Below are 104,139 nucleotides of genomic sequence, written 5' to 3' on the forward strand. Positions count from 1 at the left end.
GGCCCAGCGTTCGCGCCGCAGAGCCCGGCATCACATGCGGCAGCACGCCCAGGCGTTCCATCACCGATACCGCCATCAAGGGATCCGGCGCTTTCAGCAGCTTCACCAATTCCACGCCGACGCGTTCGCGCGACAAAACGTCCAGCCCGTCCAGATTGCGGGCGATGGCATCCAGCGCCTCGGCGTCCATGCCCTCATGCGGGTCGCCGTACCACGCGGAAAACCGGAAAAACCGCAGAATGCGCAGGTAATCCTCCCGGATGCGGGTATCGGCATCCAGAATGAAGCGGAACCGCCGCGCATCGAGGTCCGGCAAACCGCCCAGCGGATCGACAACCGTCCCGTGCCGGTCGGCATACAGGGCGTTCATGGTGAAATCGCGCCGCACCGCATCCTCGACGATATCGTCGGCAAAACGCACCACGGCGCGCCGCCCATCGGTTTCGACATCCGCGCGGAAGGTGGTGATCTCATGCCCCTCCCCCTCGGCCACCACGGTCACGGTGCCGTGGTCGATGCCCGTGGGAACACATTTCAACCCGGCAGCCCTGGCCAGATCCATCACCCGTTCGGGGCGGGCATCGGTGGAAATGTCGACGTCCGACACCGGCACGCCCAACAGCGCATTGCGCACGCAGCCACCGACCACGTAGGCCAGATGGCCGCCGTCTTCGAGCATCGCCATGACCGCCTGCGTCGAAGACGAATCCAGCCAGTCACCGGTGACGCGGGTCATTTCTGCACCCGATCCGCCAGGGCGCGCAGCATCCGCGCGGTTGCCCCCCAGATGTAATGGGGGCCAAAGGGAACGGTGTAATACAACCTGCGTTGCCCGCGCCAACGCCGCCCCTGCACGGAATACCGCGCCGGATCGGTGACATGCGCGAAGGGCACGGCAAAGACCTCTTCCACCTCGCCCGGTTCGGCCACCGGTTGAAAAGGGCCGTCGATCAGCGCCAGAACCGGCGTGACCATGAATCCGGTCACCGTTTCATGCGGCGGCAGCGTGCCCAGCACCTCGACCTGCGCGGGGTTCAGCGCCACTTCCTCATGCGCTTCGCGCAGCGCGGCGGCGACCTCATCGGCATCGCCGGGATCCACCTTGCCACCCGGAAAGGCGATCTGGCCGGGGTGATGTTTCAACCGGCTGGACCGTTTCGTCAGGATCAGTTCCAACCCCTCCGGCCCGCGTTGAAATGCGGCCAGCACACCGGCGGGACGCAGTTTGCGCCCCTCCGGCAGCACCGTACCCGGGTTCAGGTCAAAATCGGACGACGGCGCGCCCACTGCACCGGGTGCCCGGCGCAGCGCGGCCTCTTGTTCAGCTGTCGGCATCGGCCTCGAACCCCACTGTCGCCGGGTCCAGATCGTAATGCGCGCCACAGAACTGGCAATCGGCGGTGACGCGGCCCTCTTCGGTGGTCATCTTCTCGATGTCCTTGGCCGAATAGATCGACAGGCTCTGACGCACGCGCGCTTCGGAGCAGGTACAGCCAAACCGCACCTGCTGGGTGTCGAAGACGCGCGGCGATTCCTCGTGGAACAGCCGTAGCAACAGTTCGGTCGGCGGCACGGTCGGGCCGATCAGCTCCAGCTGTTCGACCGTCTGAATGTGGCTGTTGACCCGGTTCCAGTTCTCTTCCGTTTCGCCACTGACAAGGTCCTGCGCCATCAGCAGCCCCTCATCGCCAGAGCCCCCTTCCGTCGCAAAGGGCGAGGCCTTGGGCATGTGCTGCAACATGATCCCGCCCGCGCGCCAATGTTCCGGAACACCCGGTTCCGTCGAGCGGCCAAAGGACAGCGCAAAGGTCGTGGGCAGCTGTTCGGACTGGGCGAAATAGGCCGCCGCGCAGTCAGACAGGCTGTCGCCCGCAATCGGGGTGATGCCCTGATAGGGTTGCATGCCTTTGCCCTGATCGATCAGGATGGCGAAATACCCGTCACCCAACTGTTTAAAGGGCGCGTCGTCGGTGATCCGGTCCGCGTCAAAGCTGGCATAGGCGCGAATCCGGGCCGGCTCACCCTCATCCGTGGGGCCGAAGTAATCGGTGGCGATCATCCGCACCGGGCCGTTGGTCTGAACCTGCAGCGAAAGCTTCCAGCGCAGTTTCACGGTCTGGCCGATCAGCGCGGTCAGCAGCGTCATCTCGGCCACCAAAGCCTCGACCGCTTGCGGGTATTTGTGTTGGCTCAACACGCCCGACAGCACGCCGTCAAGCCGCGCAACGCGGCCGCGCATGTCAGAACGGTCAAGCTGAAAGGGCAGGACGGTGTCGTCCCAGGCGAGTTTGTTGCCGATGCTCATGGGGTTTCCTTGTCTGCCTGCGAATGGCATATCGCGTCCATATAAGCCGATTGAGCAGAGACGCAAAGGGGGCCGGGTATGACACCACGGCATGGCAAACCGCCGCGCGATGGGCAACGCTATGTCCTGCGGCCCGGAGTCTACGCCATTCTGCCGCGTGACGGGCAGCTTCTGTTGACCCATCAGATGACCCCCTGGCCCGAGGTTCAGCTGCCGGGCGGGGGGATCGATCCCGGCGAACAGCCCCTGCCCGCGCTTTACCGCGAAGTGTTCGAAGAAACCGGCTGGCGCATCGCGCGACCGCGTCGGCTGGGCGCGTTTCGGCGGTTCACCTTCATGCCGGAATACGATCTCTGGGCGGAAAAACTGTGCATCATCTACCTTGCCCAACCGGTGCGGCCCCATGGCCCCCCGTCCGAGGACGGGCATACCGCGCTGTGGTTACCGCCCGGGGACGCGGCGCAGGAGCTGGGCAATCCCGGTGACCGGGCGTTTGTCAGGGAGTGTTTCGGGCTGGTCTGAAATCGTCGCCACGGCTCCTCAGCGTTTCAGGACGTCGAATTCCAGCAAGGCCGCCGAAACGTCATCGCCCAGCTTTTCGGGATTTTCCATGATGGCCGTCAGCCGCCAGAACATGTCTTCCAGCAGGTCGGGACCGACGCCGCCGCGCGCCGAGTCGCGGAACAGCTGCACCAGCCCGTCATCGCCCAACATCTCACCACTCTTGGTGACGGCCTCGGTGAAGCCGTCGGAATAGAGCAGCAGCAGATCGCCAGAGGACATGGTGAAATCATGCTGTTCATAGCTGACCTCATCCACCAGCCCGATCGGCAGGCCGCCGTTGCCGATGAATTCATGACTGCCGTCCGGCCGCAGAAGCAGGGCCGGGGAATGCCCGGCCTGAACCATGCGCATCCGTCCGGACAGAAGATCCGCGGCCAGATAACCCATGGTCAGATATTCCTCGACCCCCGGATCGGCGGCGAGTCTCTGGTTCAACAGGCGCGCCGTCTCGCTGGGTTCGCGCATGGCAAAAAAGTTGTCAAAGCGCCGTTCCAGCGCGATGTTCTGCTCAGGAAAGGTGCTGGACAGGTATCCGGCCACCCGCGCGGTGACCATTGCAGAGGTGATCCCGTGGCCGGACACGTCGATGCTGTAGAGGCCAAGACGCCCGAAACCGGGGCGGAACATGCCCACAAGGTCGCCGCCCACATGGCCGCAGGGATGCAACAACAGGCTGACGCGTGAGGTCAGGATCTCGCAGACCCGTTCGGGCACCAGCGACTGCTGGATCGTGCGGGCCTGCCGCAGATCGTTGTCGATCGCAGTATGGATTTCGCGCAACTCATCCAGCGCCTCTGACACCTGCCGGTTCTTCTCGGACAGCTCTCGCTCCATCGAAACGATGCGCTCTCCGGCCTTGATGCGGGCGCGCAATTCGTGCGGGTTGACCGGCTTGGTCAGAAAATCATCGGCCCCCGCGTCCAGCCCCTGTGCGATTTCTTCCTTTTCGCTCTTGGAGGTCAGCAGGATGAAATAGCCGTAGCCGTCCCGCGGGAGATCGCGGAACGCCCGGCAGAATTCGATCCCGTTCATACCGGGCATCATCCAGTCCGACAGCACAAGGTCCGGCGGGTGTTGGCGGCAGATGTCCAGCGCCTCCAATGCGGAATCTGCGGTGTGCACCTCAAACCCCCAGCGCCGCATCATCATGCCCAGCATCTTGAGTTGCGCGCGGCTGTCGTCAACCAGAAGCACGCGCTGAATCGCACCGGTCAATTCCGTCGGGCTATCGATTTTTCGGATCTCCAATTCGAATCCTTCTCGCACTGGGCCTACATCCTGCGCACAGGCCGTCAGTAGCCCGACACCGTTAATGCAATCTGAAACTTAAAATGCGCGGCATCGCGGGGATTGCGGGTCACCCAGCGAAAGCCGCTCTTTACCATCTGGGGGTAAACCTGACGCGCAGGAGGTGCCTCATGATTGATTGGTCGCGAGTCGATGAACTGGTGGATGAAATTGGCGCCGAGGATTTCGGCGAAGTGGTCGAGCTGTTTCTGGACGAGGTCGAAAATGCCATCGTCCTGCTGGAAGGCAGCGCCGGAAATCCGGTTGTTGTCGAGGAACAGATGCATTTTCTCAAAGGGGCGGCCCTGAACCTCGGGTTTCAGGCGTTGGCGACCCTGTGCCAGGAGGGGGAGAAATCCGCCGCCGCCGGACAGCCAGAGACCGTGTCCCCGGCAGAGGTCCGTACAGCTTTCGAAACTTCCAAGAAGCAGTTCGAACAGGACCTGCCCGGACGTCTGGCCGCCTGAGCCGTTCAGATCCGCCGGTGCAGATCGGCAAGGGTCTGCGGAGGGCCGTCTTCGAATGCCTTGCGCCGCAGCCGTTGCATCCCCTCGATCCAGCGGTCCATGTCCGCGGCCCGGCGTTGGAAATGTACTTCGGCTTCGGGGTGCGGGAGGATGAGAAATCGGTCCCGCCGAAGCCCCTCGATGATGGTTGCGGCCACTTCATCGGCTGTCAGGACGCGATCATGCGGCCGGTCCTGCGGCGCGCCTTCGGCATAGCCCAGCAGGGGTGTCGCGACATACAGCGGGCAGACCACCGACACCCGGATTCCCTGATCGCCATGTTCGATGGCCAGTGACTGCGCCAGACTGACCGCCGCATGTTTGCTGGCGGAATAGGGCGCGTCACCGATCTGGCTGAGCAGCCCCGCAGCTGAGGCGATATTGACCAACCGCCCCTCGCCACGGTTCAGCATCTCCGGCAGCACAAGGCGGGCGGCGCGAAGATGCGCCATGACGTGTACGTCCCAACTGTCCTGCCATTGCTCATCGGACACGCTGCAGGGCCCATCCACCGCACCACGGGTAAACCCGGCGTTGGAAATCAGGATGTCCACGCCGCCCAACGCCTGCCGCGCATCGGCAACGAATTTCTGCACCTGCTCCGGGTCACGCAGGTCCGCCGTGACATGGACCTCCGCATCGACGTCGGACAACAGGTCCGCGTCCATGTCGGACACCGCCAACCGCGCGCCCTCTTGATGCAGCGCATTGGCCAGCGCGCGGCCGATCCCCTGCGCGGCACCGGTCAGCAATACCCGCTTGCCCGCAAACATCAGATCACGAACTGCGCAAGGATCTCATCCTCGGTGATGTCCTGATAGGTGAACCCATGCGCATCCAGCTGCCCGAAGAGACGCTGGAAATTCTCCGGCTTGGCCGTTTCGATCCCGATCAGCACAGAGCCGAAGTTGCGCGCCGACTTCTTGAGATACTCAAAGCGGGCAATGTCATCTTCGGGACCGAGAAGCCCAAGGAAATCCTTCAGCGCGCCGGGACGCTGCGGCAGGCGCAGAATGAAATATTTCTTGATCCCGGCGTAGCGTTGGGCGCGTTCCTTGACCTCTGGCAGGCGTTCGAAATCGAAATTTCCGCCGGATGTGATGCAAACCACGGTGCGCCCGGCAATCCCCTGCCCCAGATCCTGCAGCGCATCGACCGACAAGGCCCCCGCCGGTTCCAACACGATGCCTTCGACGTTCAGCATTTCAAGGATCGTCAGGCACAGGCGGTCCTCATTGATCGTCAGCGTATTGGCCAGCCCGACACCCTTGAGCCGGTCGAATGTGCGTTCTCCGATCCGGGCAACCGCCGCCCCGTCGGCAAAGGTATTGACCGAGGGCAGCGCGACGGGCCGTCCCGCCTGCAAGGCCGCACGCAGGCAGGCCCCGCCCGACGGTTCGACAAAGGTATATTGCACGGAGGTGCCGAAATAGCTCAGCACACCCGACGACAACCCGCCGCCGCCCACCGGGATGACGATATGATCCGGCGCGCGGCCCAGCTGTTGTTCGATTTCCACGGCGACCGAAGCCTGCCCTTCGATCACGTCCTCATCGTCGAACGGGGACAGGAAATGCCCGCCTTCCTCGGCGCAGAACGCCTGCGCCGCTTTCAGACAATCGTCGAAATAATCCCCGATCAAGCGGATCTCGATCGTGTCACCGCCGAAGATGCGGGTTTTCTGGATTTTCTGCTGCGGCGTCGTCACGGGCATGAAGATCACGCCGCGTACCCCGAAATGACGGCACATGTACGCCACGCCCTGCGCGTGATTGCCGGCAGAGGCGCAGACGAACAGCCCCTCTCCCTTGGCCTTTCGCATGGCGTTGAAGGCCCCGCGCAGTTTGTAACTGCGCACCGGGCTCAGATCCTCGCGCTTGAGCAGGATCTCGGCACCAAACCGGTCCGACAGATGGGCATTGCGCAACAGCGGCGTGAGCGGAAAGACCGCGCGCATCGCCACTTCGGCAGCGCGCGCCTTTTGAATGAAATCAGTCATGCAAAACCTGTGGCCCAAGCCCCGCCCGGGCGCAAGTCAGTCGATGTTGCGGCCTTCGATGAAAACCGCAAAGAGCGTGGTCAGCAGCGATACCCCGACCATCGTGACAAACCATCCGGTCACGACGTTGTAGACAAGATTGACGACGGAGCGCGGCTCTGGATTCAGCCATGAGGGCAGTTGCAACACCGCGCTCAGCACCACGACGATCACTGCAAGCGCAAGGATCGTGGACTGTTCCTTGGAGGTTGACGCCCAGGCCTCGCCCAGGGTCAGTTTCTGCCCGATGGCCCCGGCAGGAAGGATGATCCCCAGGCGCAAGATGAGGTAGGCCGCCAAGAGAGCCATCGCGAACAACACGAAAAACCCAAGCGCAGGCACCGCGTTGGCCAACATGAACAGGGGAACCCCTGCCGCAATCAAGGCCAGCGAGATGATCAGGCCGATCATGATCGACCGACCGAGATAGCCAAGGATCAGCGACCCGTGCCAGGGCGGCACCGCGCCTTCCTCGAACTCGCCGGTCAGAATGTATCGATGCCACGCGACCGCGATCCACAAGCTGGCAAAAATCGCCAGAATGCCGGTGACCAGAAAAGTCGCCGCGATTTCAAGGCTTACAGGCACACCCCGTACCGGATCCTCGGGCGCGTAAAGCAGAACCAGCACCTGATTCAGCGCCTGCAGCGCATACAGCACCACAGACAACCGAAAGGCGGTCTCCATGTTGTTGATGACCGTCCAGAAGGAATATCGGAATATTTGCCAGCCGCGCATGGCCTGCCTTTCTGCAAATCCTTGATCACAGGGCGTAGCATGCGGACGGTCAAGGTCAACGTCCCTTCCTTGCAGCCCCCCCGAAAACAGGCTAATCCGCCCCGCAAACTGCCCAAAGGGACACATCCATGACCGCGCCCAAGAAAGTTGTCCTCGCCTATTCCGGCGGCCTCGACACTTCGATCATCCTCAAATGGCTGCAGACGGAATACGGCTGCGAAGTGGTGACCTTTACCGCTGACCTCGGCCAGGGCGAAGAACTGGAACCCGCGCGTGAAAAGGCGCGTCTTCTGGGGATCAAGGAAGAGAACATCTACATCGAAGACGTGCGTGAGGAATTCGTGCGCGATTTCGTCTTTCCGATGTTCCGCGCCAATGCGGTCTACGAAGGGCTCTACCTGCTGGGCACCTCCATCGCGCGCCCGCTGATTTCCAAGCGTCTGGTCGAGATCGCCGAGGAAACCGGCGCAGATGCCGTGGCCCATGGCGCCACCGGCAAGGGCAATGACCAGGTGCGGTTCGAACTCAGCGCCGCCGCGCTGAACCCCGATATCAAGGTGATCGCGCCGTGGCGTGAGTGGGACCTGAACTCGCGCACCTCGCTGATCGACTTCGCCGAGAAGAACCAGATCCCGATCGCCAAGGACAAGCGCGGCGAGGCGCCGTTCAGCGTGGACGCGAACCTGCTGCACACCTCGTCCGAAGGCCGCGTGCTGGAAGACCCGGCACAAGAAGCGCCCGAATACGTCCACCTGCGCACCGTGAACCCCGAGGACGCACCCGACACGCCCGAGATTATCGAGGTGAGTTTTGAAAAGGGCGACGCGGTGGCGATCAACGGTGAGGCGATGTCGCCCGCGACGATCCTGACTGCGCTCAATGAATTTGGCCGCAAGCACGGCATCGGGCGTCTCGATTTCGTGGAAAACCGCTTTGTCGGCATGAAGTCCCGCGGCATCTATGAAACCCCCGGCGGCACCATCCTGCTGGAGGCGCATCGCGGCATCGAACAGATCACGCTGGACAGCGGCGCGGGCCACCTCAAGGACTCGCTGATGCCGCGATATGCAGAGCTGATCTACAATGGCTTCTGGTATTCGCCGGAACGCGAAATGCTGCAGGCGGCCATCGACAAGTCGCAGGAACTGGTTTCCGGCACCGTGAAGCTGAAGCTCTACAAAGGCTCCGTGCGCTGCATCGGCCGCTGGTCCGACAACTCGCTTTATTCCGAAGCGCATGTGACCTTCGAGGATGATGCCGGCGCGTACGATCAGAAGGACGCCAAGGGCTTCATCACGCTGAACGCCCTGCGCCTGCGCCTGCTGGCCGCGCGCAAGCGTCGCCTTGGCTGACCAAAAATGACGTTACGCGGCATCGCGTAACGTCATGCTACCCCTGCCCTCCCGTTTTGCGCCATAGAAGTCTGGAACCGGGAGGACAGGATGACACTCGACGAAATCGCCGCGCTGATGCGCAAGGGTCTGGCGCAGAAACCGCTGGACCACAGCCTGTCATTTGACTGCGGTGACGACGGTGCGCTGCGCCTTGACGGCACCACGGTCGAACGCTCTGACGCCCCCACCGATTGCACCATCCGCATTTCGCAGGACAATCTGTCAAAGCTGGTTCAGGGCAAGTTGAACCCGATGACCGCCTTTGCCATGGGCAAGCTCAAGGTGTCGGGGGACATGTCGGTGGCGATGAAACTGGGTCAGCTTCTTTAACCTCCGGGTCGTCCTTGCCGATCTCCTGTTCCGCCTTGTCTGCGAACAGATCTGCTCTTTTGCGCAGGGCTGTCCGGACATTATCCACCCGGGCACGCGCGGCGGCCTTGGGCGAGGTGATCTGACCGGAAAAGGCCGGGCGCGCAGCACGGGCGATGCCCAGCGCATTGGGGGCTTGGACCACACCCTGCGACACCAACCGGCCAATCAGCGCCTGCGCCTGTTCGGCCGGATCCTTCAGCGCCAGTTCCAGCGTCCCGACCGAGATCGGGTTGCCGGCGCGGGCCATGGCCACGGCCCAGACAAAGAGGTTGCGGGGCGCCCGGACCGCCGGAGCGGCCATCGCAAGGCGCGGGAGAGGCGCGGCAACAGCAATCGCGCTGCCTGCCCCGAGGCTGAGAAAGTCACGTCTTTTCATGGGTTTCAAATGGGGATCGGCCAGATCCCGCACATCGGGAAAAGCCCGGCGGTTTCCCACTTGAACGCATTCCTCGCTTTGAAACGCCAGACTTCCTATGATTGAACAAACAGCGGAAAGGCCCGACTTTGACCGCCACCCATGCCGAATTCCTGACTGCGCAAGAGCCCGTCTGGGCCGATGTCCAACGCGAATTGCGTCAGGGTCGGAAGGTCACGCATTGGATCTGGTGGTTCTTTCCACAGTTGGCAGTGCTTGGCCGCTCGCCCCGCGCGCGGCACTTTGGTCTGGCCGGGCTGGATGAGGCCCAAGCCTATTATGCCCACCCGGTTCTGGGACAGCGGTTGCGTGACAGCGCAGAGCTTCTCTTGGCACACGCTAATACGGATCCGGTGGATATCCTTGGCCCGGTGGATGCGCTGAAGGTGCGGTCCTGCATGACCCTGTTCGAGGCCGTGCCCGATGCAGCCCCCTGTTTTTCCCAGGTACTGGACCGCATGTATGACGGTCAGCGGTGCCCGGTGACGACAGCGGTCCTGACCACAAGTACATGACGACCGCGCGGACACCCGGGAATCGGTTTCCGCGCGGTCGACCACCGTACCCAATACGCGGGCACGTCACTGCCGTATAACCATCGGCAGCGCACCGGGCCGGAGTTGGCGACCGCCCCGGTGCTAAGCTCATTGGGCGGTGATGGTCGTCATCACCAGCTCGCCGTCCTGACGGATCGGCCCATCTTCCTTGGCACCAAGGCTGTATTCAAAGATGCCGGTCGTCATGCCTCCGTCCTCGCCGTGGACCATCAGCATGAGCATGTCACCTGCCTTGACCTCTTCGGTCAGGATCGCGGTCACATCCATGTTCTCTCCCTTGCGCAGGGGGGCATGGCCGACGACGGGGCCCGGCTTCATCTCTTCGCCCGTGCGGTGCACAACCAGCCAGCCATTGGCCGGGGCTACAACCTTGGACGCTGATACGGTGCCTTCGGTTACGCTTTGGTCCTTGGCCTCGACCATCGGGGCCATACCGTGGCCACCCGCAAGGGCGGCACCGGCGAAAACACAGAAAGATGCAGTCAAAACACTGAATTTCATAATTTTTCTCCCAGTCTGAAAGTTTGGCGGAAACTGTTCCTTAACCGCCGACTGGTCCTAACCACGATGGAACACCAAGAAAGTTTCCAAAAAGTTCAGATTTTCACGCATCACTCACCTTCGGGTGAGATCGGGCTGTGCCGGATTGCCAGAACGGGCCAAGCCATGCAGCCTGACCCGCAAAGGAGACCCTGCCATGTTCAGATTGACCCATCGCCTGACCGCCATCGCCTTTCTTGCCATTGCCGCCCTGCCCCTTGCCGCGCAACGCGCGCAGGCCGCCGACATCATCGTCGCGGGCGGCTGTTTCTGGTGCGTGGAGGCGGATTTCGAAAAGGTCCGCGGAGTCAGCAAGGCGGTGTCTGGTTACACCGGCGGCAGCACGGCCAGCCCCACCTACAAACAGGTCACGCGCGGCGGCACCGGCCATTACGAGGCGGTCAAGATCACCTTCGATCCCGGCAAGGTTTCTGTCCGGCAGCTGTATGACACCTTCTTCCGGTCCGTCGATCCCACCGATGCGGGTGGACAGTTCTGCGATCGCGGCGAGAGTTATCGCACCGCGATCTTCTATACCGACGGCGCGCAAAAGGCCGCCGCAGAGGCGGCAAAGGCCGAGGCGGAAAAGGTGTTGGGCAAGAAGGTCGTCACCCCGATCCTGCCCGCCAAGGCCTTCTACCTCGCCGAGGGATACCACCAGGATTACTACAAGGGATCAAAGCGCGTCGTGACCCGCTTTGGCGTCGTCAAGCAAAGCGAAGCGTACAAGCGTTACCGCAAAGGATGCGGTCGGGATCAGCGGGTCAAGCAGCTGTGGGGCAGTGCCGCGCCGTTCGTGAACTGACCATTGCGCGGGCCGGGCGTCTTAGGTCATGGCTCGCTGCCAATGATGTCATTCCCACAAAAAGTTTAATTTTGTGTCTTTCTTTGTATGTTTCTGATGGCCGGGTTGTCGCACGACGCGATGGAATGTGACCGGTCAAAAACGAAACATTTGCTGGGAGACAGTGATTATGGCTGTTAATTTTCTTTTTGGTTCTGCCGCCCTCGTAACGATTGCCAATGGTGACGAAACCTTTCTCATGCCGGGGAACAGCATCCGATCTACCGGTGACGCGGTCAACCTGGCAGCGGGAGGACAGCAAACAGAGTTCCACAACTACGGAGATGTTTTTTCAGGAAGTGAGGCTGTCGAGGTCTTCTCGCAATTCAGCCACATCGTGAATTACGGCGTGATACAAGGCCTTTCGGACGGGATCGACATCCAAAGCGCTGTGGCCACCGGCAGTCACCGTATCGTCAACTATGGGACGATCACAGCCGATCAAGAACCCATCGATATCGATGCCTCGGCCGCCTTCGACCTGCTCGTGATGAACGCGGGCAGTATGGTGTCTTTGTCGGAAGCCGCGATCATTTTCGATGATTCTGACATGCGCAATATCCAGGTCTTTAACAGCGGCACCATGAAGGGCGGTGAACTGGGCATGAGTGCCACGGGGTTCGCCACCCTGACGAATACGGGCACGATCATAACTTCGTTTATCGATGCGTTCTCAGGATCGGCTGCGCGGATCACCAACACCGGAGAAATCATTGACAACCTTGGCGATGCTGGCGGAACCGTTCTGCTAACTGGGAACGAATCCGATACGGTCAGCAACTCCGGCACCATCATCGGTAGCGTCGATCTCAATGGGGGCGCAGACCTCTATCGCGGGATTGGAGACGGGTCCGTATCGCTGAGCGTGAATGGCGACGCCGGCAACGACACCCTGTTGGGCGCCTCCGGCAACGATTTTTTCAACGGTGGTTCCGACAATGACCTGCTGGTTGGCCATGACGGGGACGATACGCTGGACGGCGGAGCCGGCGACGACACGGTGTTTGGCGGGAATGGAAACGATGTGTTTGACGGCGGTCTCAACAACGACGTCCTGAACGGCAATGCCGGAGATGACACAATTCTGGGCGATAACGGCAACGATATCCTCGTCGGTCAGGACGGAAGCGACTATCTGGAAGGTGGTGGTGACAATGACACGATGGACGGCGGCAATGGCGACGACATCCTCGAAGGGGGCAGCGGGAATGACATCCTGCGCGGTCGCGCCGGTGAGGACGAATTGGCCGGGGGCCTTGGGTTCGACCTGCTGACCGGCGGCCAGGATGCGGATCTGTTCGTGTTCCGCAGCACTGCGGAAACCGCCGTCGGAGCCCTGCGCGACCAGATCCTCGACTTCGAACAAGGTGAGGACCTGATCGTCGTGGCGGGTCTGTCACCGGGTGTTTTCGAGTTCAGGGGCACGGCGGGTTTTGCCCCGTCAGGAAACCCGGAACTGCGCCTGATCGAAACCGCCTCCGGTTCGACCCTTGTGCTGCTGGACAACAATGGCGACGGAACGCAGGACGCAGAGATCCGCGTCGCCAATGTGACAGGGCTGACAGCAGACGACTTTGTCCTCTGAACCGATGACAACATTCAGCCCCCGGTGACCATTTCGCCGGGGGCTATTGCATTTGAACTCAGCGAAACCGACGATTGGTCGGATCACCGCCCGTCCAGCGGCGGTGCACGCATCATCTCCTGAAACGACCTGACGAATCGCCCCAAACACGCCCCGGCGTGCGACTGTTGGGCATCTGTCAATGGCGGTTTTAAAATTTGCCCGACTTTGACCAGGTGGTTAACAATCTTGTCCGTGTGTATGCGGCCTGTTTAGGCCTGTGAAATTATTGAAAAAACAACTTGAGGAAAGAACAGGGAGCACGCGCCCACCGGGCATAATGAACTCAATCTTTTAAAGGAGTTATACAAATGGCTGATTTTGGCCTGGGAAGTTTTTCAACAACCGCTCGTTCGCTTATCGGTTCTGAAAGCGGCTTTATCGACCGCGACGGCACTCTTTACATCACCGGTGCAGATGCCATCGTTGCGACCACAGGCACCAACTGGGTCAGCAACCACGGCTTTATCTATGCCTATGGTGGTGGCTTTTCGGGTATCGATGCCGACGGCAGTGTGTTCGAACTGCTGAATGGCAAGGACGGCGTGATCGACGCCGAAAACCCGACCGGCGGCACGCTTGACCTGAACCTCTCTACACTGGCGCAGATCGTCAACCACGGCACCATCCATTCTTCGAGCGGGGACGCCATCGACTTTTTGGACAGCGACGGCGCGGCGACCTTCAACCTGATCAATACAGGCCTTATCACCTCCAACGACAACAACACGATTGACGTGGACGTGGGCACCGGGCTTTGGGAAATTTTCAACTCGGGAACCATCGTCGGGACCGACGACGTGGTGGAGTTGACTGCTGACGTTGGCGATACCGGGATAAACTACATCACCAACACCGGCACCATCACGGCCACAACCGGCGATGCAGTCATTTTCTTTGCGGGTGACGCCTCTACGGTGCGGTTCTCCAACTCTGGTGAGATTACCGCCGCGTCCGAGGCGGTGTACACGTCCCGGAACTCCGACGTGATTCTGGACAACAGCGGCCTCTTGGCCACCAACAGCAACTTCCGCGCTGTCGATCTTGACGATGGCAACGACATTTTCAGAAACACCGGTGAAGTCATCGGCGACGTCGATCTGGGCGGTGGCAACGACTTCTTCGACAACAACGGTGGCGTGGTCAACGGCTTCATTGATGGTGAAATCGGCAACGATACCCTCCTGGGTGGCAATAGCTCCGACGACATGGCTGGCGGTGCGGGCGATGACACGGTCATTGGCCGCGGCGGCGATGACCTGCTGGATGGCGACAGTGGCAACGACATCATCCTTGGTGGCGAAGGCAACGATGGCATCGATGGTGGCGTCGATAATGATACGTTGAACGGCAACGGCGGCGATGACACCATCCTCGGCGGCAGCGGCAACGATATCCTCGTCGGTCAGGACGGCAGCGACGAACTTGAGGGTGGTTCCGGCAACGATACCATGGACGGTGGCAACGGGGACGATGTCCTCGAAGGCGACGAAGACAACGACATCCTGCGCGGCCGCGCCGGTGAGGATGAGCTGGCCGGGGGTCTTGGCTTTGATCTGCTGACAGGTGGTCAGGATGCAGATCTGTTCGTGTTCCGCAGCACGGCGGAAACCGCTGTTGGCGCCCTGCGTGATCAGATTCTCGATTTCGAACAGGGTCTTGACCTGATCGTCGTGGCGGGCCTGTCGCCGGGTGTGTTCGAGTTCAGGGGCACGGCGGGTTTTGCCCCCTCCGGCAACCCGGAACTGCGCCTGATCGAAACGGCCACCGGGTCGACCATCGTGCAACTGGATTCCAACGGGGACGGCGCGGCCGATTCTGAAATTCGTGTGGCCAACGTGACCGGTCTGACGGCGGACGATTTCGTCCTGTAATCCCGTTTGACCCTATTTAGCCCCCGGCGAGCCCATCGCCGGGGGTTTTTTGTTTTCGAACGCTTGAGTCACGGCTTCTTGGACCCCCGCAATAGGCCCGTTTGTCTCGGCCATACTCCGCCTATGCGTGTAACGCTCTCAACATTCTGCCCCGAATCTGCTATTCTGATTGCGGCGGCGCGAGACTGTATTTTCAACGCGTGACCCGCATTTGATGACTGTTTTTTTCACGCGTCTCGGCTGCCGAGCGAACGCTAACCTTTTTTCAGAAGGAATTTCCAAATGGCGAGTTTTGTACTCACAGGCTTCTCCAGCGCTGCGCGCACGTTGGTCGGAAACGAAACCGGCTTTCTCACCAACCACGATGCCGAACTTGTGGTCACCGGCGCGGATGCCCTCGTCTCCAGTGGCGCCTTTGTCAACTATCTCACAGTAAATGGCACCCTTGCGGCGAATTCGCCCGGAAACCACCGCGCGGTCGAGGCCGTCGGCGGCGGTATTGAAATGATCGTCGGACCGTCCGGCTTTGTCTCTTCATCCAACGGCGACACGATCCTTGCGACCATCACCAGCCGGGCCTATGTGCAGAACACGGGCACGATCATGTCCGGCGAAGACGCCGTTCAACTTGCCGATTCCGACGGCAATGCGGATATCGACGTAATCAACAGCGGAATCATTCAGGCGTTTTCGGACGCCGTGGTTGTCGACGGCGGAACCGGCTTCACCCGGATCGTCAACTCGGGCGACATCGTTGCGCTCAACGGATATGGGATCTACGCCAACTGGCAATCCGGCTCGACCGGGAATTCATTCCTGCATAACACCGGCACGATCACAGGCGGGGCGGGCAGCTACACTGCCTCCTCCGGAACCGGAGCCAACAACATCTACAATGCCGGTGTCATGAACGGGAACATCTATCTCGACGATGGCAATGATCGGTATGAGGGCGGAGGCGGTTCTGTCGTCGGCCGGGTCTACGGTGACCAGGACAACGATACCCTCTCCGGTGGTGCGCTCTACGACGAACTCGACGGCGGCAGCGGAGATGATCTGTTGGTGGGTCGTGGTGGCGACGACTACCTGTTCGGCGGCGCGGACGAAGACATGCTGCTGGGCGGTGAAGGCAATGACGAGATGGACGGCGGATCCGGCAACGATACGATGAATGGCAATGCCGGCGATGACACCATCATCGGCGGATCCGGCAATGACATTCTTGTTGGTCAGGACGGCAGCGACCTTCTGGAAGGCGGCAGCAACAATGACACGATGGATGGCGGCAACGGCGATGACATTCTCGAAGGCGAAAGCGGAAATGACATCCTGCGCGGCCGCGCGGGCGAAGATGATCTTGCCGGCGGCCTGGGCTTTGACCTGCTGACCGGCGGTCAGGACGCGGACAACTTTGTCTTTCGCAGCACGGCAGAAACCGTGGTCGGCGCCAACCGCGACCAGATCCTCGATTTCGAACAGGGCGTTGACCTGATCGTGGTTGCGGGCCTGTCGCCGGGTGTCTTCGAATTCCGCGGCACCGGTGGTTTTGCCCCCTCCGGCAACCCGGAACTGCGTTTGGTCGAAACCGCCACCGGGTCGACCATCGTGCAACTGGATGCCAATGGCGACGGCGCAGCGGATGCAGAGATCCGCGTCGCCAATGTCACCGGCCTGACGGCGGACGATTTCGTGCTGTAACGCCGTTCAGCCCGCAAAATCCTGCACGTCGCGCAGGTCCGGGATCACGTCTGCGGTCCCTTCCCGCGTGACCATGATCGCGCCGGCGATCATTGCCTGCCCGATGGCCTGCGCCATGGGCAGGCCCCGGTCCAGCCCGGCAAGTACGTAACCAGTGAACGTGTCCCCGGCCCCGGTCGTATCGACCGGGGTCACCGGTACGGCGTCAAAGCTTTGCACCTCACCGGTATCGGTGTTGTACCAGCGCGCGCCCTCCCCGCCCAGGGTCACGATCACGTCGCGCACCGGCAGATCCTGCGGGCCTTTACCGGTTGCCGCCTGCAACTGCTCGGCCTCGACCTCGTTCAGGAACAACAGATCCAGCAGGGGCAGAACCTCCTGCACCGCCTCTGCATCAAAGGGCGCCGCCGCATAGGCGATCCGCATCCCCTTGGCCGATGCCATCTCGGCCCCGGTGCGTTGGGCGTTGGTTTCGTTCTGGGTGAGAAAGATGTCGCTGGCCTGCGCGTCATTCAGAGCGGTGCGCAGTTGCTCTTCGTCGATCGCGTGGTTGGCGCCGGGATAGAGGATGATGTTGTTCTCACCGGCATCATCAATGGCGATCAGCGCATTGCCGGTGTCGGCGGAGACGGTCGAAATATACTGTGTATACACGCCGTATTCCATCAACCGCTGAACGGTCCAGCCACCGTCACCACCAACGGCCCCGATATGAACGCAGCGCGCGGCGGCCCGGGCGGCAGCGACCGACATGTTGGCCCCCTTCCCGCCCAGCCCGCGATGAAAACTGCGCGCGGCAAGCGTCTCTCCCGGGCCCGGCAGATGCGGCACCCGGTAAAAGAGATCGATGTTGATGGAGCCGAGGTTGAAGATCGTCATGCCTGTCTCCTGTCTGTCTGGCCCCTGCACCGTCAGCCGATTTTGTTCGCCGCCAGAACCGCCATGTTCAGGATGTCATTGGCGGTCGATGACGTCGAACAGATCTGGATCGGCTGGTCGACACCGGACAGGATCGGGCCGATCACCGTGGCGCCCGCCATCTCCTGCATCAGCTTGACGGAAATCGAGGCCGAGTGCCGCGCGGGCACAACAAGGATATTGGCCGGGCCGGTCAGACGCTGGAACGGGTAAAGCTCCTGCGCCTTGACGTTCAGCGCAACGTCCACGGTCATTTCACCCTCGTATTCAAAGTTCACGCCGCGCCGGTCCAGCACGCGGGGGGCCTGATGCATCTTTTCGGCGCGTTCAGACACCGGATAGCCGAAGGTTGAGAAGGACACGAAGGCCACGCGCGGCTCCAGCCCCAGATGCCGCGCGACACCGGCGGCCCGTTCGGCGATATTGGCAAGATCCTCTTCATCGGGCCATTCATGCACCAGCGTATCGGTGATGAGCACGATCCGCCCCTTTTGCAACAACGCGGTCACACCCACCGCACCATGCGCGGCATCGGCGTCAAAGACGTGGTTGATAAGTTGCAGCACATGCGCCGATTTCCGCGTCGCCCCGGTAACCAGACCGTCACCATGCCCGTGCGCCAGCATCAGCGCGGCAAAGACATGCCGGTCGCGCGCGGCCAGCCGGTGAATGTCCTGCCGGTCCATACCCCGGCGCTGCAGACGCTCGTACAGGAAGTCCTTGTAGGCATCGAGATGCCGGGTGTTGGCGGCGTTCACCACCTCCAACTCGCGCACCGCGTCGGCAAGACCCGCCTGTTCCAGCTTTTCCTTCACGTCGGAATCGCGGCCAACGACCATTGCCTTGCCAAGGCCCGATCGCTGATACATCACCGCCGCGCGCAACACGCGCGGATCATCGCCCTCGGCAAAGATCATCCGCGCCTGTGCCGCCCGCGCCCGTGCGTTGATCGACCGCAGGATCGAGGCGGTCGGGTCCATCCGGCCCTGAAGCCGGTGCTCATAGGCCTCCATATCGACGATGGGACGGCGCGCGGCACCGGTTTCCATCCCCGCCTTGGCAACGGCCGGCGGAATCCGGTGGATCAGCCGCGGGTCAAACGGCGTGGGAATGATGTAGTCCCGGCCAAAGGTCAGCGACTTGCCATAGGCCAACGCCACCTCGTCCGGCACATCCTCCCGTGCGAGATCGGCCAGCGCCTGCGCACAAGCGATCTTCATCTCATCGTTGATGGCGCGGGCATGAATGTCCAGCGCGCCGCGGAACAGATAGGGAAAGCCGAGGACGTTGTTGACCTGGTTCGGGTAATCGCTGCGTCCCGTGGCGACGATGGCATCCACCCGCACCTCATGCGCCTCTTCCGGGGTGATTTCCGGATCGGGGTTGGCCATGGCAAAGATCACCGGGTTGTCAGCCATGCTGGCGACCATGTCCTGCGTCACCGCCCCCTTGGCCGAAACGCCAAGGAACACATCCGCACCCACCATCGCATCCTCAAGCGAGCGTGCCTCCGTCACCACCGCATGGGCCGATTTCCACTGGTTCATGCCCTCGGTACGGCCTTGGTAGATCACGCCCTTGGTGTCGCACATGATGCAGTTTTCGTGCCGCGCGCCCATCGACTTGATCAGTTCCAGACAGGCGATCCCGGCGGCCCCGGCCCCGTTCAGGACAATCTTGCAGTCCTCGATCTTCTTGCCAGAGATGTGCAGCGCGTTGATCAGACCGGCGGCACAGATCACCGCCGTGCCGTGCTGGTCATCGTGGAAGACGGGAATATCCATCTCTTCCTTGAGCCGCTGCTCGATGATGAAACACTCGGGCGCCTTGATGTCTTCCAGGTTGATGCCGCCAAAAGTCGGCCCCATCAGCTTGACCGCCTGGCAGAACGCGTCGGGGTCTTCGGTGTCCAGCTCGATATCGATGCTGTTCACATCGGCAAAGCGTTTGAACAGGACAGATTTGCCCTCCATCACCGGTTTCGACCCCAGCGCGCCAAGGTTGCCCAGCCCCAGCACGGCGGTCCCGTTCGAGATCACGGCCACAAGGTTGCCCTTGTTGGTATAGTCATAGGCCAGTTCGGGGTTCGCGGCGATATCCTCGCACGGCACGGCCACGCCCGGGGAATAGGCAAGGCTGAGATCGCGTTGTGTCGTCATCGGGACGGTGGCCTGCACCTCCCATTTGCCCGGCGTCGGTTCAAGGTGAAAGGCCAGAGCCTCTTCACGGGTGAATCTGCGTTTGGACATGTCCCCTCCATCCGGCCGTTTTGCGGTTTTCCCCGCGGATTGCTCACCTTATTGTCACGCGAAACCGCCGGGGGGAAGCTACGTGAGCGCTAACAAAGCGGGAAAGACGACAGCCAAGGATAACGCCGTCACGCCGATGATGGCGCAGTACCTTGAGATCAAGGCACAGTACCCCGATGCGTTGCTGTTCTATCGCATGGGTGACTTCTATGAGTTGTTCTTCGATGACGCGGTCGCGGCCAGCGCGGCGCTGGATATTGCGCTGACCAAACGCGGCAAACACGCGGGCGATGACATTCCCATGTGCGGCGTGCCGGTGCATGCGGCAGAGGGCTATTTGCTGACGCTGATCCGCAAGGGATTTCGCGTGGCAGTGGGCGAACAGTTGGAAAGCCCGGAAGAAGCCAAGAAACGCGGCTATAAATCCGTGGTCAAGCGAGACGTCGTGCGGCTAGTGACACCCGGCACCCTGACCGAAGAATCGCTGCTGGAGGCGCGGCGGCACAACTTCCTCGCCGCGCTGGGCTGTGTTCGGGATGACTGGGCACTTGCCTGGACCGATATCTCGACCGGCGCGTTTCACGTCATGCCGCTTGGCCGGGCCCGCATCGGCGCGGAACTGGCGCGGCTGGCCCCGTCCGAGGTTCTGGCCTCTGACGGTGTCGAAGAGACGCTTCGCGAGGTGCTGGGCGAGTTGGGGATTGAACCCACGGTGCTGGGCGCGGCCTCTTTCGATTCCGGTGCGGCAGAGGGCCGGCTTTGCGACCTGTTCAAAGTTCAGACCTTGTCCGGCTTCGGGACCTTCGGGCGGGCGGAGCTGTCGGCCATGGGGGCCCTCGTCGATTACCTCGATATCACGCAGAAGGGGCGGTTGCCCCTGTTGCGTCCGCCGCGTCAGGAACAGGTATCGCGTATCCTGCAGATCGACGCCGCGACGCGCCGCAATCTCGAACTGACCTCCAGCCTGCAGGGCGGGCGCGCCGGATCGCTGCTGTCGGTCATCGACATGACGGTGACCTCGGCCGGCGCCCGGTTGTTGGAACGGCGGGTGTCTTCGCCCTCGCGCGATCTGACCGTGATCCGCGAACGGCTGGAGGCGGTGCGCTGGGGGGTCGAGGGGTCCATGTCGGACACCATGCGGGACGCCTTGCGCCGGGTGCCGGATGTGGATCGCGCCCTGTCCCGGCTGGGTCTGGATCGCGGCGGACCGCGCGATCTGGCCGCTGTGCGGTCGGCGCTGGAACAGGCAGAGGTGCTGGCGCAGAGGCTGTCCGGGTTGGACCTGCCGGATCTGTTGCAACGATCTTTGACCGCGTTGACCGGGCAGGAGGAATTGCTGGCGCTGCTGGAAACCGCCTTGATCGCGGAACCGGGGCTGCGGGTCTCGGACGGCGGGTTTGTCGCCCCCGGATATGACGCCGCTCTGGACGAGGCCCGGACCCTGCGGGATGAGGGGCGCGGGGTCATCGCTCGTATGCAAGGTGAATACAGTACGGATACAGGCATCGGGTCTCTTAAGATCAAGCATAACAACGTGCTGGGTTATTTCATCGAAGTGACAGCCGTTCACGCGGACAAGATGCACGCGCTGTCCGAACGATTCATCCACCGCCAGACCACCGCCAACCAGGTGCGCTTCACCACGGTAGAGCTTTCGGAACTCGAACGCCGCATCCTGAACGCAGGGAATGAGGCGCTGGAAATCGAGCGGCGCATTTTTGACGGTCTGAGAGGCGCGGTTCTGGACGCCGCGCCGGTGCTCTCCGATCTGGCGCTCGCGTTGGCGGAATTCGATCTGGCGCTGGGACTGGCGGAACTGGCCCGGCAACGCGATTGGTGCCTGCCGCAGGTGGACGACAGCCGCGCTTTCGAGGTGGTCGCCGGGCGTCATCCGGTGGTGGAGGCCGCGCTGAGCACCAGCGGGACGCCGTTCATCGCCAACGACTGCCGATTGAACGCCGAAGGGCAGGGGGCAGCGGTCACCCTGCTGACCGGCCCGAACATGGCCGGTAAGTCGACCTACCTGCGCCAGAACGCGCTGATCGCCCTGCTGGCGCAGATGGGATCCTATGTGCCTGCGCAATCCGCGCATGTGGGACTGGTCAGCCAGATTTTCAGCCGCGTGGGCGCGAGTGACGATCTGGCGCGCGGGCGGTCGACCTTCATGGTGGAAATGGTGGAAACCGCCGCGATCCTCAATCAGGCCGACGAACGCGCGCTGGTGATCCTTGACGAGATCGGGCGCGGCACGGCCACCTATGACGGGTTGTCCATCGCCTGGGCCACGCTGGAGCATTTGCAGGCTGTCAATCGCGTTCGCGGGCTGTTTGCCACGCATTACCATGAACTAACTGCCCTGGCCGGCAAGCTGGATGGCGTCCGGAACGCCACTGTCGCTGTCAAGGAATGGGACGGTGAGGTGATCTTTCTGCACGAGGTCCACGATGGTGCGGCGGATCGGTCCTATGGCGTGCAGGTTGCCCAACTGGCAGGTCTGCCCGCGCCGGTGATCGCGCGGGCCCGCGACGTGCTGGAAGCCTTGGAAAAGGGTGAACGCGAACGCACCAGTCCCAAGGCGCTGATCGACGATCTGCCGCTCTTTTCCGCCGCGGCCCGTATGCCGGAACCGCCGGTTTCCCGTGAAACATCGGCGGTAGAGGAAAAGCTGCGCGATCTCATGCCGGATGAGCTGTCACCACGCGACGCCCTGCAGGCGCTGTATGACCTCAAGGCGCTGCTGGCACCGGACTGACGGTTGGCAAATGCCCCGCAAAGAAAAACGGCCTCCCATGGGGGAAGCCGTTGGAAATCAGGGCAGGGTGGGCGTCCGTGCCCGCCCGTTCAGGATGCCGGCATCGAGCTGACGCCAACCTGCGCGGGACGCAGCAGCCGGTCGTAAAGCAGGAATCCCTCGGCGGAGACCTGGATGATGTCGCCCGCCTTGGTGCCCGGCACCGGGGCTTCGAACATAGCCTCGTGCTGTTGCGGGTCAAAACGTTCGCCGACCTGGGGGCTGATGCGGGTCACGCCGTGCCGTTCGAAGACCTTGAGCAGCTCCTTGAGCGTCAATTCCACGCCTTCGACCAATGCCACCGAGGCCTCGCTGTCGCCTTCCTGTGCGGCGTCAAGGGCGCGGTTCAGGTTGTCGTAGACCGGCAGCAGGTCGCGCGCGATGCGCGTGCCACCGTAGGCCTGCGCCTCGCGCCGGTCCTTGTCTGCACGTTTGCGGGCGTTTTCCGCATCCGCCAGGGCGCGCATGAACTTGTCTTTCAGGTCATCGCGCTCTGCGCGAAGCGTATCCAGTTCCAGCGCCACGTCATCGATCTCCTCGGTCATTTCGGCCTGCTCTTCGGCGGCGGCCGCTTCGATATCGTCGAGAAAATCATCCTTTTTCGGGTCTGCCATGCCTTTACCTCTAACGCCGGTCGGCGATCATGCGCCCGACCAGTTGAGCCGTGTAGTCGACGATCGGGACAATCCGACCGTAGTTGAGGCGGGTGGGGCCAATCACGCCCACCGCGCCGATGATCTTTCGGTCCGCGTTCATATATGGAGAGACCACCAGAGAGGAACCCGAAAGTGAGAAAAGTTTGTTCTCTGAGCCGATAAAAATGCGCACCCCTTCGCCTTCGTCGGTCAGTTCGAGGAATTCGGCGATGTCCCGCTTGCGTTCAAGGTCATCAAAGAGGCTGCGGATGCGGTCCAGCTCCTCTTCCTGCGCCGAATCCTCACCCAGAAGATTGGCGCGACCGCGTACGATCAGCCGTTCGCTGCTGTCGCCGGTGCCGTCCCAGACGGCGATACCGGCATCGATCAGATCCGCGGCAAGGCTGTCGATTTCCCGGCGGCGCTTGGCGATTTCCTCCTGAAAGACCCGGCGCAGTTCCGACAGGGTGCGCCCCTCGACCAGCGCGTTCACGAAATTGGCGGCCTCGCGCATGGCGCTGGGGGTCAGGCCCGGGGGCGGCGTGAACACCCGGTTTTCCACGTGACCATCGGCGAAGACGATCACCACCAGCGCGCGATCGTGCGCAAGACTGACGAATTCGATGTGTTTCAGCGGGGCTTCGTGTTTCGGGCTGAGAACCAGAGAGGCGCCATGGGTGACACCCGACAGCGCAGAGCCGACCGCATCCAGAAGACCCGAGACATCGCCGGAATTGCTGCCCAGCGTGGCATCCAGCTTTTCGCGATCCTGATTATCGAGTTCGCGAACCTCAAGCAGGCCATCGACAAACATCCTGAGGCCCATCTGCGTCGGCACGCGCCCGGCAGAGACATGCGGACTGTCCAGCAAGCCGAGGAATTCGAGATCCTGCATCACGTTGCGGATCGTGGCGGCGGATACCTTTTCCGACAGGCTGCGCGTCAGCGTGCGCGACCCCACCGGTTCGCCGCTGGACAGGTATCCTTCGACCACCTTGCGAAAGACTTCGCGCGAGCGATCGTTCAGGTCACTGAGAATTTTTTTTGCCTCGGTCATCCTATGCCCTCGTTGAAGCCATTAAAGAGTGCTTGGCCAAGACGTCAATCGGGGTTGCATATCCGCCGTGCGGCTGTCTATCCCGGACGTGACCAGAAAGAGGTGGATCATGCGACCGTCCGGACGAAATCTAAGCGAAATGCGCGCCGTTTCAATCGAAACCGGTGTGACCAAACATGCAGAAGGGTCCTGCCTGATCAAGGTGGGCGATACCCATGTGCTGTGCACCGCCTCTCTGGAGGAGCGAGTACCGCCCTTCATCAAGGGATCCGGACAGGGTTGGGTGACCGCGGAATACGGCATGCTGCCCCGGTCGACCTCCACCCGGATGCGGCGTGAGGCGCAGGCCGGCAAGCAGGGTGGCCGCACCATCGAGATCCAGCGGCTGATCGGGCGCGCGCTGCGCGCCGGGGTGGACCGCAATGCGCTGGGTGAACGTCAGATCACCGTGGACTGCGACGTGATCCAGGCCGATGGCGGCACCCGCTGCGCGGCGATCACCGGCGGCTGGGTGGCCCTGCGTATGGCCGTGAACCGCCTGATGAAGGTTGGGGATATCGTGACCGATCCACTGGTATCCGAGGTGGCGGCAGTCAGCTGTGGCATCTATGCCGGGCAGCCGGTTCTGGATCTGGATTACCCCGAGGATTCAGAGGCCGGTGTCGACGGCAACTTTATCCTGCGCGGCGACGGACAGCTGATCGAGGTGCAGATGAGCGCCGAAGGATCCACATTCTCGCGGCCCCAGATGGCTGAACTGATGGATCTGGCCGACAAAGGTGTGTCCGAGCTTGTGGCAATCCAACAGGCCGCGGTCCGGTGACGCGCCGGTTCGAAGGTGACCGGCTGCTGGTGGCCACGCACAACCAAGGCAAGCTGGACGAGATCGCAGCCCTGCTGGAGCCTTATGGCGTGACCTGCGTGGGTGCGGCCGAACTGGGCCTCCCCGAACCGGAGGAAACCGGCACGACCTTTGTGGAAAACGCGCGGATCAAGGCCCATGCGGCGGCCTCGGCCACCGGTTTGCCCGCTTTGGCGGATGATTCCGGGATCGAGATCGACGCCCTGGACAAGGCCCCGGGTGTCTACACCGCGGATTGGGCAGAAACCCCGACCGGGCGCGACTTTGTCATGGCGATGGAAAAGTCCCACCGGTTGCTGGTCGAACGCGGGGCAGAGGAACCTTGGACCGCGCGGTTCTGCTGTACGCTGGTGCTGGCCTGGCCGGATGGCGAGGACGCGGTCTTTCCCGGCGTGATGGAGGGTAAGGTGGTCTGGCCGATGCGGGGATCGCAGGGCCATGGCTATGACCCGATTTTCATGCCGCAGGGCTACGATGTGACCTTTGGCGAGATGGATCGCTGGGAAAAGAACCAGATTTCGCACCGGGCGGACGCCTTTGCCAAATTCGTGGCCGGGTGCTTTGGCGCATAAATCGCCCGAAACATGGCAGGCCGGCGGGTTCGGCCTGTATGTGCATTGGCCCTTTTGCGAGGCCAAATGCCCCTATTGCGACTTCAACAGCCACGTGGTGCGCCAGATCGACCAGACCCGCTGGGCGCGGGCGTTGGCCGATGAGGTGCGCCGAGCCGGGCAGGAAACGCCGGGTCGGGTATTAAGTTCGATCTTCTTTGGCGGCGGCACGCCCTCGCTGATGGCGCCGGAAACGGTGGAAGTCGTGATCACGGCCGCACGGGAGTGTTGGACCTTTGCCAACGATATCGAGGTGACGCTGGAGGCCAATCCACGGTCGGTCGAAGCCGGGCGGTTTGAAGGCTACGCAAAGGCCGGTGTGAACCGGGTGTCGCTGGGCGTGCAAAGCCTGCGGGGGCCGGATTTGCGACGGCTGGGCCGGTTGCATGATGTCGATGAGGCGCGTGCGGCCTTTTCCGTGGCCCGGTCCGTGTTTGATCGCGTAAGTTTCGACCTGATTTACGCACGGCAGGACCAAACGCTGACGGATTGGCGCGAAGAGTTGTCCGAGGCGCTGGAGATGGCCGCGGATCACCTATCGCTGTACCAGTTGACCGTGGAGGAAGGGACTGCCTTCTGGGATCGGGCGCGGGCAGGGGGGTTGCGGGGGCTTCCGGACGAAGATCTGGCTGCGGATATGTACGACCTGACCGCAGAAATGTGCCGGTCAGCCGGGTTCGAAGGCTACGAAGTGTCGAATTATGCGCGGCCCGGTGCCCAGTCCCGGCACAACCTTGTTTATTGGCGCTACGGCGATTGGGTGGGCGTCGGGCCGGGGGCACATGGCCGGATCAGTCAGGGACCGGTGCGGCAAGCCACGGTGTCTTGGCGGATGCCGGGGGAGTGGCTGTCCCGGTCCGAAGCCGGGTCCGGGATCGAAAGCCGGGACACCCTTTTGACGTCGGATCAGGCCGCAGAGTACCTCATGATGGGGTTGAGGTTGAGCGATGGTCTAGATGTAGTGCGTTTGCATGCACTTGATCCAGAGATTGCCCCGCTCAGCGCTATCCAAGACCTTCATGGCCTTGGGCTCATCGAACAGTCCAGAGATGTCTTAAAGGCGACACCGAAAGGCCGATTGGTGCTGAATTCAGTGATCGCCGCCCTGATCCCGTGAGGCTCAGCGCGCGGAGCTGAGGATGGCACACAAGGCGTCAAGCTGTTCCAGAGTGTCGTAGGAGATCGTCACGCGACCGGCATCCTGTCCCGGCGTGTGGTCGATCCGTACCTTCATCCCAAGCGCGGCTGCAAGATCCCCCTCAAGCGCGCGGGTGTCGGCGTCCTTGTCCATCTGAAAGCCGCCCTCGGGCGCCTTGCGGCGTTTGGTCGGCAGCCCGTCCTTGACCAGCTTTTCCGTTTCGCGAACCGACAGACCCTTGGCCACCACCGATTGGGCGAGGGCGGCGGGATCCGGTGCGGTGATCAGGGCCCGGGCGTGACCGGCACTGAGTGACCCGTCACTGACAAGAGTTTGTACGCTGTCGGGCAGATTGAGCAGGCGCATCAGGTTCGCGATATGGCTGCGGCTCTTTCCCAGAGCTTCGGCCAGTTTTTCCTGTGTGTGCCCAAACTTGAACATCAGCTGTTTGTAGCCCGCAGCCTCTTCAATCGCGTTGAGGTCGGCTCGCTGGATGTTCTCAATGATCGCGACCTCAAGCACTTCGGTGTCATCGAAGTTGCGGACGAGGACCGGAACCTCGTGCTGTTTGGCCATTTGCGCCGCGCGCCAACGGCGTTCACCCGCGACGATTTCGAATTTGCCCTCGTTCCGTGGGTCCGGACGGACAATGATCGGCTGGATGATGCCCTTGGCCCGGATCGACGCCGCCAACTCATCAAGCTGGTTCTGCGTAAAGGTTCGGCGCGGCTGATCCGGGTTGGGGACCAGCGCCTCGATCGGGAGCATCCTGTCCGGACGGCGGGGTGACTCTGCCTGGGCCGCTTCCGGCGCCGGGGCAACATCGGCCATGAGGGCGGAGAGGCCGCGACCGAGACCGCGACGGGTGTCTTTCCTGGGCTTGTCTTGCATGCCGATCCTCGTCTGGTTGCGGGCGCTCAGGCGGCGCGCTTGTCGGTTTTCTTGAGCAGTTCTTCGGCCAGCGCCCGATAGGCCTGCGCCCCCTTGGAGGCGGTGTCATAGGCCAGAACGGGCAGGGCGTAGGACGGCGCCTCGGAAACCCGCACATTTCGCGGAATCACCGTGGAGAAGACCAGATCACCAAGGTTGGCGCGGGCGTCTGCCTCTACATGTTGCGACAGGTTGTTGCGCTTGTCATACATGGTGAGGACGATGCCCTCGATCCGCAGGGAGGGGTTGGCGCTTTGCCGGACCTCGCGGATGGTCAGCATGAGTTGCGACAGACCCTCCAGAGCGAAAAATTCACTTTGCAGCGGAACGAGAACGGAATGCGCGGCCACCATCGCATTGACCGTCAACAGGTTCAGCGAAGGCGGACAATCGATCAGGATCACGTCAAAGACAAAGGCGTCGATCTCTGGTTGGCGCAGGGCGTCGTGCAGGAGAAAGCTGCGTTTTTCGTTCGAGAACAGCTCGATATCCGCGGAGCTGAGATCCACCGTGGCCGGGATAAGGGACAGATTCTCCGTCTCTGTGGCGTGAATGACCTGGTTCAGATCGACTTCGCCAAGAAGCAGATCATAGGTCGTGTATTCCCGGTCATCGGTTTCAACCCCGAGTCCGGTCGACGCATTCCCCTGCGGGTCAAGGTCGATCACAAGGACCTTGTGGCCCTGCTCACAGAGCGCAGCGCCCAGATTGATCGTTGTCGTCGTTTTGCCGACACCACCTTTCTGGTTTGCGATGGCGATGATTTTCGGACCCGGGGGGCGAGTCGGATCAGACATGATCGAGGTCTCCGATTTCGAGGACAACGGCGTTGGAGTTGGTTTTACTTGTATGGGGCGTACAGGAGAATTGCCATTGCTTGCGAGCCTCTTCCACCTCTTTTTCCCAGTTTTCGCCTTTCATGAACAAGGCGGTGCCATCCTGCGCCATATGGTGTCGTGCGTAGGCCAAAAGCTTGTGCAGGGGGGCAAGGGCCCGGGCCGAGATGACGCCTGTGTTCTGCGGTTCTGCCTGTTCGATACGCTGTGCAAGGACATCTCCGGCAACGCCGGTTTCCCGCAGGACCGTGCGGAGGAATGTGGCTTTTCGGGTATCTGATTCGATCAATGTCACGCGCGACTCCGGTGATGTTTCCGCCAGAACGATTGCAACGACCAAACCGGGAAAACCGCCGCCGCTTCCCAGATCGACCCAGTGTTCGGGCGGCTCGGGCAGGATCTGGAGAAGCTGCGCCGAATCCGAGAAATGCCGATCCACGGCTTCTTCCAGAGTGCCCCGCGCAACGAGGTTGATGCGTGGGTTCCACTTTTTCAGGAGCGCCAAGTAGTGATCGAGGCGCGCGCATGTTTCACGTGAAACATCGATGCCGAGGCTTTCAGGAGTCATTATTGTGCAACTCTGCGAGCCTGTTGGCGCAATTTCGCAAGGATGAGCGTCAGCGCCGCCGGTGTCATTCCATCAATACGACCCGCTTGCGCGATGGTTTCCGGGCGGGTCCGTGAAAGTTTACTCTTCAACTCATTCGACAACCCCTGAAGGTCCTCGAAGGAGAAGTCTGCCGGAATCGACAGGGCTTCGTCTTTTCTGAGGATTTCAACGTCGCGCGCCTGACGATCGATGTAATTCGCGTACAGGGCTTCCCGGCCCAATTGCGTCGCCGTGTCCTCATCCAAAGCCGCAATGGCCGGGTTCAGACCTGACAGGGTCTCTACCGTGACATCCTTGAAGGACAGGAGTTGAAAGGCCGACCGCCGTGTTCCGTCCTGAGCCACGTTGATCCCAAGATCCCGAACCTCTTTGGGGCTGAAGGACAAATCTTCCAATACCGCCCGGCCTTTACTCAAAGCCTGCATCTTATCTTCAAAACGCCGGCTGCGCTCTTCCGAGACAATTCCCAGTTCTTGCGCCTTCGGTGTCAGGCGTTGGTCCGCATTGTCAGCACGCAGGGACAGGCGGAACTCCGCACGGCTCGTGAACATCCGGTAAGGTTCCGTAACGCCGCGCGTGGTCAGATCATCGATCATGACACCAATATAACTGTCCGTCCTTGAAAACCGAACCGGATCCCGGCCTTGCGACTCTGCCGCGGCGTTCAACCCCGCGACAAGCCCCTGCGCCGCAGCCTCTTCATATCCAGTGGTGCCGTTGATCTGACCCGCAAGATATAGACCCGGCATGGCCCTGACCGACAGGCTGGCCGTCAGGGCACGCGGATCGACATAGTCGTATTCAATGGCATATCCCGGTTGCAGAATCTCGACACTCTCCAGGCCCGCAATGCTGCGCACATAGGCTTCCTGAACATCGACGGGCAGGGAAGTCGAAATGCCGTTCGGATAGATTGTCGGAACGTCCAGACCTTCTGGCTCCAGGAAAACCTGATGGGAGGTCTTGTCGGAAAATCGGACCACCTTGTCCTCGATTGACGGGCAATAACGCGGGCCGACACCATCGATATGGCCGCCGTACATCGCCGACCGTTCAAGGTTGGCGCGGATAATGTCATGGGTCCGCTCGCTCGTGTGGGTGATCCCGCACGAAATCTGCCGGGCGACCGGTCGAGCGGACAGGAAGGAAAACATCACGGGATCTGTATCGCCGGGCTGCATCTCCAAACCCTGCCAATCGATTGTCCGTCCATCCAATCGGGGAGGGGTCCCCGTCTTGAGACGGCCAAGAGGCAGATCCATGTCCCGAATGCGATCAGCCAGTTTGACAGAGGGCTTGTCACCCATCCGGCCACCGGGCTTTTGTACATCACCGATATGGATTACGCCGCGCAGGAATGTACCGCTGGTGAGGACAACAGACCCAGAATCGATTTCTGACCCATCAGCCAGAACCACACCTGCGACTCGCCCTGATGAGATCAGGAAGTCCGTGACCTCGCCCTCGATCACTGTCAGCCCTTGGCATCCTGCGATCTCCGCCTGCATAGCCTGCGCGTATAATTTTCGGTCGGCCTGTGCCCGCGGCCCCTGAACTGCGGGACCTTTCCGACGGTTCAACAGGCGAAACTGAATTCCTGCCGCATCCGCAATACGGCCCATGACCCCGTCCATGGCGTCAATTTCACGGACAAGGTGCCCTTTTCCCAATCCACCAATAGCGGGATTGCAGGACATGACCCCCAGATCCTGTTTGCGCAGCGTGACAAGAGCGGTCTTCGCGCCCATACGGGCAGAGGCCACTGCCGCTTCGGTACCGGCGTGTCCACCACCAATGACAACGACGTCGAAAGCCTGATGTTTCACGTGAAACACTCCTTACTTGCCGATACAAAAACTCGAAAAGATCTGGTCAAGGACATCTTCGACATCCACATGCCCGATCAAACGTTCCAGTTTCCGCAGCGCGAACCGAATTTCCTCGCTGGTGACATCGTACAGATCTAACCCATCAGCCAAAAGCAGCCGCGCCTGATCCAAATGGGCCTTTCCCTCGGCCAAAGCAACCCGATGGCGCTCCCGAGAGGCAAGACCCGCGCCCTCAACCATACCAGAAAGGCGCCCGGCTATCCGGTCGATCAGCGCCGGAACGCCCGCACCTGTCAGGCCTGAAACGCCGGATCCATCGTTCAGATCGGATTTCGCCTGGACAACCACGTCTCCTGCAACGACTTCGATCAAGGGTTTTTCTCCGGCCGGCACCAAATGAACCCGCAGATCCGCCGCCGCGGCGCGATCCCGCGCACGGGCGACGCCCAGCTGCTCCACCAGATCGTCACTCTCCCGCAGCCCAGCGGTGTCCAGCAATGTGACGGCCAGCCCCTCGATCTCCATCCGCACTTCAATGACATCTCGCGTCGTACCCGCGACATCAGAGGTGATCGCAGCGTCCCGACCGGCGAGGTAGTTCAAGAGAGTCGACTTGCCCGCATTCGGCGGACCAATTATTGCCACCTCGAACCCCAGCCGGACACGCTCCGCAGATGCCAGGCCTCGCAACTCGGCCTCGATGCCCGCACAAACCTTGGCCAGCAAAGCGTCAACCTCGGGCGCCACGTCAACCGGCACATCTTCATCGACAAAATCGATCGTCGCTTCCAGCAAGGACACCGCCCGAACGATATCCGCGCGCCAACCCGAAACACGCTGCGCCAGCGCCCCGGTCAACAGCTTCAGCGCCTGTTTCCGCTGTTGCTCTGTCTCCGCCTCGATCAGATCCGCCAAGGCCTCGACCTGGCTCAGATCCAGCCGTCCGTTCTCCAAAGCGCGTCGCGTGAATTCGCCCGGTTCTGCCTGTCGCAGACCATCCATCTGGCCAAGCACACGCAAAAGCGCCTGCACCACCGCAAGGCTTCCATGCACCTGAAATTCAGCGACCCGCTCTCCGGTAAAACTCGCGCCCTCGGCAAAGACAAGGACCAGGGCCTCGTCCAGGAAATCCCCGTCCATGCTGACCAGACGCCGGACCGAAGCCACCCTCGGTTCCGGCACGGACCCGGCCAACCGCGAAACCGTATCCCAAGCCGCTGGGCCCGAAACACGGACTACGGAGACGCCCGCCTTCCCGGCGCCACTCGCCAAGGCAAAGATCGTCTCCATGGCAAGGTCAGCTGTTCATCGATTCAAAGAATTCGGAGTTCGTCTTGGTCTGCTTCAACTTGGAAATCAGGAACTCGACGGCATCCGTCGTGCCCATCGGGTTCAGGATCCGACGCAAGACAAAGGTCTTCTGCAGGTCGATCTTATCCACCAGCAGGTCCTCTTTCCGCGTACCGGACTTGAGAATATCCAGGGCCGGGAAGACGCGCTTGTCCGCCACCTTGCGGTCCAGCACAATCTCGCTGTTGCCGGTACCCTTGAACTCTTCAAAGATGACTTCGTCCATCCGCGATCCGGTATCGATCAGGGCGGTGGCGATGATGGTCAGCGATCCACCTTCCTCAATGTTCCGCGCAGCCCCAAAGAACCGCTTCGGTCGCTGCAGCGCATTGGCATCCACACCACCCGTCAGCACCTTACCCGACGACGGCACCACAGTGTTGAACGCTCTACCAAGTCTAGTGATGGAGTCCAAAAGGATCACAACATCTCGTTTGTGTTCCACCAAACGCTTGGCCTTTTCGATGACCATTTCGGACACGGCCACGTGGCGGGTCGCAGGTTCGTCGAAGGTCGAAGAAATCACCTCACCCTTCACGGAACGCTGCATGTCCGTCACTTCCTCGGGCCGTTCGTCGATCAGCAGAACGATCAGATAGCACTCCGGATGGTTCTTCTCGATCGAATGCGCGATGTTCTGCAGCAGGACCGTCTTACCGGTGCGCGGCGGCGCCACGATCAGGCTCCGCTGGCCTTTGCCGATCGGCGCCACAAGGTCGATGATCCGCGCAGAGCGATCCTTGATCGTCGGATCCTCGATTTCCATCTTCAGCCGCTCGTCCGGGTAGAGCGGCGTCAGGTTGTCAAAGGCAATCTTGTGCCGCGCCCGTTCCGGCTCTTCAAAGTTGATCTCCGACACGGAAACCAGCGCGAAATACCGTTCTTCTCCGTCCGGTGCCTTCATCTCTCCCTGAATGGAGTCACCAGTGCGCAGCGAGTATTTCCGGATCATCTCCGGCGATACGTAGATATCGTCGGGACCCGGCAGATAGTTCGCCTCGGGAGAGCGCAGAAACCCAAACCCGTCCTGCAGAACTTCCAGAACGCCGTCCCCGAAGATGGTCCAACCCTCATCAGCCCGCTCGCGCAGGATCTGAAACATCATCTCGCCCTTCCGCATGGTCGAGGCGTTTTCGATCTCCAGGTCTTCCGCCATGGCCAGAAGATCCTTCGGGCTCTTGGCTTTCAGATCAGAGAGGTTCAGATTTTCTTCGCTCATGGCACAACACGCGGACCGCTCGGGCCGCCTATCCTTTGTCTAACGGGAGAGTTCGCTTTCGGACGAAAGCCTGCTTGGACTATCGCAAAGCTTAGGTCTGAGTCAACGCGCTTCGCTGAGGGTCTATCTTTATAATAAATTAGGAAAGAAAAAGGTTTATGAAGATTTTAGGGAGCATAGATCCTGTGGATCCTTCAGTTTTCCCCAGCTTCCCGAACAAGGCTCCAGATCGGGATAACATTTGGGATAGATTACAGACCAAACGGGAAAGACAAAGAAAAAGTTAAAAATAACAAATCGTTAAACTGGAGATCCTGCCTGTTCGTCGGATGGGATAACCGCTTGGACAGACTCTGTGCAATCCAATAATCAACCTCTCTGAGTTATTCTTGGTCACATGTCGTCAAGCCGCGAACTGCGTCTTGCAAGTGTTACCTTTACCCCCAAGCTTGCAACCGGGCGGGTTTTTCCTCAGAACCATGCCCAGACCTTCGCACTGGCTTCTCCTCAAACTTATCCCCATGACATCCGACCTTCTCCTTGCGTCAACCTCCCCGATCCGGGCCGACCTGCTGCGTGCAGCCGGTCTGACGATCGACACCGAATCGCCAAGGGTGGATGAGGACAGCCTGAAGGCCGCCCTCGAAGCCGAAGATGCGTCGCCGCGGGACATTGCCGATGCGCTGGCAGAGGCAAAGGCCCGCAAGATCGGCCTGCGCCATCCTGACTGCCTGGTGCTTGGCTGTGACCAGGTATTGGAAACAGAGCGCAAAATCCTTTCCAAACCCTCAACACGGCAAGAGGCGCGTGAACAGCTCCTCTTGCTGAGGGGCAAGACGCACCGCCTGTTGTCCGCCGCTGTCCTCTATCAAGACGCAGAACCGGTCTGGCGCCACGTGGGCACCGCGCGCCTGACCATGCGGGAGTTTTCGGAGGACTTCCTTGACGAATATCTTGATCGGAACTGGCCGGACATCGCCACATCCGTCGGCGGGTACAAGCTCGAGTCAGAAGGTATCCGCCTTTTCGCCCGCGTCGAGGGCAGCCATTTCACCATTCTCGGTCTGCCGTTGCTCGAACTGTTGACCTATCTCTCGATCAGAGGAACCATCCCGGCATGAGCCTCTCCCGTATCCCACTCGCCGCGGTCATCGGCTCCCCGGTGGCCCATTCCCGGTCCCCGGCGCTCTTTGCCCATTGGCTGAACGCCTATGACCTGCCGGGTCATTACATTCCCATGGAAATCCCGGAGGACAAACTCTCCGAGACCATCCGCCTGTTGCCGGATCTGGGCTTTGTCGGTCTGAACGTCACCGTCCCGTACAAGGAAAAGGTGATGCAGATTGCGGATCTGGTTTCGGATCGCGCCACCCTGATCGGTGCGGCCAATACGCTGATCTTCCGAAAAGACGGCCGCATTCATGCGGACAACACCGATGGCTACGGTTTCATGGAAAACCTGCGGCATGGGGCACCGGATTGGGACCCAACCGCCGGGCCGGCGGCGGTTTTCGGGGCAGGGGGCGCCGCCCGGGCTGTCCTTGCTTCCTTGCTGGACGTCGGCGTTCCCGAAATCCGGATCGCCAACCGTACCCGCGTGCGGGCGGAACAGCTGCGCTCGGATTTCGGCAACCGGATCACGGTCGTCGATTGGGTTCAGGCCGGAAACATGATCGAGGATTGCACAACGGTGGTGAATACGACCGCGCTCGGTATGACCGGCAAGCCGCCGTTCCGCGTGCCGCTGGATGCGCTGACGCCCGGCATGTTGGTCACCGATCTTGTCTATGCTCCGCTGGAAACCCGCCTGCTGCAAGAGGCGCGTGAGGCGGGCTGTACCGTGGTCGACGGTCTTGGAATGCTGCTGCATCAGGCGGTTCCGGGGTTCGAGCGGTGGTTCGGTCAGCGGCCGGTGGTGGATGAGGCCACCCGTCAGGCCGTGCTGGGATGAAGTTCAAGCTGGGTCTGACCGGCTCCATCGGGATGGGCAAATCGACGACGGCGCAGATGTTTGCCGATCTGGGCTGCGCGGTCTGGGATGCCGATGCGGCGGTCCACCGGCTCTATGGTCCCGGCGGTGCGGCGGTTGACCCGATCGCCGCCGTATTCCCCGGCGCAATTGATAATTCCACTGTCTCGCGGGATGCGCTGCGCGGAATCATTGCCGCCGATCCCACGGCCCTGAAACGCATCGAAACCATCGTGCATCCGCTGGTCCAGCAGGACCGGCAGCAGTTCATCGCCGCGCACCCGGACGCCATCGGCGTCTTTGACATCCCGTTGCTGTTCGAAACCGGCGGAGACGCCGAAATGGATGCCACCGCCTGCGTGAATGTTTCCCGTGAAACACAAAGGCAGCGCGTTCTCGCCCGCGGCACCATGACAGCCGAGGATCTGGACCGCATCCTGACCCGCCAGATGCCGAACGAAGAAAAATGCGCTCGCGCCACATGGGTCATCGAAACCGATACGCTTGAGCATGCCCGCGCACAGGTGCATTCTGTGGTCCGCGCCATCGAACAGAGGCTGACCCATGCGTGAAATCGTGCTCGACACCGAAACCACCGGCTTTGACCCCGAAAGCGGCGACCGGATCGTGGAAATCGGGGCCTTGGAACTGCTGAACCACGTTCCCACCGGCCGCACCTATCACCAGTATATCAATCCCGAACGCGGCATGCCGGATGAGGCCTTTGGCGTGCACGGCATCGGTCCGGACCTGCTGGACCCGCCGCGCCCCGCCAATGGCGGTGAGATCACCCTGCGCGACAAGCCCGTCTTTGCCAAAATCGTCAAGGATTTCATCGACTTCATCGGCACCGACGCCAAGCTGGTGATCCACAACGCCTCGTTCGACATGAAATTCCTGAACGCCGAACTGCGCTGGACGGGCCACCCGCCGCTGCCGCAGGACTGCGCCATCGACACGCTGGAAATCGCCCGCCGCCGCTTTCCCGGCTCCCCGGCCTCGCTCGATGCGCTCTGCCGCCGGTTCTCGATCGACAACTCCAGCCGCACCCTGCACGGCGCGCTGCTCGACTCCGAAATCCTGGCCGAGGTCTATCTGGAACTGATCGGGGGAAAACAACCGGATTTCGGCCTTGCCCCGGCGGGCGGCTCCCGCTCCGGCGGGCAGATGGACGATCCCGCGTGGCGGCCCCGGCCGCGGGCGACGCCGCTGCCATCCCGCTTGTCGGAAAAGGAAAAGGCGGCTCACGCCGCCTTTGTCGAGAAGCTGGGGGATGAGGCGCTCTGGTCGAAACTCTGAGCGCCGCAACACTTACGCCGACGGCGCGCCTTCTGCCGCCTGCTGCTGCGCGCGCCGCGCCAGCTCGTTGCGGTACAGCGCCAGGAAATCGATCGTTTCCAGGTTCAGCGGCGGGAAACCACCGTCGCGCGACACGTCCGAAACGATCCGGCGCACAAATGGGAACAGCATCCGCGGGCATTCGATCAGCAGGAACGGATGCAACTGATCTTCCGGCACGTTCTCGATGCTGAACACACCGGCGTAATCCAGTTCGAGGATGAACAGAACGTCGCCCGAGGTCTTGGCCTTGGACTCGACCTTCAGCTTCATCACAACTTCGTACTGGTTCTCGACCGAACGCTTCTTGGCATCCAGGTTGACCTGTACCTGCACGTCCGGCTGAACTTCGCCGCTGACACCCTTCTGGGACAGGATGTTTTCAAAGGACAGGTCGCGGATGAATTGGGCCAGAACGCTCATCTTGGGCGGCTGTTGCGCCTGCCCTGCGCCGTTGGTCTCTGCCATGGATCGGGTCTCCCGTTAAAATCTATTGGCGAGGCATAGCAGCGCCCGCAGGCACGCTCAATGCCTCGTCCAGCCGGAACCGGGGTGATTGGGCTCCTTGCCCTTGGGAATTTCGCTAAATTCGCCGTCGATCACCTCACCGGGGCCGGATTTGGCCCTTGGATCGCGATAAGTGTCGCGCGGACCGGGTTGCGGACCCATTTCGAACCGCGTCACATGCACGCGCTTGCGGGCCCAGTTGAACACCGCCGTCCGCACCGGCGGCGCCAGCAGCGCAAAGCCCACGGCATCGGTAAAGAACCCCGGCGTCAGCAGCAAAACCCCGGCAATCAGGATCATCGCGCCGTGCGCCAAGGGCTCGCTGGGGTCTTCCAGCTGCGAAAAACTGCGGCGCAGGTTCAACATGGCCATCTGGCCCTGGGTGCGCACCAACCATGTGCCGATAATGGCGGTCAGCAGCACCACGCCCAGTGTCGGCCACAGCCCAATGGCCCCGCCAACCTGGATGAACAGGGCGATTTCAATCAGCGGAACCGCGATAAAGGCCAGCAATAGCCACATCAGGACGTCCTCCTTATCAAGCGGGCAGGTAGACGAACCCCCGCACCTCCCCTACATAAGGATGCGACCGTGATGTTTAAATGCAGGCCGCAAAGAGGTGCCGATGAACTCCCCCATTCTCCAGCTTCTGGTTCTTGCCGGAATCGCCATTTTCCTCGTTCTGCGCCTGCGGAGCGTGCTTGGCACGCGGGACGGATTCGAAAAGCCTCCGGCCCAGGCCCCCAAGGCAGATGACCGTCGCCGCGCCCATGACTTCGAAGTGATCGAAGGTGGTCCCGATCTGGACATCACCGATCACGTGGCCGAAGGCACCGATGCCGCACAGGCGTTGGCGGCAATGAAGCGGGTAGAGCCTGCCTTCTCCGTCTCCGAATTCCTGTCCGGCGCGCGTGCCGCCTATGAGATGATCCTCATGGGCTTTGAACGCGGCAACATGGACGATCTCAAACCTTTCCTTGCGGATGACGTCTATGAAACCTTCGCCGATGTCGTCGCCCAGCGTGAAGAGCAGGGCCTGACCATCCAGGCGGAATTTGTCGGTGTGCGCGAACTGACCCTTGCCGATGCTCGCTTTGATGAGGAGTCCGGCCTTGCGGAAATCACCGTGCGCTACGTGGGCGAACTGACCTCTGTTGTGAAAAACGCCGAGGGCGAGGTGATCGAAGGATCCCCCACCGCCGTCAAACGGCAAAAGGATATCTGGACATATGCGCGCCACATGGGTGTCGATGATCCCAACTGGCAGCTTGTCGCCACGGACGAATGACCCGACTGTTACTTGCGACATTATTTGCGATATCTCTCATGACCGGCCCCGCCTCCGCAGAGACGGGGCCGAGTTATGAAATCCTCGGCTTTGAGGATCTAAAGGGCTGGGCAGAGGATGACCATGCCGCCGCGCTCAAGGTTTTTCTCAACACCTGCCGCGACATGGATGATCCGGACTGGCAGGCGCTCTGTGCCTTTGCCGAAGAAACCGATGACGCCCGCGGCTTTTTCGAACTGCTGTTTCGCCCGGTCCTGATTCAAGACGGACAGGAGATGCTGTTCACCGGCTATTTTGAGCCGGAACTGACCGGCGCGCCTTATCCGACCGCCACCTATCGCTTTCCGGTCTACAAGATGCCGCCAGAGGCGCGGTTTTCCCGGCCCTGGCTCACCCGTCGCCAGATCCTGACATCGGGCGTATTGCAGGGCAGGGGCCTTGAAATCGCTTGGGTCGACGACCCGGTAGAGCTGTTTTTTCTGCAAATCCAAGGGTCTGGCCGCATCCGCTTTCCCGATGGGCGCGTTGTGCGTGTGGGCTATGCCGGTGCCAACGGCCATCCCTATCGCTCCATCGGGCGCGAATTGGTGCGGCGCGGGGTCTACAATGCCCATCAGGTATCGATGCAGGTGATTGGCAACTGGGTGCGCCGGAATCCATTTGCCGGGCAGGAACTGCTCTATCACAACGCGTCTTACGTGTTCTTCCGCGAGGTGAACGAGGTGCCGCCGGATCAGGGTCCGCTGGGTGCCATGAACCGCTCGCTGACCACCCTGCGCTCCATCGCGATCGACCCGCGGTACACGCCCTACGGTGCGCCGGTCTGGATCGAGAAAGAGGGTGCCGATCCGATGAACCGCCTGATGATCGCGCAGGACACGGGGTCCGCCATCAAGGGCGCACAACGGGCGGACATCTTCTACGGCACCGGAGATGAGGCGGGCCGCATCGCGGGCCGGACCAAGGATGCCGGCCGCATGGTCGTTTTGATGCCGATCCAGCGCGCCTATGCCCTGCTGCCGGACCCGGCGCCGTGACCCGGCGCCGCAAACTCCGCCCCGAAGAGCATGATCTCTGGCAGCAGGTCGCCCGCAGCGCGGATCCCCTGCACAAGAAACCGCGCCGAACTGATGAGCCCGAGGCCCGGCCCAAGCCGCTGACCCGAGAGCCTGCCAACCCGCGCGAACCGCTGTCCCCCTTCGCGCTTGGCGAACGCGCGCTGCCGCGCACGCAGACTCATGTCTTTCCCAAGACCACCAAGGATCACCTGCACGAAGCCCCGGTGCGCATGGACGCCAAGGCCTTCACACGTCTGAAACGGGGCAAGCTGGAACCGGAGGCGCGGATTGATCTGCACGGCCTCACCGTCGACCGGGCGCATGGCGAACTCACCGGCTTCATCCTGCGCGCCCAGACCCGTGGCTTTCGCCTTGTCCTCGTGATCACCGGCAAGGGCCAGCGCGAGGATCCCTATGACCCGATGCCGCGCCGCAGAGGCGTGCTGAAAACGCAGGTTCCGGTCTGGCTGCGGATGCCGCCCCTTGGGCAGGCCGTCCTGCAAGTGTCCGAGGCGCACCGTAAACACGGCGGCGAAGGCGCTTATTACGTCTACCTCCGGCGCAACCGCTGAACCGCGCTACAGGAACGCCCGCGCCCGGCTCACCCCGATCCACATCATCGCCGTGGCAAAAACGAAATACACCGCCACCCCGATATACTGCACCTCGATCCCGATCCCGAAATCGATCAGCGCGCCCGTCACCCCCGGCCCGATGGCCGATCCCAGAACCATCACCGCCGCCGCCATTGCCTTGATCGCCCCAAGGCTGCGCGTCCCGTAGAATTCCGCCCAGAAGGCATTCGGCAGGGTCGCATTCGCCCCCGTCGTCATCGCCATGAACAGCAGCCCGATCAGCGTCCAGCCCAGCCCGCCGCCAAGCGCGAAACACAGGAACCCCGCCACCATCGGCACCTGGAACCACGGGATCAGCCGCCCGGTCCCCAGCCGGTCCAGCAACCCGCCCGCCAGCACCATCGACGCGACAGAGGCCGCCGTGTAGATCGGGAACAGCGCCGTCAGTTCCAGATGGCTCCACGCGTTGATCTCGGCGAAATGCACCTGGTGGAAAAAGAACGCCGTGTTGAACGCCGCAGGCCCCAACAGCGCCGGCACCATGAACCAGAACAGCCAGTGCCGCAGCACCTCCATCCGTGCCCAGTGCCGCTGCCCCATGCCAAAGGAATGATCCGTTTCCGCATGGCTCTGCGGGGTCCGCTCTTCGCGCAGCAGCAACAGCAGCACCGGGATCGCCCCGACGCTCACCAGCGCCGCCGCCACCCACAGCAACCGCCAGTCCACCACCAGCATCAGCGATACGAAAAAGAACGGCAGCAGCGCCTCACCCAGCGCAAATCCCAGCCCCGCCACCGACAGCGCCTTGCCCCGCGTCGCCACGAACCAGCGCGACATCGACACCACGGCGATATGGCTTGCCATGCCCTGTCCGCAGAACCGCAGCGCAAAGATCACCAGCGGCAACAGCGCCGCCCAGACGTTCAGCGCCATGAACAGGCAGGCCCCCGCCAGCAGCATCAGCACCACCGCCCCGATCACCCGTGACCGGAACCGGTCCGTCAGCCCCCCGGCCCAGACCATCACCACCGCAGAGGCAGTCGTGCCCAGCGAATAGATCCCGCCCCATTCGCCGTGGCTCAGGCCGAATTCGCCCCGGATTTCCCCGGCAAAGATCGAGATGAAAAAGGTCTGCCCGAAACTGGACAGCAGCGTCAGCAGCGCACCCGCCGACAACCATCGAGCATTGGACGTAAGGAACTGAAGGAGACTCATGTCCCGCACTGTCGCCAGTGCGCAGAAATTGGCAAGCGGTCACCGTTCCCGGCGACCGCTTTTTTCAACTCAAATCAGATCAGGTGGCCGATCAGTTGGACAGGTTGTTCGCCTGTACACTCACGCCGATCACCGCGCCAACCAGGCCAAAGATCGTCTGTGCAGAGGTGACGGGGCTTTCCGTCGCCAGCACCGTGTCGCCGGGCTGGATATAGAAATTCCGCGCCGCGAACAGCCCATCGGCAGAGGTCAGGTCCAGCGTGAACACCACCTGCGGCATCCGCGGCCCGGTGCCGTCGGCTTTCAGCGCCTTCATGGGATATTCCCGCAGCACCAGCACACCCTTGGGATCGGCGCGCGTATCGGACAGGCCGCCCATCAGCGAAACGGCCTCCAGCGCGGTGACCAGATCCTTGGGGAAATAGATCAGGTTCTCGATCCCGCTCGCGCCCAGTGCGGTAAAGCTGCGCTCATCCGCCTCGACCACGATGGAATCCCGGGGATGCAGCAGCGCGTTCTTCGATCCGTCTTCCAGCAGCAGATCGGCGGAAATTTCATAGGTTTCGCTGCCACGGATCAGCCGCACGCGCGGATTGCGCAGATCGTCCCGGATACCGCCCGCATCGGCCAGCACGTTCAGGATCTTGTAATTGCGAGAGGGCATCGGATAGGCCCCCGGCGCGCCGACACCGCCGACCACATCGATGGAATGATCGCGGCCCTGCTCAAGGCTCAGCTGCACCTGCGCCGATGGCAGGATCGGTTCCAGCCGCTGCTGGATCTTGGACCGCGCACCAGAGGCGGTCAGCCCGCGAATGCCGACCTTGTTCACATAAGGCAGAAAGATCGAGCCATTGCCGTCGACCTCGACCGCCTTGATCTCGGTATAGCGCTGGCCCGGGTTGGTCAGCAGAGAGTTGTCCTGACTGTCCCAGATCGTGATGTTGACCCGGTCGCCGGTGCGGATGATCGACGAACTGCTGCCGCTGGAGGCGCTGGGCCACTTGTAATGGCCGTGCCAACCCGTGGGGGACCAGTGGTACAGGCCGGGGACATTGGCGCGCGTGACCTCGATCACCTGAAAGGTCGGCTCGGTCGCGTCGCGTTCCTTCAGGACTTCGGATTGCAGGGCAGCGCCGCGCGGCAAGCTGCAGGCAGCCAGGGTCATCGCAACAACGAAAAGCGCGATCAGTCTCATTTTAGCAGTCACTCCAGTCCCCCAACCGGTCTTTCGTTCTTTCTAGCCCCACGTTCCGCTGATAGACAGTCCGGTGGTCAAAGGGAAGCGATATGAGGGGTGGACCGTGGCAGGAACACAGCAATCTTGCGCGGTTTTGATGCTGGGCGCGGGCGGCAAACTGGGCCGCATGGTCCGCGCGTCCTGGGCTGTAACCGGGTTTCACGTGGTGCCCGTGGTGCGGTCTTTGCCCATCCCGCAGGGTGGTTTGACCTGGCAGCCGGGGGCCCCCGCGCCGGATGTTGGCCCTGTTGCCGCCGTGGTCGCGCTCTGGGGAGTCACGCCTGGACCGGGCCGCGATCTGTCGGAAAACACGGCGCTGGCCGTCGCGGCGGTGGATCTTGCGCAGGCCGTAGGGGCCTCTGCCGTGCTGCATTGTTCCAGCGCCGCGGTTTACCGGCCCGGTCCCGATCCGCTGACAGAGGATATGGCCGGCGATCCGCCATCCCCCTACGGTCAGGCAAAGCTGGACATGGAACAGGCCATCGCGGCGCGCGCCACACCGGACGGCCCGCGCCAGATCATCCTGCGGATCGGCAATGTCGCGGGGGCGGACAGCCTGTTTGCCAACCTGCGCCCGGGGGCTGCCGTGACGCTGGACCGCTTCGCCGATGGCGCGGGTCCGTCGCGCAGCTACATCACCGCCGGGGATCTGGCCCGGGTGATCGAAGGCTTCCTTCGCTCGGAAACCGGGCGGGGCATCTATAACACCGCCGCCCCGGTTCCGACGCCGATGGCGGATCTGGTCACTGCAGTCGGCGCGGACCTGAACTGGCGCGATGCGCCAGAGGGGGCGGCGCGACAGGTCTGGCTGGACACCGGCAAACTGGCCTCCGTGGCAGAGCTGTCACAACAGGCCGGAACGGCACAGCATCTCGTCTCGGGGGCTGCGGTCGGGGGGGTCTGGCCATGAAATTTCCGCGCCCGCTGCTCCATGTGCTCGATTTTCTCTATGCCATTGGCCTTGGGATCCTGCTGCTTCCGCTCATTCTCTACGTGGCATTTCTGGTCTGGCGCAGCGATGGCTGGCCAATCTTCTATCGCTCCGAACGGATGCGCACGCCGGATCAACCCTTCATGCTGTTGAAATTCCGCACGATGCGCCTCGCGTCAGAGGATTCCGGCGTGACCGGCCCGGCCAAGTCCAGCCGGATCACCCCCACCGGCGCATGGTTGCGGCGCAAACGTCTGGATGAGCTGCCCCAACTGTGGAACATCCTGCGCGGCGACATGGGGTTTGTCGGCCCCCGCGCACCCCTGCGGCGCTATACAGAGATGTTCCCCGACCTCTACGCCGAGGTCCTGAAAGAGCGCCCCGGCGTGACCGGCATGGCCTCGATGGCCTTTCACCGGACAGAGGAACGGCTGTTGTCGCAGACCGGCTCGGCAGAGGAAACAGAAGAGGTCTATGTCCGCCGCTGCATCCCGCGCAAGGCGCGGCTGGATCTGCTCTATGCACGGCGGCGCAACCCCTGCACGGACATGCGCCTGATGTTCGCCACGGTGTTTCGCCGGGTCTCCATGCACAGTCGGCCAAAACGGTCAGATACGCGCGGCGGGCAGGGCGGAAAAGCTAATAGTTCGTAAAAACGAGCCTGTAAGTCCTTGATTCTACATTCCCCCTAAGCTGTCCACGCGTGGACAGCCCCCCTCAGCGCCGCAGCACCTGGGTCAGGACATAGCCCATGAACGGCCCCATCCACTGCTTGGAACTGAGGATGTACCCGTCCGATGCCACCGCATAGGTATTGACGAAATCGGGCGACACCCCATCCCCCGCGACACAGAAAACGGTGACCACTCGGGCGGTCGTCTGCACCAGCCCGGCAGCCACCGGGATCGTGTCGCCGCGCGCGACGCGGCAGGAATACCGCCGGACAAGGGTCACATCCTCGGGCGTGAGAAACCGCAGGTCATAGCTGACCTGCCCCTCGGCGCGGTTGGCGACGTAGGACAGCAGCTGATCCTCTTCCGAGGACATCAGATCCCCGCCCAGTCCCCGGGTCGAGGTGATCATACCCTGCCGCATCACGATGACCTGACGGGCAGAGTTGCCGAAAGTCTGATAGGGGCCGTTCCGCTGGATTTCGGCCAGCATGATCTGCGCCTGACGCGATTCAAGCGCGTAGAGAAAGACCGGCGCCTTGGTTGCCGCCAAGGCCTGCGCCATCAACTGCGGCGAAACCGGCTGCGGCTCCTGTTTCTTGCCAAAGATCGCCTTGGGCAGATCCCGCAGGACGTCGGTGCTGTCATCGTTGGCGGTGCCGCAGGCCGAAAGGCTCAGCGCGACACTCAGGGCCAGCCCGATGCGAGTCAAAATACGCCGTGTCATCGCCAGAACCTTCCCCAGGAATTGACTGCATCCGGTTTGTGATAATCCCGGACCTGCTCATACAGCCGCCCGTTCACGTTCAGACGCGCGCCGCCGTCCCGCGACAGCGACTGGATGACCACATCGTTCTTGCGCCGTGTGGGCTGACCCATCAGGCTGCCCAAGGGCAGGGAAAAACGGATGCCCTTGTCAAAGGACCCTTCGCCGAAATCCTCGAACGAGGCGTTGGTGAAGGTCGCATAGGCCCCGACCCGCCAGCCGTTGGCGAATTCGCGGTCAAGCGACACGGTCGCCCCGTAGTCACCGGCGAGGTACCGCCCCACGTCAACCTGACCGTGGAAGCCGTTGTTGAAGGCGTAGTAGGCCGAGACATGGCCGTTTACCTCGGGGATCGTTCGTTCGGTGCCGCTCACCGGGTCGACGGTCGTCATCGACTGGAAGCCGAACAGCTGATCGAAATCGCGGCGCATCACGTAGTTGACCTCGGCGCCCAGCGCGAACCGGCTGGTGACCGGTTTCCACAGCAGCTCCGCAGAGGCGCCACCGTACATCTGCTCCAGATAGCCGACGGTGATGCGCGAATAGAAGTTCTTGGCCGGGCGTCCGTAATGCGCCAGCTGCAGGTATTCGATGGCCGGGTCACCCTGTGCGGAGTATTCCGGGTGATCCGTCCGGACACGCGGAAGGTTCGATTTCTCGACGCGTTCCACCTTGTCCAGGTTGCCGCCCAGCTTTTTGGCCACAGAGCCCGACAGGATCAGGTTCGGCGTGATTTCGAATTCCGCCGAGGCGCGCACGCCGGTATCCGCCCGGACCGGGTTGTCCGGGTCAAAGACCGACAGCTGAACGTAGGGTGTCAGCGACCATGTGAACTTGGGGTAGATCCCCTCGTCTGGCGCAGGCACGCGGCCATAGGCCTCTACAAAAGAGGTACGGGCGAGGATTTCATTGGCCGCGTCATGTTCCAGCCGTTCAAGATCCGAGCGCTGGAAAACGACCGAGGACATGGCCATGCCGTTGACCACGGGGATAATTTCGAAGGTTTCGACAGAGGCGGGCAGGGCGCGTGTCATGGCGCGGGCGACCCGGCCAAAGGCCTGCGACGGGGCCCCGAAACGCGGATTGACCAGACGGACCGTTGCCTTGTTCGGCTCCAGCGTGACCGCCTCGACGATCATGCCTTCCTTGGCGACAAGCTGGGCCAGCGATGCCTTGGCCGACTGGCCACGCTGCGCGTCCGCCGTCCAGCCCAGATCGGCGGCCGAACCGGGCGCACGCGGGGCGACCGGCAGGCCCGAAGGCTCTATCCCGCCGGGCACGCCTGCGGTTTTTGGGTTTGTCACGAAGGTCAGCTGCGCGCCGACCTCGGTGCCGAGAACATGATAGACTGATAACTGTCCTCCGCGCTTGAACCGGTAATCAACGCCAAAGTTCCACGGGCTGGTGTTCTTGACGGTCCCGCCCGCGACCTCGCGGTCATAGCTATCCGACGAGTACTCAAGCTTGACGTTCAGGCGATCCGTCGGCGAATAGGAAACGCCGCCGAAGCCCGCGACATCGCCGCGAAAGAAGCGTTTGACCTCGGGCAGGCCGCCCTGTCCGGTAAAGCCGCCCGGGCGCGTTCCCATTGTCCCGAAGGGGTTGTTGGTGGCCATGCGCCCCCAGCCGACGCCAGCCGTGACTTTCAGACCTGTCGCAACGGTCTTTGTCGCGACGATGTATTCCGAGTTGTAGATGCCGGTTCCGACAAAGTCCTGCAGCCCAACCACAACGGAGGGGCGGCGGTCCGTCTCCGTCAACAGCTGATAGCGAAGGTCGAAACTGCGGTCGTAAAGCGTGCCCTTGTTCGGACCGATGTAGTCTTCGACTGCGGAGTATCGGAAGCTGGCCGACAACCGCGGCATGAGCTGAAAGTAGAGGGTTGAACGCGACGTCCCGTTGAAATGGGCGTAGGTGCCCGCAAGCGTGGCGTCCGGCGGAATTTCGGCCGTCGGCATGTCGATCAGCCCGGGGGAGCCGTAGAGACCGAAGGTCAGTTGGTTCCGCTGGCTGTCCTGCGGTGTGGCGGGACCCGCCAACGCGGTCAAAAAGGTGCCCGCAAGCGCTATGCGCCGCAACAGACCTGATTTTCCTGACTGAAAACCCGGCATGATCTCACCTCGCTCCCACCGTATTCGTTGGACCCTTGCTACTGGCTTCGTCGGGGTCTGTCTATTCGGTCCGGGCCAGACTTGGGGGTTTGTGTGAAAATCGGCACGCCTTTGCCGCGCGAACCATGCGGTGCGCTTTTAACTGAACATTTTTAATCGTTAATCGGCTGGTAAGCGCCGCCGTCCTAGACCTGTCACAGGTGAGAGAAAGGTGGGAAAGATGAGTGGCGACAGCAATGTTGCGCCAGTCATCATCAAGCGGAAGAAAGTCGTCGCGGGCGATGGTCACCACGGTGGGGCGTGGAAAGTGGCCTATGCCGACTTCGTGACAGCGATGATGGCCTTCTTCATGCTGATGTGGCTGTTGAATGCAACAACAGAAAAGCAACGCAAGGGCATCGCGGATTACTTCAGTCCGACGATCGCGATGGCGCGGGTATCCGGTGGCGGCAGCGGCGCGCTGGGCGGGAGTTCGGTCTTTGCCGAAAATACCCTGCCACGGGTCGGAACCGGCGCGACAAGCCTGCGCCCGCAGGCCGAAACACAGGACATCGACTCGTCCAAGGGCAAGGAAAAGGGCGACGGCCACGACGCGGCCGAGGAAGAAGAATTCAAGCAGGTCGAGGATCTGTTGATGGGCCGTGGCGGCGAAAGCATGGTCGCCGATGACCTGCTCAAGCACATCGTCACCGAAGTGACCGACGAAGGGCTTGTGATCGAGTTTTTCGAGAGCTCCGAAGCGCGGCTGTTCGACGATGGCGCCCAACCGACGCAATTGCTCAAGGATCTTGCGCTGATCCTGTCACGCGCCTCGGAGGTGGTGACCAACCCGATTGCGATCGAAGGGCATACCATCACCTATCCCATTGTCTGGACCGACAATCCTGCCTGGGATCTCAGCCAGCAGCGCGCAGATGTGTTCCGCGACCTGATGGTGCGGCGTGGTCTGGATGAGAAGCGTGTTCAACGGGTTACGGCCTATGCTGACCGCGATCCGTCACGCGCTGACGTCATGGATCCGCGCAACAGCCGCATCGAGGTCGTCTTCCTGCGTCGGAAATGAGCGGTTTTGTGTGGGATTTTAGTTGTTAGCTCCGCGTTAAACCCACGGCCTTATCTGTTGTCCCTGAATTTCAGAGTGGCAGCAGAAAGGCTGGTCTATGACAATCTCTTCTTCCCTCAATGCAGGTGTTGCGGGCCTTGCCGCCAATGCAACGCGTCTGGGAACCATTTCGGACAACATCGCGAACTCGGCAACCAAGGGATACAAACGGGTCGAGACCGATTTTTCCGCCATGGTCATGCAGGGCAATGGCAGCAGCTACACTGCGGGTGGCGTGCGGACCACGACGCAACGTCTGGTCGATGAAAGCGGCGCTCTGGTCGCGACCAACAATGCGACGGATCTGGCGGTCCGGGGCAAGGGTTTTCTGCCGGTGGCCAGCGCGACAGAGGTTTATGCAGGCAACGGCAATCCCCAGATGTTCCTGACCACCACGGGGTCTTTCCGCGTGGATGCCGATGGCTATCTGAAATCCGAATCCGGCCTGATGCTGCTGGGTTGGAAGGCCAATGCCGATGGATCCATCCCGGCCAACTCGCGCGATACCTCCGCCGGGCTGGAGCCGGTCCAGATTGCCCTGAACCAGTTCCTCAGCCAGCCGACCACGGAAATGACGCTGGGAGTCAACCTGCCGGCCTCCAAGACCCTGGCATCCTCGACCGGCGGTGCCGAAACGCTGCCCGTCGAGTATTTCGACAACCTTGGTCGCTCGGAAACCCTGACGGTGACCTTTACGCCGACGGTGCCTGCGACCGGGTCGTCGAACGAATGGGTCATGCAGATCACAGACTCGGCCAGCGCCGGTGCGGTGATCGGCGAATACACGATCACCTTTGACGCAACGCAGCCCTCCGGCGGTACGCCGAATACCGTGGCAGTTGGCTCAGCCGGTGGCGCCTATGACGCCTCCACCGGCAAGGTCATTGTGACCACCGCGGGCGGCCCGATCGAAATCTTCATCGGTAGGCCGGGCACAAATGACGGCCTGACGCAGCGGTCTGACAAGTTCGTGCCGCTGAACACGTCCAAGGATGGCTCTCAGGCGGGCAACATGACTTCGGTCGAGATCGACGCGAATGGTTTTGTAACCGCCTTCTTCGACACCGGCATCACCTCGATCATCTACCAGGTGCCGCTGGTCGACGTGCCCAATCCCAACGGCATGATCGCGATGGACAAGCAGCTGTACATGCCTTCGCCCGAAAGCGGCAGCTTCTTCCTGTGGGATGCGGGTGACGGGCCGACCGGCGATGTTGTCAGCTTTGCGCGCGAGGAAAGCACCACGGACGTGGCCAGCGAACTGACCGACATGATTCAGACCCAGCGGGCCTATTCGTCGAACGCCAAGGTCATCCAGACCGTCGACGAAATGCTGCAGGAAACCACCAACATCAAGCGCTGACGGATTTCCGTCAGCTATTTCAAGGGGGTCGTTAGATGTCTCTTTCCGGTGCGCTGTACAATGCTTTCAGCGGTCTGAAGGCCAATTCCCGCGCCGCGGGACTGGTATCGACCAATATCGCAAACGCCACGACCGAAGGGTATGGCCGGCGGACACTGGGCCTTGTGCCCAGTGCCGTCGGCACCACCGGTGGCGTGCGCATCACTGGCACGATCCGATCCTCAGATCCTGTCCTGACCGGCGACCGGATGGTGTCGGACGCGCATCTTGCAAATGCCGACGCGGGCTATGCCTTCGCCAGCACGATCGAGAATGCGGTGGGGACCTCCGGCGCGCCGGGGTCGCTGACTGACCGGGTCAACGCATTTGAGAATGCCCTGCTGACCGCCGCCTCCAATCCTGCCTCGTCTCAACGGCTGGAACTGGTATCGTCCACGGCGGATTCGCTGGCTCGCACGTTGAACACCTTGACCGACGAGGTTCAGCAGGCCCGGCAATCCGCGGACAGCAGCATCGCGGCGCAGGTGGACAAACTGAATACCACGGTGGCGCGGATCGACGAGCTGAACGGGGATATCGTTTCGGCCTGGAGCACGGGTTCCGACGCGGCGAGTTACCACGATGAACGTCAGCGCCTGCTGAATGAAATCTCTGAGATAGTTCCGTTGCGGATCGTCGAGCGGGACAAGGGGGAGATCGCCCTCTACACGGGCGGCGGCGGCGTCCTGTTGGACGGATCGCCGATCGAGGTCGGTTTCGAACCCTCCTATGCCATCGATGCCAGTATGACATTGGGTGGCGGCCAGTTGAAGGGTCTGACACTCGCCGGCACTCCGGTCGATACAACAGGTCCGTATCTGTTCGCGGGGGGCAGTCTTGCCGCTCAATTCGAGGTTCGGGACAACTACGCTGTCGAACGACAGGCGCAACTGGATGGTGTCGCCCGCGATCTGATTGAACGGCTGGGTTTCGGCGGGCCGGATACCACTCTGGTTGCCGGGGATCCCGGGCTGTTCACGGACGGCGGGGCCGCATTTGTTGCGACCAACGAAACCGGGGTGGCTGGCCGGATCGGGCTCAATTCCCTGGTGGCTCCCGGCAGCGGCGGGGCTTGGCGTCTGCGTGATGGTCTTGGGGCCGCAACGCAGGGCGAGGTTGGCGACGCGCGCCTCCTGCAAGGCATCTCCGACGCGCTTTCAATTGCCACAATGCCCGGGTCATCCGGCCTCGCCCCGGTGTCGCGCAGCTTTTCCAACCACATTTCCGAGTTCACCTCGACGGTGGTCGGAGAGCGCGTCCGTGCCGAAGACAGCCGGACCTATGCCTCGGTCCAGAACACCGCGCTTCTGGAACTGGAATTGGCGAAAGGCGTCGACACCGATCAGGAACTGCAACGGTTGATGCAGATCGAGCAGCACTACGCCGCAAATGCACAGGTCATGTCGACAATCGACGAACTGCTGCAACGGCTGATGTCCATTTAAGGAGGACACCTCATGGAAAGCATCGGGGATATGGCGCGCGCGCTGGTTCTGCGCAGCAATCAGGTCAGCTTGCGCAAGGAGATGGACCAGCTGGCGGTAGAGGTGTCCACGGGGTTCGTTCGGGATCCTGCGCAGCATCTGAATGGAGATCTGACTGGCCTGTTGGCCATCGATAGGGCACTGTCGCAACTGGACACCTACAGGGTCAACACGACCGAGGCGACCTTCTTGTCCGGGTCCATGCAAACCGCGCTTGACGAGATCCAGGGCCGAAGTGAGACCCTCTCGCATTCCCTGATCGCGGCAGAATTGACACCCAATTCGGCTTTGCTGAGCACGATGGCCGACGATGCCGAAAACGCGCTGGACCAGATCATGAACGGTTTGAACCGGTCGGTTGCGGGGCGGTTCCTGTTTTCCGGCACGGCGACGGACCGCGAAGCGGTTCAAAGTTCGACGGCGTTGTTGGCTGACGCGCAAACAGCCTTGGCCGGCCAGACGACGCTTGCCGGGGTCGAAGCCGCGCTCGACACTTTCTTCGGCAGCGGCGGTGTGTATGAGACGACCACCTACCAGGGGTCTAACACTGGCCTTGCTCCGCTCAAGCTCAGCGAAACTGAAAGCGCCAATCTGGACATCCGCGCCACGGATCCTGTGTTTCGAGAGGTGCTGAAGCCTATCGTCATGGCGGCCCTGGCCACCGATGGCACCTTGGGATTCTCGCAGGACCTGCAGATCGAAATGCTGACCAAGGCCGGGCAGGATCTGCTTGGCGCACAACAGGATGTGGTCGAACTGCGGGCGGGTCTGGGCGCGCTGGAGGCGCGGGTCGAAGAAACGACAGCGCGCAACTCCGCGGAATACACGGCCACGAACATTGCTCGGCTCGATCTGGTGGGCGCGGACCAATATTACACCGCCGCCCGCTACGAGAACATCCGCTCTCAACTTGAGAGCCTTTATGCAATCACCGCGCGGTCCCAACGGCTGTCGCTTGCGGAGTACCTGTAATGCTGACACGCCTTTTGACGGCAATCCTGTTTTGCGTGGCCCTGGTGTCGGGCGCGGCGGCGCAATCGGTCCGGATCAAGGATCTGGTCGAGGTCGACGGTGTTCGATCGAATGACCTGGTCGGCTATGGCCTGGTGGTTGGTTTGAACGGGACCGGCGACGGGCTGCGCAATTCACCCTTCACCGAAGAGATCATGTCCAACATCCTCGAACGGCTGGGCGTGAACGTGACCGGCGAGCAGTTTCGCCCGCGCAACGTGGCGGCGGTGCTGGTCACCGGCCGGTTGCCGGCGTTTGCCCGGATCGGGGGCCAGATTGACATTACGGTGTCGGCCATCGGCGACGCCAAGAGCCTGCTGGGCGGGACGCTGATCATGACACCGCTGAATGCGGCGGATGGTCAGATCTATGCTGTGGCACAAGGCACCATTATCGCCGGAGGGGTCGCGGCCGAAGGAGAGGCGGCGCGCGTCGTACAGGGCGTGCCCACCGCAGGAGTCATCCCGTCCGGCGCACGTGTCGAACGCGAAGTGCCGTTCGATTTCACTCAGCTGTCGACGCTCCGTCTGGCTCTGCGAGAGCCAGACTTTACCACCGCGGCGCGGATCGAGGACGTGATAAACCGGTCAATCGGGCGTCGCGCGGCAACCATGCTGGACGCTGGTACGATCAGCGTGGATCTGGCGCGCACCGGAACCGGCTCCCCGGCCCGGGCGGTGGTTGCAATCGAGAATCTTGCGGTCGAGCCGCAGCGCAAGGCACGGGTGGTGGTCGACCAACGATCCGGGACAATTGTGATGGGGGCGGATGTTCGCATCTCGCGTGTCGCCGTCTCGCAGGGAAACCTGACGCTGCGGATCGAAGAGGCCCCCTTGGCGATCCAGCCCAATCCGTTCAGCGACGGCGATACCGTGATCGTTCCACGCAGCGGCGCGGCCATCGAAGAGGACCCCGGCATCGGTCTGGCCGAGGTTCCGACCGGGACCAACCTGTCAGAGGTGATCGCAGGTTTGAACGCCTTGGGTGTCAGCCCGCGCGATATGATCGACATTCTCAAGAGCATCAAGGCTGCGGGGGCGCTGCATGCAGATTTCGTGGTGATGTGACGCGCCTGCAGAGGCTTTCTTAACAGCTGGCTGGCAGGCTGGCCCCGGAAATTGGATCAGGAGCGCAGGAATGCTCGGAATCATTGGTATCGTGGTGATTTTCGCCATGGTTTTTGGCGGATACCTGGCCGCGGGCGGCAAACTGGGGATCATCCTGAAGGCGCTGCCGTTCGAGTTCATGATGATCGGAGGCGCGGCGGCTGGGGCCTTTCTGATCAGCAATGACGGGGCCACGGTCAAACACTCGCTCAAGGACGTGGGCAAGGTGTTCAAAGGCGCAAAATGGAAATCGGACGATTATCGCGACCTGTTGTGCCTGTTGTTCGAATTGATCCGTCTGGCCCGGCAGAACCCGGTTGCGATCGAAGAGCATGTCGAAACACCGTCGGAATCCAGCATCTTTGGAAAATACCCCAAGATCCTGGCTGACAAATACGCGATCGAGCTGATCTGCGACACCATGCGATCGGTGTCGATGAATTACGATGATCCGCATCAGGTCGAAGAGGTGCTGGACAAGCGTTTGGACGCCATGCAGCACCACGCACTGCACTCCAGCCACGCGTTGCAGAACATGGCAGATGCGCTGCCCGCGCTGGGCATCGTCGCGGCGGTTCTAGGCGTGATCAAGACAATGGCTTCCATCGACCAGCCGCCCGAAGTACTGGGCAAGTTGATCGGTGGCGCGCTGGTGGGGACGTTTCTTGGTGTTTTCCTCGCATATGGTCTGGTCGGGCCTTTCGCGTCCAAGGTGAAAGCCGTGGCCGAAGAGGACATGCATTTCTATCACCTCATTCGTGAGGTGCTTGTCGCCAATCTGTATAACCATGCGACCAACATCTGTATCGAGGTCGGTCGGCAAAACACACCGGGCCACAATCGCCCAAGCTTTGAAGACCTGGAAGAAGCCTTGAAATCAGTCAAGCAGGAGGCAGCATGACGCGTTGGGTCTTTCTGGTTCTGGTTTGTCTCTTGCCAAGTGCGCTGGCGGCTCAATCGGTGACTGTCCGAGGCGGTGAACACGGGGCGTTCACACGCCTCGTCCTGACGATTCCCCGTAACGCAGAGTGGGAAATCACGCCGGACCCAGAAGCCCGCCGGATCGCTTTGAGTTTTGCCGCCGAAGGGCTGCAGTTCAACACGTCCCGCGCGTTCGACCGGATCGGGACGGAACGGGTAACGGGGATCTCGCCAACCGCCGATGGCAAGGGTTTGGACATCGCCCTGGCCTGTGCCTGCGGTGCCGAAGCCTATGTGTTGCAAGGCAATATGCTGGTGATAGACGTCTCCGTCGAATACGCGGCAAACACCCCGGTATCGACCGAAACAATCGCCCCCGGCGGGCCGAGCGGACCCCGTCAGGACAGTGGTCCATCTCCCTTGATCGGCGATTTGTCCGAAGTGCGGGTCGGTGATCATGCCGGGCTGGGCCCGACTCGAGAACGGAATGCCCTCTTGCCCCTGTTGCCGTCAGCGCCCGCGAGCCCCGGTCCCGACAAGTCCGACAGTGGCTTGCTTGCCGATGATCCCGAGGCCGCGGATGGACTGGGAAGACAGATCGCCGCCGACCTTGCAATTGCGGCGACGACCGGGCTCCTGGATCCCGCCGTTCAGTTGCCACACAATCAACCGAAGACCGCCGACAGGGCCCCCGCGCCCTCCGCGACTCCGCCGGAAGCGGACAAACCGGGAGAGCTTGCACGGCAATTGGCTGCTGGTCTTTCGGGGATCGATCATGATGCTCTGCAGAAAGGTCATATCGCCGTTGGCGGCGACCCCTGCGAGCCGAACTCGACCCTTGCGCTGCACACTTGGGTCTCTTCTGACACAGATCCATCCCGCGTTCTGGCGGACCGGCGCGGCAAGGTTTTCGGAGAATTCGACCGGATCGATCAGGCAGCGTTGAATGATTATGCGAAGGCGCTCCTGTACTTTGGTTTCGGGGCAGAGGCCCGGGCAATCCTTTCCATGGCGGCGGAAACACCAGCCGGCGCAAAACTCTCGATGACCTATATCGTCGACGGCGAGCCTGATCCCGCGCACCATTTCTCGGGGAATGCGGGCTGCGACGGCTATGCCTCCCTTTGGTCATTGCTTGCAGGGGTGCCGGAACCGGGGGACCCTGCGGTCGATGTGGCGGCCGTGACTCGCACCTTCGAGTCGTTGCCCAAGCATCTGCGCAGCCATCTCGGGCCGACACTGGCCGAAAATCTGATGGAAGCAGGCTATTCCGATGCGGCCCGCGATGTCCTGCGCCGGTTGCAGCGGATGGAAGGCGAGGAAACCGACAGCATTTCGCTTGGCAAGGCGCGGTTGGATCTGAAGCACGGAGACCAAAAAACAGTAGGCAAACGGCTGCATGACCTGTCCGTCTCTGGGGGTCCAGAGGCCGCCGAAGCGATCGTGGCCACAATTGATCTGGCGGAGGCTGCGGACTCCCGCGTCCCCGAGCGGATCGTCGAACTGAGCGAAGCCTTCGCCACGGAATTGCGCAACAGCGAGGACGGTGAAAAGCTCTGGCAGTCCTATGTCCGTTCACTGTTGGTCAATGAGGCTTTCGATGCGGCGTTTGCCGAGTTTGAAACCGACCATGGCATCTCTGCGGAAACGGTTGCCGCTATGACGCAATCTGCCCTGCGCGCGCTCCTCGAGGATGCCGACGATGTCACCTTTCTAAAGATCGCTGCCCGTTTTCTGGATAAGGGCGCGTTCCCGGAACAGGACACGCTGGTGGTCGACATCGCTGACCGCTTTCTGTCGCTTGGGCTGCCGGAGCTGGCCATCAGCCAACTCGATGCGCGGGCTTCGATCGACACCCTGCAGGCTGCGCGGGTGCTGCGGGCAAAGGCGTTGTTGGCCATGTTCAGACCGGAGGATGCGGAAATCATCCTCATCGGTCAAAGAGGGGATGACATCGCCCGTTTGCGTGCCGAGGCGCGGCGCCAGATGGGGGACCACGTGTTTGCAAAGACCTTGCTCGCCGATCTCGGGGACACGCAAGGCGCTGTCACCTCTGCGTGGCTCTCGGGGGACTGGCAGGACGTGGCGCAAAGCGACGGGTCGCTTGCTCCGGCGGCGGAACTCATGCGCGATGAGCCGACGGATGCCGCGGTGACAGTAGACCGGCTTGGCGCTGTCAATGCGCTCGCCGAAGGCAGCGCGCGCAGCCGCGAAACGCTGCGGGCCCTGTTGGACGCCACAGTTATTCCTGACACTGATTGATCGTACTTACCGAAAATCAACGCATTCTGGCTAACCCTTGATCAACCATGTAGCTGGCGGAGGGGTCAGGGTTGATTGAAATCGGTATCGCAAGGGCTGTGACCGGACTTGGTAAAGGCCACCGCAAGCGTTTTTGGCGCGAGGTTTGGCCCGATTTCGTGAGGAGCCCTTCTGGCGTCGCTCTTCTCCGGCAGGCAACGGACTCGATCAGGGTTGAAATGCGCTCAAGGTGCCCATCGCCTGATCGCATCACCGGTCGCACGTGGCGGGACGAACGGGTGAGGGACAGGGCTCAATACCCGAATTCGAGTTATTCTCTCCCGAGCCAAGCGTTTTTCCCAGGCGACCGAGGGCCTGCACAATGAATATTGACATAAAAACGCTGTTCAAACCGACGATCCTGATGGCCTTGGCGCTCATGGCGGTCATCGTCATGATGATTCTGCCGATGCCTTCCTGGGTGCTGGACGTTGGGCTTGCTGCCTCTTTCGGTCTTGCGATCCTGATTTTCACCGTCACCCTGTTCATCGAGCGTCCGCTTGATTTTTCGGCCTTCCCGACAATCCTGCTGACCTCCCTGATGTTGCGACTTTCACTCAATGTCAGTTCGACGAAGCTGATCATCGGGCAGGGCCACACCGGCACGCATGCCGCGGGCGAAGTCATTCAGGGGTTCGCTAACTTCGTGATGGGCGGGAGCATCTTCCTCGGGCTTGTTGTCTTTGGTGTCCTGATGATCGTCAACTTTGCGGTCATCACCAAGGGCTCCGCCCGCATGGCCGAGGTTTCGGCGCGTTTCGCGCTTGATGGCATGCCGGGCAAACAGTTGGCGATTGACGCCGACATGTCCGCCGGTGCCATCGATCATGCCGAAGCCAAACGTCGCCGCGAGATCGAGCAACAGGAGACTACCTTTTTCGGATCGCTCGACGGGGCGTCGAAATTCGTCAAGGGCGATGCCGTCGCGGGCCTGTTGATCACGATCCTTAACCTGGTGATGGGCGTCATCATGGGGACCGTTGGCCACGGCATGCCGCTGTCCAGCGCCCTCGAGACCTACGCGATTCTCACGGTGGGCGATGGACTTGTCAGCCAGATCCCGGCCGTCATCATTTCGATCGCTGCGGGCCTGCTGCTGGCGCGCGGCGGGTCCACGGGGGCGACGGATGTCGCGATCACTGCGCAACTTGGTCGGCACCCCTCGGCGCTTGTGGCGGTCGCGGTCCTCATGGCGCTGTTTGCGCTTGTCCCCGGTCTTCCTTTCGTTCCGTTCATTCTTGGTGCGGGTGTCCTTGGGTATCTGGCGTGGCGTCTGTCCAGTCGACCAGAGCCAACGGCAGAGGACTCCGAGGAAGACGCAGAGCCGGTCGCCCCGGCATCACAACGCATGGGCGATGTTCTGGATCTGGATGACATCCACGTGGAATTTGCGCCGGATCTGGTGAACATGGTGCTGGATCCCGGCACCGGGCTGGACGTGCGGATCGCCAACATGCGGACGCATATCGCCTCGACCTTCGGCCTTATCCTGCCTGAAATCCGGCTGACCGACGCACCATCCCTTCCGACCGGCACCTATGCGGTGAGGATTCACGGGGTGGAGATGGCGCGGGGAGAGTTGAACCCGGACTTTGTCCTGGCCCTGATGCCAGAGAATCGCGCCGCGCTGCCGCAGGGACGCGATGTGACAGAGCCTGTCTATGGGGCACCGGCACGTTGGATCAGGCCGGAAGACCAGGAAAAGGCCGCGATCACCGGGGCCACGATCGTCACCCCGACTGAGGTTCTGGCGACGCATCTGTTGGAGGTGATACGCCGCAACTTCGGTCGCCTCCTGACGCTGAAGGCGCTGCGCCGGTTGCTTGATGAGCTGGTCACACTCAGCAATGAGACGCGCGCCGAAGCGAACCGCAAGCTGCTGGATGAGCTGATCCCGGACAAGGTGCAGATGGATACGCTGCTGCAGGTTCTGCGGTTGCTGCTGGATGAACAGGTTTCGATCCGCAACCTGCCCCTGATCCTTGAAACCATTGCAGAAATGCGCGGCCAGCAGACCCAGCCGGAAGCGATTTGTGAGCATGTACGCCAGCGGCTCGGGTTCCAGCTGGTGGCGGGTATGCGGCGCGACGACGGGACGATCCCGTTGGTTCAACTGGCGCCGGAATGGGAGGAAACCTTCCTCTCCTACCAAGTCGAAGGAAGTCATGGATCGCTGGACGTGGCGCTGCCGCCTGACCGGTTCGAGGCGCTGACCACCGGGTTGGCCTCGACAATCGGAGAGGCGGGCAACCGCGGCGTCCTGCCGGCTGTGGTGACTTCGGCCCGCCGCAGGCGGTTCCTGCGCACGGTCATGGTTGCCAAGGGGTTGAGTAACCCGGTCATGTCCTATGAGGAAATCGGATTGGAGGCGCGGCCAGCGCTTGTCGGCGTGGTGGCGGCATGATCGCCGCTCAGCCCCTGATCGATCTGTTGTCGACCGGGCTTTGGTCCTTGCTGGTCGTCTTTCTGAGGGTTGCGGCGGCCCTGTTCGCCCTGCCCGGACTGGGAGAGCAGATGATCTCGGTCCGGGTCCGGCTGGTGATCGGTCTTGGCCTCACGGCCATCGTCGCGCCGGCCGTCGTCCCAGGGTTGAGCTTGCCCGACCCCGGGTTGAAAGCGTTCCTGACCGCAGTGGCGACAGAGACTGTTTCGGGCCTGTTTCTTGGTCTTATGCTGCGGATGTTCATATTTGCGATCCAAACTGCGGGCGCGATTGCTGCGCAGTCGACCTCGCTGTCGCAGTTGCTTGGCCAGTCGGGCATGGATCCGCTTCCCGCGATCGGGCACATCCTGACCACTGCGGCGCTGGCGCTGATGATGGCGACGGGGTTTCACGTCAAGGCCGCGGCCTTCCTGGTGTTGTCCTACGAACTGATCCCGGTGATGCAATTTCCCAATCCGTCCGACATCGCGGAGGCCGGGCGTCACCAGGTGGCCAAGAGCTTTGCACTTGCCTTCAGCCTTGCCGCCCCGTTCGTGATCCTTTCGGTCCTCTACAATCTGACGCTTGGCGTCATCAACAAAGCCATGCCGCAGCTCATGGTTGCCTTTGTCGGGGCGCCGGTGATCACGTTTGGTTCGATTGCCCTGTTGCTGGTTTCCGCACCGATCATGCTGTCCGTATGGTTGCAGGCCTTCGAAGGCTTCCTTGCGGTCCCGTTCCGGTAGACGCTGATGTCGCAACAGGACGAAGCCGCAGAAAAGAGCCACGAACCATCCCAGAGGAAACTGGATGAGGCGCGCAAGAAGGGTGAAATCCCCCGCGCGCCGGATCTGCAGACGGCGATGGCCTATCTCGGCTTTCTGACGTGTCTGGTGGCGGTTGGCGGCTATTGCCTGACTCAATTCGCCGACGCGCTCTTGCCGCTGATCGAACAGCCGGATCGGCTTGAGGTACTGTTCTTTCGTGACGGTGCGGCGGGCGTTGTGGGGTCGGTCATGCTGGCCGGACTTGGTCCGGCGCTGCCGCTGCTTCTGGCACCGGGGGTCTTTGTCCTGCTGACGTTGTTCGCGACACGCGGTTTTGCCTTTTCGGGAACCAAGCTGCAGCCCAAAATCTCTCGCATCAATCCGATTGAAAACGCCAAGAACAAGTTCGGCCGCCGGGGATTGTTCGAATTTTTCAAAAGCTTCGTGAAACTGACAGTCTATTCGGTTCTGCTGGCGGTTTTTCTGCGCGGTCAGCTGGATCTGATCACCGGCGCGGCCCATGGAACCCCGGCAGAGGTTGTCATTCGCATGACGGACCTCATGAGGGACTTCCTCTTTATCGTCGTGCTGATTGCGGCGGTGATCGGGGGCATCGACGTCTTCTGGCAACGGGCGGAGCACATTCGCAAGAACCGTATGACCCAGAAGGAATTGCGCGACGAGATGAAGGAATCCGAAGGCGATCCCTATCTCAAGCAGCACAGACGCATGCGTGCACAGGAAATGGCGCTCAACCAGATGATGACAGAGGTGCCAAACGCCGACGTTGTCATCGTGAACCCGACGCATTTCGCGGTCGCGCTGAGCTGGAGCCGTTTGCCGGGGTCCGCACCCGTCTGCGTGGCCAAAGGCCAGGATGAGGTTGCCGCCCGGATCCGCAAAGCGGCGCAGGACAACGGCGTGCCCATTCATTCCGACCCGCCGACGGCACGCGCGCTCTATGCCACGGCGGATATCGGCGACCAGATTTCCCAGGAACAATACCGCCCGGTTGCGGCGGCCATCCGGTTTGCGGACCAGATGCGCAAGAAAGCAAAGGAACGAGGCTGGTGAAAACCAAATATGATGATCTGACCGAGGCCACGGACCTCTTGCTGGAACGTGAGTTGGAGCAACACCGCCGAAACCTGGCTGAAACGGCCCGGCTGGAAGGGGAACTGGCGCAGATCGACGCGATGCGCCACGCCGCTCAGGCGGATGTCGGGGCCATCGGCGCACGGCAGATGCTGGGCGCGGATTCGCTGTGGCAAGGTTGGCTGGTCGCCAAGCGCGCTACTGTTCTTCGCCAGTCCGCCGTCGCAAGGGCGCAGGAGGCAAACAGTCTTGGACGCGCACGCCTGGCGTTTTCCAGAGTCGAGGCCGCGCAGTCGCTGGCCCGGGAAGAGATTGCCCAAAAACGAAAAAACCGCCTCAAGGCAGAGGCGGATGCAACGGACGCACTGGGCGTGCTTCGGGAGGGGAGGGCCCGGGGCCTGACTTGAGGTCCCGCCCCGGCCCCGTCCGGATTTTGACAAGGGCCGGGAAAAAGATCGCGGTTTTCAGGCCGAATCCTGCCGGGCGATTTCCGTGATCAACACGTCCTTGACCTCTGCTCCTAGGACAGACCGCGCCGCGTCGAACAGCGCGGAGCGCAGGATGTCCATACGGTCACCGGCGGTGAACGGTCCGTCGAAGCCGCCGATGTTGGCGTGATCGAACAGGACCTGCAGAAACACGTCCCGAAGCTTTGGCTCCTTTTGGTAGACGGTCGCTGACCCGCCGGTCGAAACCTCGACGCTCAGCGAGGCGACGACCAAGGCTTCGACCCGTTCCTTTCCCATGATCGGAATGACGAACTGGTTGTTGAGCTTCACATATTCGCTGGCTGATGCGGAAGGGTCGTCCTTTTCATGCGTATCGGCCTTGGCATGCGATTCCTCTTCCTTTGGTTCCGCATGGGGATCGGTTTCTTCGGCTTTGACCGGTTCCTGCGCCGGCATCAGGAACAGGCCGGCGCCGACACCGGCGCCGGTGCCGATCAGGGCCAAAAGGACAGGCAGCAATTTACGCAGCATGGGGCCTCCTCAGAACGGCAGGATCACGTCCAGCACCTGCTGGCCGATCCGGGGTTGCTGAACATCGGTGATCTGGCCGCGCCCGCCGTAGGAAATCCGGGCCGAGGCAATCTTGTCATAGGTGATCTCGTTCTGGCGCGAGATATCCTCTGGCCGGACGTAGCCGGTGACCAGCAGTTCACGCAGTTCAAAGTTTACGCGCACCTCCTGGCTGCCCTGAATGGCGAGAACGCCGTTGGGCAGGACATCGGTGACGGTTGCCGCCACGCGCAGGGTCAGGCTCTCGCTGCGGCGGACGGAGCCGTCGCCGCTGGAATCGCTGGACGATTGCACCGAAACCGCATCATCCAGGCTGGCGCCATCGGTGATGCCCTGATTGATGCGCTGCGGAATGCCGAAGAGGTGCGGGATGCCAAGGCTTTCCGAGCCGGAGCGCGAGCGCGAGGTCTTGTTGCTGATCTCGGCGCTTTCATCGATTTCAATCACGACGGTCATGATATCGCCGCGCTTTATCGCGCGCCGGTCGCCCAGCAGAGAGGTCTGTCCGCCGCTCCAGAGCGAGGCCTTGTCGATTTCGCGGCCAGAGGGCGCCGCCGTTGGCAGACCGGACGCGATCATCGCAACCTTTTCAGGGCTACTGGTGGTCGGGGTGAAATCCGGCGTCTTTCCGATGTGATCGACCCGTCCGCAGGCCGCCACTGACAGGGTAAGCCCGATCAGGCAGAGTGTTCGCAGCATATTTGTCCTCATTTCCTCACCATCACGGAACCGTCCGGGGCGATGGTCCCGAACAGAACTGTTCTTGAATCTACATTCATGACCCGGATCCGTTCACCCGCCGCGCCGCGGCCAAGCGCGCGGCCGTCGGCCACGATCCGCAATCCGCCGTGGATGTAGACCAGCATCACCGCCTGATTGCGGTCGATCAGGGCGGGTTCGCCCAAAGCGCCCTGCATCACGGCGCGACCGGGATAGATTGCGACCCGCGCCTCTTGCCCGATCACCGCGTCGAGTGATGTATGCGCGCCGCTGACCTCGGCAGGTTCCAACCGCACCGCATCTGCCGTGATGATCTGTTGCGGGCGTATGGTCTGCGTCGCGATCACGGTCTCGGCGCTTGCGAGAGCGGGCGACAGGGCAAGGATCAGCAACCAGCGCATCAGCGTACCTGCGCCGTCGCGCCCATCATCTGGTCCGCAGCCGAAATCACCTTGGAATTCAGCTCATAGCCTCGCTGGGCCTCGATCAGGTCGGTGATCTCCCTCACTGCATCGACCGAACTGTCCTCAAGGTACCCCTGCCGCACGGTGCCCAGACCGTCCTGACCCGGTGTCGATTGAATGGCCGCGCCAGAAGCTTCGGTTTCCACAAAGAGGTTGGAACCGATGGCCTCCAACCCCTTGGGGTTCGAAAACCCGGACATGGTGAACTGCCCCAGCAACTGGCCCTCGGGTTGATCGAGGAAATAGGCATAGACCTCGCCATCGGCATTGATCGAAATGCTGCGGGCGTCTTCGGGGATGACGATTTCGGGGGAGACGGCATAGCCTTCCGACGTCACAATCAAACCCTCGCCGGTGCGTTTCAGCCCGCCATCGCGGGTATAGGCAAGTTGACCCGATGGGAGGGTAACCTCCAGATAGCCATTGCCCTCGATGGCCAGGTCCAGATCGCCGCCAGTGGCCGACAGCGCACCTTGCTGCAACTGCATGGATACGGCGGCGGGCCGTACGCCAAGACCCAGCTGGATCCCGGTCGGCAGCACGGTGCCATCCGCGGCGCTGACCGTGCCAGCCCGCGCCATCTGCTGATAATGCAGGTCGGCAAATTCGGCACGGCGGGCGTTGTAGCCCGTAGTGCTCATGTTCGAAAGGTTGTTCGAGATGACCTCGACCCGCATCTGCTGGGCACTCATCCCGGTGGCGGCGATTTTCAGGGCACGCATGTGACGGCTCCTATTTGACGAATGATTTCAGAGCGGTGCGGATACGGTCATCCTCACGCTCCATGAAGCTTTGGCCCAGTTCATAGGCGCGCTGTACCTCGACCATGCGGGCGACCTGCAGGATCGGATCGACGTTGGAGGACTCGACAAAGCCCTGCATGACACGTGGATTTTCGACTGGTTCAAAGCCGTCGTCGGCACGGAACATCAGCCCGCCCTCACGCACCATGCCAAGGGGATCCAAAGGACGAACCACGCCCAGCCGCCCGATGGCGCGGCCATCGGTGCTGATGGTGCCATCCTGTGCGACTGCCAGATCGGAGGCCTGCGGCGGTACGAAGATCGGTGCACCGCTTTCATCGAGCACCGGGTAGCCGTCCGATGTGACAAGAGTTCCCTCGGCGCTGGGCGAAAAGGCCCCGGCCCGTGTCAGACGTTGGCCATTCGGGGATTCGATCAGGAAAAATCCATCCCCCTCGATGGCATAGTCGTAAAGTCCGCCGGTCATTTCCAGCGTTCCCTGGTCAAACGACGTGGTGCCAATGCGGCCTGCCGACATCGCCACGGAGGTGATGCCATCCCCTCCGGTCACATATTCCGAAAAGACCACACCTTCTTGCCGGAACCCGGTGGTGTTGGCGTTGGCGATGTTGTTGGCGATCACCTGCATTTCGCGCATCAGGCCTGCCTGTCGCGAAAGGGCGGTATACCCAGCGGTTTCCATGTCAGCCTCCGGTAATGAGGGGAATGATTTGCCCCTGGAAAAATTCCACGAGCGTTCGGGTCATGAAACTCATCGACATCCAGAAGACCGCCACGATGGCGAGCAGCTTCGGCACGAAGGTCAGCGTCATTTCCTGGATAGAGGTGAGTGCCTGAAACAGGCCCACGCCCACCCCGGCGACCAGCGCTGCGGTCAGGATCGGCACCGAGGTGATGGTGGCAATCCACAGCCCCATGCGCAGCGTGTCGAAGAAGACGACCTCTGTCAGCATCGGATCAGACCGGCATCCGCAGGATTTCCTGATAGGCTTCGACCACCTTGTCACGCACGGCGACCACGGTTTCGACCGCCAGTTCAGACTGAGCCAGCGCCTCGACCAGCGCATGCGGATCGGCATCACCGGTCATCGCGGTCTTGGCCGTTTCTTCGGCCGCGCGCACCTGCTCTGCGAATTCGGCAGTAACGCGGGCGAATTCCTCTTCGATGGGTTTCGCCGACCCCAGTTCGGGCTGCATGGCGGGTTTCGAGGCCGCGTATTTCTGAGCGGCGTATAGCGAACGGACGTCCATTCTGGTCTCCTTTCACGTTGAAAATTAAAGGGTTAGCGGCGCAGAAGGTCCATCAGGCCAGTGGACATTTCGCGCGTCTGCTCGAACATCTTGAGGTTGGCCTCATAAGACCGCTGCGCCTCGCGCGCGTCGGCGATCTCGATGATCAGATCGACGTTGGAGCCTAGGTAATTTCCGGATTCGTCCGCAAGGGGATGTGAGGGGTCGTGGATCTGTGTCAGCTCACGGCGATCCAGCCGGACATCGCCGGGTTCCACGCCGCTGACGGCCGGACCGGTTGCGACCACCTCGAAGGGGATCATTTTGCGGCGATATCCGGGCGTGTCGACGTTTGCGATGTTTTCCGACAGGACGCGCAGCCGGGCAGCCTGAGACTGCAGGCCGGTTGTCGTGACATTCAGGGCATCTGAAAAAGCGCTCATGGTTACTCCGGTTAACCGCGGCCAAGGCTGGCGCGTAGGATATTGAGATTGCTGCGATAAATGGCGAGTGCACGGTCGTGTTGCCGTTTCGCGTTCACCGCGGTGACCATTTCCTGCTCCAACGAGACGGCGTTGCCGTTTGGATCAAGCTCTGTCCGGCGCTCATGCGTTTCGGGCGTGCGGGCGTCGGTGCTGCCATGCATGTGTTTGTCACGCGTGGCGCGCTGCCCCGCCTGCGAAAGCCGCAGGGTTTCCTTGAAATCCAGCAATTCGCGCGCCCGGTAACCGGGCGTATCCGCGTTCGCGATATTCTGTGCGCTCAGCGCCTGTTGCGTGCCTGCATGGCGCGCCATGGCCATCGCCGTTCTGAAGACGTCCAATTTCTGGAACATCGGGGCTTCTCCCTCGATTGCTTCAATCAAGGCTTAACGCTGATTCCTTTAGATATGGTTTGTGTAAAATGAACGGAGCGTACGATGGACGAAGAGATTGCCGGCCTCAGGTCGCGGATTGCCCAGATGCAACCGGTGCGCGCCGTCGGGCGGGTCCACTCCGTTGATGGAACGATTGTCTGGGTGCGTGGCCTGACAGAAACCGCGTGTATCGGGGACCGGCTGCGGCTTGTTCATGGAGAAAATGTTCTGGGCGGCGAGGTGCTGCGCATACGTGAGGATCTGGTTGCCATGCTGCCGGATGAGGCGGTCGAGGGGGTTTCACGCGGTGACCGGGTTGCCGTTCTGGGGGCGCCAACCCTGGCACCCTGCGACAGCTGGATCGGTCGGGTGATTGATGCCTACGGCCGTCCTCTGGACGGTGAACCTCTAGGCCCCGGTGAAAAACGCAGACCTTTTCGCGCCAGCCCGCCACCCGCCGCCGCGCGTCGCCGTCTGGGAACGCGCCTGTCCACCGGGCTTGCGATCTTCGACACGCTGTTGCCGATTGTCCAGGGACAGAGGGTCGGCCTATTCGCCGGTTCGGGCGTTGGCAAATCGCGGCTTCTGGCCCAGCTTGCGCAGGGCATGCAGGCGGATGTTGTGGTCTTGGCACTGGTCGGGGAACGGGGTCGCGAAGTGCTGGAGTTCGTCACATCGGTGCTTGGGCCAGAGGGTATGGCGCGCAGTGTTGTCGTTGCGGCGACCTCTGACCGGTCTCCTTTGGAACGGCGGCGCTGCCCCCTTGCGGCCATGACAATTGCCGAGCATTTCCGCGATCAGGGCAAACATGTCCTTTACCTAGCGGATTCGATCACCCGTTTTGCGGAGGCGCACCGCGAGGTGGCGATTGCTTCCGGTGAATTGCCAGCTTTGCGTGGCCATCCGCCCTCTGTCGCCCATCAGATCATGCGGCTTGCGGAACGAGCTGGTCCGGGCCGGGAAGGTGAGGGCGATATCACTGCCGTGTTCAGCGTGCTTGTCGCTGGGTCGGACATGGATGAGCCGGTTGCGGATATTCTGCGCGGTGTTCTGGATGGCCATGTCGTTCTGGATCGTCAGATCGCGGAACGCGGCCGGTTCCCGGCGATCGATCTGCTACGTTCGGTCTCTCGCAGCCTTCCCGAAGCAGCCAGTGACGCGGAAAACGAAATTATCCAGAGGGTGCGCGGCCTGTTAGGGTCCTATGCCCGCTCGGAAACGATGATTCGCGCCGGTCTGTACCGAGAAGGGGAGGATCCCCTCTTGGATCAGGCGATGCGGGTCTGGCCGGAACTTGACGGGTTCCTGGCGGAGAAGTCCCTGGACGGGCCGGAATGGGCATTCCAGAAACTTGAGCTTCTCCTGCGCAGGAGCAATGCCGCTCCCTCTCGGCGGCCACAGCCGGGCCGACCGATTGCGCAGGGGCGGTGAACCGGTCAAGTCCCGGGTGTCAGGAATATGAGGTGTTGATTGAGGACAACAAGGTCAGTGCGATCTGGTTTGAGCCGGTTCCTGAGGTCTGTGAAATCTGTGATTGCAGAAGATAGCTGTGGATCACCTTGTTGAGGGTTTCGGTGTCTTCGAGGTCCGAAAACGCCGTGATCCCGAAACGGCTTTCCGCCTTTTCGGTCAGCATTTCCAGTTGCTTGTCCAGATCGATCTGGCTGAATCCGGCCGGAAGATTCAAGGCTGTCTCAAAGACCTCACGCATCATCCTATCACCGAGGACGCTGTACCATTTCGTGGTGTTGGATGATGACAAGGCAGCCAAAGACGGGGCCGCACGCTGAAAGCTCAGCGCAGTTCCAATGGCGGGATCGACATTGCTGACGGCCTCTTCGAACAGTTGCCACTGGTGATTGTCGATGATGTTGTCGGCGAATTTCTCTCCCTGTAGGGCGGTCCTCGGCTCGGTGTCAAAGCCAAAGGCGCGGGACATCTCTGCCAGCCCAGAGTCGCCCAGGACATTGGCAAGAGCACCAGGGCCGGTGCCACCATCCTGCAAGGCCTGCCTCAACAGCGCGGGAGTCCTGATCCGGTCCTCCGCACCAAAGGCCCCAAGCGCGACTTTCACAAGGTCCCCATCGGCAAGAAACGCATCAAGAGAGTCGACCGACGCGATGTTTTCCTCAAAATAGGCCTTGGTTGTCTCCAAGACCGCCAAGGACTGTTCTTCCAACAGCGCAGCAGCTTCTGGATCGTCAATATACTCCGGCTGGGCGAGCAGGGAGGCGAGGTCAGACCGCACCTTGGCGTCATATGCTGCGACGATATCTTCAGCAAAGCCGTCTTGCTGAAACGGGTAGTCAACCGTTTCTGAGAAGTCGAAAGCATTGGCCAGAGCAACGTAGCGGCCGTCATTCAGCTTATTGGCCAGATCCGTATCATCATCGGCACCTTCCTCCAGAACCCGCTTGAGAAGGTATTTGCTGTCTACCTGGTCAGAAAGACCGAAGGCGGACAAGGCCACGCTAAGCAGGCGACGATCCTCGACCAATTCCTCGCCCGACGTGATAGTGCCGATTTTCTCGGCGAAATACGCCGTGTCCCTGGAAATTTCCGCGCTGGCGTTGAACGCCGCCCGCTGGGATTCCATAGTGGATTGCAGTACCTGCCAGCCAACCAGCCCGGTCCCGGGGATCATGGGAGTAATGGCCATAACGTTCTCCTATTGATGCGGAACGGTTCCGCTGGCCAGCAGTCTGTCTTCGCGCGGAATCAACGCGCGCAGAGCCTTCAGGCATTGATAAAACTGCTCAGACAGCAACGCTTCTGTGGCCTGTGTTAGTAGCCTGCGGCTGTCTGGATCGACGAGGATCTGGCTCAACTCCTCGATCCGGGGCAAAAGTTGCGTGCGAGCGTCTTCGATGCCGGCATCCCCGGTCAGAACAAGTTGGGCGTGGTAGCACAGACGCCGAACCGGTGTGCTGGCCTCTTCCGGGTGGATGGCGTCGCGCAACCTCAATACATTGGCATTGGGGGTTACGATGGATAGCCGACTGCGACGATCCCCGTTTTCAATGACCGCGCCGTTGATCAAGACGCGCTCACGCGGCCCCAGTTTCAGAACTAGTCCACTCATCTTTGTGTGCTCCGGCCGCTGAGCCCCCGCAGGATAGCGGCATTGATTTCCAGAAGCGGTCGGATGCTGCGGGCTTTCTTGGTCAAGACCTTCGAAGTGTGGTGCTGCACAAACTCCGCAAGATAGAAAATCTGCGCGCGCAATTCCTTTGGTAGCGCGTTTTCACCGTCCGCGACGTCGACGGCCAACACGGTCCAAAGGCGTTGATTGTCATAAAGGGCTTCTACAAGCCTGGGATATGCTCGAGGGCCACCTTCGGCCGCGGCCTTGATACGATGCGTGACCTTGGCGATCAGTTCGTATTCCGTGCCACGAGGCGTCTGGGTCGAGCGGGCATTTTGGGCATAGGCCCGTTGCGCGAGAGTTTGGGCGTTCACTTCAGAACCTTCTGGTTTTGAGGATTAAGGATTGGTGATCTGGGGGCCGGATGCCGGCCCCCAGAGAGTTTGCTTTAGCGGAAGAGCGACAGCAGCGACTGCGGCGCCTGGTTGGCGATCGACAGTGCCTGGACACCCAGCTGCTGTTGGACTTGCAGGGCCTGCAGACGGGCCGAGGCCTCTTCCATGTCGGCATCGACAAGTGTGCCGATGCCGGACTTCAGCGCGTCGGTCAGGCTGGACACGAAATCAGCCTGGGTTTCGATCCGGCCCTGGGCCGAACCGAAGGATGCCGCCGAGTCGATGGCGGTCTGGATCAGACCTTCGATCTCCGCCAGCGCCGCATCGGCCCCGGCTTGAGTGGTCACATCAACGTCCGACAGAGCCGCCAGACGGCCACCGATGGTGGTGTCGGTCGCCGCGTAGCTGCGCACCTGAACCGAGAAGTTGTCACCGGTGTTGTTGGCTCCGGTGAAATCCAGCTGGTTCGCGCTGGTGCCGTTTACCGCTGCCGCGATGCCCAACCCGTCCGTGATGTCGGAATTCGCCGAAACATAGGAGTTGAAGGCGTCGGCCAGACCGGCCGCAACATCCGCCTCAGTATCACCATCGCGAGCGATGTATGTGATTTCCTGTGCGCCTGCGGTTGCGGTGGTGTTGAAGGTGGCAAGGCCACCCGCACCTGCGGTGATCTCGATCGAGAAGCCGGTGCCCGCTGCCACGGTCGCGGTGCCTGCTCCCGCGGTCTGGCCGATAACGGCCAGCGTGGTCGGCTGGGTTGCGGCACCGGTCAGGGCGACGGCTGCGGTGTTTGCGGCGCCGGACGCTTCGTCCGTACCGACGGCAGTTGCCCCGGTGGTGGCCACGTTGATCGATCCGGCAGCCGTGCCGAGGTCTTGCTTGGCGACGGTGATGTCGGAAGCGGTCACACCGCTGCCCGAGCGGTCAAGCGACGCCAGAACGTTGATGCTGCCCGACCCTGCGGCTGTGTCAGAGTTCGACAACAGGTTGAGACCGTTGAACTGGGCGGCTCCGACAACAGCGGAAATCTGATCGCGCAGGGCGTCGATGTCCGTCTGGATCTTGGCCCGGTCGACGTTCTCTTCCTGAGCCGCGACGATCTTGCCTTTGATGTCGGTCAGCAGTTCCGTGGTGGTCTCTGCTGCCTGGCGTGCGACGGCAACGGTCGACTGGCCAAGGTTGAGGCTGTCGGAAATGCCTTTGAAGCCCTTCACGTCAGCTTCCATAACCTTGGAGATGGCCCAGACGGCCGAGTTGTCCATGGCATTGGCAACGCGCTTGCCTGTCGAGATCTCCTTTTGGGTGTCTGCCAAGCCAGAATTGATCGACTTGAGGGTTTGCAGCGCCACCATGGCGCCGTTGTTCGTCAGGATGCTAGACATAAGGTGTCCTTGCTATTCAAAAGGCGCTTTTGCGCCGGTTGCATTTGCCGCGTGCGGCATCTCTGACGCCTTTCTGACGTATGCAGCCCGAACCCTTTGTCGGCCTGCGCCACCGATGTGGTGCGCGGCCAACTTGGCCTTTGAATCCTAACGGAGCCCTAATCCCTCCTCAGCCGTTCCACGGCATTTAAACCAAATGCTCAGGCGCGTCGTTCCAGCCGTTTGACTGCTGGCGCATCTATGGTCTGACGCTGGCCATTTGCGTCGTATGTGTCAGTGGCCCGCCGAGCCCGATTGAGGTCTCCCAGACGCGCGGCGACATTGCGTATCCCGGCCATCGCCCGGTCAAACAATTCCTGATTCCTGCGCAATCCGTCCCGCAACGGCGCAACCACTGTTTCCGCCAGGGGTTCGGTGGTCAACTCCTGGGCCAGTTGCTGTTTCTCCTCCAGAAGATCCGAGAGAACGTCGAAATCTCCATTCAGAAGGGCTTTGCGTTCTCTCTCGAGCAGGTTCTGCAACCTGTCGGCAAGTACGGTGTCAGTCATTCATTCTCTCCTTGAGTGCGTGAAAGAGGGATTCCGCCAGTCCAATGCCGCCGCGTTTGGCCATCTGGCGAGCCTGTTCAAGACGGAGCATGGAAGCGAACTGGTTCTCACCGGCTCCGCCGCCAAAGCCTTCGGGCGTTTCGCCAACACCCGCGGATTTGAGCATTTCCGCGAGAAAATTGGCTTCGAGTTCCTGCGCTGCTTCGCGCAAGGCCTGGTCCTGTGTTTGCGGTACCGGAAGTCTTGGTTGGATTTCCATTCAGAATGTCTCCAATTCGATTCGCTCCGTTTGTTTTGACTCCATCTCGGTTAAAGAACCGGTAAGGAACATGGCGTTACGATGCCCAAGTGGAAGAGTTCCCGGAGCGCACATGCTGAGCCAATTGACAAACTTGCTGGGTCTTGGCCCTGCGTCCTCGACGATGGAAAGTCAGAAGGACGAAAGGACTGCATCCTTTTTTGCCGATATTTATGCTCAGGTTGATTCTGAATCTGATTACGACGGAAGAGATGCGAATACTGTCATTGATCATGCAGACCCTGTTGAGTCCGAAAAGGTGGAGCCGGACGACGGTAAGGATAGCGATACCACTGATGTTGTTTCTGCCGATGATCCTGACAAAGCTGACATAAACTCTTTTGGCGAATCAGTGGACGAAAGACACGTGATTCGAAAAAGTGATCGTTCATTTCCGTCCCTCAAAAAGAATTATGACTTGGATCCAATGGGTCCTGATACAGATTTGCATTTCGAAAGCGGAAAACCCCGCAGGAAAAATGAGGTTGTCGCTGGCCGCGATGATCCGTCAACCATTGGGAAGTTCCTTCAAGATCGGCGGGTTTTACCGGGCGATACCATGAAGACGGCTCAATCAGACGACCCGGTTCTGGATCGCGTCTTCGCCGAAGGTGGCGGGAAGCTAGCTGGACAACCCCCCGGAAGGATCGGAAATCAGTTCGGTATTTCACTTGGACACGCCAACGTCGTTCGAGTCGAAGAGTCTCAACTTTCAGCGGCAAAGGCGCATGGTAAATCGACCTCGATTATTATTGGGGATGATTTTGAGCAAAGGCGCGGAGCTCCTATCGAAAGCGCTCGAAATAAAACGTTCGAATTGGGAAGCGTGGATAAAACCAACGATGAACTGAAAAAACCTCTTGCAGGTCTTGATGGTGCGCAGATTCCTTCGAAAGAGGCGCCACTTGTCTCAAAATCTGTTCTGCCCGCAGAAGTGGAGGTGCCGACAATAGTGTCTGAAAGACTTCGGTCGGAAACCGATCAAAATGGGGTGGATCTGCAAAAAGCGAAGCGCGATTTGCCGATATTCAAATTCGGCCAGGATCGTATCGGAGCAACGCCTAACTCAAGTGACCGCACGGTAAGAGAAGTCGATTCTGTGCGTCCGGACTTCGCGGCTAAAGAGAAATTTGAGGCGGTACAAGGCCCTGAAATGGATGTGGCCGTCCGGATGTCGGATCTTGGGCTGGCCAAGGCGCAGAACGTCATTCTTGCCGACACTGCCTTTGCAGGAGAATCTGACACGCGAATCAAGATGCCAGAGCGTTCGCCTGCCCCTGACCAAGTGGTCCGAACGGATTTGCACAAGTCGTATTCAGGACCAAGGCAAACCCCTGCAAAGCCGCAAGCTTCTGTTCAGGACGGTGTTCAATCCGTGCGGTTCGGCGACGGTAACGCACTTGTGGCACATGCCAAGACCGATCAAAGCGCTCAGATTGACCTCGCTCCGCAGGTCGATCCGTCGATTGAATGGCTGAAGACCAAGAACGACGTTGCTCCTCATCCGACCCAATCGTCACAACGTACCCCTGTGGCCAATGGATTTGGCCTAATGCGCGACCTTGAGACTGAAACCATCCCTAAACGTCCGCAGGTTTCAGTAGGTGCCGGTCAGGCGATAGAGATTGGGACGCAGGCGAAGACACAGACTGGGCCGAATGATTTGCTGGGTGTCGATAAAACAGAGCGGCAAACGCAGGCGACACCGATCATCAAACCTTTGGTTTCTGGTCAGGAGGCCACGCTTCAGTCCTCAGTGACGGGCATCTCGCGGGGCAGCGATGCCATCCAGACAGATGCCGACGTAGCTAATCGGGGCAAGCTCCCAGATCCGACCGCGGGGCCGATTCCGGCAATGAAGTCGGCAACGGAACAGGGGCCGGTCAAGGCGGCGGCAATCCCGGATGGAGAGACCGCGGACTTGCCAGAGGCAAAATCGGTTCGATCACGTCTGGAAGGTGCAGACGCTGATCGCGATCCGTCCGTTAGGGCAGAGGCGTTCGTTGGCAAGACGGGGGTTACTGCCGATCAAGCGACGAAACAAGTCCAGTCCTTGCCATTAGCAGCCATGCAGGCAGGCTTTGGTCGTGTGACATCCCCGTACCTTGCTGATTTTGAGGACGAAATCTCGCTTGAAGAGTTGCAGCCCGCAGGCCCGGCCTTGGAAAGCCGCGCGCACTCCGGTGCGGCACCGCAGTCAACCACCCTTTCCCGCGCCGAGATAAATCCGGTCTTGCGCCAGATCGCCGATGGTATCGCCCGGCTGGGCGACGGCAGTGTCGAAATCCGTCTTTCTCCAGAAGAGCTTGGCAATGTCCGTCTGCAGATGTCGCAAGGCGACACGTCGATGACCGTGCACATCACGGCAGATCGGCCGGAAACTCTGGATCTGATGCGGCGACATATTGACCAACTGGCGAAAGACCTAGCCGAGGCTGGCTATGAAGGGGCCGAATTCACCTTTGGCGACGGTAACTCCGGCGGTGACGCCCGCCGGCAACATACAGACGACGACGCCTCCAAGGCGGAAATGCATACGGCGCCGCCGCCATCCCAGCAGCCCGTTTCGGACGGGCTGGACCTGAGATTCTAGAATGGAAAACCCGATATGACCGACATTTCGACGACCCCGCCGCTGTATGGCGGGCAGAGCGCCCAATCCTCAGCAGTGACCGGCAACCCCGAGGTCGCGGAAGCCAAGGCGGCGCTCAGTTCGGACTTCGATACCTTTCTGAAGATGTTGACAGTCCAGGTCCAGAATCAGGATCCGCTCAACCCCGTGGATTCGACCGACTACGCGACACAACTGGCGACCTTCTCTTCTGTCGAACAGCAGGTTCTGACAAATGACCTGCTCAGCGCAATGAGTGCCGCGCTTGGAGGTAACGCAATGCAGGAACTGAGCGGTTGGATCGGGATGGATGCCCTGGTTCAGGCTCCGGTCAGTTTCTACGGTGATCCGATCGCAATCCGGCCCGGGTTTGCCGAGGAGGCGGATGCCGCCCAGTTGATCGTCAGAAATAGTAACGGCGACGTGGTCCAGAAGTTCGCTCTGGATCTCGACCAGGAAGAAGTGTTCTGGAGCGGAACCGACGATACCGGTGCGGCCCTTCCCTTCGACACCTACCGGTTCGACGTTCAGAGCTTTGCGGTTGATGAGGTCATCGACACGCGGCAGGCGCAGGCATTTACCCGTATCCAGGAGGTCCGCAAGGATGGCGACAGCGTTGTCTTGCGGCTCGCTGGAGGGACGGAAACCGATCCGGCAAACATCGAGGGGCTGCGGCATCCCGGTTTTCAGTGAATTCAGAGCGTTCTACGAGGAATGCCGCGCCGCTCAGCAGCGCGGCATTATTCGTTCGAAAGACCCGGCTGCCCATCATTTTGGCGAATCATTGCCGATAAACTAAACCGAGTAGTTCATTTGGGATTTTGTCCGACTGTCACGTTAGAGGGATGATTATTAAAGATTTATTTTCCTTTTCGTTGGCAGCACGCTACTGACTTTCTGATAAGTAGAAAGGTATGTTGCCGAATTGACGCGCATTTCTGCGGATGCAGCACGGAATTGGCCTGACTGCGCCATTTCGGATTTGAACGGGAAACAGTTTGTGTGTAGGGTCCGAGATGTCGGGCGCCATGCGTCCAAGCCTGTACAGTTTTGGAGAACACCATGAAAAAGCTTTCGATCTTTGCTGCGGCCGCAGCGATCGCAGCTGCAGCAGCCGCCCCGGTGGCCGCTCAGGAAAACACTCAGGATCCGTTCGTTTCGACGGCTGGCCCTGCTATGCTGCCGCTGGTCATCATCGGCGGTTTTGCAACGGTCTTCGCGATCGCAGCCGCTTCGGGCACCAAGTAATACTTGGGTCCACTAGGTTTCTGGACGGCGACCCCTGTGGTCGCCGTCTTCTTTTTTGGACACCTGATTTTTCGATCTGAGTTTCAGCCCCCGGCATTTTTCCCAATCTGCGGTTTTCAAGCCTTTGGGCGCGCTCAACTGACATTGATCCAGGCAGCTGCTAGCGCGGCACCAAGGGCCATCCCCAAGGATGCCCAAATCAAGCGATGCTTCCAAGATGGCCTTGCGGGTGGCGCATCGGCCTGCGCTTGACGGACCAATGCCGCCTCGACCAGCTTCGGCAGTCTTGGTCCGAAACGCGCAAGGACCTGCGCCGTCTTCCACATGTCGGACACCGCCGCGCGGGGACCTATCGACTCCTTGATATAGGCTTCGACCACCGGCTCCGCGACCTTCCAGATGTTCATGCGCGGGTCCAGTGACCGCGCAACACCTTCGACGACGACCATTGTGCGTTGCAGAAGGATCAGCTCTGTCCGGGTTTCCATCCCGAACCGTTCGGTCACCTCGAACAGGTAGGCCAACAGCTTGCCCATGGAAATCCGGGTGGCATCCATGCCAAAGATCGGCTCTCCGACGGCGCGCAGGGCGCGGGCGAATTCATCGACATCACGGTCAGGCGGCACATAGCCAGCTTCGAAATGCACCTCTGCCACGCGCTTGTAGTCGCGCTGGATAAAGCCAAAGAGGATCTCGGCATAGACCCGGCGGGTGTACTCGTCGATATACCCCATGATGCCAAAATCATAGGCGATGATGTCGCCATTGGCGGCGACCTTCAGGTTCCCCTGATGCATGTCGGCGTGAAAGAAACCGTCGCGCAGGGCGTGGTTCAGGAACAATTGCAGGACACGTTCCGACAGGGCCACCCGATTGTGCCCGGCGGCATCCAGACCGTCATTGTCACCCAGCGGAACACCCTCAACCCAGTCCATGGTCATGACACGGCGACCGGAATGCATCCAACGCACCCCGGGCAGGGCAAAGCCCTCATCCTTGGCGGTGTTGGCGGCAAATTCACTGGCGGCGGCGGACTCCAGACGCAGGTCCAGTTCGCCTGTGACCACGCCTTCGAAATGCGCGATGACATCCTTGGGGTGCAACCGCCGTGACGCAGGCGACAGCAGTTCGATCATCCATGCGGCAAAGTAGAAGGCGTCGATGTCCTTGCGAAAGGCGCGTTCGATCCCCGGGCGCAGGATCTTTACCGCGACCGTTTCACCGGAGTCGCGCAAGGTTGCCTTGTGAACCTGGGCGATGGAGGCGGCGGCAACCGGATCGCTGAATGTGTCGAAAACCTCTTCGACCGGCGTGCCCAGTTCCGCCAGAACCTGCCGCTTGGCATCCTCGACTGGGAAGGGTGGCAGCTTGTCCTGAAGGACGCGCAATTCCGTAGCCATTTCATCGCCCACCACGTCGGGGCGGGTCGACAAGATCTGCCCGAACTTGATGTAGGCGGGTCCCAGAGCGTTCAGGGCGCGGACCACCGGCGGCATGGTCGGGTCGCCCTCATCCCCCAGCCAGCGGAATGGCCAGCCCAACACGCGCGCGGCCACCCGCAGAGGGGCCGGCGCCTCCAGTGCGTCCAGAACCGCGCGCATGGCGCCGGTGCGCTCCAAGGTCGCCCCGGTTTGGACCAGGCGCCAGATGTTGTGAGGGCCGCGCACCTCAGATCTTCCAGCCGGAATGCAGGCAGGCGACGCCCATCGACAGGTTGCGGTACTTTGCGTTTTCGAAACCCGCCGTGCGCACCATGTTCAGAAAGGTTTCCTGATCCGGAAATTTGCGGATCGATTCCACCAAGTACTGATAGCTGTCCCGGTCCTGCGCGATCACCTGACCCATGCGCGGAATGATGTTGAAGGAATAGAGGTCATAGGCCCTCTGCATCAGGTCGTTCGGGATCTGGCTGAACTCCAGCACCATCAGACGCCCGCCGGGGCGCAAAACGCGGAAGGCCTCGTTCAGGGCATCCTGGGGGCGGGTCACGTTCCGGATGCCGAACGAGATCGTGTAGACGTCAAAGGTGTTGTCCGGAAAGGGCAGGGCCATCGCGTCGCCAACGACCCAGTCCAGTTCGTCAGCCATAGCCTCGGCCTCGGCCCGCTTGCGGCCTTCGACCAGCATCGGTTCGGTCAGGTCCAGCACGGTGGCATGGCCATGGCCGGCACGTTTCAGGAAGCGAAAGGAGATGTCGCCGGTGCCCCCGGCCACGTCCAGCAGACGCTGGCCCGCCCGGGGTGCCAGCCAGTCCATCATGGCATCCTTCCACACACGGTGGATGCCGAAGGACATGACGTCATTCATGATGTCATATTTCGACGCGACAGACCGGAAGACTCCCTGAACCTTTCCGGCCTTGGCGTCTTCGGCCACTTCGGAGAAGCCGAAATGCGTGGTTTTTCCGGTGTCTTCACTCATAGGTCTTGCCGTCCTGCTCTGTCCTGCTTTCTTATAGAGCGCCCCCGGGCCGATACAATGTGAAGGACCGCCCACCATGCCCGAATTGCCCGAAGTCGAGACAGTCCGTCGCGGGCTGGCCCCGGTCATGGAGGGAAAGACGATCCTGCAGGCGCAGATCAACCGCCCCGACCTGCGGTGGCCTTTCCCGGAAAACATGGGCGCGCGCCTGACCGGGGCGCGGGTCGAACGCTTGCGTCGGCGGTCGAAATATATCCTTGCGGACCTGTCGACCGGGGAAACCTTGTTGGTTCATCTGGGCATGTCGGGCCGCATGCTGGTCTCCGGTGATCAGCTCGGCCGCTTTGTGCAAGAGCATCCCGCGCCTGAAAAACATGATCATGTGGTTCTCGACATGGAAGGCGGCGCGCGCATCACCTTCAATGACCCGCGCCGTTTCGGCGCGATGGACCTGATGCAGACTGCAACAGCGGAGTCGCACCCCCTGCTTGCCGTGCTGGGGCCGGAACCCTTGGGCAACGCCTTTAGCGAATCCTATCTGACCACCACGTTGCGCGGACGCAGGACGCCGATTAAATCCGCCTTGCTGGATCAGAAGATCGTCTCCGGACTGGGAAATATATACGTTTGCGAGGCACTTTTCCGCACTGGAATACATCCGGCACGCAAGGTCACTCGGATCTCGGAAAACCGTCTTGCGGGATTGGTGCCGGTGATCCGGGACGTGCTGCAAGAAGCCATCTTGGCGGGTGGGTCATCGCTGCGCGATTTCCGCCAAGCCGATGGAGAACTTGGATATTTTCAGCACAGTTTCGATGTCTACGGGCGAGAGGGGCAACCCTGCCGCAGCCCCGGATGCAGGGACACGATCCGCCGGATCGTACAGTCGGGGCGATCATCCTTCTATTGCGCAAGCTGTCAAAGATAGCTTGAACCATGTGAATGAAATGCTAAGGCTTGGCCCCTGACGGAACCGGACGGAGCCCCAGACCATGGCCTATGAGACGATCATCGTCGAAGTAGAAGACCACGTCGCCCTTATCAAACTGAACCGCCCCGACGCGATGAATGCGTTGAACTCGCATCTTCTCGGAGAGCTCTCCGAGGCGCTGGCGGAGGCGGACAAGAACGACAAGGTGCGCTGCATCATCATCACCGGCTCGGCCAAGGCATTCGCCGCCGGTGCCGACATCAAGGAGATGTCGGAAAAGACCTATGTCGAGATGTTCCTGACGGACTTCTTCGGCAACGAAGGCAACGCCATCACCTCGACCCGCAAGCCGATCATCGCCGCCGTGGCGGGCTATGCGCTGGGCGGCGGTTGTGAACTGGCCATGATGTGCGATTTCATCATCGCTGCCGACAGCGCCAAGTTCGGACAGCCGGAAATCAACCTTGGCGTCATGCCCGGTCTTGGCGGAACGCAGCGCCTGACCCGGTTGATCGGCAAATCCAAATCGATGGACATGAACCTGACCGGCCGCTTCATGGACGCCGAAGAGGCAGAGCGCGCGGGGCTGGTCAGCCGCGTCGTGCCCGCCAAGCAACTGATGGAAGAAGCGCGCAGCGCGGCAGAGAAGATCGCCGAGAAATCGATGATCTCGACCATCGCCTGCAAGGAAGCGGTCAATCGCGCTTACGAATCGACCCTGTCCGAAGGGTTGCTTTTCGAACGTCGCCTGTTCCACGCGCTTTTTGCGACCGAGGATCAGAAGGAAGGCATGGCCGCCTTCTCGGAAAAGCGCACGGCGCAGTTCCGCGACCGCTGAATTCAAATGGCACGGCGCCGGTTTCCGGCCCGTGCAAGCGAATCGCAGCGCGGGAAACCCGCGCTGCCGGGCCTGTCAGAGAAAAGCCTTGCCCGATCTCGGGTGCTCTAGTATAGGCGCCTGTCATACATGCGCGTGATGCCCGCTTAGGCAAGAATCGGTCCGGACTGCGATCCGGCTGTGTTGGCGTTGCGCAGCTTTGAAATACGACGACGACACACAGATACGAATTCGAAGGACCGGATCACATGGCAAACTCACCTCAGGCGAAGAAACGCGCACGTCAGAACGAAAAGCGCGCAGCCGTCAACAAGGCGCGCCGTTCGCGCATCCGCACATACCTGCGCAATGTCGAAGAAGCGATTGCATCGGGTGACAAGGACGCCGCAACTGCTGCTCTGCGCGCTGCACAGCCTGAGCTGATGCGCGGCGTGACCAAGGGAATCTTCCATAAAAATACCGCGTCTCGGAAGGTTTCTCGCCTTGCCGCACGGGTCAAGGCCATCGGCTGAGCCTATCTAAATCTAGTATCGAATGCGAAGGGCGCTACATCATGTGGCGTCCTTTTTGCGTGTATAACAGTTTGATCACACTGGGGATTCTTTTGCATTAGAATCCGAGTCAAGCGGTAGTTTCGGTTGCCCGCTCTTCGCGAAGATTGGTAGTTTCCTCTGGCGAGTCACATCGCAGGGGGGACAAGGCTGCCGGTTACGGGCGCTGGGTGTCAGCGCAAGTGGTCACGCTTGATGGGTTCGCGTGGATGCGCCGCCATCAAGCATTCGGGGAAACCCGGCCCTGTCCAAAGAGATATTATGCTGGACGCCGAGAGGCTGCGCCGAAGGGACTGTGGTGCAATTCTCTGGTGACGTACACGGGGGCAATCCCCGGCTTCTGCGTGCCGCGCAGGGGAGTATGAAGTCGTTCCCTCTGTTCTGTGTGGGCGCTGTCGGAGGGTGTTCCGGCATGGGGATCGTGAACGAGGACAGACTGTCATATGACCAAAGAGCAATGGGGGGCCTTGCAAGACAAGATCTGCAAGGCTGTCGGGCAAAACAACTATAAGACGTGGATTGAACCGCTGCACTTCATGGGGCTGAGCGCGGATGGTATCGTGACACTGCATGCTCCCACCAATTTCTTCAGCAACTATGTGTCGCAGAACTACGGAGACGTGCTTCTCGATCATCTGAATTCGACCACGGCCAACGTACGCCGTCTAGATATCCAGGTCGCCGCCGCACCCGGCGAGCGTGCCGAGCAACCCTCCAAACAAGCCGCAACTGCGCCGGCGCCGCAGCCTGCCGCGGCGACTCGCGGCCATCTGCCCGGCGCACCGCTGGACGGACGCTTTACCTTTGACACCTTTGTTGTCGGCAAGCCGAACGAATTGGCCCATGCCGCGGCGAAACGCGTGGCGGAGGGCGGCCCAGTCACCTTCAATCCGCTGTTCCTGTATGGTGGCGTCGGCCTAGGTAAGACACACCTTATGCACGCGATCGCCTGGGAACTGACCCAGCGAAATCCCCACATCACCGTGCTCTACCTGTCGGCCGAACAATTCATGTACCGCTTTGTTCAGGCGCTCCGCGAACGCAAGATGATGGACTTCAAGGAGATGTTCCGGTCTGTCGATGTTCTGATGGTGGATGATGTGCAGTTCATCGCCGGCAAGGATTCGACGCAGGAAGAATTCTTTCACACCTTCAATGCGCTCGTGGACCAGAACAAGCAGATCATCATCTCGGCCGATCGCGCGCCTGATGAAATCAAGGATTTGGAAAACCGCATCCGCTCGCGCCTGCAGTCCGGTCTGGTCGTCGATCTGCACCCGACGGACTATGAATTGCGTCTCGGCATTCTGCAGACCAAGGTCGAAGGCTACCGCACACAGCATCCCGGTCTGGAAATCGAAGCCGGGGTTCTGGAATTCCTCGCCCACCGGATCAGCACCAACGTGCGTGTTCTCGAAGGGGCGCTGACCCGTTTGTTCGCCTTTGCCTCTCTTGTCGGCAAGCCGATCAACATGGATCTGGTGCAGGACAGCCTTGCCGATGTTCTGCGCGCCTCGGAACGCAAGATCTCGATCGATGAGATTCAGCGCAAGGTGGCCGAGCATTACAACATCCGTCTCAGCGACATGATTGGGCCAAAGCGCGTGCGCAACTTTGCCCGCCCGCGTCAGGTGGCGATGTATCTCTGCAAGCAGTTGACCTCGCGGTCGCTGCCGGAAATCGGCCGCCGCTTTGGCGGTCGGGACCACACCACCGTCATGCACGGGGTGAAGCGGATCGAAGAACTGCGCCAGCAGGATGGTCAGATCGACGAGGACGTCGAAATGCTGCGCCGGGCACTGGAAGCCTGACCAGCTGTTGAAAAAATGCGGCGCACCGACATTGGCGCGCCGCAACGCCTTGACGCCTTGGCAAAAGCGCAAGACAAATCGTGAAAACCGGGTTGGAGAGCGGACCGACGCGCGCTAGGCTGCGTCTCCCGGCGTTGCGGAAGAGGGTAGGGCGATGAAATTCAGCATGGAACGGGCGGCGCTGTTGCGCGCGGTCGCGCAAGCGCAATCTGTGGTCGAGCGGCGGAACACCATTCCGATCCTCGCCAACGTGCTGATCGAGGCCGAGGGGGAGAACGTCACCTTCCGCGCCACCGATCTGGATATCGAGGTTCTCGACAAGGCGGTTGCGCAGGTCGAAAAGGCCGGCGGCACCACTGTCTCTGCCGTGACGCTGCATGAAATCGTGCGCAAGCTGCCGGATGGCGCATTGGTCGAACTGACCTCTGATCCCGGCTCGGGTCGCCTGTCGGTCTCTGCCGGGCGCTCTCATTTCTCGCTGGCGACCCTGCCCAAGGAAGATTTCCCGGTCATGGCTTCATCCGAGTATGAGACCAACTTCTCGGCCAAGGCCGAGGTGCTGCGCCGGCTCTTCGACAAGTCGAAGTTCGCCATCTCCACCGAGGAAACGCGCTATTATCTCAACGGTGTCTACCTGCATGTAGCCGACGGCGAAGATGGCAAGGCGCTGCGCTGCGTCGCCACGGACGGTCACCGTCTTGCCCGGATCGACGCGCCGCTGCCTGCGGGCGCCGAGGACATGCCCGGCGTGATCGTCCCGCGCAAGACCGTGGGTGAGATGCGCAAGCTTCTGGATCAGGACGACATGGACATCGCGGTGTCCGTCTCCGAAACCAAGGTGCGCTTTGCTACGCCGGACATCACACTGACCTCCAAGGTGATCGACGGAACCTTCCCCGATTACACCCGCGTCATTCCCAGCGGCAACACCCGCCAGATGGAAGTCGACGCATCGGAATTCGCCAAGGCCGTGGACCGGGTGGCGACGGTGTCGTCCGAACGGTCGCGTGCGGTCAAGATGCAGCTGGACGAGGATCGGCTGGTGCTGTCGGTCAATGCGCCGGACAGCGGGGCAGCTGAGGAAGAACTGGCCGTGGCCTATGGCGATGAGCGGCTGGAAATCGGCTTCAACGCCAAGTATCTCTTGGAAATTGCCAGCCAGGTGGATCGCGAAAACGCCGTTTTCCTGTTCAACTCCTCCGGTGATCCCACCCTGATGCGCGAAGGCAACGACACCAGCGCGGTCTATGTTGTCATGCCAATGCGGGTGTAAGGCCAGACGGTTTATCGTCTGACGCATGTCCCTTGCCCTGACAAAGCTGACGCTGTCGCATTTCCGGTCCCACCGCCGCACCGCGCTGGATCTGGATGCGCGGCCTGTGGCGATTTTCGGCCCCAATGGCGCGGGTAAGACAAACCTGATCGAGGCGGTTTCGCTGTTTTCGCCCGGGCGCGGTTTGCGCCGTGCCTCGGCCGCGGAAATGGCGCGCCGGCCCGAAAGCCTTGGCTGGAAGATCACCGGCCTGTTGACCGGGCCGGAAGGGCAGAATGAAATCGTCTTCTCTTCGGAAAACGGCGCGGCGCGCAGCATCACCATCAATGACAAAACCGCCAGCCAGATCGCTCTGGGCCGTATCGCGCGGACCGTCTGGCTGATCCCGGCGATGGACCGGCTGTGGATCGAAGGGGCCGAGGGACGGCGGCGATTTCTGGACCGCATGACACTGTCCTTCTTTCCTGATCACGCGCAGGCGGCGCTGGATTACGAAAAGGCCATGCGCGACCGCAATCGCTTGCTTAAGGATCAGGTGCGCGATGCCCATTGGTATCAGGCGCTGGAGGCTCAGATGGCCCGGTCGGGTGCGTTGTTGACCGCCAATCGCGAAGAGGCGCTAACCCGCCTGCGGGCAGCGCAGGACAGAGCCCAGACGGCATTTCCGACCGCGGAACTGGAGATCGTGCAATCCGAAGGCAGCCTGCCCCAAAGCGCAGAGGACCTGCGGGAGGCACTGGCCGAAAGCCGGTTCCGCGATATGGCGGCGGGGCGCTCTCTGGTCGGGCCGCATCGTTCTGACCTGTACGGGGTTTTCGCGGCCAAGGGTGTGCCAGCCTCTGACTGTTCGACCGGAGAGCAGAAGGCACTATTGATTTCATTGATCCTCGCCAATGCCCGCGCACTTGCGCAGGATTTCGGCGCGGCGCCGATCCTCTTGCTGGATGAGGTGGCGGCGCATCTGGACGCCAACCGGCGGGCGGCGCTTTACACTGAACTTACGGCGCTGGGGGCGCAGGCCTGGATGACCGGCACCGGTCCGGAACTGTTCGCGGAACTGGGAGACGACGCGCAGTACCTCGAAGTGACGGACGAAGACGGCGAAACGAGGGTAGAGCCCCGTGATTGAGACGATTGCCGAACCGGATCTGGTGCCCGAGGATGAGGCGCAGATCGCTGAAATCCTCCGGGACAGCTTTCCGACCGATTTCGGCGGCCGCAGTTTTTATCAGCAACGCCCACACATGCGCATCGTCTGGCGCGAGGAACGGATCGTCTCGCAACTCTCACTTTTCCTGCGGGCGATCCGGGTGGGTGATGATCTTGTGGATGCGGCGGGCATCGGGGATGTGGCGACCGCCCCGGGCGCGCGGGGGAAGGGCCATGCCGACGCCGTTGTGGCAAAAGCCGTCGAGGTGGCCCGATCCAGCGGCGTGCGTTTTCTCATCTTGTTCGGGGATCGGACGCTGTATGATCGGGCCGGTTTCCTGCCCGTGGCCAACAGGTTTCGCTATATCAAGATGATTGGCGCGCGCACCGGCGAGGTCACCGAAGGTAGCAGTCCCTTCTTTCGGGTCAAGGCCCTGACCGAAGAGCGCTGGCAAGAAGGCGAACAGGTCGATTTTCTCGGCCACCTGTTCTGATCCATGAAACCCTGTCAGACTGTTTGGAACAGTTCTTTGGGTAAATGCCATGGCCGATCCCGTCGATGCGCGGATGACTTCCCTGATCCGCGACAAACTGAAAGAAATCGCGCGCGAAGAAGATGTGCGGATCCTCTTGGCCGTTGAAAGCGGCTCTCGCGCGTGGGGGTTTCATTCGCCGGACAGCGATTACGACGTGCGGTTTGTCTATGCACGCCCGCTGCGCTGGCACCTTGAACTGGGCAAGAAGCGCGACGTGATCGAGCGGCCCATCGATGATGAACTGGACATATCGGGCTGGGAGTTGTCCAAGGCCCTGACACTGGCGCTGGGATCGAATGCGGTGATCGCCGAATGGCTGCAGTCTCCGGTCATCTATCTTGCCGAGGAGGAGGCGGTGCAACGGCTGTCCGGGTTCGCCGCGCGGGCGTTGGACCGGAAATCCGTCAGTTGGCATTACCTGTCGCTCTTGCGCAGACAGCAGGCCCGGCTGATCGGACCGGACGGGCAGCCCCGGCTCAAGCGGTTCTTCTACATCCTGCGACCCGCGCTGGCCTTGCGCTGGATCCGATTGAACGCCGCCGCCATGCCCCCGATGGACATGGCCAGACTGCGCGCGGGGTGTGATCTGGACGCAGAAACCGAGGCGGCCATAGATCGCCTGATCGTTCAAAAGATGGCCGCGTCGGAAAGTGCCGCGGGCCATACACCTGACCCGCATCTGACAGATCTGATAGACGCGGAATCCGAAGCGACGGACGTATGGCTGAAGAGCGCGGTAAGCCCGAAAAACGCCGCGCTCCGGGATGAGGCCAACGAACTTCACCGTGATCTGACGCTGTCGGGAATCTCCCACTAGGCGATTACCAAATATTGTGCCCGTCGCGTGACAATCCCCCGTTAAACCTCTATAAGTTGGGCCAAAATAACTAAGGATCAGGCAATGTCCGACCAGCCCGCGGCCCAGAATGAATACGGCGCCGATTCCATCAAGGTTCTCAAAGGCTTGGAGGCTGTTCGCAAGCGTCCCGGCATGTACATCGGTGACACCGATGACGGCTCGGGCCTGCACCACATGGTTTATGAGGTCGTGGACAACGGTATCGACGAAGCCCTGGCCAAACACGCCGACTATGTGCATGTGAAAATCCACGCCGATTCCAGCGTGTCGGTGCGCGACAACGGGCGTGGGATTCCAGTCGACATCCATCCCGAAGAAGGGGTCAGCGCGGCCGAGGTCATCATGACCCAGCTGCATGCTGGCGGGAAGTTCGACAGCAATTCCTACAAGGTGTCTGGCGGTCTGCACGGTGTGGGCGTGTCGGTTGTGAACGCTCTGTCCGTCTGGCTGGAGCTGCGCATCTGGCGCAACGGCAAAGAGCATTACGCCAAGTTCGAACATGGCGAGACCACCGAACATCTGCGGGTGGTTGGCGAATCCGAGGGTGAAACCGGGACAGAGGTGCGCTTTCTGGCCTCGACCGGTACTTTTTCAAATCTCGATTATCAATTCGAGACGCTGGAAAAACGCCTGCGCGAACTGGCTTTCCTGAACTCTGGCGTGCGCATCATTCTGGAGGATGAACGCCCGGCCGAGCCGGTGAAGACCGAATTGCATTATGAAGGCGGGGTGCGCGAATTCGTCAAATACCTCGACCGGCACAAGCAGGCGGTGATGACCGATCCGGTCTACATGGAGGGCGAGAAGGACGGCATCGGCGTCGAAGTCGCCATGTGGTGGAACGATAGTTACCATGAAAACGTCCTGCCCTTTACCAACAACATTCCCCAACGCGATGGCGGCACGCACCTTGCGGGTTTCCGCGGCGCACTGACACGGACGATCCAGAAATACGCGCAGGAATCCGGGATCGCGAAGCGCGAGAAGGTGAACTTTACCGGCGACGACGCGCGTGAGGGCCTGACTGCTGTTCTGTCGGTCAAGGTGCCGGACCCGAAGTTCAGCTCGCAGACCAAGGACAAGCTGGTGTCGTCAGAGGTGCGGCCGGCAGTCGAGGGGTTGATGAACGAAAAGCTGTCGGAATGGTTCGAGGAGAACCCGCAGCAGGCCAAGCAGATCGTCGGCAAGATCATCGAGGCCGCTTTGGCGCGTGAGGCTGCGCGCAAGGCCCGCGAACTGACCCGCCGCAAGACAGCGATGGACGTCAGTTTCAACGCGGCCAAACTGAAGGACTGTTCCGAAAAGGACCCCAGCCTGACCGAGCTTTTCCTCGTCGAGGGTGACTCGGCCGGTGGTTCGGCCCAGACCGGCCGCGACCGGCGCAATCAGGCGATCCTACCCCTGCGCGGCAAGATCCTGAACGTGGAACGCGCGCGGTTTGACCGGATGTTGTCATCTCAGGAGATCGGCAACCTTGTCATGGCGCTTGGCACCGGGATCGGGCGGGATGAATTCAACATCTCCAAGCTGCGCTACCACAAGATCGTCATCATGACCGATGCCGACGTCGATGGCGCGCACATCCGGACGCTTTTGCTGACATTCTTCTACCGGCAGATGCCCCAGTTGATCGAGGGCGGATACCTCTACATCGCACAGCCGCCCCTCTATAAGGTCGCGCGCGGCAAGTCGGAAGTTTACCTCAAGGATCAGGCGGCGCTGGACGATTATCTGATCCAGCAGGGCATCGATGGGGCGCAGTTGAAGCTGGAATCCGGCGAAGTGATCATCGGGCAGGACCTGATCCGTGTGGTCGAGGAAGCGCGCCAGTTGCGGCGCGTGCTGGATGCATTCCCGACCCATTACCCGCGCCATATCCTTGAACAGGCGGCCATCGCCGGGGCCTTTGTGCCCGGCGCGGTGGAGGCGGACCTGCAAGGGGTTGCGGACAAGGTCGCGGCGCGGCTGGACCTGATCGCGCTCGAATACGAGCGCGGCTGGATGGGCCGGATCACGCAGGACAAGGGCATCCGCCTTGCACGGATCCTGCGCGGCGTCGAAGAGGTGCGCACGCTGGACGGACCGATGCTGCGGTCTGGTGAGGCACGCAAAACCGGCAGCTTTACCGAGAGCCTTCAGCATATCTACGGCGCGTCCTCCGTGCTGGAGCGGAAGGAACGACGGCAGATGATCCACGGGCCGCTGGATCTGCTGAAGGCCATCCTGGAAGAAGGCGAAAAGGGCCTGAGCCTGCAGCGTTACAAAGGACTGGGCGAGATGAACCCGGACCAGTTGTGGGAGACAACGCTGGACCCGGACGCGCGGACCTTGCTGAAGGTGACCATCGACGACATGGCCGAAGCGGACGATCTGTTCACCAAGCTGATGGGCGACGTGGTCGAGCCGCGGAGGGAATTCATCCAGAAAAACGCGCTGACGGTAGAAAATCTCGATTTCTGATTTGATGTAGATGTTCTCTCCTGGGTATCTCGCGGCTCGGTCATAGGTTCGATCTATGTCACACATGATGGGTCATTCGAGAGTTTTTTTAACAAAAGGCAGGCAGACACTGGGCGACGGGTTCGTGCGCCCTGCCCTTCGAACCGCGCTCACGTCACGCGAGGGTCTACGAGCTACGGTAATCCTCCTCCTTTTAATGGGCGCTGAATTACATTTTTCATGGGCTTTGTTAAAAATTGAGATAGGTATCCTGGAGTACTTCTGTGTCCATTGAATGTGCTCAATCAGGTAGAGAAAATATTCGCAAATGATTTTCTAAGAAGGTGACTCAGAGAATATGGTAATGAATGAATTGTAATTATGCGATAGTGTGTATAGGAAAATACCGCGCCAGGCACCCGTGTGACATAAAATACTCCTTTTGTTTATAATGACGATCCAAAGATGAGTTGTGGAGGGTTTTCTGGAACGTGTGGGGATGCGGGCATGTCAAGCACTTTTGGAGAACCGCAACTTCCAGTTTGCACCGGGAGAGAGCAGTCCCGGATTTGACGCCTGATAGCTCTCTAGATCGAGATATCCAGATGAACCTGAGTTTCTTGACCGTCCCGATGCAGTTGACTTGTTTTCAGAATCAGATTTTATGGTTTTAAATTGCGACCGCGTTCTGAATTTATTGTCACGGTTCTCGCGATAACCAGCAGAACACCAATCATAGGAACAGGCATAGGAGGCACGGCGAAAGCGTTACGGCCTGAGTGCCGGTAGTTAATTTTGGGCCCGTTTGAACCGGACTGCTTGGAACATTTGATCGAACGGTCTGGTGCGATGAAGGAAGACGAGCATTTGGCGCTGTACCAGTCTCGTCAGGCTCACGCCTTGAAGCGGCACCCGAACCTGCAATCGAAGCTGTGTCGCGAAAGCATGGCGCTCCGTGGCGGTCGCGGAACTGCGTTCAGGGATGAACCCTTGCCTGTTCAGGTCGACTTCGGTTAAGTCTCTGCACGGCACGAAGCCTACATTGTGGGCGTTTCAAGTAAACCCTGCAGACGTCGGACATCGGGGTCACACAAGAGCGGGGTTGGGTCGAAACTTGGTTAATAAAGAAACGGTGCGGATGTCATGGGCGCTTCTGGACGCCCGCGAACGACGCAATGCGTGGATCGTCCTTGCCATCATCCTGATAAGTGCTTTTTCAGCGATGCTGATGGTGGCCTCGATCATGCCGTTTCTCGCGGTCATGTCCGACCCCGACCGCATCCAGACCAGCCGCGCCTTGTCTTGGGCCTTTGAAAAGGGCGGTTTCGAAAGTGACTATGACTTTCTGGTCGCCCTGGGCATTGGGTCAATCGCTGTCATCATCCTCTCAAATCTCTTTCAGATTCTGAAAGTATTTGCGATTTCGCGCTTCAGCTCCATGCGTGCCTTCTCAATCAGTACAAGGTTGTTGGAGAATTATTCGAAGCAGCCGTATCTCTATGCTGTGGATCGGCACTCGGCCGATCTTTCGAAACAGATCCTCGATGAGGCACAACAGGTCGTGGAACGCGGGTTTCGCCCAATTCTGGACGGGATCGCCTCCATTGTCACAGCAGCCCTAATTGTGCTTTTGTTGTTTTATTTGGAACCTAAGGTGACTGCACTTGTCTTTCTGGCTCTGGGCGCGGTTTACGGAAGCACGATTTTCATAACCCGGCGCTGGACCACGCGTCTGGGAAAGATCCGCGCCGAAGCCAATTCCCAGCGGTATAAAATCGCCAATGAGGCCTTGGCCGGCATCAAGGATATCAAGCTTCTGGGGCGAGAGAGATTCTATCTCGACAAGTTCTCGAACCCGGCACGGCGAATGGCACGCAGCGTCGCGCAGATTTCCGTTGCCGCGCAGTCGCCGCAATATATCATCCATGCGGCGATGTTCACCGGAATGATCGTGTTATGCCTACTTCTGATGGTGAGTAGCGGGGCCAGTGGTCAGGATGCATTGCAAAAAATCCTTCCGACGATTGGTTTGATGGCTCTGGCCGGGCAGCGGCTTTTGCCGGAAATCTCTCGCTTGTTCCAATCTGTTACGCTTCTGTCATTCTCCGGTCCCGCAGTTCAATCGGTTTATGACGATTTGGTTTCGGACCGCGTTCATGTGGAATTGCCGCATAACCGGTGTGAGCCGCTCGGCTTGAAATCCTCTTTGACCTTTGAAAAGGTGTCATTCCGGTTTCCCAACGCCAAAACAGCGGGCCTGTCTGAGGTCGATTTCGTGATCTCCGCCGGTGAGCGGATCGGGATCGTCGGCTCTACCGGCGCTGGGAAATCGACGCTGGCGAATTTGATTCTGGGCCTCATCCCGCCAAGCGACGGACGTATTCTGATAGACGGGCAACCGTTAGCGGAGGACAATCGCCGCGCGTGGCAGCACACGATCGGCTATGTTCCGCAGGAAATTTTCCTTGCCGATGCATCTGTCCGCGAGAACATTGCCTTGGGTGTCCGCGCCGATCAGATTGACGAGGCCCAGTTGATCGATGCAGCCAAAACCGCGCAAGTCCACGAGTTTATCACGCAGCAATTGGACAACGGCTACGACACTAACGTGGGCGAACGCGGGTCACGCCTGTCCGGTGGGCAGCGTCAGCGCATCGGCATCGCGCGCGCGCTCTACAATCAGGCCGATCTGGTGCTGTTCGACGAGGCCACCAGCGCGCTGGACAATGCCACCGAGAAGGAAGTCATGCGCTCCATCGAAGCGTTGCCCGGCGACAAGACGCTGATCATGATCGCGCACCGTCTGAGCACACTGGCGGGCTGCGACCGCATCATGGTGTTGCGCCAAGGCAAGATAGCGGGCTTTGACACCTGGGCGGCGCTGGAACGGGACTGTGCCGAGTTTCGTGCGATTGCCCACGGCGTGCATTCGACAGGAGAGATGGCATGACACCCCGGACATGGCTCCGTTCCGTCGCGGGACGGCTGTTCAACGTGAATATCTACAGTGTGACGCCGCAGGGGGTGAACGCGGTTTTCGTCTCCAGCACCCTCATTGGCCTCTAGCCTGCGCCAGCCCGGCGTGCACCGCTGGGCGCCAGAACCGACTTTGTGACGCGACAAGGAACTCCTGAACCCATGCTGATCCGTCCCCGCCATCCTCTTGTGCCCGAGGCCTACGACCGGCGGCCCTATCTTGGACGCCTGGTCAAGGGTGCCCGGCAGGAACTGAAGTTCGCGCTGCGCGCCCGCCATCCCGTGCCGAAGAACAAGTTCATGATTTTTGCCCAGGGGAGGACCGGCTCGACCTTGCTGACATCGACGCTGGACCGGCACCCTGACATCCGCTGCGATGACGAGATCCTGATCGTGCCGCGCGCCTTTCCCCGGCGCTTCGTCGAGACCGCCGCGCGGCAGGCCCCCGCCAAGGCCTACGGCTTTCACGTCAAGATCAGCCAGCTGCACGCCTGGCAGCGCATCCACGACATCGCTGACTTCCTGCGCGAGATGGAAGAGGGCGGCTGGAAAATCATCTACCTGTGGCGCGAGAACATCCTGCGGCAGGTTGTGTCGAACGTCTTCGCCGAAGCGGCGGGAACTTACCACATGGACGGGGGCCAGACGCGGCCGACCTCGGTCGTCCTGCCGCTTGACCGGCTGGCCTTGGAAATGAACTGGCGCACAAACCTGCATGTCGCCGAACAGGCCGCGGTGCGGGGCCGGAACGTCTTCGAGATCGTCTACGAGCGCGACCTGCTGGAGCCCGCGCGCCAGGCTGAAACCTTCGCCGCCCTGCAACAGGTCATCGGCGTCAGCGGCGTGCCGCTGGAGCCGCGGCTTAAGAAGATGGTGGTCGCGCCCCTCTCCGAACTGCTGTCGAACTACGACGAGGTCGCGGAGTGGATTGCCGCGCGGCCCGACTACGCGCGCTTTCTGGAAACGTGAGAGCGCCGAATGCAGCCAAGCGTCAGCATCATCATCCCCTGCTACAACAAGCGCGCATATGTGGCCGCAACGATCGAAAGCGCCTTGGCCCAGACTCACCGGTCAGAGATCATCGTCGTTGACGACGGCTCGACCGATGGCAGCCTCGACGAGATCAAACGCTTCGACGGACACGTGAAATGGGTCACCGGGCCCAACAGGGGGGGATGCGCAGCCCGTAACACGGGGGCAGAGATGGCGTCGGGCGAATACCTGCAATTCCTCGATGCCGACGATATCCTGCCGCCGGACAAGATCGCCCGCCAACTTGCGGCGCTGTCCGATGCTCCCGAAGGCAGCGTTGCCTTTTGCCCCTGGCGTGTTCTGCACGATGACGGACGCATCGACGCCCCCGATCCACGCCCCTATTGGAAAAGCTACGATCAGGGCATCGACTTCCTGCTGGACATGTGGCTGCACGGGGGTTTCTTTCCGACACATCCCTGGCTGGTTCCGCGCACGCTGGCAGAGGCCAGCGGCCCGTGGAATACCGAACTGGCGGCCGATCAGGACGGGGAGTATTTCGGGCGTCTCCTGACACTTTCCGGGCCCGCGCTGTTCTGTACGGACACCGACGTTCAGTATCGAAGCCCCCCGGAGGGGGCCGTCAGCCGCGACAAGTCTCGCCGGGCCGGTGAAAGCCGCCTGCGCGCCTTTGACGTCGTGGCCGAGCGGATCCTTGCCCTCCGCAACGACCGTGCCGCGCGCCGCGCCTGTCTCAGCCGGATCCGCAAGACCGCCTATGCCCTGCGAGAGTTCGACGACATGGTTGCGCGGGCTGACGTATGGGAAAGGCGCTTGTCGGTCTTTGACTTCAGTCCTTCCCTACCGCCGATGGCGCGGGGGCTGGTTGGCCTCTTGGGAATAAAGCGCGGACTTCGGGCCCGGGCATTGCTAAAGAGCTGACCGAAAGCCCGTCAGAGTAGACACGGAAACCGCACGCATGTTCCACCACACCCGCCAGACCCTGATCCACACATGCGCCTTGCAGATGCGGCGACTGAGGTATGGCCGTCCCAAGGCAAAAGTCCTTTGCGTGGGCTTTCAGAAAACCGGCACAACATCGCTGCAGTACGCCTTGTCCTTGATGGGCTATCGCGTGGCCGGGATCATGGACGCAAATCCGCATGACACGCCTGAGGCCCTGCACGCCGAAGCGCTCCGCTTGCTGCCGCAGTTCGACGCCTTTGCCGACAATCCCTGGCCACTGTACTTTCGCGAGTTCGACACCATGTTTCCCGGCGCGAAGTTCATCCTGACCACCCGTGATCCGGACAAATGGTACACATCCGTCTGCAAGCATTTCGGCGAAAGCGGCTCGAAGATGCGAGGCTGGGTTTATGGCGCAGCCACACCGGTGGGCAACAGGCAGGCCTATGTCGACCGGCTTGTCGATCATCAGCAGGCCGTGCGCGCGCATTTCGCCGACCGCCCCGATGACCTGCTGGAGTTCGACGTCTCGGCCGGGCATGGCTGGGCCGAACTCTGCAGCTTTCTGGACCGTCCGATGCCGCGCCGGGATTTCCCGAAACTGAACACCGCCGCGATGCGTGCCTGACCGAAAAGGGAAAGCCCAGATGAACTACCGCCCCGACATCGACGGATTGCGCACGATCGCGGTGCTGCCGGTCGTCTTCTACCACGCCGGGATCGCCGGGGTGACCGGCGGCTTTGTCGGCGTCGACATCTTCTTTGTCATCTCGGGCTTCCTGATCACCACCATCATCCACCGCGAGCTGGCCGAGGGGCGGTTCTCGGTCATCCGGTTCTACGAACGCCGCGCCCGGCGCATCCTTCCTGCACTCTTTGCGGTGATCGTCGCCAGCCTGGTCGCAGGCTGGTTCCTGCTGACCCCGGCGGACTACGATCACATGGGGCAGTCGATCGTCTCGGCGCTGCTTTTCGTGTCGAACATGTGGTTCTGGCGCAACTCGGGCGGTTACTTCAGCGGGGCAACCGACTACCTGCCGATGCTGCACACTTGGAGCCTGGCGGTCGAGGAGCAGTTCTACATCTTCTTCCCGCTGCTCCTGATGGCGCTGCACCGTTTCGCCCGCCGCCTGCTGCTGCCGACGATCCTGATCATGGTCGCCGGATCGCTGGTGCTGGCAATCTGGGCGACGCCGCGCATGCCAAGCCCCTCCTTCTACTTGCTCCCGACCCGTATCTGGGAACTGGGGATAGGCTCTCTGCTGGCGCTGGGGTTGCTGCCTGCGGCGGCCCCCAGGGCGCTGCGCGAGGCAGCCGGCGCATTGGGTCTGGTGGCGATGCTGGCGCCGGTCTTTCTATATGACAGCAGGACAGAGTTCCCCGGACTGACCGCCCTGCCCCCGGTGCTGGGGGCGGCGGCGCTGATCTGGGCGGGTACGGCGGGGCCGGTTCTGGCCTCGCGCCTCTTGGCGCTGCGCCCGATGGTCTGGATCGGGCTGATTTCATATTCACTCTACCTCTGGCACTGGCCGATCATGGCCTTTGTCCGCAACCGGACCTTCTCGGTCGAGATGGAGCCCGCGCTGCAGGTCATCACCATCGCCGCCTCGGTGCTGGCGGGCTGGCTCAGTTGGCGCTTTGTCGAGCGTCCCTTCCGCGTGCCGGTCCGCGAGGGCGGCCTGACCCGGGGCCGGATTTTTGCCCTATCGGGGATCGGCATGGCGGGCCTCGGCGCGCTGGCCGGTGCCGTCGCGCTGACTGGCGGTATGGCGACGCAGCGGTTTTCGACAGAGCAGCTTGCGGCAATCCCGCCAGCATCGCTGCGCAACCCGTACCGCGCGACATGTTTCGGCGCCCGCCCGGCCACGGAGTTCTGCACCTTTGGCAACAGCGATCCCGAGGTTCCGGTCACCTGGTTTCTCTGGGGCGACTCCCATGCGGATGCGTTGCTGCCCGCGCTGATCGACATGGCCGAACGCGAGGGGGTGAAACTTGGCTTCGCGGGCCATTCCGCTTGCGGCCCGCTACCCGGTCTGGGCCGCACCGACGTCCGCGAACAAAAGGTCCGCAGTTGCCTACGGCACAACCGCGTCGTGCTGGATCACCTGCGGCAAACCTCTGCCATCACGACCGTGTTCCTGGACGCACGCTGGGCGCTTTATACGGATGGCAAATACTCGTCCTCCGACGACGGCAAGGGCGAGGTGGTCCTTTACCTCGACGGCCAGCCCGTGCCCAAATCCGTCGACCATGCCCGCAACGTGTCCTTGCTGAAGGAAGTTCTGGAACGCACGGTCACCGAGATCACCGCCCCCGGCAGGCAGATCGTGCTGGTTGGCGGCACGCCCGAGGTGCGTTGGAACGTGCCCACCCGGCGAACCGCGGAAATCCTGTTCGGCTGGCCCCTGCCGTTGGCGCCGTCCCCCGCCGATGTGGCCGCCCGTCAGGCCGCGGCGAACGCCATTCTGGACGGCGTCGCCGCAAGAACCGGCAGCCTGCACGTGCCCTTGGCCGCGCCCATGTGCGATCCGGAATGCGTGTTGTTCGACGAAGCCGAGATGTACTACGCCGATGACGATCACCTCTCGCCGCTTGGTGCAAGGCTGCTGGCGCAACCCCTGCTCGAAGCGGCGTTGGCGGGGGTCTCGGGGATCCGGAACGCCGAGGGCAAGATCGACCCATGACCGCCCTCTCCGTCGTCATTCCCGCCTTTCGCCCGCAGGGCTTCACGGCGCTGACCCGCTCCATGAGCGCCAATGCCGATGTGGACGCGGAATGGATCGTGGTCGATGACGGATCGGGCACCAAGTACGACGCGGTCTTTGCCACCCTGCCCGAGGGCGTGCAGCTGATCCGCCTGCCGCAGAACCGCCGTCAGGCGGCGGCGCGCAATGCGGGACTGGCGCAGGCGCAGGGCCAGTGGATCAAGTTTCTGGATGCGGATGACGAGTTGGACGCCGGCCATCTGGCGGCGCTGTTGGAACGGACCGGGCAACAGGATATGGCCATCCCCTTTGCCCCGACGAAACACGTCTTTGCCAATGGCACGACCCATGTGAACGACAGTTGGCGCGACCTGCCTGCAGACAGCGCCGCGCAGTACCGCCGCCAGATTGTGCGGCCCTTCCTGCACCACTGCGGCGCGCTCTACCCACGGGATCTGGTGACCCGGCTGGGCGGCTATGACGAGAGCCTGATCACCGATGAGGACGGCGACCTGCTGTTGCGCATCCTGCACGCGGGTCATTACTTTGTCCCTGTCGAAGGGGTGCATTACCTCTATGTCCATCACGATGGCGGCCCACGTGTGTCGGCCGATGACGACATCGCCAAGATGCAGGCCCGAATCCGCGCCTGTGACAAGGTGGCGGAGCGCTTCGACGGGCGGATGCCGCCCGATCTTGCAAACGCGCTCGCGCAGCGCATGGACAAGATCGCCATGACCTACTGGACAGCTTTCCCAGCCGAGGCCAAGGCGCTGATCGCCCGCGCCCGCCGGGTCAGCCCGGATTACACGCCAGATATGCGCGGCCCGCTGCGCCTGTTGCGCGGGATCGGCGGCCCGGGCATGGTCTTAGCCGCGCAGGGCCTGTACCGACGGCTCAAGGGGCGGCCGAAGGGAGGGGCGCAGGGATGAAACTGCTCGCCATCAGCGAACACTATTATCCCCGCGTCGGCGGCACAGTGAACTATGTGCATGAAACGCTCTGCGCCTTGACGGCTCTGGGCGTCGAGGCAGAGCTTTTGGTGCCGGGTCCGGCGCCGGATGGCTGGCTGCCGAAAGGTATGACAGAACCACCTTATCGGATCACATGGATCAACGCGGGATACCCGGCCAAGGGCGATCCGACCCGCGAACAGCGCTACTCATTCTGTCGTCAAGTGAACGAACTTGCTGCACAGCGCGCGGAAGGCCCCGGCCGACCTGACGTCTTGCACGTCCTCTTCGGGCTTTTCGTCATGGAAACGCTGGAGACCGAAAAGCTGCAGCAGTTCGGGATACCTTCGGTGGCTTCGGTCATGAACGTACCGCCGATGGAATGTCGACAGATTGCGCAGAACGCGCCCCTGCAAGCACAGATGAAAGAGGCGCTGCGGCTCAAGATCGTCACGGTGAAGAATAATTACCGCCTGAGGCGGCACAGGTATGCCCGCTATTTCGCAATCTCTCCGCCGGTTGGCGGGCTCTTGGCTCCTATCGTCGGCGCGGAACGGGTAAAGGTCATCGGGCTGGGTCCGACCAGTGAGTTGCATGCGCAAATGTCGCCCCCCGCAACGCGCCGCCCCGAAGGGCCGGTACGCTTGCTGACTGTCGGCGGCTATGCCCCTCATAAACGCCAGCACATCATACCGGAGACCGCGACCCGCCTGCGCGACGCAGGCGTGGATTTCATCTGGGAGGTGGTTGGCCCCTCGGGTCGTGTCCGCGGCTATTTCGATGACATCAAGGCAGAGACCAAGGCACGCGGGTTGCAGGATCGGGTCGTCTTGCACGACAGCGTGCCGTTTCGGGATCTTGGGTCTCTTTACGACCGTGCGAACATCTATGTTCAACCCTCGACCGAAGAGGGATTTTGCCTGACGGCACTCGATGCTGCTGCCGTGGGTATGCCCGTCATCGGCTGCCGTGCCGGGGCTTTGCCCGATATCATTGCGGCCTCTGGCGGGGAGCTGGTCCCAAGTGCCCCGAAACCGCTGGCGGACGCGATTGTCGATTTTGTGCAGGGCGATCGCTGGCAGGACCCCGCCGCGCAGGCCGAGCATGTAAAGGCCCTGTTTTCATGGCGCCGGGCCGCTGTCGAATTGAAAGCCCAGTACGACAGGCTGACCGCATGACCGATCCGCTGCGCGTCCTCTTGCTGACGTCAAGGTTGTCTCCGGCGGCGGGGGGACTGGCGGTTTCCGTACCCGGTCTGGCGCACAGCATCGACCCTTTGCCGGGCATGGAGATGCATGTCATGGGCACGCGCGACCCGATGAACCCCGCAGCCTCCAATGCATGGGGTCCGCGTGTGGAGGCTTTTGATGTCAAGGGACCGCAGACCGGGCAATACGCGCCGGAGATGGCTGCAGCAATTATCGAAATGGCACCCGACATCGTGGATGCGCAGGGGCTCTGGACCTACCCGTCGCTGGTCAACCTGCGCCACGCGCGCAAGACCGGCACGCCCTATATCGTCACGCCTCGAGGGATGCTTGATCCTTGGGCGCGCCGCAATTCCGCGTGGAAAAAGAAGATCGCCGGGGCCTTGTTCGAACATGCTCACCTGAAAGGCGCCTTTGCCCTGCGCGCCACGGCCGAGATGGAGGCGCAGCATTTTCGCGACATGGGACTGTCGAACCCGATCGCTGTGGTGCCGAACGGGCTGAACCTGCCTGAACTGGCACCGCGCAGCGATGGCCCATTGCGATCCGTCCTGTTCCTCAGCCGCATTCATCCAAAGAAGGGCGTGGATTACCTGCTGCGCGCTTGGGCTGCGCTGCAATCTGATTTTCCGGATTGGGAGATCGTCATCGCCGGCATCGACGAAAACGGCCACGAAGCCGAGCTGAAGGCGCTGACCGAAAAGCTGGGCCTGCCCCGCGTCCGTTTCGTGGGGGAGGCGCATGGTGCGGCAAAGGAAAAACTGTACCGCGACGCCGACCTTTTCGTGTTGCCCACCCATGCCGAAAACTTTGGCCTCGTCGTGGCGGAGGCGCTGGCACAGGAAACCCCGGTGATCACCACGCGAAACGCGCCGTGGCAAGGGCTGGAAACGCAGGGCTGCGGCTGGTGGATCGACCTTGATCAGCACTTGCTGACGGAAACCATGCGCGCGGCCTTGTCCCGTCCCGCGCCGGACCTGGCGGCAATGGGCGCCAAGGGCCGCAACTGGGTGCAGCGCGATTTCGCGATGACGCGGGTCGCCGAAAGGATGCGGGACGTTTACCTCTGGGCCGCAGGGCGCGGCCCCAGACCGGAGTGCCTGCATGACTGATCCTGTCCAAAGGCTCGACCTGTTCGAGAACCCGGAGTTCGACCGGGGCGCGTCGAAACTGACAGAACTGCTCTGGATGATGGTTCAGGGATTGGTGTTCGGTTCTTGGCTGCCGGGTTCCGGCTGGCGGGCGAAACTGCTGCGCGCCTTTGGTGCCAAGATCGGGCAGGGGGTCGTGATCAAACCGCATGTGCGCGTGAAATTCCCCTGGCGACTGTCCGTCGGGAACCAAGTCTGGATCGGAGAGCGCGTCTGGATCGACAACCTTGCGCAGGTCACGATCCAAGATCACGCCTGCATCTCTCAGGGGGCATACCTTTGCACCGGCAGCCATGACTGGACCGATGCAAAGTTTGCCCTGATCACCCGGCCCATCACCATCGGGCAGGGGGCCTGGGTGGGTGCGCGTTCCAACGTGGCGCCGGGCTGTGTGCTTGAAGACGGGGCGGTCCTTGCCATGGGCGCGCTGGGCAGCGGGCAGCTGGCGGCCATGACAGTGTACCGCGCCGACGGCAGCACCCGGCCGCGCCTGCCGCAAAAACCGAACACCGCGCCAGAAGCCGGTGGCTAGGCGCAGCGCCCCGTTCTATCATCGCCGGGTCGCCCGTCCGCGACCCATCCCTTGCGACACCTGATCCAAAGCGGAGTACCCCATGGTTTTCGGTTACACCCCTCTGGACCCGCTGATCGTCCTGCTGGGGACGGGATTGGCCGCATGGTTCCTGAGCAAGAGGCCGGTTCGGCTGATGGCCTACCTGCCCTCGGCGCTCAGTCTTTACTTCTTCATTCCCACGATCACGCTGCTGACCCTGTGGCAGACGGTCCCCATGCTGCTGACCGCTCGGGCGCTGCTGCTTGGAAAGCTCAAGGCGCCGCCCTCCGCGAAGATCCTTGTCGCGCTGTTCGGACTGGCATTCTTTCTGTCGGCGACCTTTGCCGTGCTTGCTGGCGATGACAGCGTGCGCGCGCTGATCCGCGTGATCTACTACATGGGAATCTTCGCGCTGTTTTCCTTCTGCTACGAAATGGGCCGCAAACCCGAAGCGCTGCGGCTTTTGTTGCGCGGACTGGTGGGCATCGGCATCGTTCTGGCGCTTTACGGGGCCTACCAGTTGATCGCGACACCGCTTGGCCTGCCGGTTCGTGGCATTCTGCGCGGCACCCGGGGCGCGGAAATGGCCTTTGAATACGGGTTCGTCCGGATCAATAGCCTTGCCAATGAGCCCAAGCGTCTGGGGTACGTGCTGTTCTGCGCGACATTGGCCTGTTTCGCCCTGGCCCGGATGGAACCGGGTCGCGCCCGGTTTCTGCGGATCACGGCGATCTTTATCCTGATTATTTCGCTGTTCACCTTCGCCGGGTCCTACTTTGCCACCATAGTGATGTTTGGCCTGTGCGCGCTGGTTCTCTACCCGTCCAGGGCAACGCGCTATGTCTTTGGCGCGTTGGCGGTGATCGTTGCCGGCATCCTTGCCTTTCCCGACGCGGGTATTCTGGAGGCAATCCAGCACGGTTATCAGCGTCGTGTTTCCGAGGTCGAAATCGGGCTGGACGGTTTCAGGGTGTACCGGCAGGAATTCTACGCCTGGGACTACCTGGCCAATCACCTTGGGGCCAATTTCACCGGGGTTGGGCTGGGCCAGTATTTCATTACGCTGTACCGGGAGTACGGCGTCGGCGTGGGGTTCAATGAATACGGCGGTCTGCAGCCGCTGAACTCCAACTTCCTGGAGATCCTGTTTGACCTTGGCGGCGCGGTGGCCGTCCTGTTCTACCTCGCGATCCTCGCGCTTGTCTGGAATTTGCGACAGGCGGGAGAGCGCTTTCTCTGCCTTGCCCTGTTGTTCGTCACCATCCAGAGCCTGACGATCCTGACCCTGCAGTGGATGATCCTCTTTGCAGGGGTCGGGGCGGCGCGCCTTGTGGCACGACGCGCCGCCCCGTCATCCGTTGACCCGGCAGCGTCAAACCCGGACCCGGCCGAAGGTGTTCACCCGATTACTTGACGTCGTAATAGGCCTTTCCGTAACCGGAATAGGCCCCGTACCGGTCGCCGTGGCCGTAACGTCTCATCCCTGCGGCGTCGATCTGGCTCAGGACAAGGCCTGTGATCGGAACATTGACCGACGCCAGTTGCCGGATCGACTCGGTGATCTGGTCGGCGCTGGTACTATTCCAGGCGACGGAGAAAAGCAGCGCATCGGCGAATTGCCCGAGGACACGCGCATCGGGTACCGCAAGAACCGGCGGCGTGTCGATGATGACAAAATCATAGCTATCGCGCAGCTCTTGCAAGAATTCCGCGAAGGCAGAGGAAGAAAAGATATCTGCGGCATTGGCTGACGACTTTTCGCCGAACAGCAGGTCGATGCCCATCTGGCCATCGTGCACCACAGCCTCGGACAGCGTTTTGCGCCCTTCGAGGACGCTCAAGAATCCATCGGAATTGCGATCAATATCGAAGTATTCGAACAGGGTCTGTCGCCGGATATCGCCTTCCAGCAGCAGGACACTTTTACCCAGCCCGGCAAAGTTATGCGCCAGTGCAATCGCGTTCGTTGTTTTGCCTTCTCCCGGGACGGCAGAGGTGGACAGGATGATCTGTGGCGGGTTGTCTAGCGAAGACATCACCACAGAAGTGCGCAGATTTCGATACGCTTCGACGGCGGAAGATGTTGGGTTCTCGATCAGAAACGGGATCAATTCCTTCCGATAACCGATCTTCAGGCGCGGGATTTGGCCGATCACCGGCAGGCCGGACTTGCGTTCCAGCTCGCTCGACGTGCGGAAACCGACGTGCAGGTACTGTCGCGCAAGAATGAAGATCAGCCCGACCATGAAGCCGGAAATGGCATACATGGCCAGCATCCGGGATTTCTGCGGTGACACGTAGGCCCCGCCAGCCGCCAGGGACAGAATGCGACTGTCCGCCTGCTGTAGGCCCTGTTGCAGCGTGGTCTCTTTCAACCGGGTCAGAAAGGTCTCGTAAAGCGTACGGGTGGATTCGACTTCCCGCTCCGCCTGACGCAGCTGGACCAGTTTGTCGAATTCGGAGTTAACTTCTTGTTCCGTCGCCTCAAGCGAGGCTTCAAGCGAACGCAGTTGTGCCTGGCTTCTTGCAATATCGTTCTCGATCGACTGCAGCCGCGTATCAGCGCGGGTCAAAAAGGTTTCGCGCGTCTCACCTGTCAGGTTGCCGCCGGACTGGCTCAGCAACCGTGTCAGGATCGGGTCGTCGAAGTTCAGGGCAATCTCTTTGGGGTCGCCGCCGGTCCGGATGGTGCGCAGGTTGGTCAGCTGCGTCTCGCTCGCCTGCAGGTCGGCCCGTCCGCGATCCACCCGATCGCGCAAGTCACGGACCCGCTGGTTCAGCAGGTCTATGCCCTCTTCGCTGACCAGATCCATCTCGGAGCGCATGAGCTTGATCTGGTCCTGACGGTCGGCCAGTTCCGCTTCCAGCTCGATCACACGCGCGGACAGCCACGCGGTCGCATTTTCGGTGGCCTGGAATTTCACGTCGATCTGATCGGCGATATAGGCCTTGGCCAACGCATTTGCGATGTGCGCGGATTTTCCGGGGTCTTCAGTGATGACGCGGAGGTTGAAGATGTAGGTGCCGTTCTGGATTGATGCCGTCACGGCGCCATACAAGGCACCGATCGCCCGGTTGACGGACCCGCGGTCATCCGGATCGACCACCCCGCGCGGTTCGACCCCCCGCACCAATTCGCGCAGCTGCGCCTTGATGCCGGCCATGGAATAGGGGGCAACATCTCTCAGCGCGCCGTTGAATTCCGGATCCCGGTTCAGCTGCAGCTCATGCACAACGTTTTCAAGGATGGTGCGGGACTTGATCACCACCAGTTCGGTGTTCATGGCGGTATAATCAGACGAAACGCCCGAAATCACGCTTGCCAGATCGACGACCTGCTGGTTGCGCACCTGAAGCGCAAGCGACGTGGTGGCCGCGTATTTCGGCACCGCGACGAAATAGGCTTGGTATCCGCCGATGATGATGCCCACCAGCACGCAGAACCCCAGAACCCACTTGCCACGCCAGACACTTTTCAGAAGGCCAAACAGGTCGATGGTATCGTCTTCTTGCCGTGCGCGGGCGGCAATCTCGGTGTTGTTCATCGAAGTGGTCCATGACTTCATGTTGATCGCACCCCGGCCTCATCCCACACCGCGTTTCGATACTCATCGGCCGGTCAAACGGGCGGCGTCGCCCTACCCTTTTTAAAGGGGAGGCCCGGAAAAGCGACCCCAATCCGAAGGGGAACACCTGTGAGCAGCACCCATCTGCTTATTGTTGCATTCGAATTCTGCGGGACTGGTAACTTGCTTTTGGTCACGGGTGCCTTTCCAGCGCGTACATGAAACATCAAGGCGATGCGATGTTCTATTGCCGCGCCCCGATCCGTCGCACCACCTTATGCCGCCGTTTGTCCGTGACAACCGGCATTGTCTGCTGAGCGTTACGATCCATCGTGTCATGGATGCCGCGCCACGCGTCAAATTCGGCATTGCAGTCCGCGGGCAAGCGCCGCGTCAGGTTGACAATCAGGTGGCCTCCGCCCATCGACGGCCCGATATTGTTGAGGCGCTGGGAGTGCAGCCATGAAGATTGCGATGATCGGGACGGGCTATGTCGGTCTTGTTTCCGGTGTGTGCTTTTCGGATTTCGGACATGAAGTTGTTTGCGTGGACAAGGATCCGCGCAAGATCGAGATGCTGGAACGCGGCGA

100 protein-coding genes (1 of these 100 only partly in view) are annotated in these 104,139 nt (G+C 61.3%); 57 read left to right on the forward strand and 43 right to left on the reverse strand.

Annotation, left to right across the window (positions count from 1 at the left end; all coding sequences use genetic code 11):
* The 3 genes in view from ACTXGA_RS16960 to hslO are tightly spaced (each overlapping or abutting the next) and all read right to left on the reverse strand, a layout consistent with a single transcriptional unit that may run on beyond the window.
* On the reverse strand, positions 1–736 hold the 5' portion of the coding sequence (locus ACTXGA_RS16960) for a CCA tRNA nucleotidyltransferase (protein WP_443395690.1). 428 nt of this gene lie to the left of the window's left edge; only the first 736 of its 1,164 coding nucleotides appear in the window; it begins with the start codon at positions 734–736; its stop codon lies beyond the left edge, outside the window.
* The gene (locus ACTXGA_RS16965; protein WP_443395692.1) at positions 733–1,335 is read right to left on the reverse strand and encodes a CoA pyrophosphatase; all 603 of its coding nucleotides are present in this window, start codon (positions 1,333–1,335) and stop codon (positions 733–735) included. Before ACTXGA_RS16965 ends, ACTXGA_RS16960 begins: the two co-directional genes overlap by 4 nt.
* Positions 1,322–2,305 carry an Hsp33 family molecular chaperone HslO gene (gene hslO / locus ACTXGA_RS16970; RefSeq protein WP_443395694.1) on the reverse strand — a complete coding sequence of 328 codons (984 nt, stop codon included), beginning with the start codon at positions 2,303–2,305 and terminating at the stop codon, positions 1,322–1,324. Before hslO ends, ACTXGA_RS16965 begins: the two co-directional genes overlap by 14 nt.
* Before the next feature lie 78 nt (positions 2,306–2,383).
* Between hslO and ACTXGA_RS16975 the strand changes: the two genes are divergently transcribed.
* Positions 2,384–2,827 (forward strand): NUDIX hydrolase, encoded by a 444-nt coding sequence (locus ACTXGA_RS16975; RefSeq protein WP_443395696.1) that lies wholly within the window; start codon positions 2,384–2,386, stop codon positions 2,825–2,827.
* A gap of 18 nt (positions 2,828–2,845) precedes the next feature.
* Here the strand turns inward: ACTXGA_RS16975 and ACTXGA_RS16980 are convergent, their stop codons facing one another.
* Positions 2,846–4,135, reverse strand: a complete 1,290-nt coding sequence (locus tag ACTXGA_RS16980; RefSeq protein ID WP_443395698.1) for a PP2C family protein-serine/threonine phosphatase — start codon at positions 4,133–4,135, stop codon at positions 2,846–2,848.
* A gap of 152 nt (positions 4,136–4,287) precedes the next feature.
* Between ACTXGA_RS16980 and ACTXGA_RS16985 the strand changes: the two genes are divergently transcribed.
* Positions 4,288–4,623, forward strand: a complete 336-nt coding sequence (locus tag ACTXGA_RS16985) for an Hpt domain-containing protein (RefSeq protein WP_443395700.1) — start codon at positions 4,288–4,290, stop codon at positions 4,621–4,623.
* Positions 4,624–4,628: 5 nt separating this feature from the next.
* Here ACTXGA_RS16985 and ACTXGA_RS16990 read toward each other — a convergent pair whose 3' ends face one another.
* From ACTXGA_RS16990 to ACTXGA_RS17000, 3 genes are read right to left on the reverse strand one after another with little or no spacing between them, the layout of a single operon-like run.
* Positions 4,629–5,435: an SDR family NAD(P)-dependent oxidoreductase gene (locus ACTXGA_RS16990; protein ID WP_443395702.1), complete on the reverse strand. Its 807-nt coding sequence runs from the start codon at positions 5,433–5,435 to the stop codon at positions 4,629–4,631.
* On the reverse strand, positions 5,435–6,661 hold the full coding sequence (ilvA, locus tag ACTXGA_RS16995; protein WP_443395704.1) for a threonine ammonia-lyase IlvA: 1,227 nt from the start codon (positions 6,659–6,661) through the stop codon (positions 5,435–5,437). Before ilvA ends, ACTXGA_RS16990 begins: the two co-directional genes overlap by 1 nt.
* Positions 6,662–6,697: 36 nt before the next feature.
* The gene (locus ACTXGA_RS17000) at positions 6,698–7,438 is read right to left on the reverse strand and encodes a hypothetical protein (protein WP_443395706.1); all 741 of its coding nucleotides are present in this window, start codon (positions 7,436–7,438) and stop codon (positions 6,698–6,700) included.
* A 128-nt stretch (positions 7,439–7,566) separates the two neighbouring features.
* On the opposite strand from ACTXGA_RS17000, the gene ACTXGA_RS17005 reads away from it, so the two are divergent.
* On the forward strand, positions 7,567–8,790 hold the full coding sequence (locus tag ACTXGA_RS17005; RefSeq protein WP_443395708.1) for an argininosuccinate synthase: 1,224 nt from the start codon (positions 7,567–7,569) through the stop codon (positions 8,788–8,790).
* Between the two features lie 90 nt (positions 8,791–8,880).
* Positions 8,881–9,162 carry an SCP2 sterol-binding domain-containing protein gene (locus ACTXGA_RS17010; RefSeq protein WP_443395710.1) on the forward strand — a complete coding sequence of 94 codons (282 nt, stop codon included), beginning with the start codon at positions 8,881–8,883 and terminating at the stop codon, positions 9,160–9,162.
* Here ACTXGA_RS17010 and ACTXGA_RS17015 read toward each other — a convergent pair.
* The gene (locus ACTXGA_RS17015; RefSeq protein ID WP_443395712.1) at positions 9,110–9,580 is read right to left on the reverse strand and encodes a hypothetical protein; all 471 of its coding nucleotides are present in this window, start codon (positions 9,578–9,580) and stop codon (positions 9,110–9,112) included. The two genes, ACTXGA_RS17010 and ACTXGA_RS17015, sit on opposite strands and share 53 nt — an antisense overlap.
* A gap of 128 nt (positions 9,581–9,708) precedes the next feature.
* Here ACTXGA_RS17015 and ACTXGA_RS17020 point away from each other — a divergent pair, with 128 nt between their 5' ends.
* Positions 9,709–10,134: a DUF1810 domain-containing protein gene (locus tag ACTXGA_RS17020; protein WP_443395714.1), complete on the forward strand. Its 426-nt coding sequence runs from the start codon at positions 9,709–9,711 to the stop codon at positions 10,132–10,134.
* A 129-nt stretch (positions 10,135–10,263) separates the two neighbouring features.
* Here the strand turns inward: ACTXGA_RS17020 and ACTXGA_RS17025 are convergent, their stop codons facing one another.
* On the reverse strand, positions 10,264–10,677 hold the full coding sequence (locus ACTXGA_RS17025; RefSeq protein ID WP_443395716.1) for a DUF7282 domain-containing protein: 414 nt from the start codon (positions 10,675–10,677) through the stop codon (positions 10,264–10,266).
* A 196-nt stretch (positions 10,678–10,873) separates the two neighbouring features.
* Between ACTXGA_RS17025 and msrA the strand changes: the two genes are divergently transcribed.
* The 4 genes from msrA to ACTXGA_RS17045 all read left to right on the forward strand — a co-directional run bounded on the left by msrA (position 10,874) and on the right by ACTXGA_RS17045 (position 16,756).
* Positions 10,874–11,521, forward strand: coding sequence for a peptide-methionine (S)-S-oxide reductase MsrA (gene msrA, locus ACTXGA_RS17030; protein WP_443395718.1), 648 nt, complete (start codon positions 10,874–10,876; stop codon positions 11,519–11,521).
* A 169-nt stretch (positions 11,522–11,690) separates the two neighbouring features.
* A complete protein-coding gene (locus tag ACTXGA_RS17035) occupies positions 11,691–13,145 on the forward strand; it encodes a calcium-binding protein (RefSeq protein WP_443395720.1) in 1,455 nt (484 codons plus the stop codon).
* 350 nt (positions 13,146–13,495) lie between these two features.
* Positions 13,496–15,058 carry a calcium-binding protein gene (locus tag ACTXGA_RS17040; protein WP_443395722.1) on the forward strand — a complete coding sequence of 521 codons (1,563 nt, stop codon included), beginning with the start codon at positions 13,496–13,498 and terminating at the stop codon, positions 15,056–15,058.
* A gap of 282 nt (positions 15,059–15,340) precedes the next feature.
* The gene (locus tag ACTXGA_RS17045) at positions 15,341–16,756 is read left to right on the forward strand and encodes a calcium-binding protein (RefSeq protein WP_443395724.1); all 1,416 of its coding nucleotides are present in this window, start codon (positions 15,341–15,343) and stop codon (positions 16,754–16,756) included.
* A 6-nt stretch (positions 16,757–16,762) separates the two neighbouring features.
* Here the strand turns inward: ACTXGA_RS17045 and ACTXGA_RS17050 are convergent, their stop codons facing one another.
* Positions 16,763–17,635: a ribokinase gene (locus tag ACTXGA_RS17050; RefSeq protein WP_443395726.1), complete on the reverse strand. Its 873-nt coding sequence runs from the start codon at positions 17,633–17,635 to the stop codon at positions 16,763–16,765.
* A 32-nt stretch (positions 17,636–17,667) separates the two neighbouring features.
* The gene (locus ACTXGA_RS17055) at positions 17,668–19,923 is read right to left on the reverse strand and encodes an NADP-dependent malic enzyme (protein WP_443395728.1); all 2,256 of its coding nucleotides are present in this window, start codon (positions 19,921–19,923) and stop codon (positions 17,668–17,670) included.
* Between the two features lie 136 nt (positions 19,924–20,059).
* Here ACTXGA_RS17055 and mutS point away from each other — a divergent pair, with 136 nt between their 5' ends.
* Positions 20,060–22,675: a DNA mismatch repair protein MutS gene (gene mutS / locus ACTXGA_RS17060; RefSeq protein WP_443395883.1), complete on the forward strand. Its 2,616-nt coding sequence runs from the start codon at positions 20,060–20,062 to the stop codon at positions 22,673–22,675.
* 89 nt (positions 22,676–22,764) lie between these two features.
* On the opposite strand, the gene ACTXGA_RS17065 is transcribed toward mutS, so the two are convergent.
* On the reverse strand, positions 22,765–23,328 hold the full coding sequence (locus tag ACTXGA_RS17065; RefSeq protein WP_443395730.1) for a nucleotide exchange factor GrpE: 564 nt from the start codon (positions 23,326–23,328) through the stop codon (positions 22,765–22,767).
* A 10-nt stretch (positions 23,329–23,338) separates the two neighbouring features.
* Entirely contained in the window at positions 23,339–24,406 is a 1,068-nt protein-coding gene (gene hrcA / locus ACTXGA_RS17070) for a heat-inducible transcriptional repressor HrcA (RefSeq protein WP_443395731.1), read from the reverse strand.
* A gap of 109 nt (positions 24,407–24,515) precedes the next feature.
* Between hrcA and rph the strand changes: the two genes are divergently transcribed.
* Genes rph through hemW form a run of 3 tightly spaced genes read left to right on the forward strand, consistent with a single transcriptional unit; the run spans position 24,516 to position 26,996 of the window.
* On the forward strand, positions 24,516–25,229 hold the full coding sequence (gene rph, locus ACTXGA_RS17075; protein WP_443395732.1) for a ribonuclease PH: 714 nt from the start codon (positions 24,516–24,518) through the stop codon (positions 25,227–25,229).
* Positions 25,226–25,840, forward strand: a complete 615-nt coding sequence (rdgB, locus tag ACTXGA_RS17080) for an RdgB/HAM1 family non-canonical purine NTP pyrophosphatase (RefSeq protein ID WP_443395733.1) — start codon at positions 25,226–25,228, stop codon at positions 25,838–25,840. Before rph ends, rdgB begins: the two co-directional genes overlap by 4 nt.
* On the forward strand, positions 25,830–26,996 hold the full coding sequence (hemW, locus tag ACTXGA_RS17085; protein WP_443395735.1) for a radical SAM family heme chaperone HemW: 1,167 nt from the start codon (positions 25,830–25,832) through the stop codon (positions 26,994–26,996). The genes rdgB and hemW overlap by 11 nt, the downstream gene beginning before the upstream one ends.
* A gap of 3 nt (positions 26,997–26,999) precedes the next feature.
* Here hemW and ACTXGA_RS17090 read toward each other — a convergent pair whose 3' ends face one another.
* The 6 genes from ACTXGA_RS17090 to rho are packed head-to-tail and all read right to left on the reverse strand — an operon-like array spanning position 27,000 to position 33,791.
* Positions 27,000–27,908 carry a ParB/RepB/Spo0J family partition protein gene (locus ACTXGA_RS17090; RefSeq protein ID WP_443395737.1) on the reverse strand — a complete coding sequence of 303 codons (909 nt, stop codon included), beginning with the start codon at positions 27,906–27,908 and terminating at the stop codon, positions 27,000–27,002.
* Between the two features lie 26 nt (positions 27,909–27,934).
* Positions 27,935–28,744, reverse strand: a complete 810-nt coding sequence (locus tag ACTXGA_RS17095) for a ParA family protein (RefSeq protein ID WP_443395739.1) — start codon at positions 28,742–28,744, stop codon at positions 27,935–27,937.
* Complete coding sequence (gene rsmG / locus ACTXGA_RS17100) at positions 28,737–29,351, reverse strand: 16S rRNA (guanine(527)-N(7))-methyltransferase RsmG (RefSeq protein ID WP_443395741.1); 615 nt, start codon at positions 29,349–29,351, stop codon at positions 28,737–28,739. The genes ACTXGA_RS17095 and rsmG overlap by 8 nt, the downstream gene beginning before the upstream one ends.
* Positions 29,351–31,228: a tRNA uridine-5-carboxymethylaminomethyl(34) synthesis enzyme MnmG gene (gene mnmG, locus ACTXGA_RS17105; protein ID WP_443395743.1), complete on the reverse strand. Its 1,878-nt coding sequence runs from the start codon at positions 31,226–31,228 to the stop codon at positions 29,351–29,353. The genes rsmG and mnmG overlap by 1 nt, the downstream gene beginning before the upstream one ends.
* A 3-nt stretch (positions 31,229–31,231) precedes the next feature.
* The gene (gene mnmE / locus ACTXGA_RS17110) at positions 31,232–32,512 is read right to left on the reverse strand and encodes a tRNA uridine-5-carboxymethylaminomethyl(34) synthesis GTPase MnmE (protein WP_443395745.1); all 1,281 of its coding nucleotides are present in this window, start codon (positions 32,510–32,512) and stop codon (positions 31,232–31,234) included.
* A 7-nt stretch (positions 32,513–32,519) separates the two neighbouring features.
* Positions 32,520–33,791, reverse strand: coding sequence for a transcription termination factor Rho (rho, locus tag ACTXGA_RS17115; protein WP_443395747.1), 1,272 nt, complete (start codon positions 33,789–33,791; stop codon positions 32,520–32,522).
* A 521-nt stretch (positions 33,792–34,312) separates the two neighbouring features.
* On the opposite strand from rho, the gene ACTXGA_RS17120 reads away from it, so the two are divergent.
* The 4 genes from ACTXGA_RS17120 to dnaQ are packed head-to-tail and all read left to right on the forward strand — an operon-like array spanning position 34,313 to position 37,059.
* Complete coding sequence (locus ACTXGA_RS17120; protein ID WP_443395749.1) at positions 34,313–34,912, forward strand: Maf family protein; 600 nt, start codon at positions 34,313–34,315, stop codon at positions 34,910–34,912.
* Positions 34,909–35,742: a shikimate dehydrogenase gene (locus ACTXGA_RS17125; RefSeq protein WP_443395751.1), complete on the forward strand. Its 834-nt coding sequence runs from the start codon at positions 34,909–34,911 to the stop codon at positions 35,740–35,742. The genes ACTXGA_RS17120 and ACTXGA_RS17125 overlap by 4 nt, the downstream gene beginning before the upstream one ends.
* Positions 35,739–36,332 carry a dephospho-CoA kinase gene (coaE, locus tag ACTXGA_RS17130; RefSeq protein ID WP_443395753.1) on the forward strand — a complete coding sequence of 198 codons (594 nt, stop codon included), beginning with the start codon at positions 35,739–35,741 and terminating at the stop codon, positions 36,330–36,332. Before ACTXGA_RS17125 ends, coaE begins: the two co-directional genes overlap by 4 nt.
* On the forward strand, positions 36,325–37,059 hold the full coding sequence (gene dnaQ, locus ACTXGA_RS17135) for a DNA polymerase III subunit epsilon (protein WP_443395755.1): 735 nt from the start codon (positions 36,325–36,327) through the stop codon (positions 37,057–37,059). The genes coaE and dnaQ overlap by 8 nt, the downstream gene beginning before the upstream one ends.
* A 12-nt stretch (positions 37,060–37,071) precedes the next feature.
* Here dnaQ and secB read toward each other — a convergent pair whose 3' ends face one another.
* Both secB and ACTXGA_RS17145 read right to left on the reverse strand, forming a co-directional pair.
* Positions 37,072–37,566: a protein-export chaperone SecB gene (gene secB, locus ACTXGA_RS17140; protein ID WP_443395757.1), complete on the reverse strand. Its 495-nt coding sequence runs from the start codon at positions 37,564–37,566 to the stop codon at positions 37,072–37,074.
* Between the two features lie 57 nt (positions 37,567–37,623).
* Positions 37,624–38,127, reverse strand: a complete 504-nt coding sequence (locus ACTXGA_RS17145) for an FxsA family protein (RefSeq protein ID WP_443395759.1) — start codon at positions 38,125–38,127, stop codon at positions 37,624–37,626.
* A gap of 103 nt (positions 38,128–38,230) precedes the next feature.
* Between ACTXGA_RS17145 and ACTXGA_RS17150 the strand changes: the two genes are divergently transcribed.
* The 3 genes from ACTXGA_RS17150 to ACTXGA_RS17160 are packed head-to-tail and all read left to right on the forward strand — an operon-like array spanning position 38,231 to position 40,523.
* A complete protein-coding gene (locus tag ACTXGA_RS17150; RefSeq protein ID WP_443395761.1) occupies positions 38,231–38,893 on the forward strand; it encodes a Tim44/TimA family putative adaptor protein in 663 nt (220 codons plus the stop codon).
* Between the two features lie 38 nt (positions 38,894–38,931).
* On the forward strand, positions 38,932–39,930 hold the full coding sequence (mltA, locus tag ACTXGA_RS17155) for a murein transglycosylase A (RefSeq protein WP_443395763.1): 999 nt from the start codon (positions 38,932–38,934) through the stop codon (positions 39,928–39,930).
* Positions 39,927–40,523 (forward strand): Smr/MutS family protein, encoded by a 597-nt coding sequence (locus ACTXGA_RS17160; RefSeq protein WP_443395765.1) that lies wholly within the window; start codon positions 39,927–39,929, stop codon positions 40,521–40,523. The genes mltA and ACTXGA_RS17160 overlap by 4 nt, the downstream gene beginning before the upstream one ends.
* A 6-nt stretch (positions 40,524–40,529) precedes the next feature.
* On the opposite strand, the gene ACTXGA_RS17165 is transcribed toward ACTXGA_RS17160, so the two are convergent.
* Both ACTXGA_RS17165 and ACTXGA_RS17170 read right to left on the reverse strand, forming a co-directional pair.
* Positions 40,530–41,741, reverse strand: a complete 1,212-nt coding sequence (locus ACTXGA_RS17165) for an MFS transporter (protein ID WP_443395767.1) — start codon at positions 41,739–41,741, stop codon at positions 40,530–40,532.
* A gap of 91 nt (positions 41,742–41,832) precedes the next feature.
* Positions 41,833–42,939 carry a polysaccharide biosynthesis/export family protein gene (locus ACTXGA_RS17170; protein ID WP_443395769.1) on the reverse strand — a complete coding sequence of 369 codons (1,107 nt, stop codon included), beginning with the start codon at positions 42,937–42,939 and terminating at the stop codon, positions 41,833–41,835.
* A 106-nt stretch (positions 42,940–43,045) separates the two neighbouring features.
* On the opposite strand from ACTXGA_RS17170, the gene ACTXGA_RS17175 reads away from it, so the two are divergent.
* Entirely contained in the window at positions 43,046–43,891 is an 846-nt protein-coding gene (locus tag ACTXGA_RS17175) for an NAD-dependent epimerase/dehydratase family protein (RefSeq protein ID WP_443395771.1), read from the forward strand.
* Positions 43,888–44,565, forward strand: coding sequence for a sugar transferase (locus ACTXGA_RS17180; protein WP_443395773.1), 678 nt, complete (start codon positions 43,888–43,890; stop codon positions 44,563–44,565). Before ACTXGA_RS17175 ends, ACTXGA_RS17180 begins: the two co-directional genes overlap by 4 nt.
* 64 nt (positions 44,566–44,629) lie before the next feature.
* On the opposite strand, the gene ACTXGA_RS17185 is transcribed toward ACTXGA_RS17180, so the two are convergent.
* Both ACTXGA_RS17185 and ACTXGA_RS17190 read right to left on the reverse strand, forming a co-directional pair.
* Entirely contained in the window at positions 44,630–45,310 is a 681-nt protein-coding gene (locus ACTXGA_RS17185) for a YjbF family lipoprotein (protein WP_443395775.1), read from the reverse strand.
* Complete coding sequence (locus tag ACTXGA_RS17190) at positions 45,307–47,460, reverse strand: YjbH domain-containing protein (RefSeq protein WP_443395777.1); 2,154 nt, start codon at positions 47,458–47,460, stop codon at positions 45,307–45,309. The genes ACTXGA_RS17185 and ACTXGA_RS17190 overlap by 4 nt, the downstream gene beginning before the upstream one ends.
* Before the next feature lie 220 nt (positions 47,461–47,680).
* On the opposite strand from ACTXGA_RS17190, the gene ACTXGA_RS17195 reads away from it, so the two are divergent.
* From ACTXGA_RS17195 to ACTXGA_RS17245, 11 genes are all read left to right on the forward strand, one after another.
* A complete protein-coding gene (locus ACTXGA_RS17195) occupies positions 47,681–48,523 on the forward strand; it encodes a flagellar motor protein MotB (protein WP_443395779.1) in 843 nt (280 codons plus the stop codon).
* Positions 48,524–48,620: 97 nt separating this feature from the next.
* Positions 48,621–49,925: a flagellar hook protein FlgE gene (locus ACTXGA_RS17200; RefSeq protein WP_443395781.1), complete on the forward strand. Its 1,305-nt coding sequence runs from the start codon at positions 48,621–48,623 to the stop codon at positions 49,923–49,925.
* Positions 49,926–49,960: 35 nt separating this feature from the next.
* Positions 49,961–51,409 carry a flagellar hook-associated protein FlgK gene (flgK, locus tag ACTXGA_RS17205; protein ID WP_443395783.1) on the forward strand — a complete coding sequence of 483 codons (1,449 nt, stop codon included), beginning with the start codon at positions 49,961–49,963 and terminating at the stop codon, positions 51,407–51,409.
* 12 nt (positions 51,410–51,421) lie between these two features.
* Positions 51,422–52,420, forward strand: a complete 999-nt coding sequence (locus tag ACTXGA_RS17210) for a flagellin (protein ID WP_443395785.1) — start codon at positions 51,422–51,424, stop codon at positions 52,418–52,420.
* Positions 52,420–53,526, forward strand: a complete 1,107-nt coding sequence (locus tag ACTXGA_RS17215; RefSeq protein ID WP_443395787.1) for a flagellar basal body P-ring protein FlgI — start codon at positions 52,420–52,422, stop codon at positions 53,524–53,526. Before ACTXGA_RS17210 ends, ACTXGA_RS17215 begins: the two co-directional genes overlap by 1 nt.
* A 70-nt stretch (positions 53,527–53,596) precedes the next feature.
* Positions 53,597–54,466, forward strand: coding sequence for a flagellar motor stator protein MotA (motA, locus tag ACTXGA_RS17220; protein WP_443395789.1), 870 nt, complete (start codon positions 53,597–53,599; stop codon positions 54,464–54,466).
* On the forward strand, positions 54,463–56,748 hold the full coding sequence (locus tag ACTXGA_RS17225; RefSeq protein WP_443395791.1) for a hypothetical protein: 2,286 nt from the start codon (positions 54,463–54,465) through the stop codon (positions 56,746–56,748). Before motA ends, ACTXGA_RS17225 begins: the two co-directional genes overlap by 4 nt.
* 361 nt (positions 56,749–57,109) lie before the next feature.
* Positions 57,110–59,191, forward strand: coding sequence for a flagellar biosynthesis protein FlhA (gene flhA, locus ACTXGA_RS17230; RefSeq protein WP_443395792.1), 2,082 nt, complete (start codon positions 57,110–57,112; stop codon positions 59,189–59,191).
* Positions 59,188–59,955, forward strand: a complete 768-nt coding sequence (locus ACTXGA_RS17235) for a flagellar biosynthetic protein FliR (RefSeq protein ID WP_443395794.1) — start codon at positions 59,188–59,190, stop codon at positions 59,953–59,955. Before flhA ends, ACTXGA_RS17235 begins: the two co-directional genes overlap by 4 nt.
* Positions 59,956–59,961: 6 nt before the next feature.
* Positions 59,962–61,050: an EscU/YscU/HrcU family type III secretion system export apparatus switch protein gene (locus ACTXGA_RS17240; protein ID WP_443395796.1), complete on the forward strand. Its 1,089-nt coding sequence runs from the start codon at positions 59,962–59,964 to the stop codon at positions 61,048–61,050.
* Positions 61,047–61,478 (forward strand): hypothetical protein, encoded by a 432-nt coding sequence (locus ACTXGA_RS17245; protein ID WP_443395798.1) that lies wholly within the window; start codon positions 61,047–61,049, stop codon positions 61,476–61,478. Before ACTXGA_RS17240 ends, ACTXGA_RS17245 begins: the two co-directional genes overlap by 4 nt.
* Positions 61,479–61,535: 57 nt before the next feature.
* Here the strand turns inward: ACTXGA_RS17245 and ACTXGA_RS17250 are convergent, their stop codons facing one another.
* Genes ACTXGA_RS17250 through ACTXGA_RS17290 form a run of 9 tightly spaced genes read right to left on the reverse strand, consistent with a single transcriptional unit; the run spans position 61,536 to position 66,103 of the window.
* Positions 61,536–62,051, reverse strand: coding sequence for a flagellar basal body-associated FliL family protein (locus ACTXGA_RS17250; RefSeq protein WP_443395799.1), 516 nt, complete (start codon positions 62,049–62,051; stop codon positions 61,536–61,538).
* Between the two features lie 9 nt (positions 62,052–62,060).
* Positions 62,061–62,789 (reverse strand): flagellar basal body L-ring protein FlgH, encoded by a 729-nt coding sequence (flgH, locus tag ACTXGA_RS17255; RefSeq protein WP_443395801.1) that lies wholly within the window; start codon positions 62,787–62,789, stop codon positions 62,061–62,063.
* 8 nt (positions 62,790–62,797) lie between these two features.
* Positions 62,798–63,211 carry a flagellar basal body P-ring formation chaperone FlgA gene (gene flgA, locus ACTXGA_RS17260; RefSeq protein ID WP_443395803.1) on the reverse strand — a complete coding sequence of 138 codons (414 nt, stop codon included), beginning with the start codon at positions 63,209–63,211 and terminating at the stop codon, positions 62,798–62,800.
* Positions 63,211–63,996 carry a flagellar basal-body rod protein FlgG gene (gene flgG / locus ACTXGA_RS17265; RefSeq protein ID WP_443395805.1) on the reverse strand — a complete coding sequence of 262 codons (786 nt, stop codon included), beginning with the start codon at positions 63,994–63,996 and terminating at the stop codon, positions 63,211–63,213. Before flgG ends, flgA begins: the two co-directional genes overlap by 1 nt.
* Before the next feature lie 10 nt (positions 63,997–64,006).
* Positions 64,007–64,720, reverse strand: coding sequence for a flagellar hook-basal body complex protein (locus ACTXGA_RS17270; RefSeq protein ID WP_443395807.1), 714 nt, complete (start codon positions 64,718–64,720; stop codon positions 64,007–64,009).
* Between the two features lies 1 nt (position 64,721).
* Positions 64,722–64,991 carry a flagellar biosynthetic protein FliQ gene (locus tag ACTXGA_RS17275; RefSeq protein ID WP_443395809.1) on the reverse strand — a complete coding sequence of 90 codons (270 nt, stop codon included), beginning with the start codon at positions 64,989–64,991 and terminating at the stop codon, positions 64,722–64,724.
* Between the two features lie 4 nt (positions 64,992–64,995).
* Positions 64,996–65,289, reverse strand: coding sequence for a flagellar hook-basal body complex protein FliE (gene fliE, locus ACTXGA_RS17280; RefSeq protein WP_443395811.1), 294 nt, complete (start codon positions 65,287–65,289; stop codon positions 64,996–64,998).
* A 32-nt stretch (positions 65,290–65,321) separates the two neighbouring features.
* Positions 65,322–65,711, reverse strand: a complete 390-nt coding sequence (gene flgC, locus ACTXGA_RS17285; protein ID WP_443395813.1) for a flagellar basal body rod protein FlgC — start codon at positions 65,709–65,711, stop codon at positions 65,322–65,324.
* An 11-nt stretch (positions 65,712–65,722) separates the two neighbouring features.
* Positions 65,723–66,103 (reverse strand): FlgB family protein, encoded by a 381-nt coding sequence (locus tag ACTXGA_RS17290; protein ID WP_443395815.1) that lies wholly within the window; start codon positions 66,101–66,103, stop codon positions 65,723–65,725.
* Positions 66,104–66,187: 84 nt separating this feature from the next.
* Here ACTXGA_RS17290 and ACTXGA_RS17295 point away from each other — a divergent pair, with 84 nt between their 5' ends.
* On the forward strand, positions 66,188–67,555 hold the full coding sequence (locus tag ACTXGA_RS17295) for a FliI/YscN family ATPase (protein ID WP_443395816.1): 1,368 nt from the start codon (positions 66,188–66,190) through the stop codon (positions 67,553–67,555).
* Positions 67,556–67,574: 19 nt separating this feature from the next.
* On the opposite strand, the gene ACTXGA_RS17300 is transcribed toward ACTXGA_RS17295, so the two are convergent.
* The 6 genes from ACTXGA_RS17300 to ACTXGA_RS17325 all read right to left on the reverse strand — a co-directional run bounded on the left by ACTXGA_RS17300 (position 67,575) and on the right by ACTXGA_RS17325 (position 71,793).
* Entirely contained in the window at positions 67,575–68,783 is a 1,209-nt protein-coding gene (locus ACTXGA_RS17300; RefSeq protein WP_443395818.1) for a DUF1217 domain-containing protein, read from the reverse strand.
* A 9-nt stretch (positions 68,784–68,792) separates the two neighbouring features.
* Positions 68,793–69,206, reverse strand: coding sequence for a flagellar biosynthesis repressor FlbT (gene flbT, locus ACTXGA_RS17305; RefSeq protein ID WP_443395820.1), 414 nt, complete (start codon positions 69,204–69,206; stop codon positions 68,793–68,795).
* Positions 69,203–69,583 carry a flagellar biosynthesis regulator FlaF gene (flaF, locus tag ACTXGA_RS17310; protein WP_443395822.1) on the reverse strand — a complete coding sequence of 127 codons (381 nt, stop codon included), beginning with the start codon at positions 69,581–69,583 and terminating at the stop codon, positions 69,203–69,205. Before flaF ends, flbT begins: the two co-directional genes overlap by 4 nt.
* Positions 69,584–69,657: 74 nt before the next feature.
* Entirely contained in the window at positions 69,658–70,986 is a 1,329-nt protein-coding gene (locus ACTXGA_RS17315; RefSeq protein ID WP_443395824.1) for a flagellin N-terminal helical domain-containing protein, read from the reverse strand.
* Positions 70,987–71,186: 200 nt separating this feature from the next.
* Positions 71,187–71,534, reverse strand: coding sequence for a flagellar protein FlgN (locus ACTXGA_RS17320; protein WP_443395826.1), 348 nt, complete (start codon positions 71,532–71,534; stop codon positions 71,187–71,189).
* Positions 71,527–71,793, reverse strand: coding sequence for a rod-binding protein (locus ACTXGA_RS17325; protein ID WP_443395828.1), 267 nt, complete (start codon positions 71,791–71,793; stop codon positions 71,527–71,529). Before ACTXGA_RS17325 ends, ACTXGA_RS17320 begins: the two co-directional genes overlap by 8 nt.
* 112 nt (positions 71,794–71,905) lie before the next feature.
* On the opposite strand from ACTXGA_RS17325, the gene ACTXGA_RS17330 reads away from it, so the two are divergent.
* The 3 genes from ACTXGA_RS17330 (at position 71,906) to ACTXGA_RS17340 (ending at position 75,691) form a co-directional block, all read left to right on the forward strand.
* Positions 71,906–74,425 carry a flagellar hook-length control protein FliK gene (locus ACTXGA_RS17330; RefSeq protein WP_443395830.1) on the forward strand — a complete coding sequence of 840 codons (2,520 nt, stop codon included), beginning with the start codon at positions 71,906–71,908 and terminating at the stop codon, positions 74,423–74,425.
* A 15-nt stretch (positions 74,426–74,440) separates the two neighbouring features.
* Positions 74,441–75,136, forward strand: coding sequence for a flagellar hook capping FlgD N-terminal domain-containing protein (locus ACTXGA_RS17335; RefSeq protein WP_443395832.1), 696 nt, complete (start codon positions 74,441–74,443; stop codon positions 75,134–75,136).
* A 369-nt stretch (positions 75,137–75,505) separates the two neighbouring features.
* Positions 75,506–75,691, forward strand: a complete 186-nt coding sequence (locus tag ACTXGA_RS17340; protein ID WP_443395833.1) for a hypothetical protein — start codon at positions 75,506–75,508, stop codon at positions 75,689–75,691.
* Positions 75,692–75,825: 134 nt separating this feature from the next.
* Here the strand turns inward: ACTXGA_RS17340 and ubiB are convergent, their stop codons facing one another.
* Together ubiB and ubiE are read right to left on the reverse strand one after the other, a co-directional pair.
* Positions 75,826–77,358 carry a 2-polyprenylphenol 6-hydroxylase gene (ubiB, locus tag ACTXGA_RS17345; protein WP_443395835.1) on the reverse strand — a complete coding sequence of 511 codons (1,533 nt, stop codon included), beginning with the start codon at positions 77,356–77,358 and terminating at the stop codon, positions 75,826–75,828.
* 1 nt (position 77,359) lies between these two features.
* Entirely contained in the window at positions 77,360–78,112 is a 753-nt protein-coding gene (ubiE, locus tag ACTXGA_RS17350; protein WP_443395837.1) for a bifunctional demethylmenaquinone methyltransferase/2-methoxy-6-polyprenyl-1,4-benzoquinol methylase UbiE, read from the reverse strand.
* A 76-nt stretch (positions 78,113–78,188) separates the two neighbouring features.
* On the opposite strand from ubiE, the gene mutM reads away from it, so the two are divergent.
* The 19 genes from mutM (at position 78,189) to ACTXGA_RS17445 (ending at position 101,397) form a co-directional block, all read left to right on the forward strand.
* Complete coding sequence (gene mutM / locus ACTXGA_RS17355; RefSeq protein WP_443395839.1) at positions 78,189–79,040, forward strand: bifunctional DNA-formamidopyrimidine glycosylase/DNA-(apurinic or apyrimidinic site) lyase; 852 nt, start codon at positions 78,189–78,191, stop codon at positions 79,038–79,040.
* Positions 79,041–79,104: 64 nt separating this feature from the next.
* Positions 79,105–79,881 carry an acryloyl-CoA hydratase gene (gene acuK / locus ACTXGA_RS17360; protein WP_443395841.1) on the forward strand — a complete coding sequence of 259 codons (777 nt, stop codon included), beginning with the start codon at positions 79,105–79,107 and terminating at the stop codon, positions 79,879–79,881.
* Between the two features lie 248 nt (positions 79,882–80,129).
* Positions 80,130–80,393, forward strand: coding sequence for a 30S ribosomal protein S20 (gene rpsT / locus ACTXGA_RS17365; RefSeq protein ID WP_443395843.1), 264 nt, complete (start codon positions 80,130–80,132; stop codon positions 80,391–80,393).
* 482 nt (positions 80,394–80,875) lie between these two features.
* Positions 80,876–82,243, forward strand: a complete 1,368-nt coding sequence (gene dnaA, locus ACTXGA_RS17370; RefSeq protein WP_443395845.1) for a chromosomal replication initiator protein DnaA — start codon at positions 80,876–80,878, stop codon at positions 82,241–82,243.
* Positions 82,244–82,397: 154 nt separating this feature from the next.
* On the forward strand, positions 82,398–83,516 hold the full coding sequence (dnaN, locus tag ACTXGA_RS17375; protein ID WP_443395847.1) for a DNA polymerase III subunit beta: 1,119 nt from the start codon (positions 82,398–82,400) through the stop codon (positions 83,514–83,516).
* 25 nt (positions 83,517–83,541) lie between these two features.
* Complete coding sequence (gene recF / locus ACTXGA_RS17380; RefSeq protein ID WP_443395849.1) at positions 83,542–84,645, forward strand: DNA replication/repair protein RecF; 1,104 nt, start codon at positions 83,542–83,544, stop codon at positions 84,643–84,645.
* Positions 84,638–85,159 (forward strand): GNAT family N-acetyltransferase, encoded by a 522-nt coding sequence (locus ACTXGA_RS17385; RefSeq protein WP_443395851.1) that lies wholly within the window; start codon positions 84,638–84,640, stop codon positions 85,157–85,159. The genes recF and ACTXGA_RS17385 overlap by 8 nt, the downstream gene beginning before the upstream one ends.
* A 49-nt stretch (positions 85,160–85,208) precedes the next feature.
* Positions 85,209–86,018 carry a nucleotidyltransferase domain-containing protein gene (locus ACTXGA_RS17390; protein WP_443395853.1) on the forward strand — a complete coding sequence of 270 codons (810 nt, stop codon included), beginning with the start codon at positions 85,209–85,211 and terminating at the stop codon, positions 86,016–86,018.
* 84 nt (positions 86,019–86,102) lie between these two features.
* On the forward strand, positions 86,103–88,520 hold the full coding sequence (gene gyrB, locus ACTXGA_RS17395; RefSeq protein ID WP_443395855.1) for a DNA topoisomerase (ATP-hydrolyzing) subunit B: 2,418 nt from the start codon (positions 86,103–86,105) through the stop codon (positions 88,518–88,520).
* A 1,117-nt stretch (positions 88,521–89,637) separates the two neighbouring features.
* The gene (locus tag ACTXGA_RS17400; protein ID WP_443395857.1) at positions 89,638–91,449 is read left to right on the forward strand and encodes an ABC transporter ATP-binding protein; all 1,812 of its coding nucleotides are present in this window, start codon (positions 89,638–89,640) and stop codon (positions 91,447–91,449) included.
* A gap of 188 nt (positions 91,450–91,637) precedes the next feature.
* On the forward strand, positions 91,638–92,444 hold the full coding sequence (locus ACTXGA_RS17405) for a hypothetical protein (protein ID WP_443395859.1): 807 nt from the start codon (positions 91,638–91,640) through the stop codon (positions 92,442–92,444).
* A gap of 9 nt (positions 92,445–92,453) precedes the next feature.
* Positions 92,454–93,389, forward strand: coding sequence for a glycosyltransferase family A protein (locus ACTXGA_RS17410; RefSeq protein ID WP_443395861.1), 936 nt, complete (start codon positions 92,454–92,456; stop codon positions 93,387–93,389).
* A 37-nt stretch (positions 93,390–93,426) separates the two neighbouring features.
* Positions 93,427–94,041, forward strand: a complete 615-nt coding sequence (locus tag ACTXGA_RS17415; protein WP_443395862.1) for a sulfotransferase family protein — start codon at positions 93,427–93,429, stop codon at positions 94,039–94,041.
* 19 nt (positions 94,042–94,060) lie between these two features.
* A complete protein-coding gene (locus tag ACTXGA_RS17420) occupies positions 94,061–96,097 on the forward strand; it encodes an acyltransferase family protein (RefSeq protein ID WP_443395864.1) in 2,037 nt (678 codons plus the stop codon).
* Positions 96,094–97,050, forward strand: a complete 957-nt coding sequence (locus ACTXGA_RS17425; protein WP_443395866.1) for a glycosyltransferase family 2 protein — start codon at positions 96,094–96,096, stop codon at positions 97,048–97,050. The genes ACTXGA_RS17420 and ACTXGA_RS17425 overlap by 4 nt, the downstream gene beginning before the upstream one ends.
* On the forward strand, positions 97,047–98,249 hold the full coding sequence (locus ACTXGA_RS17430; RefSeq protein ID WP_443395868.1) for a glycosyltransferase family 4 protein: 1,203 nt from the start codon (positions 97,047–97,049) through the stop codon (positions 98,247–98,249). The genes ACTXGA_RS17425 and ACTXGA_RS17430 overlap by 4 nt, the downstream gene beginning before the upstream one ends.
* Positions 98,246–99,391 (forward strand): glycosyltransferase, encoded by a 1,146-nt coding sequence (locus tag ACTXGA_RS17435; protein WP_443395869.1) that lies wholly within the window; start codon positions 98,246–98,248, stop codon positions 99,389–99,391. The genes ACTXGA_RS17430 and ACTXGA_RS17435 overlap by 4 nt, the downstream gene beginning before the upstream one ends.
* Positions 99,384–99,962, forward strand: coding sequence for a WcaF family extracellular polysaccharide biosynthesis acetyltransferase (locus ACTXGA_RS17440; RefSeq protein WP_443395871.1), 579 nt, complete (start codon positions 99,384–99,386; stop codon positions 99,960–99,962). The genes ACTXGA_RS17435 and ACTXGA_RS17440 overlap by 8 nt, the downstream gene beginning before the upstream one ends.
* A gap of 82 nt (positions 99,963–100,044) precedes the next feature.
* Positions 100,045–101,397, forward strand: coding sequence for a hypothetical protein (locus tag ACTXGA_RS17445; protein WP_443395873.1), 1,353 nt, complete (start codon positions 100,045–100,047; stop codon positions 101,395–101,397).
* Here ACTXGA_RS17445 and ACTXGA_RS17450 read toward each other — a convergent pair.
* Positions 101,390–103,549, reverse strand: a complete 2,160-nt coding sequence (locus ACTXGA_RS17450; RefSeq protein ID WP_443395875.1) for a GumC family protein — start codon at positions 103,547–103,549, stop codon at positions 101,390–101,392. The two genes, ACTXGA_RS17445 and ACTXGA_RS17450, sit on opposite strands and share 8 nt — an antisense overlap.
* Positions 103,550–104,011: 462 nt before the next feature.
* Here ACTXGA_RS17450 and ACTXGA_RS17455 point away from each other — a divergent pair.
* Positions 104,012–104,139: hypothetical protein (locus ACTXGA_RS17455; protein WP_443395885.1), on the forward strand; the 128-nt coding region annotated here is incomplete at its 3' end.

Origin of the sequence: Antarctobacter jejuensis, assembly GCF_052266595.1 — a bacterium.
Taxonomy (GTDB): domain Bacteria; phylum Pseudomonadota; class Alphaproteobacteria; order Rhodobacterales; family Rhodobacteraceae; genus Antarctobacter; species Antarctobacter jejuensis.

Bases quoted from the DNA above. Each gene is read 5' to 3' on its own strand.
- flgH (WP_443395801.1), bottom strand. From the start codon at position 62,789: ATGCTGCGAACACTCTGCCTGATCGGGCTTACCCTGTCAGTGGCGGCC.
- ACTXGA_RS17185 (WP_443395775.1), bottom strand. From the start codon at position 45,310: ATGACACGGCGTATTTTGACTCGCATCGGGCTGGCCCTGAGTGTCGCG.
- fliE (WP_443395811.1), bottom strand. From the start codon at position 65,289: ATGGACGTCCGTTCGCTATACGCCGCTCAGAAATACGCGGCCTCGAAA.
- ACTXGA_RS17295 (WP_443395816.1), top strand. From the start codon at position 66,188: ATGGACGAAGAGATTGCCGGCCTCAGGTCGCGGATTGCCCAGATGCAA.
- ACTXGA_RS17340 (WP_443395833.1), top strand. From the start codon at position 75,506: ATGAAAAAGCTTTCGATCTTTGCTGCGGCCGCAGCGATCGCAGCTGCA.
- hslO (WP_443395694.1), bottom strand. From the start codon at position 2,305: ATGAGCATCGGCAACAAACTCGCCTGGGACGACACCGTCCTGCCCTTT.
- ACTXGA_RS17095 (WP_443395739.1), bottom strand. From the start codon at position 28,744: ATGTCTGATCCGACTCGCCCCCCGGGTCCGAAAATCATCGCCATCGCA.
- ACTXGA_RS17180 (WP_443395773.1), top strand. From the start codon at position 43,888: ATGAAATTTCCGCGCCCGCTGCTCCATGTGCTCGATTTTCTCTATGCC.
- rph (WP_443395732.1), top strand. From the start codon at position 24,516: ATGCGACCGTCCGGACGAAATCTAAGCGAAATGCGCGCCGTTTCAATC.
- ACTXGA_RS17450 (WP_443395875.1), bottom strand. From the start codon at position 103,549: ATGAAGTCATGGACCACTTCGATGAACAACACCGAGATTGCCGCCCGC.
- ACTXGA_RS17170 (WP_443395769.1), bottom strand. From the start codon at position 42,939: ATGAGACTGATCGCGCTTTTCGTTGTTGCGATGACCCTGGCTGCCTGC.
- ACTXGA_RS17390 (WP_443395853.1), top strand. From the start codon at position 85,209: ATGGCCGATCCCGTCGATGCGCGGATGACTTCCCTGATCCGCGACAAA.
- ACTXGA_RS17430 (WP_443395868.1), top strand. From the start codon at position 97,047: ATGAAACTGCTCGCCATCAGCGAACACTATTATCCCCGCGTCGGCGGC.
- dnaN (WP_443395847.1), top strand. From the start codon at position 82,398: ATGAAATTCAGCATGGAACGGGCGGCGCTGTTGCGCGCGGTCGCGCAA.
- ACTXGA_RS17090 (WP_443395737.1), bottom strand. From the start codon at position 27,908: ATGCAAGACAAGCCCAGGAAAGACACCCGTCGCGGTCTCGGTCGCGGC.
- ACTXGA_RS16985 (WP_443395700.1), top strand. From the start codon at position 4,288: ATGATTGATTGGTCGCGAGTCGATGAACTGGTGGATGAAATTGGCGCC.
- mutS (WP_443395883.1), top strand. From the start codon at position 20,060: ATGATGGCGCAGTACCTTGAGATCAAGGCACAGTACCCCGATGCGTTG.
- ACTXGA_RS17410 (WP_443395861.1), top strand. From the start codon at position 92,454: ATGCAGCCAAGCGTCAGCATCATCATCCCCTGCTACAACAAGCGCGCA.
- ACTXGA_RS17000 (WP_443395706.1), bottom strand. From the start codon at position 7,438: ATGCGCGGCTGGCAAATATTCCGATATTCCTTCTGGACGGTCATCAAC.
- ACTXGA_RS17275 (WP_443395809.1), bottom strand. From the start codon at position 64,991: ATGCTGACAGAGGTCGTCTTCTTCGACACGCTGCGCATGGGGCTGTGG.
- gyrB (WP_443395855.1), top strand. From the start codon at position 86,103: ATGTCCGACCAGCCCGCGGCCCAGAATGAATACGGCGCCGATTCCATC.
- ACTXGA_RS17240 (WP_443395796.1), top strand. From the start codon at position 59,962: ATGTCGCAACAGGACGAAGCCGCAGAAAAGAGCCACGAACCATCCCAG.
- ACTXGA_RS17210 (WP_443395785.1), top strand. From the start codon at position 51,422: ATGGAAAGCATCGGGGATATGGCGCGCGCGCTGGTTCTGCGCAGCAAT.
- ACTXGA_RS16965 (WP_443395692.1), bottom strand. From the start codon at position 1,335: ATGCCGACAGCTGAACAAGAGGCCGCGCTGCGCCGGGCACCCGGTGCA.
- ACTXGA_RS17300 (WP_443395818.1), bottom strand. From the start codon at position 68,783: ATGGCCATTACTCCCATGATCCCCGGGACCGGGCTGGTTGGCTGGCAG.
- flgK (WP_443395783.1), top strand. From the start codon at position 49,961: ATGTCTCTTTCCGGTGCGCTGTACAATGCTTTCAGCGGTCTGAAGGCC.
- ACTXGA_RS17040 (WP_443395722.1), top strand. From the start codon at position 13,496: ATGGCTGATTTTGGCCTGGGAAGTTTTTCAACAACCGCTCGTTCGCTT.
- mnmE (WP_443395745.1), bottom strand. From the start codon at position 32,512: ATGGAGACGATCTTTGCCTTGGCGAGTGGCGCCGGGAAGGCGGGCGTC.
- ACTXGA_RS17325 (WP_443395828.1), bottom strand. From the start codon at position 71,793: ATGGAAATCCAACCAAGACTTCCGGTACCGCAAACACAGGACCAGGCC.
- ACTXGA_RS17200 (WP_443395781.1), top strand. From the start codon at position 48,621: ATGACAATCTCTTCTTCCCTCAATGCAGGTGTTGCGGGCCTTGCCGCC.
- ACTXGA_RS17150 (WP_443395761.1), top strand. From the start codon at position 38,231: ATGAACTCCCCCATTCTCCAGCTTCTGGTTCTTGCCGGAATCGCCATT.
- ACTXGA_RS17415 (WP_443395862.1), top strand. From the start codon at position 93,427: ATGTTCCACCACACCCGCCAGACCCTGATCCACACATGCGCCTTGCAG.
- hrcA (WP_443395731.1), bottom strand. From the start codon at position 24,406: ATGACCGAGGCAAAAAAAATTCTCAGTGACCTGAACGATCGCTCGCGC.
- ACTXGA_RS17025 (WP_443395716.1), bottom strand. From the start codon at position 10,677: ATGAAATTCAGTGTTTTGACTGCATCTTTCTGTGTTTTCGCCGGTGCC.
- ubiE (WP_443395837.1), bottom strand. From the start codon at position 78,112: ATGAGTGAAGACACCGGAAAAACCACGCATTTCGGCTTCTCCGAAGTG.
- ACTXGA_RS17290 (WP_443395815.1), bottom strand. From the start codon at position 66,103: ATGTTCCAGAAATTGGACGTCTTCAGAACGGCGATGGCCATGGCGCGC.
- ACTXGA_RS17215 (WP_443395787.1), top strand. From the start codon at position 52,420: ATGCTGACACGCCTTTTGACGGCAATCCTGTTTTGCGTGGCCCTGGTG.
- ACTXGA_RS17320 (WP_443395826.1), bottom strand. From the start codon at position 71,534: ATGACTGACACCGTACTTGCCGACAGGTTGCAGAACCTGCTCGAGAGA.
- ACTXGA_RS17055 (WP_443395728.1), bottom strand. From the start codon at position 19,923: ATGTCCAAACGCAGATTCACCCGTGAAGAGGCTCTGGCCTTTCACCTT.
- ACTXGA_RS17335 (WP_443395832.1), top strand. From the start codon at position 74,441: ATGACCGACATTTCGACGACCCCGCCGCTGTATGGCGGGCAGAGCGCC.
- flgC (WP_443395813.1), bottom strand. From the start codon at position 65,711: ATGAGCGCTTTTTCAGATGCCCTGAATGTCACGACAACCGGCCTGCAG.
- ACTXGA_RS17015 (WP_443395712.1), bottom strand. From the start codon at position 9,580: ATGAAAAGACGTGACTTTCTCAGCCTCGGGGCAGGCAGCGCGATTGCT.
- ACTXGA_RS17235 (WP_443395794.1), top strand. From the start codon at position 59,188: ATGATCGCCGCTCAGCCCCTGATCGATCTGTTGTCGACCGGGCTTTGG.
- ACTXGA_RS17005 (WP_443395708.1), top strand. From the start codon at position 7,567: ATGACCGCGCCCAAGAAAGTTGTCCTCGCCTATTCCGGCGGCCTCGAC.
- ACTXGA_RS17420 (WP_443395864.1), top strand. From the start codon at position 94,061: ATGAACTACCGCCCCGACATCGACGGATTGCGCACGATCGCGGTGCTG.
- ACTXGA_RS17145 (WP_443395759.1), bottom strand. From the start codon at position 38,127: ATGTGGCTATTGCTGGCCTTTATCGCGGTTCCGCTGATTGAAATCGCC.
- msrA (WP_443395718.1), top strand. From the start codon at position 10,874: ATGTTCAGATTGACCCATCGCCTGACCGCCATCGCCTTTCTTGCCATT.
- dnaQ (WP_443395755.1), top strand. From the start codon at position 36,325: ATGCGTGAAATCGTGCTCGACACCGAAACCACCGGCTTTGACCCCGAA.
- ACTXGA_RS16975 (WP_443395696.1), top strand. From the start codon at position 2,384: ATGACACCACGGCATGGCAAACCGCCGCGCGATGGGCAACGCTATGTC.
- rho (WP_443395747.1), bottom strand. From the start codon at position 33,791: ATGAGCGAAGAAAATCTGAACCTCTCTGATCTGAAAGCCAAGAGCCCG.
- acuK (WP_443395841.1), top strand. From the start codon at position 79,105: ATGGCCTATGAGACGATCATCGTCGAAGTAGAAGACCACGTCGCCCTT.
- ilvA (WP_443395704.1), bottom strand. From the start codon at position 6,661: ATGACTGATTTCATTCAAAAGGCGCGCGCTGCCGAAGTGGCGATGCGC.
- ACTXGA_RS17035 (WP_443395720.1), top strand. From the start codon at position 11,691: ATGGCTGTTAATTTTCTTTTTGGTTCTGCCGCCCTCGTAACGATTGCC.
- mutM (WP_443395839.1), top strand. From the start codon at position 78,189: ATGCCCGAATTGCCCGAAGTCGAGACAGTCCGTCGCGGGCTGGCCCCG.
- ACTXGA_RS17010 (WP_443395710.1), top strand. From the start codon at position 8,881: ATGACACTCGACGAAATCGCCGCGCTGATGCGCAAGGGTCTGGCGCAG.
- ACTXGA_RS17405 (WP_443395859.1), top strand. From the start codon at position 91,638: ATGCTGATCCGTCCCCGCCATCCTCTTGTGCCCGAGGCCTACGACCGG.
- recF (WP_443395849.1), top strand. From the start codon at position 83,542: ATGTCCCTTGCCCTGACAAAGCTGACGCTGTCGCATTTCCGGTCCCAC.
- secB (WP_443395757.1), bottom strand. From the start codon at position 37,566: ATGGCAGAGACCAACGGCGCAGGGCAGGCGCAACAGCCGCCCAAGATG.
- ACTXGA_RS17120 (WP_443395749.1), top strand. From the start codon at position 34,313: ATGACATCCGACCTTCTCCTTGCGTCAACCTCCCCGATCCGGGCCGAC.
- ACTXGA_RS17315 (WP_443395824.1), bottom strand. From the start codon at position 70,986: ATGTCTAGCATCCTGACGAACAACGGCGCCATGGTGGCGCTGCAAACC.
- flbT (WP_443395820.1), bottom strand. From the start codon at position 69,206: ATGAGTGGACTAGTTCTGAAACTGGGGCCGCGTGAGCGCGTCTTGATC.
- dnaA (WP_443395845.1), top strand. From the start codon at position 80,876: ATGACCAAAGAGCAATGGGGGGCCTTGCAAGACAAGATCTGCAAGGCT.
- ACTXGA_RS17400 (WP_443395857.1), top strand. From the start codon at position 89,638: ATGTCATGGGCGCTTCTGGACGCCCGCGAACGACGCAATGCGTGGATC.
- ACTXGA_RS17165 (WP_443395767.1), bottom strand. From the start codon at position 41,741: ATGAGTCTCCTTCAGTTCCTTACGTCCAATGCTCGATGGTTGTCGGCG.
- flgG (WP_443395805.1), bottom strand. From the start codon at position 63,996: ATGCGTGCCCTGAAAATCGCCGCCACCGGGATGAGTGCCCAGCAGATG.
- rsmG (WP_443395741.1), bottom strand. From the start codon at position 29,351: ATGACTCCTGAAAGCCTCGGCATCGATGTTTCACGTGAAACATGCGCG.
- flhA (WP_443395792.1), top strand. From the start codon at position 57,110: ATGAATATTGACATAAAAACGCTGTTCAAACCGACGATCCTGATGGCC.
- ACTXGA_RS17125 (WP_443395751.1), top strand. From the start codon at position 34,909: ATGAGCCTCTCCCGTATCCCACTCGCCGCGGTCATCGGCTCCCCGGTG.
- rpsT (WP_443395843.1), top strand. From the start codon at position 80,130: ATGGCAAACTCACCTCAGGCGAAGAAACGCGCACGTCAGAACGAAAAG.
- ACTXGA_RS16990 (WP_443395702.1), bottom strand. From the start codon at position 5,435: ATGTTTGCGGGCAAGCGGGTATTGCTGACCGGTGCCGCGCAGGGGATC.
- ACTXGA_RS17440 (WP_443395871.1), top strand. From the start codon at position 99,384: ATGACTGATCCTGTCCAAAGGCTCGACCTGTTCGAGAACCCGGAGTTC.
- ACTXGA_RS17250 (WP_443395799.1), bottom strand. From the start codon at position 62,051: ATGCTGCGTAAATTGCTGCCTGTCCTTTTGGCCCTGATCGGCACCGGC.
- ACTXGA_RS17050 (WP_443395726.1), bottom strand. From the start codon at position 17,635: ATGACGATCTTCAACCTCGGCTCCATCAACATCGATCTCTTTTACCGG.
- ACTXGA_RS17435 (WP_443395869.1), top strand. From the start codon at position 98,246: ATGACCGATCCGCTGCGCGTCCTCTTGCTGACGTCAAGGTTGTCTCCG.
- flgA (WP_443395803.1), bottom strand. From the start codon at position 63,211: ATGCGCTGGTTGCTGATCCTTGCCCTGTCGCCCGCTCTCGCAAGCGCC.
- ACTXGA_RS17330 (WP_443395830.1), top strand. From the start codon at position 71,906: ATGCTGAGCCAATTGACAAACTTGCTGGGTCTTGGCCCTGCGTCCTCG.
- coaE (WP_443395753.1), top strand. From the start codon at position 35,739: ATGAAGTTCAAGCTGGGTCTGACCGGCTCCATCGGGATGGGCAAATCG.
- ACTXGA_RS17270 (WP_443395807.1), bottom strand. From the start codon at position 64,720: ATGGAAACCGCTGGGTATACCGCCCTTTCGCGACAGGCAGGCCTGATG.
- mltA (WP_443395763.1), top strand. From the start codon at position 38,932: ATGACCGGCCCCGCCTCCGCAGAGACGGGGCCGAGTTATGAAATCCTC.
- ACTXGA_RS17045 (WP_443395724.1), top strand. From the start codon at position 15,341: ATGGCGAGTTTTGTACTCACAGGCTTCTCCAGCGCTGCGCGCACGTTG.
- ACTXGA_RS17445 (WP_443395873.1), top strand. From the start codon at position 100,045: ATGGTTTTCGGTTACACCCCTCTGGACCCGCTGATCGTCCTGCTGGGG.
- ACTXGA_RS17190 (WP_443395777.1), bottom strand. From the start codon at position 47,460: ATGCCGGGTTTTCAGTCAGGAAAATCAGGTCTGTTGCGGCGCATAGCG.
- ACTXGA_RS17065 (WP_443395730.1), bottom strand. From the start codon at position 23,328: ATGGCAGACCCGAAAAAGGATGATTTTCTCGACGATATCGAAGCGGCC.
- ACTXGA_RS17425 (WP_443395866.1), top strand. From the start codon at position 96,094: ATGACCGCCCTCTCCGTCGTCATTCCCGCCTTTCGCCCGCAGGGCTTC.
- ACTXGA_RS17195 (WP_443395779.1), top strand. From the start codon at position 47,681: ATGAGTGGCGACAGCAATGTTGCGCCAGTCATCATCAAGCGGAAGAAA.
- motA (WP_443395789.1), top strand. From the start codon at position 53,597: ATGCTCGGAATCATTGGTATCGTGGTGATTTTCGCCATGGTTTTTGGC.
- ACTXGA_RS17225 (WP_443395791.1), top strand. From the start codon at position 54,463: ATGACGCGTTGGGTCTTTCTGGTTCTGGTTTGTCTCTTGCCAAGTGCG.